Raw genomic sequence first — 115,343 nt, forward strand, 5'->3', positions numbered from 1 at the left:
AAACATTGGATTGACAAAAAATCTTTAAGTATTCTTCCTATTTCACCAAATGAATTTTAGCTTCCACAGACAATGCTATACTGAAAGGTGGCGACACTGAGTTAAACAGATTTGCTAAAGAACATCTTGGTTATGGCAAAGACAAAGTTAGATTTTTGTCGCAAGATTTAATATGGTAAATACATTCTCAGTGAAACGGGAATTTATTACTGCAATCGGTGGTAATCAGAACAACTCATTTACCGATGTAATTACCACTTTAACAGCTCCTGTTGAAAATGCAACATAATGGAATAATTGATGGTATTCCTTGGCTAAAGGATAAGAGTAGATACTACACCGAAATTACAACAAATTTTAGCGACTATAATATTATGAGCAGTTTGGTGCTGCGTGAATTTCTTTATCAAATCTAAATTCTATGCAGTTACATTATCCAAATAAAAAAACAGAGAAGGAAATATTTGACAGTATTCCTGAAATTGAGTTAGTGCAAATTAATTCAAGCGACAATCCCAATTTGCTTATTCAAGCAAACAATTTAGTTGCCTTAAAACAGCTAATTACCAAACACAACCTTGCAGGTAAAATTGACCTCATATACATTGACCCACCATTTGCGACAAACAACACTTTTACAATTACTGACGGCAGAGCAAGCACAATTAGCAATAGTTCAAACTGAACGGTTGCTTACACCGACACTTTGAAAGGTTTTGATTTCATTGAGTTTATTCGTGAGAGCGACTTGTGCTTTTAAATATGTTGCTTTCCGACAAAGGTTCAATTTACCCATATTGATTACAAGATTGGGCATTACGTAAAAATTGTAATGGACGAAATATTTGGAATTGAGAATTTCCGAAATGACATCACAAGAATTAAATGTAATCCAAAAAACTTTGCACGCAAAGGTTTCGGAAATATGAAAGATTTGATTTTGTTTTATTCAAATCGGACAACAATTTGGAATGAACCAAAAACTCCATATACCGAAGAAGATAAATTAAAACTGTTTCCAAAAACAGAGAAAGACGGCAGGCGTTATACAACTATTCCATTACACGCTCCGGGAGAAACTCAAAACGGTAAGACATCAAAAGCATTTAAAGGAATTTTGCCACCTCCAGGCAGACATTGGAGAAGCGATGTTACAATTTTGGAACAGTGGGACAATGACGGACTTATTGAGTGGAGCGACAACGGAAACCCGAGAAAAAAAATATACTTAGACGAGCAAGAAGGAAAACGTATGCAAGACATTTTAGGAGATTTAAAGACCCACAATACCCTGTTTACCCGACAGAAAAAAATCCTGACTTGTTGGACATCATTGTTAAAACATCATCAAATGAAAACAGTGTAGTTCTTGACTGTTTTGCAGGTTCGGGGACAACTTTAAAAGCAGCACAAACCAACGGCAGACAATGGATTGGTATTGACCAATCAGACAAGCAATTAAAGCAATTACGACAAAACTTGACACAGTTGAAGGCGACTTATTTATTTCAAAATCGGACTACAAATTATTGACAGAGAAAGAAGCACAGCACACAACAGCGGTTTGGCGAAATGGCGGGTGCAGTGGTAAGTTAAAGTGTAGTTCTTTTAATAAACTTTAGTGCTTGGCTGACAGTTTGGTGCTTCTAAAACCGCCACTATCGCCAAGCCGCAAACCGTTAGGTGCAACCCTAAAAGAAGACACAACCGACAACAAACCGACAGACAAAATGCCAACGCTTCGCAAAATTAAAAGAGCTGTTTCCCCAACCATAAGCCTACACAAAACAGCACATTTTATTTTGCCCAACCTCACCCACACCTATATCTGACTTCAGAATTTTAACGACTTTCAAAAAAAAGGTATAAAAAATTTGCAAATCAAAAAAAGTATACTTACATTTGTACCGTTAAAACAGAAAAAAATGTACAATTCAATTATTATTTCTTCTATTATTATTGCGGGTGTGATTTCACATATTGGGGAGGAATAATTTTGATATAATCTAAAAGATATATTTGAAAGCCTCCCGAGAAATCAGGAGGCTTTTTTTATTGACATTAAACTAAAAAGAACAAAATGAAATCATATAACAACACTATTATTATCAGCATTATTATTAGCTCGCCACCGTGAGAGATGCTGCTTTATGCCAAATTGTAAGCCTTTCTCATTTCGGGAAAGGCTTTTTTTATTCCCAAAAATCAATTATCAACTCAATAAAAAAAATAAATATGTATTCAAACAACGAAACAGTCCTTTTTTTGGACGGAAAATTTGTAAAGGCTAACGAATCTACAACCGATTTGTACAGTCAAACGCTTCATTATGGCTACGGTGCATTTGAAGGTATTCGTTCTTATGAAACCAAAAATGGAACTAAAGTATTTAAAGCCGAAGAACATTATGAACGCTTGAAAAAATCCTGCGAATTGGTAAAAATCCCTTTCGATTACACTGTTCAAGAATTAGTCCTAGCTACTTACGAGTTACTGGAAAAAAACAATTTAAAAAATGCTTACATCCGACCATTGGTGTATTGTGGACAAAATATGAGTTTGTCAAAACCTACCAGCGTTTCGGTGATGATTGCCGCTTGGGACTGGGGAGCGTATTTGGGAGAAAAATTACTACGATTAACGGTTTCCTCCTATTGCCGTCCACATCCAAAATCCATCCACATTGAAGCGAAAGTCTGCGGTCATTATGTCAATTCGATTTTGGCAACCAACGAAGCAAAAGACAATGGATTCGACGAAGCCTTTCTTTTGGATAGCGATGGATTTTTAGCCGAAGGTCCGGGTGCGAATTTGTTCTTTGAAAAAGACGGAAAATTATTCACGCCTCAATTAGGAAACATCCTTCCGGGCATCACCAGAGCCACTGTTTTGGAGTTAGCCGAACAATTAGGTCTGGAACTGCATCAAGGAAAATTTACCAGAGAAGATCTTTTTCAAGCTGATAGTGCCTTTTACTGCGGAACGGCTGCCGAGGTAGTGGGTATATTATCGGTGGACACTTATCAATTTCCAAAAAACTGGAATGATTCCTTAGGTAAAAAACTTCAAGATGCTTATTCACTTTTGGTACGAGAACCTTTAAAACAGCTTAATTTAAACTAATGAAAACACTCAACAAATACAGTAGAACCATCACACAAGATGAAACCCAACCTGCAGCACAAGCCATGCTTTATGGAATAGGTTTAACCGAAGACGATTTGCAAAAAGCACAAGTGGGAATTGTGAGTATGGGTTACGAAGGAAATCCCTGCAACATGCACCTCAACGATTTGGCTAAAGAAGTAAAAGCTGGTGTGCAACAAGAGGATTTAGTAGGATTGATATTTAATACCATTGGTGTGAGTGACGGTATATCAAACGGAACTGACGGTATGCGTTTTTCTTTGGTTTCCAGAGATGTGATCGCCGATTCCATAGAAACGGTGGTGAGTGCCCAATGGTACGATGCTGTATTGGCGGTAGTAGGTTGCGATAAAAATATGCCTGGTTCTATCATCGCCATGGGAAGATTAAATCGTCCTGCAATCATGGTTTATGGCGGAACGATCCATTCTGGAAAATGGAAAGGAGAATCGCTCAATATCGTTTCAGCTTTTGAAGCTTTAGGTAAAAAATTCAGTAACACCATTTCCGATGAAGATTACAAAGGTATAATCAAAAACGCTTGTCCTGGCGCGGGTGCTTGTGGCGGTATGTACACAGCAAATACGATGGCTTCGGCTATTGAAGCTTTGGGAATGAGTTTACCTTACAGTTCATCCAATCCTGCGTTGAGCAGCAATAAAAAAATGGAATGTTTTGATACAGGAAAAGCCATCAAAGTGTTGTTGGAAAAAGACATTAAACCCAAAGACATCATGACCCGAAAAGCCTTTGAAAATGCCATGACCATGGTAACGGTTTTGGGCGGCTCTACCAATGCCGTAATGCACCTGATAGCTATGGCACATTCGGTGGATTTGGAATTGACTTTGGATGATTTCCAAAAGGTAAGTAACCGTGTTCCAGTGTTAGCAGATTTAAAACCGAGTGGAAAATACCTCATGGAAGATTTGCACGAAGCAGGTGGTGTTCCAGCAGTAATGAAATATTTATTGAAACACAATTTATTACATAGAGATTGTTTAACTGTTACAGGAAAAACAATTGTTGAAAATTTGGAAGCTGTGGAAGATTTAACCGAAGGTCAGAAAGTATTTCTTCCATTGGAAAATCCAGTGAAAGCAAATGGACATCTGCAAATGCTCTACGGAAATTTAGCTACCGAGGGAAGTGTAGCTAAAATAAGTGGCAAAGAGGGCGATTATTTTGAAGGAACAGCCAAAGTATTTGACGATGAATATGCAGTGATTGATGGTGTGAGAAACGGAGAAGTAAAACCCGGTAATGTGGTAGTAATCCGTTATTGCGGACCAAGAGGCGGACCGGGAATGCCTGAAATGCTCAAACCAACTTCAGCAATTATGGGTGCAGGATTGGGAAATTCAGTGGCTTTAATTACCGACGGTAGATTTTCGGGTGGAACGCATGGTTTTGTGGTAGGACACATCACTCCGGAAGCTTTTGTAGGTGGAACAATTGCCTTGGTAAATGATGGAGATTTAATTGCGATTGACACAAAAAATAATACGATCAATTTAAAAGTATCTGAACAGGAATTGGAAAAACGAAAAGCAGAATGGAAACAACCTCCATTGAAAGCAAGTAAAGGGGTTTTGTACAAATATGCACAATGCGTTTCGAGTGCTTCATTGGGGTGTGTAACCGATAAATAATTAAAAAATGAAAACAACGGAATTAAAAATAACAGGTGCAGAAGCGGTGATACAAAGCCTGAAAGCCGAAGGTGTAAAAACGATATTTGGTTATCCAGGCGGTGCTATCATGCCAATTTATGATGCCTTGTTTCATCATCTTGAAGAAGTAAATCATATCTTGACAAGACACGAGCAAGGTGCTATACATGCAGCTCAAGGATATGCTAGAACTTCAGGAAAAACAGGGGTTGTATTTGCTACTTCGGGTCCGGGAGCCACCAATTTAATTACAGGTTTAGCCGATGCCCTGATTGATTCTACGCCCTTGGTTTGCATCACCGGACAGGTGGCTTCTCATCTCTTGGGAACTGATGCTTTTCAGGAAACCGATGTCATGGGTATTTCGATGCCAGTAACCAAATGGAATTTTCAGGTAACTAAAGCAGAAGACATAGCAACAACATTGGCGAAAGCATTTTACATTGCCTCATCCGGTCGTCCTGGTCCAGTACTCGTGGACATCACCAAAGATGCTCAGTTTGAAGCGATTGAGTTTTCTTATCAGAAATGTAACTCTGTCAGAAGTTATCAGCCAAGGCCAAAATTGAATGAAGAACAAGTGCAAGTTGCTGCAAATTTACTGAACGAGGCAAAAAAACCTTTGATGATTGTCGGACAAGGAATTATGCTTTCCAATGCAGAAGAAGAATTATTGGCTTTTGCCGAAAAAACGGGTATTCCGGTGGCTTCTACGCTTTTGGGATTAGGAGCTTTTCCAAGTCATCACCCTTTATTTGTTGGAATGGTAGGCATGCATGGCAATTATGCACCCAATGTAAAAACCAATGAGTGCGATGTGTTGCTTGCCGTGGGAATGCGTTTTGACGACCGTGTTACAGGTGATGTTTCCCGGTATGCAACACAAGCAAAAGTGGTTCATGTTGATATAGACACTGCCGAAATCAATAAAATCATAAAAGCCGATGCTCCTGTTGTAGCCGATGCCAAAGAAGCACTAACCGTTTTAGCAGATTTGGTAGAAAAACAAACTCATCAAAATTGGTTGGATGAATTTCATCAAGCGAAGCAAAAGGAATTACAGGTACTTTCAGAAAATAGAGAAAAGGAATTTTCAGATGAACTGAGAATGGATTTGGTGATTGATTTACTTTCTCAAAAAACTAAGGGCAATGCAATCGTTGTAACCGATGTGGGGCAACACCAAATGATGGCGGCACAGTTCTATCAGTATAACCAAACCAAAAGCAATGTTACTTCTGGTGGATTGGGAACGATGGGCTTTGCGCTACCGGCCGCAATTGGAGCGAAAATGGCTAATCCCGAAAAACAAGTCGTGGCCATTATTGGCGATGGTGGTTTCCAAATGACTTTGCAGGAATTGGGAACCATGATGCAGAATAACATTGGCGTTAAAATCATTATTTTGAACAATGGCTACTTGGGAATGGTGCGGCAATGGCAACAAATGTTCTTTGAAAAAAGATATTCGTTTACCGACATACAAAGTCCTGATTTCGTTGCATTAGCAGCCTCTTACAATATCAAAGGTCAAAAAGTTGAAAGACAGGAGGAGTTGAACAACGCATTAGACCAACTTTTAAACACAGAAAATGCGTACCTGTTGGAAGTGAAAGTGGCCAGAGAAGACAATGTATTCCCGATGATGCCAACAGGTGCTTCGGTAGCTGAAATAAGATTACAATAATTATAAAACGGATAAAATGGAAACAATGAACAAAACATTTACCGTATCCATATTTACGGAAAATACAATCGGAATGCTCAACCGCATCACCATCATATTTACAAGACGACATTTGAATATTGACAGCATCACAGCTTCTGAAACAGAGGTTAAAAATGTGCATCGTTACACTATCGTTTTGAGAACAAACAGAGAACAAATAGATAAAGTTGTTGGGCAAATCGATAAATTAATTGATGTTCTGAAAGCCTTTGTACACGAAGATAATGAAGTAGTACATCAGGAAATTGCGTTATATAAAATCAAAACAACAGAACTTAAATCCAACAATGTAGAGCAAGTGGTTAGAGAAAATAGTGCCAAAGTTCTCACCGTAGATCCCGACTTTATCGTCATTGAAAAAACAGGGCACAAAGAAGAAATACAAGTTTTGTTTGAAAAACTGAAAACATTTGGCATTCTGGAATTTGCCCGCTCAGGTCGAGTGGCAGTTACCAAACCAATGAAAGAATTAAGTACTTATTTAAAAGAATTAGAAATCAATTAAAAAAAATAATACAATATAAAATGGCACAATTAAATTTTGGCGGCGTAATGGAAAATGTCGTAACACGAGAAGAGTTTTCATTAGAGAAAGCAAGAGAAATATTAAAAAACGAAACTGTTGCAGTCATTGGATACGGCGTGCAAGGTCCGGGACAAGCCTTAAATTTGAAAGATAATGGCGTAAAAGTAATTGTAGGACAACGAAAAGGGACAAAGAGTTGGGACAAAGCACTTGCTGATGGTTGGGTAGAAAATGAAACCCTTTTCGAAGTGGAAACCGCTTGCGAAAAAGGCACTTTACTCATGAATTTATTATCAGATGCAGGGCAAATACAAGCATGGGAAACGATGAAAAAAAATTTGACAACAGGAAAAGCCCTGTATTTTTCACATGGTTTTGGCGTTACTTTTCATGAAAAAACAGGTATCGTGCCACCTAAAGATGTAGATGTGTTTTTGGTGGCTCCCAAAGGTTCGGGAACTTCGTTAAGAACATTATTTTTAAAAGGGCAAGGTTTAAATTCCAGTTATGCCGTTTTTCAAAATGCAACCGGAAAAGCTGAAGAAAAAGCATTGGCATTAGGCATCGCTATCGGTTCTGGCTATTTGTTTGAAACCACATTTCAAAAAGAAGTGTACAGCGATTTGACTGGCGAACGAGGCGTTTTGATGGGAGCTATCGCAGGTGTTTTTGAGGCTCAATATAATGTGCTTCGTCAGCGAGGACATTCGCCAAGTGAAGCCTTCAACGAAACTGTAGAAGAATTGACCCAAAGTTTAATGCCTTTGGTAGCCGAAAACGGAATGGATTGGATGTTTGCCAATTGCAGTACCACTGCACAACGAGGAGCATTGGATTGGAAAGGTAAATTTAGAGAAGCTACCACTCCTGTTTTTAATGAACTGTATGATGACGTGCTTTCAGGTAAAGAAGCAGCCATCGTTATCGAAGCCAACAGCAAGCCAGATTACAGAGAAAAACTCAACGCAGAACTCAAAGAAATACAACAAAGTGAGTTGTGGCAAACTGGAATGCAAGTTCGAAAATTAAGACCTCAAACCAAATGATACATTTAGCAAAAATACAAGAGGCAGCCGAAAACCTGAAAGGTGTGGCTGTGCATACGCCTCTTGTGAAAAACGAAAACCTGAGCGAGCGATTTGCTGCTCAGGTTTATTTGAAACGGGAAGATTTACAACCTGTACGATCCTACAAATTGCGTGGAGCGTATCATAAAATAAGTTCGCTTTCCGAAAATGATATAAAACTAGGCGTGGTATGTGCAAGTGCCGGAAATCACGCTCAGGGAGTGGCTTTTGCGTGTAGAAAACTGAACATAAAAGCCGTTATTTATATGCCTATTACTACGCCTGCACAAAAAATAAAGCAGGTAAAACTCTTTGGAAAAGAAAATGTAGAGGTTGTGTTGAAAGGTGATACTTTTGACGATGCCTACAACGAAGCCCTTCTTTTCAGCCAGAAGAATAAGGCGGTTTTCGTTCATCCGTTTGATGATGAATTGGTTATTTCCGGACAAGGAACTGTAGGATTGGAAATTGTGGAAGACAGCAAATGTAAGATTGATTTTTTATTCTTTCCAATTGGTGGTGGCGGTTTGGCTGCAGGAGTCGTTTCGGTTTTTAAACAATTGAGTCCAGAAACTAAACTTATCGGCGTAGAACCACAAGGAGCAGCCTCTATGAAAACATCGTTGGAAAACGGTAAAAATACTGCATTGACGGACATTGATAAATTTGTAGATGGAGCGGCAGTAAAACGAGTGGGCGACAAAACATTTGAAATCTGTAAAAACTCTTTAGATGATATCGTTTTAGCCCCCGAAGGGAAAGTTTGCACCACAATTTTGCAATTGTACAACGAAGAAGCCATTGTTGTAGAACCAGCCGGTGCATTGAGTATTGCAGCGTTGGATTCGTATAAAGACCAAATCAAAGGTAAAAATGTGGTGTGCATTGTTAGCGGAAGCAACAATGACATCACAAGAATGGAAGAAATAAAAGAGCGATCCTTGATGTTTGAAGGATTGAAGCATTATTTCATCATCAACTTTCCACAACGACCAGGAGCATTAAAAGAATTTGTAAATGATGTCTTAGGAGAAAATGATGATATTACCTATTTCCAGTTTACCAAAAAAAATAATAGAGAAGAAGGCCCAGCGGTAGTTGGAGTAGAATTAAAACACAGCTCAGATTTAGATAGTATGGAACAAAAAATGAAAACTAAAAAAATAAATTATCAGCATCTGAATGAGCAGAAAGAATTGTTTACGCATTTGATATTTTAAACTATCTTGTACAGTATGTGTTGTAAAATTCAAACAACAGTTCATTAATATTTAGCCAACGCATTTGGTGGCACATTTGCAAAACCGCACAGGCAAAGGCCAAAGCCAAGTTTTGCAAAAGAGCCACCAAGCCAACGCACCAAGACAGGAGTAAAATGGACAGACAACAACACGACAGAAAAGAAGGGCAGCACCTAACAGCACCTACCCAAAAGTGGCGGTTCAGTGGTTAAATCAAGCTTTGTGCATCTATCAAAGTTTGTGCTTGGCTGACAGTGAAGTGCTTCGTAATCGCCACCTTCGGGTAGCTTCAAACCGTTATCAGCAACCCTAAAACCCGACAGTGCGACCATTAACCGACAGACATAAACCGACCGACAATGCAATTTTCGGCAAAGCCGTTTGGCTATCCCTTCGCAAAATAAAAAGAGCTGCAAAGCCACCCACAAGCCGACCCACTTTTGCAGCACATTTTATTTTGCCCAACCGCACCACCATCACCCGACAACATTCTGCACAACCTACAGTTTTTTTCCCTACATTTGCATCGTGAAAAAAGTTTTGACACTCTTATTTAGTTTTTACTTGTTGGCATTGGCTGTTATGCCGTGCAGCGACAAGGACGACTGTAAATATATGAGTGCCGACCAATCCACATACACCACCACAGACCATTCCGACCACGACAGCGACACCGAAAATTGCTCACCTTTTTGTATGTGTGCTTGTTGCGGACAAACTTTTAGTAGTTCTTTTACTAATTACAGTTTAGCCCTTCACGTTCCAGTTTCAGTAGAAAAATTCCCACTTTACAACGCCTCATTTGCTTCGGAGGTGTATTTGTCTATTTGGCAACCGCCAAAACTCAGTTAATGAATTTCTGATGTTCCGCTAATGCGGAACAAAACAAAACTACTCGGTGCTAACGCACCGCAAGTAATCGTGTATTCATTCATTAAAATAATTAAAAAATGTTAGATAATATAATTGCGTTCAGCATAAAGAACAAATTCATCATCGCATTGATGACACTTGCACTCATTGTTTGGGGAGTGTGGAGTGCAACAAAACTGCCCATAGATGCAGTTCCCGACATCACCAACAACCAAGTGCAAATCATTACGGTTTGCCCCACCCTTGCAGGACAAGAGGTGGAACAGTTGGTTACTTACCCCATCGAACAAAGCATTGCGAACCTTCCCGATTTGGAAGAGTTGCGGAGCATTTCCCGTTTCGGACTTTCGGTAATTACAGTTGTGTTTGACGACAAAGTGGACATCTACTTTGCCCGACAACTCATTAATGAAAGGCTAAAGGAAGCGGAAACTAAAATCCCCAAAGGTGTTGGCACACCCGAATTAGCACCTGTTAGCACAGGTTTGGGCGAAGTGTATCAATACATCATTCACCCCCAAAAAAGGTAGCGAAAGCAAATACACGGCTATGGACTTGCGAACAATGCAAGACTGGATTGTTGCCCGACAGCTTTACGGAACAGCAGGAATTGCAGAAGTAAACAGCTTTGGCGGGCAAATGAAACAATATGAAGTTGCTGTAAATCCTGACAGATTGATTGCAATGGGAATAACCATTCCCGAAATTTTTACCGCTTTAGAAAAAAACAACGAAAACACAGGCGGGGCATACATTGACAAAAAGCCAAATGCCTATTTCATTCGTGGTGTGGGTTTGATTGGTTCGTTTGACGATATCAAAAATATTGTTGTGAAAACAAATCCCAACGGCATTCCAATTCTCATTAAAGATGTTGCCGAAGTGCATTTAGGTAGTGCCGTGCGATATGGTGCAATGACTTACAACGGTGAGGTAGATGCCGTTGGCGGTGTAGTAATGATGTTAAAAGGTGCAAATAGTGCCGATGTGGTAAGCCGTATTAAAGATAAAATGGCAACTATTCAAAAATCATTACCAAAAGATGTAGTAATTGAACCCTATTTAGATAGAACCGATTTGGTAAACCGTGCCATTTCAACAGTAGAAAAAAATCTGATTGAAGGAGCTTTAATAGTAATCTTCGTTTTGGTTTTATTTCTTGGAAACCTTCGTGCAGGTTTAATTGTGGCTTCTGCCATTCCTTTATCAATGTTGTTTGCTTTGGGCTTAATGAATGTATTTGGCGTAAGTGCCAATCTAATGAGTTTAGGAGCAATTGACTTTGGTTTGATTGTGGACGGAGCAGTAATTATTGTAGAAGCCACCTTGCACCATTTAGGAATGCGGAAAACAATTGGCAAACTTTCACAATCAGAAATGGATAATGAAGTGTTTGTTTCCGCATCTAAAATCCGAAGCAGTGCCGCTTTTGGCGAAATAATTATCCTTATTGTTTATATTCCCATTCTTACCTTGGTAGGTATCGAGGGCAAAATGTTTTGCCCGATGGCTCAAACAGTTGCTTTCGCCATTGTTGGAGCGTTGATTTTATCGCTTACCTACATTCCAATGATGTGTGCAGCTTTCCTTTCTAAAAACATTTCGCACAAGCAAACATTGAGCGATAGAATGATGAATTTTTCCAACGCCTTTATGCACCGCTATTAGAAAAAGCAATCCGTTTTAAAAAAGTAATTGTAGTCGCAACCGTTGCGGTATTTGCAGTTTCCGTATTTCTATTTTCAAGAATGGGTGGTGAGTTTATTCCAACCTTGCAAGAAGGCGACTTTGCTTTTCATTGCATTTTGCCACAAGGAACTTCACTTTCTCAAAGTTTAGAAACCAGTATGCAAGCATCACGGCTAATTAAAGAATTTGACGAAGTAAAAATGGTAGTTGGTAAAACAGGAAGTGCCGAAGTGCCAACCGACCCAATGCCACCTGAAGCCACCGATATGATGATAATTTTAAAATCGCCAAGCGAATGGAAAAGAGATATTTCTTATGATGAATTGGCAGAAGAATTTGAAAAAATTAAATACCATTCCAGGCGTTTTCTTTGAAAAAACCAACCCATACAAATGCGGTTTAATGAACTTATGACAGGTATTCGCCAAGATGTTGCCGTTAAAATATTTGGTGAAAATATGGACACACTTCTAAGCTATGCCAACAAGGTAAATACAGTGGTGCAAAACGTGAACGGTGCAACAGAACCAAGTGTGGAACGGGTTGCAGGATTACCGCAAATCGTTATCAAATACAACCGTTCGCAAATTGCCAATTACGGATTAAACATTGAAGACATCAATCACATTGTAAGCACTGCCTTTGCCGGTGGAAGCGCAGGCGTTGTGTATGAAAACGAACGCAAATTTGATTTGGTAGTTCGCTTAGACAGCACACACCGAAACAACATTGACGATGTAAGCCATTTATATATCCCAACTGCCAACGGAACACAAATTCCATTATCGCAAGTTGCGGAAATCAAAATGGAATTGGGTCCCGCACAAATTAGTCGTGAAGATGGAAAACGTAGAATTGTGGTTGGCTTCAACATCAAAGACAGAGATGTGGAAAGTGTTGTTACCGATATTGAAAATGAACTAAATGAAAAAGTAAAACTTCCCGAAGGGTATTATTACACCTATGGAGGAACTTTTGAAAATCTGCACGCGGCAAGTAAACGCCTAATGATTGCTTTGCCTGTGGCATTGGCACTCATTTTTATGTTACTCTATTTCACCTTTGGTTCAGTAAAACAAGCAACGCTAATTTATACCGCAATTCCAATGAGTGCAATAGGCGGTGTATTCGCTTTACTTCTTCGTGATATGCCTTTCAGCATTTCGGCAGGTATTGGTTTTATTGCCTTGTTTGGTGTAGCAGTTTTAAATGGCATTGTGCTAATCGGAACTTTTAACCAATTAGAAAAAGACGGAATTACGGACATATTAGAACGAATAAAAGAAGGAACTAAAATCCGCTTGCGACCTGTGTTAATGACTGCCACCGTTGCATCATTAGGATTTTTACCAATGGCACTTTCACACGGTGCGGGGGCAGAAGTGCAAAAACCTTTGGCAACGGTTGTAATAGGAGGACTAATTACAGCTACTTTCTTAACCCTGTTTGTTTTGCCTTTGCTGTATCTTATGTTTTCTAAAATAAAAAAGCCAAAAAGCAAAATTTATACAACAGCTATTTTAGTTTTTGCGTTGCTTTCATTCAATGTTGCCAATGCTCAAACGCCAACATCTAAAACCATTTCGGTTGAAGATGCAATAAGCACCGCATTGAAAAATAATTTAGAAATTCAATCACAACAATTCAATGTGCAATCTTCCACCACTTTGAAAAAATCGGTGTTTGAATTACCCCAAAACAAATGTCAATTTTCAGTTTGGGCAATACAACAGCATCAATCAAGACAGGGCTTTTCAAATCAATCAATCTATTCCGTTCCCCACTTATTTTACTGCAAGATCAGGTTTGTATAAAGCCGAATTACAAAGTAGCGAATTGAAGCAGCAAGCATCTGCAAACGAGATAAAAGCACAGGTGCAATACTGGTTTTACCAGTTGCAATATTTACAAACCACTAAAAAGCAACTGCAATCTTTAGACAGTTTGTATAACGATTTTGTGAGTGCAGCAGCTTTGCGATACAAAACAGGTGAAACAAATTTGTTGGAGAAAACCACAGCCGAAACCAAACATGGACAGCTTTCGCTTTTGCTCAAACAAAATGAAACGGACTTTGCAACGGCTTACAATTCCTTAAAAACGCTAATGAATACAAGCGAGGATTTTACGATTGACAATAACGGAAACATTCAACCGCTTGTAGTAAGCAGGTCGTTTGATACTACACTTATTGCAAATAATCCATCGCTGAAAGTATTGTATCAGCAAGCCGTAATTGCAGAACAGAACAAAAAAGTTGAAACTGCATCAATGCTTCCTGATTTTAATGTGGGCTATTTCAACCAGTCCTTAATCGGGTTTCAAAACATAAATGGAACAGAAGTGAATTTTGACGGCAGCAAGCGCTTTCAGGGCTTTAATGTCGGCATCAGTATTCCGATAACTTTTTTCAGCAACGCATCAAGAATAAAATCGCTTGACTATAAACAACAGGCATTGCAAAAAGAAGCCGACAACGGAAAACTGATTTTACAAAACCAATTGCAAAATGCTTTTCAGCAATACAACCAGAATTTGTCGCAATACAATTATTACAAATCAACAGCTTTGCCCAATGCAGAAATAATTATCAGCACCGCAAAAGTTGGTTTCAAAAGTGGCGACATTGGCTACATAGAGTATTTGCAGGCATTACAAACTGCTACCGATGTGCAGTTGGCATATCTGCAAAGCGTAAATCAACTCAATCAGTCAGTCATCAACATTAATTTCTTAATCAACAACTAAAATTTACAAAAAAATGAAAAATATAATCTTCATAGCAGCCCTTGCAACATCTTTAGCATTTGCATCCTGCAACAGCAATAAAACCGAAACTCACGGTGAAGAAACCGAGCATCACGATGAACACGAAAACGCCAATACCACCATGCTTACAGCCGAACAAATGAAATCTATAAAAATAGAGTTAGGCAGCATTGAGAAAAAAGCAATTAACCGCCTCACTCAAAGCCAATGGATTGTTGCGAGTGCCAAACAACAACAAGGCAAACGCTACTGCCATGTTTGGCGGTGTAATCAAATCAATTTTGGTGCAAACAGGAAACACCGTTTCTAAAGGACAAGTGATAGCCACCATTTCAAACAATACTTTTATCACCATTCAGGAAGAATTTCTAAGTGTTTCTTCAAAAGCAGAGTTGGCACAGTTGGAATTTGACAGACAAAAAGAATTGCAACAAGGCAATGCAGGAGCATTAAAGAATTTGCAATCTGCCGATGCAGAACTTAAAACCTTGAAAGCCCGAAAAGCGAGTTTGCAAAAGCAGTTAGAACTTATTGGTATCAACACCGCTTCACTCACAAGCGAAAACATTCAATCAATCGTAAACATTACAAGCCCCATAAACGGCACTATTAGCAATGTGATGGTGAACATTGGCAGTTATGTTGATGCAAACAACCCTATTGCTGAAATAGTGGACAACAGTCAACTGCATTTGGATTTGTATGTCTATGAAAAAGATTTGCAGAAACTGAAAGTTGGACAAACTATACATTTCACATTAACCAACAATCCGGGCAAAGAATACGATGCGGATGTTTACGCCATCAGCAACACGTTTGAGCAAAACACCAAAGCCGTTGCAGTTCACGCAATGGTAAAAGGAAACAAACAAGGTTTGATTGACGGCATGAGCATTACCGCACTAGTCAGTTTAGAAAACGCCACTGTAGATGCAGTACCTGCAAATGCTATTGTAAACCATGAAGGACAAGACTATATCTTTATTGTTACCGATGCCCACAAAGAAGAAGAACATCATTCGGAAAAAGAAACTGCCGAACACCAACACGATGAACACGGACACGAACACGGTGAGAAAGAAGAACCTGAACACACCGAAGAAGGAACAACCTTTGAAAAAATACCAGTTCGTAAAGGCACTACCGATGTAGGTTACAGCGAAATTACTTTACTAAAAGAAATTCCTGCCAACAGCAAAGTAGTAGTAAACGGAGCTTTTTTTATCTTAGCTAAAATGAATAATAAAGGCGAAGCTCACGCACATTAATCTAAAAACATTCATAAAATGAAACTACCAATCAACGATAAAAAATTCCTTTTTCTTCTTTCAGCAATCACAATAGTGGTTGCGTTAGAAGTTTTATCCATCATCGGCATACACATACCAATGCCTTATGCACCTTTTGTTTTTGCTGCATTCATTTTTGGCATTGGCTACAGTGTTGTATGGAACGGAGTAAAAGCAATCTTCAAACTCCAATTTAGCAGCATCAATTTACTAATGACCATTGCTGTAATCGGTGCATTTTATCTGGGCGAATATCCCGAAGCAGCAGTTGTAATAGTGCTATATGTTTTAGGCGAACGCTTAGAAGATATTGGAATAGAAAATTCAAAATCTGCATTAGATGAATTAGTAAGCAAAGCACCAAAGACCGCTTTTGTAAAAACAGAAAACAAAAATGTGGCTATTGATAAAATTGCAGTCGGCACAATCATTCAGGTAAAAGCAGGTGAAATGATACCGTTGGACGGCAAAATTATTTCAGGCGAAACCACGGTTGACGAAGCAGCCATCACAGGCGAACCCATCCCTAAAGACAAACACACGGGCGATAATTTGTTTGCAGGAACGCTAAATAAAAATGGTTTTATAGAAATGGAAACAACCAAACTTTCAATGGATACCACTTTCTCAAAAATCATTCGCCTCACTTTTGAAGCACAGGCAACAAAAGTGAAACACAAAAATTTATTCAACAATTTTCAAAGTATTACACACCTTCCATTATTGCAATGGCAGTTTTAGTTTTTGTTATTCCAGTATTTGCAATGCAATTAGATTTTAACCATTGGTTACAACAAGCCATTACACTTTTAGTAATCGCTTGTCCTTGTGCCTTGGTTATATCCACGCCAGTTGCAATCTACGCAGCAATCGGAAACGCATCAGCAAAAGGAGCATTAGTAAAAGGCGGAAAATACATTGAAGCATTGGCAAGCATCAAAGCAATTGCATTAGATAAAACACGAACCATTACTTTTGGAAATCCGATTGTATCAGATGTATTTCCTTTAAACGGAACAAGCCGTGAAGAACTTTTGGCTTGCACCGCAGGAGCAGAAATATTTTCCGAACACCCATTAGCACAAGCCATTGTTGATGCAAGTAAAAAAGAAGGATTTGAACCACACAAAACCGAAGGTTTCAAAAGCATTATGGGCAAAGGTGCAACCGCAAAATGTTTGGTGTGTGAAGACGAAACAATTTATGTAGGCAAGTTAGATTTCATAAAAGAACATCAACCCGTTGACAAAGAAGCCGAGAAAATTGTAGCAGAACTTTCAGCACAAGGCAAAACAAGTGTAGTCGTAAGTTTTGGCGATGGTGTGGCAGGTATTATAGGTTTAATGGACGAAATAAAACCCGACAGTGCAGCAGCATTAAAAGAAATAGAAGCAATGAACATAGAACCTATTATGCTGACAGGCGACAGCGAAAAAGCAGCAAACTATGTAGCCCAACAAGTAGGTATTAAAAAAATATTCGGCAATATGTTACCCGAAAACAAAGCCGACAAAATCAAAGAACTTTTGCAACAATATAAATTTGTAGCAATGGTAGGCGATGGAATAAACGATGCACCAGCATTAGCACAAAGCACCGTAGGTATAGCAATGGGAGCAGCAGGAAGCGACACGGCAATAGAAACCGCAAATATTGCATTGATGAACGACAAACTTTCACTCATTCCGTTTCTCATTCAGTTAAGTAAAAAAACGTTGAGAAGAATAAAATTCAACACCATCGGAGCAATAGCCGTAAAACTTATATTCATAACACTTGCATTTATTGGTTACAGCAATTTAGTTTTCGCCATAGCAGCAGACGTAGGAGTAACACTAATTGTAATTTTGACAAGTTTACGACTGATGAATTACAAAGGATAAAATGGAGAGACCTGCAAACTCAAAACCGACTGCATCTAAAGCCAACGCATTTGCACTCACATTTGCTTTTGCCTCAACGCACTGGCAGCCGCAGCAAAAGCAAAAGAGAGTGCAAGCAACCGCACCCGTTCAACGCAGACAGACACTGCAAACTAGACTGACAACACTTCGGAAGGACAGAAGGGCAGCTGATAACAAGGGCTTAAAAGAAATTGGGGGTTCAGTGGTAAATCGTAACTTTGTGCAACTAATAAAGTTTGGTGGTAGGCTGACAGTTTTGTGCTCCGAAATCGCCAACTTCTTAAGCGCCAAAACGTTATAGCCAATGGTAGGACGACCGTTCACAACACGACCAACCGACCAAAATTTAAACATTAAAACAAATACAAACCATTTTGACAAGTGACCAACATACAGATCATATTTCAACTGGACAGCGAGTAAGCCGACACTCATTGCCGACCCAATGTTTTTTATTTTTTTCCCACCCGCATTTTTTAAAACAATTTTATGCCAGCCGCACAAGTGGCACATTTGGCTTTGCCCGACACACAAACCGACCCTTCGTAAAGCCAAAAGAGCCACTTTTTTGCCAACGCACTTTTAAAGACAATACAAGATGAAAATTTATATTAAAAATATGGTTTGTAATCGCTGCATAATGGTAGTGAAAAATGAGTTGGAGAAGCTTGGTATACAACCATTGAATATTTCTCTAGGTGAAGTTGAACTCACAAACAACTTGACCGAAACTGAAAAAGTCAACCTCGACAATCATCTAAAAACCTTCGGGTTTGAATTGATCGATGACAAAAAAAGTCGATTAATCGGACAAATTAAATCATACATTATTGAAATCATTCATCAGCAAAATAGCGAGTTAAAATCTAATTTATCTGACTATTTGAGTAGTAAACTTCATCACGACTATACTTACTTATCAAACCTGTTTTCTGAAGTAGAAGGTACGACTATTGAAAAGTATTTCATTGCTCAAAAAATAGAGAAAGTGAAGGAGTTATTGGTTTATGACGAATTATCATTGAGAGAAATCTCTTATCAAATGAATTATTCGAGCGTTGGATATTTGAGCAATCAGTTTAAAAAAGTTACAGGACTCACTTCTACTCACTTTAAGAATATCAAGGAAATCAAACGCAAACCACTAGACGAAGTGTAAATGTTACAAATACAATCCAAAATCAGGTAACGGTTATGAAATGCAATGTTGCCACCTTTGCCTTGTAATTAAATAAAAAAGGTATGGCAACAAATAATAATGAATTTCGGATACCACTTGAAGGCGTTGAAAGCGAGCACTGTGCCTTAATAGTGGACAATGGATTGGCAAAACTGAATGGTGTTGAATCGCACCGAGTAGAACTCAACAATAAACAAGCAGTAATCCAATCGAACAATCAGGTTTCTGTATCAGACGCAGTAAAAATCATTAGAGACTTGGGCTATGGTGTAACTACGGTAAAGAAATCATTCCCTGTATTGCAAATGACTTGTGCTTCTTGTGCCGTTAGTGTGGAGAGTATTATTAAATCTCAAGCAGGAGTCGTTGATGCAAATGTGAATTATGCAAATGCTAAGGTTTCAGTTGAGTTCATTCCGAGTTTGGTTAAAGTTGAAAGTTTGAGAAAAGCCGTTCAAAGCATTGGCTACGATTTATTGATTGATGAAAGTACTTCGGGTGATGAGACCATTGAACAGATTCAGAAAGAAAATTTTAAAAAGCTCAAAAAGAAAACCTATTGGGCCTTGGCACTATCCTTTCCTGTAGTAGTTATCGGAATGTTTTTTATGGATATGCCCTTTGCTAATGAAATTATGTGGGCACTAAGTACCCCAGTTTTATTTTGGTTAGGTAGAGATTTTTACATCAATGCGTGGAAACAAGCCAAGCATCGCTCTGCCAATATGGACACCTTAGTTGCATTAAGCACAGGTGTTGCTTATATTTTCAGTGTTTTCAACACACTGTTTCCTGAATTTTGGCACGAAATGGGCTTACACGCTCACGTTTATTTTGAAGCCGCTTCTGTTATCATTGGATTTATATTGCTGGGTAAACTATTAGAAGAAAAAGCCAAAGGCAACACTTCATCAGCAATTAAGAAATTGATGGGTTTGCAGCCAAAAACTGTAACGATAGTCCACGATGGCGGTCATCAGATGGAAATCCCCATTGAGCAGGTAGAAATTGGCAATACGATTGTCGTAAAACCAGGTGAACAAATTGCGGTAGATGGAACAGTGATTAACGGAAACTCTTATGTTGATGAAAGTATGTTGAGTGGTGAGCCTATTGCTATTTTAAAAAATGAAAACGACAAAGTATTTGCTGGTACAATAAACCAAAAAGGAAGTTTTCAATTTAAAGCTGACAAAGTGGGTAGCGAAACAATGCTTGCCCACATTATTAAAAAGGTGCAGGACGCACAGGGTAGTAAAGCACCTGTTCAAAAATTAGTAGATAAAATAGCAGGAATATTTGTTCCCATAGTCATCGCAATTGCCATTACTGCCTTTATTGTATGGAATATTTTTGGCGGAGATAACGGCTTTACACAGGGAATGCTTGCTCTCATAACAGTATTGGTTATTGCTTGCCCTTGTGCATTGGGTTTAGCCACTCCTACAGCAATAATGGTTGGTGTAGGCAAAGGTGCTGAAAAAGGGATTTTAATAAAAGATGCTGAAAGTCTTGAATTAGCGAAAAAAGTAAATGTCGTGATACTCGATAAAACAGGAACGATCACAGAAGGGAAACCTGTTGTAACAAATGATTTTTGGACGGATGAAAATCCAACATTAAAGCAAATTCTTTTTAGCATAGAAAAACAATCCGAACATCCTTTGGCAGAAGCTGTTGTTTCCCATTTGAAAAGTCAAAGCACCACGACCATTTCAAAGTTTGAAAGTATCACAGGGAAAGGAGCGAAAGCAGAGGTAAAAGGTGAAACCTACTTTATTGGCAACAAAAGATTAATGGAAGAAAACAACATAACCATTAACGAGTCAATTATGGAGAAAGTCCAACGCTGGAGCAATGAAGCAAAAACCGTGATTTGGTTTGCTGATAGTCAGCATGTAATTTCAGTTATTGCCATTGCCGACCAAATTAAAGCGACTTCCCAAAAGGCAATTGAAGAATTACAGCAATCAGGCATTGAAGTTTATATGCTTACAGGCGATAATGAAAATACAGCCAAAGCAGTTTCTGAAAAAGTGGGAATTAAGCATTACAAGGCAGAAGTATTACCTGAACATAAAGCTGCATTCGTAAAACAATTGCAAGAACAAGGAAAGATTGTAGCAATGGTTGGCGATGGTATCAATGACAGCACCGCGTTGGCGCAAGCAGATGTAAGTATAGCAATGGGTAAAGGGAGCGACATTGCAATGGATGTAGCTAAAATGACCATTATTTCATCTGACCTTACAAAAATTAACGAAGCAATTCATTTATCTAAATCAACAGTTAGCACCATTAAACAAAACCTGTTTTGGGCATTTATTTATAATTTAATTGGTATTCCCATTGCAGCAGGAATTTTATACCCAATTAATGGTTTCTTACTCAATCCTATGATTGCAGGTGCAGCAATGGCAATGAGCAGTGTAAGTGTTGTAAGTAATAGTTTGTGGTTGAAGTATAAGAGGTAAGCCTCAGTAAATCTTACAAATCAATTCAAAAATACAGCAATACAATTCAGCCGAATACTTGTGAAATTTGCAGTATAAATTTTAAACAAACATTAAAATGAAATCAAACGATAAAACACTAACATTCAAAACCAACATCAACTGTAGTGGATGTGTGGCAAAAGTAACACCTTTTTTAAATGATGCAGATGGAATTTGCCATTGGGATGTGAACACTGAAAATAAAGACAAAATCCTTTCTGTGCATTCCGAAGGAATTACTGAACAAGAAGTAATTCAAAAGGTACAAGAAGCAGGATTTAAAATTGAATTATTAAACCAATAAAAAAAACAGCTATGAACTTAATAACAAAAATTTCAGCGGCAATAGTATTGCTCCTTTCATTCTCATCTTGTAATGCTCAAGTGAAGAATGCTAAAACCGAAACCGTAAAGATTTATGGTAACTGCGAAATGTGTGAAAAGACGATTGAAACCGCAGGCAATGTAAAGAAAATTGCTCAGGTGGATTGGAACAAAGACACTAAAATGGCAACCATAACTTACGACAGTACCAAAACAAATCAAGATGAAATATTGAAACGTATTGCATTGGCTGGTTATGATAGCGACAAATTCCTCGCTCCAGATGATGTGTATAATAAACTTGCTGGATGTTGCCAATACGAAAGGGTAAACAAAACAGCAGTTGCTAAAACAGAAATTATTGAAGACCACTCTATGCACAATCAAGAAAACATAGTTGGAACCGAGCAAGAAGTAAATCAACTAAAAACTATTTTCGAAAATTATTTTACTTTAAAAGATGCATTGGTAAAATCGGACGGGAAATTAGCTTCAACAATTGCTAAAGACTTACTTCAAAATATCAATGCAGTAAAAATGAATAAACTTTCTCAAGAAGAACACACTGTCTGGATGAAAGTGCTGAGTAGTTTAAAATCAAATTCCGAAAAAATTTCAGAAACTACTAGTGTGGAAAAACAACGCATTACTTTTATGGAATTATCAGCAAACTTTTATGATTTGCTTAAAGTTAGCAAGCAAGAAAATGCTATTTATTATCAAAATTGCCCTATGTATAATGATGGCAAAGGAGCAAATTGGCTGAGTAAAGAAAACGCAGTCAAAAATCCTTATTATGGTTCTCAGATGTTGACTTGTGGCAAAACCATTGAAACAATCAAGTAATTATTTCTGCTAATGATTAATCAAAATGTTTTTCACAGAATGGTGTTGTCAATGGCGATTTTGCTATTGGTATCAAATACCTTATTTGCCCAAAAAGTAGTTCGATACGATTTATATGTTCGTGATACACTCGTAAATTTTACTGGAAAAACAAAAAGAGCCATAGCTGTAAACGGACAAATTCCTATGCCAACCCTCGTTTTCACAGAAGGAGACACGGCTGAAATTCACGTACACAATCAGTTAAAAGAAAGCACATCGCTACATTGGCACGGATTATTTTTGCCCAACAAAGAAGATGGTGTGCCTTATCTAACACAAATGCCTATTGAGCCAAACACAACGCACATTTATCGTTTCCCAATTATTCAAAACGGTACACACTGGTATCACAGCCATTCGGGATTACAGGAACAAATAGGAATGTATGGAAATTTTGTAATGCTCAAAAAAGTCGATGACCCTACTTTCAGAAAAGGCATTGACGATTTACCGGCTGTACCCATTGTTTTGAGTGAATGGACAGACTTAAAACCTGAAAACATTCATAGAATGTTACACAACGCCAATGATTACCCAGCTTTAAAGAAAAATTCTGTTCAAAGTTATGGCGAAGCAATAAAGGCAGGGCATTTTAAAACCAAACTCAAAAACGAATGGAAACGAATGTTGGCAATGGATGTTAGCGATGTGTATTACGAAAAAATATTAATGAATGGCAAACCAAATACCGACCTAAAAAGTATTAATGACAAAGATTTGAAAGCAGGAGATAAAGTCAGACTTCGTATTTCCAACGGTGGTGCATCTTCCTATTTTTGGCTTACTTATGCGGGTGGTAAAATTACCGTAGTTGCCAACGATGGAAACGATGTAGAACCTGTTGAAGTAGATAGATTAATCATTGCTGTTTCCGAAACCTACGATATAATTGTAACCATTCCTGCGGAGAACACAGCTTACGAATTTTTAGCAACGACTGAAGACCGCACCAATTCAGCATCATTTTATATTGGCAATGGCATTAAACAACTTAAATCGCCACAGCCTCGATTAAAGTACTTTGAAGGTATGAAAATGATGAACGATATGATGAAAATGAACGGAGATTTAGATGATATGGGAATGAATATGTCGCTCAATCAAATGGATATGAATGTAGTTATGTATCCTGAAATTACAGGCGATTCAAAACCTAAACAGTCAGACAATGACCCAAATAGATACAATGCAAATGCTTTGGCAGATATTACAACGTTGAATTATGCAATGTTGAAATCGCCAAACAATACTTCACTCCCAAAAGATTCACCAGTAAAAGAATTAAAATTTACACTCACTGGAAATATGAACCGCTATGTGTGGAGTTTAGATAATAAAGTAATATCGGAAACAGATAAAATTCTCATCAAAAAAGGAGAAAATGTTAGAATAATTATTTACAATAATTCGATGATGCGACACCCAATGCACTTACACGGACACGATTTTAGATTGCTAAACGGTCAGGGCGAAAATGCACCATTAAAAAACGTTGTAGACATTATGCCAATGGAAACTGACACTTTGGAATTTAACGCCAATGTGGAAGGAGATTGGTTTTTTCATTGCCATATTCTCTACCATATGATGAGCGGAATGGGAAGGGTATTTACATACGAAAATCAAGCCCCCAACCCATTAATTCCAAATCCGAAATTAGCACAACGCAAACTATTTGCAGATGACCGTAAATTTCATTTTATGGCAGACAATGACTTTGCTACAAACGGAAACGATGGAATGGCAATGTTGCAAAACACACGTTGGAGCATTGGCACAGAATGGCGTTTAGGCTACAACGATATGCACGGCTATGAAACCGAAACACACATAGGTCGATATATTGGAAAAATGCAATGGTTTATGCCTTTTATAGGATTTGATTGGCGATATAGGAAGATGGGGATAGATGAACAAGAAGAAAATATTTTCGGACAGGTGAATAAAAAAGATAACAGAAGTGCTGTAAGCTTAGGATTTATGTTCACACTTCCAATGTTGGTCAATTTTCAGGCAGAAGTGTATCACGATGGAATTGTTCGACTTTCGTTGATGCGAGAAGATATACCAATTACAAAACGACTACGAGCAGGTTTTATGGTTAATACAGACAAAGAATTTATGGTTGACTTGCGTTACATCCTAAACAAAAATATGGGTATCAGAACACACTACGACAGTGATATGGGTTTTGGTATTGGACTTAGTTTGAATTACTAACCCAGCACAATTTACAAGCACAATTAAAAACCGCACAAGCCAACACACGACCAAAGTTTTTAATAGAGCTTGCAAAGCTGACTCAAAATAAAAATTGTTTTAAAAATTTTCTGCCCTTCAAAAAAATAAAAAACTCAATGAACAGCCGACACGACACAGACACTCAATGCTGACAATGGTTTACAAGGACAGATAACAAGAACCACTGGCTATAACACGGGTTTGGCAAAAGTGGCGGTGTAGTGCTTCGTAAGACAGTTTTTCGTAGATTTGAAATTCGGTGCTTCGTATGGAGTTTTGTGCTAAAAATCGCCACCTTCGCCAAGCCCGAAACCGTTAGCCTTTGAGAACCTGCGTAAATAATTACAATACGGAGGTTCCCGCAGGCAGCCACACAAATGCAAATTGCGGGGAACCTGCTGGGACATTTAGGCAAAATTGAATTGCATTTTTAGCCCCTCCCGATAATTATCGGGATGAAACGGATAGCGGGAAATAGCTCCTAAAAATTTTTCTTATTCCTAATTCTACATTCTCCATTCTTAATTCTCAATTCCTCGCCTCCCCCTCCAATTCCCTAAATTTGCACTACTCTCAAAATAAAATAAATATGAAAGAAGCTGCTGTATATCAACCGAAAAATAAAGTAAGAATAGTTACTGCTGCAAGTTTGTTTGATGGGCATGATGCTGCAATAAATATAATGCGCCGGATAATTCAGGCTACGGGTGTGGAGGTAATTCATCTGGGGCACGACCGCAGTGTGGATGAAGTGGTGAATTGTGCTATTCAGGAGGATGCGCAGGCTATTGCACTTACTAGTTATCAGGGTGGCCATGTGGAATATTTTAAATATATGTACGACTTGCTGAAAGAGAAGGGGGCAGAGCATATTAAAATATTTGGCGGAGGCGGCGGCACAATATTGCCAACGGAAATTGAAGAGTTGGAAAGGTATGGGATAAGCAGAATTTATTCGCCGGACGATGGCAGAAGTTTGGGTTTGCAGGGAATGATAAATGATGTGGTGCAACAGAGTGATTATGCCATTGGCGAACACTTGAACGGTGAATTAAAACAACTGCACAACAACAACTGGGGTGCGATAGCCCGGCTGATTACAACGGTAGAAAATTACCCTGAGCAGGGAAAAGAAATTTTAAAAACAATAGTGCCTATAGCGGAAAAATCGCATACACCGGTTTTGGGAATTACAGGAACGGGAGGTTCGGGCAAATCGAGTTTGGTGGATGAATTAGTGCGCAGATTTCTGGTGGATTTTGCGGATAAAACAATTGCTATTGTTTCTGTAGATCCATCGAAAAGAAAAACGGGCGGCGCATTGCTTGGCGATAGAATTCGCATGAATGCGATTAATAATCCGAGAGTGTATATGCGTTCGCTGGCTACTCGTCAGGCAAATCTTGCGCTGAGTAAACATGTGGACTCGGCAGTGCAGATTTTAAAAGCGGCAGGTTTTGATTTAATTATTTTAGAAACTTCCGGCATCGGTCAATCGGATACGGAAATTACGGATCACTGCAATGTGAGTTTGTATGTGATGACGCCGGAGTATGGTGCTGCTTCGCAATTGGAGAAAATAGATATGCTGGATTTTGCGGATGTAATTGCAATAAACAAGTTTGATAAACGAGGTGCGGAAGATGCGAAGCGGGATGTGGCAAAACAATATCAACGCAATCATAAATTGTTTGATAAAGACACGATTGATATGCCGGTGTTCGCAACTATTGCATCGCAGTTTAATGATCCGGGAACAAATCAATTATACAAACATCTGATGCAGGTGATTGATGAAAAAACGGAATCGCATTTCAACAGTGATTTTACAGTGAGTGATGAAATGAGTAAAAAGATTTTTATTATTCCACCACAACGCACTCGCTATTTAAGTGAGATAGCAGAGAACAATCGTGCGTATGATAAAAAGGCTTTGCAACAAAAAGAAATTGCACAAAAACTATATTCAATTCAAACAACTATTGATGCAATTACGGATGCAGATTTAAAAGAAAAACTATTGCGTGTGTACGAAACTATGCAAGTAGATTTAGAACATGCAAATAAACAATTAATAGAAAATTGGTCAACAGTAAAAAATGCATTTGCGCAAGAGGTATATGAATATAAAGTGCGGGATAAAAGCATTAAAGTAAAAACACATTCCGAAAGTTTAAGTCATTTGCAAATACCAAAAATTGTATTGCCAAAGTATGAAGCTTGGGGAGACATTTTATACTGGCAATTGCAGGAAAATATTCCGGGAGAGTTTCCTTACACCGCAGGAATTTTTCCTTTTAAAAGACAAGAAGAAGATCCTGCCCGCATGTTTGCCGGCGAAGGCGGACCGGAAAGAACAAACCGCCGCTTCCATTATGTATCTGCCGGACTTCCCGCTAAACGTTTATCTACTGCATTTGATAGTGTAACACTTTACGGCAATGATCCGGATGTGCGTCCTGATATTTATGGCAAGATTGGAAATAGCGGCGTAAGTATTTGTTGTCTGGATGATGCAAAAAAATTGTACTCCGGATTTAATCTCGCCGATGCAAAGACTTCCGTTTCCATGACCATCAACGGACCTGCACCGATGTTGCTCGGCTATTTTATGAATGCAGCTATTGATCAGCAATGTGAAATATATATCCGTGAAAATGGATTGGAAAAAGAAGTACAGGAAAAAATGAAAACCATTTTCCAAAAACAAAAAATTGAAGCACCAAAATATCAGGGAGAATTACCCGAAGGAAATAATGGATTGGGTTTAATGTTGCTGGGTGTTACCGGCGATCAGGTATTGCCTGCGGATGTGTATCATAAAATAAAAGAGCATACTTTACAAACTGTAAGAGGAACTGTGCAGGCAGATATATTAAAAGAAGATCAGGCGCAGAACACTTGTATATTCTCAACTGAATTTGCATTGCGATTAATGGGTGATGTGCAGGAATATTTTATCCAACATAAAGTCCGCAATTTTTATTCTGTTTCTATTTCAGGATATCATATTGCAGAAGCAGGTGCAAACCCAATTACACAATTAGCCTTTACACTTGCCAATGGTTTTACTTATGTAGAATATTATTTAAGCAGAGGAATGGACATCAATAAATTTGGTCCAAACCTTTCTTTCTTTTTCAGCAATGGAGTAGACCCGGAATATGCAGTGATAGGAAGAGTGGCTCGTCGCATTTGGGCAAAGGCAATGAAATATAAATATGGTGCAGACGACAGAACACAAAAATTAAAATACCATATTCAAACATCAGGAAGAAGTTTGCATGCTCAAGAAATTGACTTCAATGATATTCGCACAACACTGCAAGCGCTGTATGCTATTTATGATAATTGCAATTCGTTACATACAAATGCGTATGATGAAGCAATCACAACACCTACAGAAGAAAGTGTGCGCAGGGCAATGGCAATTCAATTAATTATCAATAAAGAATTAGGATTGGCAAAAAATGAAAATCCATTGCAAGGATCTTTTATCATTGAAGAACTTACAGATCTGGTAGAAGCCGCTGTACTTTCTGAGTTTGATAAAATAACAGATAGAGGTGGTGTGTTGGGTGCAATGGAAACCATGTATCAACGAGGTAAGATTCAAGAAGAGAGTTTATATTATGAAACATTAAAACATACTGGCGCTTATCCAATCATTGGTGTAAATACATTTTTGAATAGCAAAGGCTCCCCTACCATTATTCCGAAAGAAGTAATCAGAGCAGAGCAAACAGAAAAGGAATATCAGATTGAAATGGTACACAACCTTCAAAAGCGCTATGCAAAAGAAAGTGATGCACACCTGAAAGAAGTGAAACACGCAGCTGTTCAGAATGAAAATTTGTTTGAATCACTGATGCATGCAACCAAGTTTTGTAGCCTTGGTCAAATCACAAATGCATTGTTTGAAGTGGGTGGACAATACAGAAGAAACATGTAGTACTTACTGTTGGTAATTACACATTGCTATACTGTAGTGGTTAGTATTTAAAAATTATCAGTACAACCAACTGCAATGTATATCCGTCACAGGAATCACTTTGAGGAAAGGCACATCAGATTTTGAAATTGTCACCGATACAACAAAGTGCAATCGCAATACAATAATCATAAACCCTTTGCAGTTATAGGTTCTTCGTTAGCAAAAACGAAATTGCTCCCCGCAATGTAACAGTCACAGAAACATTTTTGCTGAATATTTACAAGCCAAAAGCTTAGAATATTATTGCCTTAAAATTATCAAGATGCTTAACCAACTGAAACTAACGAACCTGGCGATTACAATTTGCGCTTCTGCATTTTGCCTTACCGCACAAAACACTATTGACAATGCATTAGTGTATAACAATGGAAATGAAACTGCTTCCATTACAACCACAACACAAACTATTAATTCAACCGAAGCTGTAGTTACCAATTCTAGCAATGTGCTTGACATGGTAACACTTTATACTGCGGTGGAAGACATCACTTTAAAAAATTACTTTAATCTAGCCGGATTCAAGGTGATGCCTTACATGCAGATTGCTGATGCCGATAATTCTTTTGATCCTGAACGAGTGGAAATGAATACTGTACAGTTTGCATTCACGAACAAGACTGTAGAGTACCTCGTTGATGGAAAAATTTATGAATTTGAAATCAGCAATATTGATCATTATGTAAACAATGCACCAAATTGTCTTATCAAAGCGAAGATTGCTTTACAAGGTAAGCCGATGAAAGTGAACAAAGAAAAGATTTCAGAAATCTCAATCTATGTTGACCGTAATGATCATATTTCTTTTATTGAAATTGGAGAGACAGAATATTATCTGCGTCCCTGATTACCCACCTGCTTAACTCGCAAAATTTTATTTGCTTAACCCTCAACAAAGAGCTCTACGAAAGTGGAGCTTTTTCTTTTATATGCATTACACATCCACTCGCAATTAAATATTGTGCAGCGATATAAGTAACCATAATAAGAAAAGGTGCGGAGTGAAATGGCGATTGAAATTTATTAACTGCAATCATACTATCGGAAGCAATAAATAATAATGCACCGATTAATACAAATGCAAAACTGTAATCAGAAGTGTTGCCGATTCTATGCAGAGAAGCAATACCCATTAATGTAATTACAACAGCATAAACAATTACCGGCAAGCGCATATCACCCAAGCCGGAATACAAATAAACAAGCAAGAGAATACCATAGATAATAAACGGCAATGCAAACTTCCATTTAAAAGATGTAATGCGTGTATCCACCAATTGCAAAAAGCAGAGGATATAAAAAATATGAGCAATTAAAAATGAAGCTAACCCTGCGATAAAATAGATTTCATCATTCACGGTGTACATTAAAAAAATATCTCCCAGCCATGAAAATAAAATAGCAAGTGAAAGCCATAGTATGTTCTTTTGAAAACCAATTGCAGTAATTACATATAACCAAAGCAAAGGCATCAGTGCATATTTTGAAACAGTAACTAATAAATCATTGCCGGATACCATCATAAAAATATGTACAATACCTGCCACAAGATATGCATTGATAAATATGCTTGATAGATTTTGATTTTTCAAAATAGGAATATTTTATTGAATGAATAAATGGTATTAAAACAAATAATAATTACACAATTAAAAAAAACAAAGCTACATGGTTTAAGGAGATGCATTTCTACATTCTATAATTGGAATTAGGCTGACTTATTTATTCTGGAAAGTTTATAGTTCTAATTTACAAGGAATTTATAAGTGCGTTGCTGATTTTCAATCATAAGTACAAGAAAATAAAATCCGGGATGTAAATCGCCAATGTTCAATTGTATTGTATTAATATTAATCTTTTCAAAAGCAATTTGAAATAATTGACCCATGGTATTATACACTTGAATAGTTTGGATTTGCGCAGTAGAATCCTGCATACTTAAATACAAAATTTTGTTTGACGGAATAGGATACACATAAGATTCACTTGAAAAGTAAATTAATGAATCAGGTATAACATAAGGGCTAGAATAATGAGGAAATAATTTTGCAATGAAGAGAATTTCTTCGTTGTTTTTTCCGTAAACTTCTATGTCTCCAATTTCAGCACATTCATCCACATGACCATACATATACATTGTGGAATCAAAAAATGTAATAAAATCAACATAACTATTAGGTCCTGTGAGTGTGCCTGTATTGCAAGTAGCTTCGGTGGTAATACCAAAATTCAAATTATCATCAATTTCAGTTATTGATGCTGCATAGTAACCTGTTTTTGTGCTTGTTCGTCCGGGGCTAAAAAGTGTTTCCTGATTGAAAACAAAAGTATTCTCAAGATAAATATTATTCAGGTTCTGATTTGTAAATAATAAATCACCATCCGTATTCATCTTAAGTAAATAAACACCATTGCTAAAGTCGGGTGATTCTGTTGGTTCGAAAATTAAAGAATCACTTAAGTAAATGTTATGAAATGTTGAAGCCCCGATTGAAGTGATAATTTCATTGGATGCATTAATTGCAATATTTTTAAAGTATGCACCATAAGGAGCCGTAATAATCTGATGCCATTGCTCCATACCCAAGGAGTTATACTTAACCAAAGTACCTTCCTTGATATATACTATCGAGGTATCATATGTATAAACAAGCGAGTCGAAAATCCAAGTGGAATCAACATAATAATATATAATACTATCTGGCTGATAAAAGTTACCATTTAGGCGCATGGTATCAGATACAACATAATTTATAAAAAAATTATCATCATTATCTGTAACCAATTTCATTTGGGTATAAAAAAATGAATCATCATTAGAATTATAGGAAAGCACGTTCTGATCCAGATACCATAACAAATTATTTTGATCATCATACTTTGCAACAAGCGTATTGCCGATTAATGTATCACCATTAAAAATATTAATCTCTCCAAAAGAACGGGCAAGGATTAATAAATTATTTTCTGAGTCTGTATCAAAATCCAAAATAGAAGCAGAATCCATTAACAATAAATAATTGACTATTTCTCCATTGCTATCAAACCGCATGACAAAAGATGTTATGTATTCTATTCCATGAATAGTACTATCCTCACCACCTATATACAATTCATCTAAAAAATATCCCGGAAAAAGTATGTTGTTATTCCTGTCTATTCCAATATCCTGCATATATACATCCGAATACGTATCATTTGAAATAAAAAATTTATACCAGGAATAAATTCCGGTTGAATCAAACTTTATAAGATAACTTCTGGGTCCACTACCTATGTAAATACTATCAATAGTTAAGTTTCCACCTGCTTCAATGCCTGCATACACATTACCATCAGAATCTGTAACAATGCCTTTGGGATTAAATGAATAATTAGACTCATCAGAAGTGATTTTTTTCACCCATACAGAATTAAATATGTTTTGAGATTGGCATAGAACAAATGATAATACAATATAAAAAGTAAAAATTAATTTCATTATCCCTAAAAGTAAAAAATATTAATCCCACTTGACTTTCAATTTTATTCAATACCAGTATATTTACAATAGTAAGATTAAATGATATTTATTCAATTATACCACTTATCTAAATTTCTGCGGAATTCCGTATCGGCAATTGTTTTGTTTGTATGCTGTAATAGCGGGGTAAGCCAAATCATATATACCAATATAGAACCTGATACAACTCAAGTTGGGAGTCTTATCAATTATATGGTTGATATGAACAACGATGGAATTAATGATCTTGGTTTCTCATATAGTGCTGATGCTTCGGTAAATGATTTCGGCTCAGTAGATTTTCTATCAAAAACAATAAATGTTGATTTGATGAATCTGACACGTATTTGTGGGAAGAAAACTGCTTCTTATAACGCAATGAGCTTGGATTCAAATGATATTATAAATGATGATAAATTATGGCTTCTGATGGAATCGCTGAGATTGACCTCAACATATTACCACATTGTTGATGGCGAATTGCTTCCTACAAGCGGAGATGGTTATTGGGGCGATGAAGATAATTTTTATTATTTGGGTGTAAGATTTTGGTCCAATAATTTTTATTATGGTTGGGTTAGATTAAAAGTAGATCAGCAAAATATGGCCTTAACAGTGAGTGATTATGCCTATAATGCCATTCCCGAAGAAGAAATTAAAGCAGGTTATAAAGGCGGTAAATTACATGACCTAATGGCAATTTATAATGCCAATAATATAACAGTATTTCTACCTGAATACATGTTGGAAACAAATGCCGTCGTTCAACTTTTTAATATTTCTGGTCAACTCTTATTTAATGGTGCATTTATCAATAATAAACAAATAACTATAAATGCAGAACTACTTCCAAGTGGTATTTATATTATTAATGCCTATAATGATTTAGTAAGTCGAACTGCTAAAATTGTTATTGAAAAATAATTAGTATTTTACTTGAGCATCTAAATGATTGATGAGTTCAACTATAAGCATGGATAGAAATAGAATAGTTCCTCTTAGTTCATCTGCAATAAAAAATAACTTACCATTCTCTAAACTCCATTGACTTAATTACTGCAATTATTATAGAAGTAAATACATTGCTTTATTAACTTGCACCTATGATTCGAAACATCTTTTTTATTTTTCTTTTTTCATCCGCATTAATACAATGCAAAGCTCAACATCAAGAAACTACATCTACAATTGCGAAGCATGCAATGGTGGTTTCGGCAAATACATTTGCAAGTAATGTTGGTATAGAAATAATAAAAAACGGAGGTAATGCCGTAGATGCAGCCATCGCAGTGCAATTTGCTTTAGCGGTTGTATATCCCAATGCAGGAAATATTGGTGGTGGTGGTTTTATGGTAATTCGGCTTGCAAATGGTGAAACTGCAACATTGGATTTCAGAGAGAAAGCTCCTGCAAATTCGAATAGAGATATGTATTTAGAATCTGATGGTGAAGTAAACAGAAATGTGATTGAATCAACACAACTCGCTTCAGGTGTACCGGGTTCTGTAGATGGAATGTGGGAAGCACATAAAAAATATGGCACTATTGCTTGGGAAAAATTATTGCAACCTGCAATTGCACTTGCTGAAAATGGTTTTGTACTTACTGAGCAACAAGCAAATGAATTTAACAACAATAAAGCAGAATTTAAAAAAGTAAATCCAACAAAAAATTATTTTATAAAAGAAACGGAATGGAAAGTTGGTGATACATTAATTCAATCGGATTTGGCAAATACATTAAAACGTATTCAGCAAAATGGAAGAGATGGTTTTTACAAAGGAGAAACAGCAAATTTGATTGTGCAGGAAATGCAAAACGGTAATGGCATTATGCAATTATCTGATCTTGAAAATTATCATTCTATTTGGCGCACTCCAATTACTTTTAATTATAAAGAGTATGAAATTATTAGTATGCCTCCGCCTGCAAGTGGTGGTGTTTGTCTTGCGCAAATGATGGGAATGATTGAAACATTTCCTATTAAAGATTATGGATTTCAAAGTGTGGAAGCAATACATCTGATGACAGAAGCAGAACGCAGATCGTATGCCGATAGAGCAACATGGTTGGGTGATCCTGATTTTTTTGATGTGCCGCTTTCTTCATTAATTGATTCCAATTATTTACAACATCGCATGATGGATTTTAATCCGCAACATGCAACGACATCAAAAGAAATTAAAGCAGGAGAATTTGCAATGCATGAAAGTGATGAGACAACACATTTTTCTATTGTGGATGCTGAAGGAAATGCTGTTGCAGTTACCACAACTTTAAATGATAGTTATGGTTCAAAAATTATAGTGAATGGTGCAGGCTTTTTATTGAATAATGAAATGGATGATTTCAGTGCGAAACCCGGTGAAGCAAATATGTATGGTTTGGTTGGTGGCGAAGCAAATGCTATTGCGCCGGGTAAACGTATGTTGAGCAGTATGACACCAATTATTGTTACAAAAAACGATTCCCTGTTTATGGTGCTCGGCAGCCCGGGTGGAAGTACAATTATTACAAGTGTTTTTCAATGCATAATCAACGTGATTGAATTTAATATGACTATGCAACAAAGTGTGGATGCAGGTCGCTTTCATAATCAATGGCTACCTGATGAAATTTTATATGAAAGAAATAAAATTGATTCAACAACATTATCGCAACTACAAAAAATGGGACACACTATTAAATCAAAAGAAGCTATCGGCAGAGTGGATGCAATACTTATAAATGCGAATGGCACATTAGAAGGTGCAGCCGATAAAAGAGGTGATGATAGTGCGGTGGGATATTAATAATTTTATTTATTCTTAATCAATCCAACAATAAATAAAAACAACACTGCACCAACAACTGAACTGGCAATGGTGCCTGCAAAACCGGAACTGGAAATATTTAAACTATCGAAAATCCATCCGCCGATTACGGCACCAACAATTCCGACAACGATATTACCTATCAGTCCAAATCCTTCGCCCCGCATTAGTTTGCCACCAATCCATCCGGCGAGTGCGCCTATTAAAATAAAATACAGAAGAGTCATTGCATTAATTAATTTATTATTTCTTTTTCGCTGAATTGCAGTTTTAATAAGTTACTGAAAATTCCGTCTTCAATTTTTGATAGCATGTCAAATGTACCTTCTTCTTTTATTGCACCATTTTCCAACACAAATATTCTGTCCACATTACGAATAGTACTCAAGCGATGCGCTATAATAATTGTTGTGCGATTCTCCATTAAAATTTCTAAAGCATCTTGCACTAATTTTTCACTCTCCGCATCTAAGCTACTTGTTGCTTCATCTAAAATTAATATTGCAGGGTCTTTTAAAATTGCTCTTGCTATGGCAATACGTTGCCGTTGTCCACCAGATAATTTTACACCACGTTCACCAACTATTGTTTCTAATTGTTCCGGAAATCTTGAAATAAATTCCCAGGCATTTGCTTTCTTCGAAGCTTCCATTATTTCTTGTTCATTTGCATCCGGTTTTCCGTAAGCAATATTTTCTTTAATAGTGCCTCCAAATAAAATTACTTCCTGCGGAACGATAGCCATATTATTCCGCAACTCTTTTAATGTATAAGTATTTGCATTTTTTCCATCCATAATTAATGCACCTTCTGCGGGTTCATAAAATCGTAAAATCAATTGCGCAATTGTAGATTTTCCTGCGCCGCTTGGTCCGGCCAAAGCAACTTTTTCTCCGGGTGCAATTTGAATATTAATATCTTGTAATACACGGATATCTTTTCTTGTGGGATAAGTAAATGCTACATTTTTAAATTGAATAGAACCTTGCAATTTTGTTTTAGGTGTATCACTATCCAAAGTAATTTCTCCTTCTTCTTCAATGATTTCAAATATGCGTTCAGTAGCACCGACCGTTTTTTGAAGACGACCATACATTTCTCCAAGTCCACCAACAGCGCCACCAATAAATCCGGTATAGAGCATGAATGCAGTGAGTGTGCCGGCTGTAATTTCACCATCTTTCATTAACAGAGTTCCATACCATAACACCAATACAAATCCACCAAATAAACCGAGAATTAAAAAGGTGGTAAATGCACCACGATTCATCGCACCTTTTATTCCTGTTTCAACAACACGTTCTAAAAAACCTTTGTAGCGTTTCGATTCATAATTCTCGTTGCTGAATGCTTTTACAGTAAAAATATTTTGTAATGTTTCTTCCACCGCCACATTGGATTCAGCTAATGCATCTTGCCTTTTTTTAGAAATGGTGCGAATATATTTTCCATATAATACTGCAAGAATAATTAATACAGGAAAAGTAGAAATCATCAATAAGGTCAACTTTGGAGAAATAAAAAATATAAATCCTAATCCAAAAATTATTGTAACAATTTGACGCACAAATTCAGGAAGAGTTGAACTCAACATATCTTGCAATTGATCTACATCATTAGTACTGCGACTTGTTAATTCACCCACACGATGTTCTTCAAAAAAAGGAATGGAAAGCGTAATCAATTTATTGTACAAACTCGTGCGTACATCCGCCATACTTTTCTCAGAAACAATTGCAAATAAATACACACGGAAATAAGAAACAGCTGATTGAAAAATTAAAATACCCACTAGAATAAGTGCAATCGCATTGGTGTTAGAATAAATACTTTCAGGTGCATTTGAGGAGGAAGTATCAATCAGTTTCCCCATAAAAAAAGGAAATGACATTGTGGTAAAACTGCTGAGCAATAAGGCGACAATTCCAATATAAAATTTTGTTTTATAAGGACGCAAGTAAGAGAAGATTCTCATTATAGAACGCATACCTTGCATGGTGATACGCTTCTTATCTTTTTGCTCTACCGGTCCCCATAAATTATTTCCAGAAGGCTGTGCCATAGTGTGCGCAAAGGTAGTTTGAAATCAATTGGAAACCTTAGAATAATTAAGAATATGAATTGATTTAGTTTATAAAAAATAAATATGTAAGCATGATAAAAAGAATATTCAAAGGCAGTCCAACATTTTTGTTTTATTAAATGTTATATTGGATGAAAATATATTCATCAAAATGAAAAAGATTAACGCCTTATTTATAATTGTGATTGCAGCAATATTATTTAGTTGCAATACAAATGATTCAGGAAATAAATTGCAAGAGAATGCACAATCCAATGCTGAAAAAACAATGGATACTTTAACTGCGCATCTAAAACCATTTAATGCCGAGCTACCTACTATTGGCCTTCTAATTTATAATGGCGTTTTACAGACAGAGTTTACAGCAACATCGGATGTATTTGCAAAACCCGACGGACCTGAAGGAAAACCATTATTTAATGTAATAACAATTGCAGAAACTGCAGATCCGATTGTTACCGAAGAAGGATTGAGAATTATTCCTGATTATACTTTTGAAAACTGCCCGAAATTAAAAGCACTATTTATTCCGAGTGCTTATGATATGTATTCGCAAGTGCACAATGAAAAAATATTGAATTTCATCAGAGAGAAAAATAAGGAAACAAAATATACGGTAAGTAATTGTGCAGGTGCGCAGCTTGTTGGTGCTTCAGGAATTGCAGATGGCAAAAAAATAGTAACCTATGTTGGAGGTGGTAAACAATTACAAATAGAATATCCGAAATTAATTGTGCAAGATGATAGTTTGATTTCTTTTGTTGAAGATGGAAAATTCAGTTCTTCAAATGGCAATCTTACCAGTTATATAAGTGCTTTGAATTTGTTAGAGAAAATGACAAGTGATGAACATAGAAAATTTGTTGAATCCTATTTATATCTTGATCGTCTTCAGGATTGGAAAAAATAAGTATGCTATTACACATTTATTTTTGTTCGCATAAGGGATATTAATTTCAATTACCCAAAACATTTAATTATAAAATAAGATGATTCAACATTTTAAAATACAACTTCCACGGTTTAAAAGAGGATTTCATATAATTGATAATCATATTTTAAATGCCTTACCCAATTTACCCGCCACGGCTTTACTGCAAATTTTTATTCAGCATACATCAGCGGCAATAACAATTAATGAAAATGCAGACGCAACCGTTCGAATTGATTTTGAAACTGTGTTTAATAAATTAGTCCCTGAAGGAATGCCGTATTACAAACATGATATGGAAGGCGATGATGATATGCCGGCACATATTAAAGCTGCTCTTATTGGAAATAATATTTCAATTCCCATTTCAAATGGTAAACTTAATTTGGGAACATGGCAAGGAATATATTTATGTGAATTCCGAAATCATGCTCAAGGTAGAAATCTGATTATTACCATTTTAAGTTAGTATGTAATAAAATAAAAAAACCCCGAATCAATCGGGGCTTCTGAACCTAATTTATGAAACAATTGAACCTAATTACTTTTTCACTTCCTCTCGTGCTTCGTAATGTGAAATTTCAGAAACGAAACGTGCATCCAGTACATTGAGCTGTTCGGCTGCACCTGCCGAGAGTTTTATTAATGTTTTGTCACTTACCTCGGTATCAGATAATGTGCCAATCACTTTTGCATAAATCTCCCGATTATTCATCAGATTCCGCACCTTCACAATAGAACCAATAGGGGCTTCATTGTTCAACGCATAATATCTGCCATTGGTGATTTGCATGTCTGCACTGCCATCGATCCAAGTGGCAACACCTTTTTCACTTACAGTAACCATATCCATAAACTGATATTCCGCATACTGTTGTGCAAAGGATTTATTCTTGTCAGGCTTGGAATACACTATTTCCGGCTCCGATTTAATTTCTGTTAAAGTTTCTGTGGTATTATTTGTTTCCTCTTTTGCAATAATCAATTGGGAATTTTCTTCCACAAGTGTGTAGTCTTTTTGAACACTTGCACTTGGTTGTTGCGGAATTGTAAGTACCTGACCAATTTTAATCGCATTGTCTTTTATTTCAGGATTAAGCTTTTGTAATTCTGATACTTCAGTGGAATATTGCTTGGAAATGCTATACACTGTTTCTCCTTTAGCCACAATATGAAAACTGCTGTTTGCTGATTTAGTAGAAGTGGTGTAAGTATTTATTTGAGGAATTAATATTTCCTGTCCGAGTTTAATGGCATTCATATCTACTCCGGGATTGGCTTCTGTAATGCTTTGAAAGCTTACGTTATACTTGCGACTAATAGCATATACAGTTTCCCCCGCACTTAATTGATACACGATAAATGATTGCCCTGAAATATTCTTTACACCCACTGAATCTATGGGTGCAGCCATCAGGCTCCATGCCCAAACAACTAATAATATCAATAGGCAAATTCTTTTCATATTTTTGTTTTGCAGTAAAACTTCCATAAGTGAAACTTGGGTTTAAGGGTTTTTATTGCTTATACACATTTTATTCACAAGCAAAAATAGAGGTTGAGGTTATGCATAAATACTTTGCACGTAAGGGTTTTTACAGTTTTTTTGTGGGGTTTATATTATTGTGGACAGTTGTCTCCGCTTTAAGCAGTGTGGATAATAGCGAACAAAAGAAGGTTTTGTATTTTGAAATACATGAAGATATAATGCCTGCTGCCTGGCGCACTGTGAAAAATGCAGTAGAACAAGCAGAAGAAATTCAGGCAGATTATATTCTAATCAGTATGGATACTTATGGCGGAATGCTGGATGCTGCTGATAGTATTCGCACGAAATTGCTGGCAACCAAAATTCCGGTAATAGTACATGTCACCAACAATGCGGCTTCTGCGGGTGCATTAATAGCAATAGCCTGCGATAGTATTTATATGAATTCGTTTGCAAAAATTGGTGCTGCTAGTGTGGTTGATCAAAGCGGAAATGTAATGGCGGATAAATATCAGAGTTATATGCGTGGAATGATGCGGGCAACAGCAGAAGCAAATAATAGAAATCCGGAAATGGCGGAAGCAATGGTGGGTTCTATTAAAACTATTCCCGGGATTATTGATTCGGGCAAAGTGTTGACATTCACAACTAAGGAAGCAATTCAATATGGTTTTTGTGAAGCTCAGGCAGAAAATGCGGAAGCTGCACTTGCTGCTGCGGGAATTACAAATTATGAAATGGTGAAATATGAATCCACATTCATTGATAAGATGATGGGATTTTTTCTGAATCCTGTGTTGCGGGGTTTATGTATCACTTTTATTTTTCTGGGATTGTATTTTGAATTGCAAACACCCGGTATTGGTTTTCCTTTAGTGATTGCAATTGTTGCTGCACTATTATATTTCGCACCATTATATTTTGAAGGACTTGCACAAAACTGGGAGATACTATTATTTGTCGTCGGATTGATTTTACTTGCTCTTGAAATTTTTGTAATCCCAGGCTTTGGAATTGCCGGAATTTCAGGAATTGCATTTATCGTTACAGGATTGCTTTTAAGTATGCTGCAAAATCGAGGATTCAATTTTGATTTTACCGGCACAGGCGCAATTGCAGAATCTTTTAGTATCGTTATTGCGGCAATAATATTTACACTAATAGTTATTATCGGATTTTTTGGTCGCTTTCTCAACTCAGGATTATTTAAAAAAATATCCTTGCAAACAAGTGAAATGAGTGATGAAGGTTATCACACAAATATTTTAATATTACCCGCCTTCGTGGGAAAAACTGGAATTGCTGTTACTGATTTGCGACCTGCAGGAAAAATTGAAATTGAAGGTGAATGGATTGACGGACAAACAGAAGGCGATTATATTTCCAAAGGAGATCACGTGAAAGTGATTGCTGCTAAAAACAGTTTTGTTGTTGTTAGAAAAATTAAATTTTAAATGAAAGTATTAGCAATAATTCCGGCAAGATATGCAAGCACTCGTTTCCCCGGAAAACCTTTGGCAATGATTGGCGATACAAGTATGATAATGCGGGTTTATTATCAAGTGAAAAAAGTAAAACAACTACATGAAGTAATTGTAGCCACCGATGATAAACGTATTTATGATCATGTGAAAATGCATAAAGGAAATGTGATAATGACTTCTGCAAAACATCATAGCGGAACTGAGAGATGTGGTGAAGTAATGCGCAAGCTTAAAAAAAATTTTGATGTAGTTATTAATGTTCAGGGTGATGAGCCTTTTATTGAACCACAACAAATACGTTCAATTATTAAAGCATTCACCGATTCAGATATTGATATTGCAACTCTTTCTTTTCGCATTACAAATGCAGAAGAAATTTTTAATCCGAATGTGGTGAAAGTGGTTTGCAATAAACAAAAAGATGCTATGTATTTTTCACGCAATCCTATTCCTTATTTCCGCAGTGGAAAAGAAATTGCAGAACCGGTGAAATGGTTAGAAGCGTTTCCTTTTCAAAAACACATTGGGATCTATGGATACAAATCCAAAACATTAAAAAAAATTATTCAACTCTCGCCGGTTAAACTGGAAAAAACAGAATCGCTGGAACAATTGCGATGGCTGCATCATGGCTATAAAGTGCGGGTAATAAATACTGCTTTTGAAAGTGTCGGAATTGATACACCGGATGACTTTGAAAACGCATTACTCCGAATACAATAATTCTATTTTCTGAAAATACAAATTCCAATTTGCACAAATTGTTGAAATACAATTACGCTATTTTATTACTGACCTTCAAAATTTGTTCTACCTTTAAAACCCGTAACATTTCAAACTATGAAATCAAATTGTAAGTACATTTTCGTTACGGGTGGCGTAACTTCTTCCTTAGGCAAAGGCATCTTTTCCGCATCATTAGCAAGACTTCTGCAAGGCCACGGACTCCGTGTTACCATTCAGAAATTCGATCCTTATATCAATGTGGACCCGGGAACATTAAATCCGTATGAACACGGCGAATGTTACGTTACCGATGATGGTGCTGAAACAGATTTAGATCTTGGACATTATGAAAGATTTCTGGGTGTGGAAACATCACAAGCAAATAATGTTACTACAGGTGCAGTATATCAAACTGTAATTAATCGAGAACGTGCAGGAGATTATCTCGGTAAAACTGTGCAGGTAATTCCACATATTACCGACGAGATTCAACGTCGTATGTTGTTGTTGGGTGAAAGTGATAAGTACGATATTGTAATTACTGAAATTGGAGGTACTGTTGGTGATATTGAATCACTTCCTTACATAGAAGCAGTGCGTCAATTGAAATGGAAATTAGGCCATACTCGTTGCATAATTATTCACCTTACATTAATTCCGTTTTTAGCATCGGCAGGAGAATTAAAAACAAAACCAACACAACACTCAGTTAAATTATTATTAGAATCCGGAATACAAGCAGATATACTTGTATGCAGAACAGAACATCCGCTTACAAAAGAATTGCGCAGAAAACTCGCCTTGTTTTGTAACGTAAATATCAATGCAGTAATAGAAGCTATTGATGTGAAAACTATTTATGATGTACCTCTGAGTTTGTTGAAAGAAAATCTGGATGATATTGTTTTGGCAAAATTAAAATTGCCGCATCATGGCGAGCCGGATTTAACTACATGGAAAGAATTTTTAAGTCGTTTAAAAAATCCAACGAAAACAGTAAAAATTGCTTTAGTTGGAAAGTATGTGGAATTGCAGGATGCGTATAAATCTATATTAGAATCTTTTATTCATGCAGGTGCAGAAAATGAATGTAAAATAGAGGTGAGTTACATCCAATCAGAATTTATTACACCGGAAAATGTGCAAGAAAAAATCGGTGATATGGATGGAATTTTGGTAGCACCCGGATTTGGTGAAAGAGGTATTGAAGGGAAAATTACCGCCATTCAATTTGTACGTGAAAATAATATTCCTTTCTTTGGTATATGTCTCGGTATGCAGTGTTGTGTAGTTGAATTTGCACGCAATGTGTTGAAAATGGAGGATGCGCATTCCACTGAAATGAATGCGAAAACAAAATATCCGGTGATTGATAAAATGGAAGAACAAAAGGAAGTGGTGGATATGGGTGGTACGATGCGTCTCGGTGCTTATGATTGCAAAATATTTAAAAAGACACATGCGTATGAAGCTTATAAATCTCAATCCATAAGTGAACGCCATCGCCATCGCTACGAATTCAATAATACTTATCTGAAAGATTTTGAAGCGGCAGGAATGATGGCAACGGGTTTAAATCCACAACAGAATTTAATTGAAATTGTAGAATTAAAAAATCATCCTTGGTTTGTAGGTGTGCAGTTTCATCCTGAATTAAAAAGCAAAGTGGAGCAGCCGCATCCGTTGTTTGTTGAATTTGTAAAGGCAGCTATCCAACATAAAGAAAATCCACAATCTGCGGATTTAATTACTTCAAAACACAGAGCAAAACTGCAAGCATAGCTTTGATTAGTGCTTTAGCTAAATCTGTTTAGCTTTGCGGCTCAAATATGGATCGTAATACAATTATTGGATTTGTGTTGCTCGGCGCATTGTTTATCGGGTATCTCACTATACAAAGTAGAATTTCACAAAAGGCAAGGGTGCAGGAAGTGATGCAACAGGATAGTATTCGTGTTGCACAAGAGATGCGCATAGCCGATAGTCTCCAGATTATTAAAAATGAAAGAATTGCCTGGGCAAAAGCGCATGCAGATTCTACAATTACTACAGACTCACTTTCTGAAACTGAATTGCTGAACTTGTATGATACATTAAGTACAACGCAACCTGTTATTATTTCCGAAAAAGATACCACTCAAAAATATACCGGGCCGTTTGCAGAATCCATGCAAGGTGAAAAAGAATTAATTGTTTTAGAGAATGATAAATTGCAAATCACTTTTGACAATAAAGGTGGTGATATAGAAAGAGTACAATTGAAGGATTACAAACAATACGATGGCGGTCCTTTGTATTTGGTAAATGGAGAACACAATTATTTTAATTATACTTTTTATTATGACAACGATAAATTATTAAATACCGATAGTCTCTATTTTAATGTACTTGAAAATATTCCGGGTAAGTCAATTACGTTTCGTGCAAGCGCAGGTGAAGGAAAATATTTTGATCAGATTTATTCCTTCAACGATACAAGTTATTTGGTTGATTATAAAATAAAACTCACCGGTTTTAATAATGTGATTCCTGCAAATCTTGCTTTTATGAAACTCAATTGGCAGAATGATATGCAGGAGCAGGAAAAAAATATTAAATACGAGCGACAGTATTCTAAATTTTATTTCAGTTATAAAAACGGCGATTTAGATTATAAATCCTCGAATGGAAACATAGATTTTGATGCAACAGTAAAATGGTTGAGTTGTCAGCAGCAATTTTTTAATACTACACTCATTGCTAAAAATGGTTTTGATAATCAGGGTAACATGAGTATTTACTCTGATGAAGAAGACACAACAGCTTTTGTAAAAAGATGTAATGCTGAATTATTTATCACCTTCAATAATCAATCGCAATTTGAAGTACCGATGCAATGGTATTTCGCACCAAACAAATATTCGGAGTTAAAAGAACTTGGTATTGGTCTGGAAGATATTATTCCTACAGGCACCAGTATTTTTCGTGTAATAAATCGTTGGGTAGTTATACCATTATTTAATTTCCTCGGTGGATTTTTAAATAATTATGGGTTAATTATTTTCTTGATGACGCTCATTATTAAAATCGCATTAACTCCACTTACTTATCGCTCCTATTTATCCATGGCAAAAATGCGGGTGTTGCAACCTGAGATTGCAGAGATGAAAGAAAAGCTGAAAGATGATCAGGCGAAGATGGGGCAAGAGCAATTAAAATTGTTTAGAAAGGCTGGAGTAAATCCATTGGGTGGTTGTATTCCTACTTTACTTTCTATGCCTATCCTCATTGCCTTATTCCGATTCTTTCCGGGAGCTATTGAATTACGTCAGCAATCATTTTTATGGGCAGATGATTTATCCAGTTATGATGATATTATTCATTGGAGTGCCGACATTCCATTTATAGGAAGTCACCTCAGTATTTTTTGTGTACTGATGACGCTCTCTTCCATTTTATATATGCGCATGAACATGACGCAAGCATCCGGACTTACAAAAGAAATGCGTTGGGTGCAATATATGATGCCTGTTTTCTTTTTATTCTTCCTGAATAATTCACCAGCCGGATTAACCTATTATTATTTCGTAAGTAATATGGTAACCTTCGGACAACAATGGGGTATTCGTCGCTTCTTAATAAATGATGAAACCATTCATGCACAAATACAGGAAAACAAAACGAAGCCAGTGAAAAAATCAAAATTTGCACAGCGATTAGAAGATGCAATGAAGCAGCAAGAAGCAATGCGAAAAGGGAAGAAGAAATAATTAGTACACTTTAAAAAAATTGTTTTCCATTAACTCATTGTGGGATATTTTACCCATTTAATAATCTAATATTATTACAAAGTATCTTGTAATTATTAACTACTTTTATTTTTACCTTTATATATAAAAATTACTATGCCACTTAGCATTACAGCGTTAAAACAAAGAAATATCCTTATATTAATTATTATCATTTTCATAGGAATATTCATTGCATTGGAATTGGTGGGAATATTAGGTGGTTTGTTAGGTGCAATAATTATTTATGTCATCTTTCGTCCGTTAAATATTTATCTACAGGAAAAAAGAAAATGGAACAAAGGTTTATCAACTGCATTAATTCTGTTTCTTTCCTTTGTGTGTATTATTATACCCATCTTTTTTCTTATAAAACTTATTTCCAACAGGGTTATTTTTTATATCAACAATCCTGAAATTACCGAGGAAATATTAAAAAATATAGACCGGTTTGCAACTGAAAAATTAAATGAACCCGATCTTATTAATGAAACAATTACTAATTTAAAAGCTGGAGCTGCTGCTTTATTCGGTTCTATTGTTAACGGCGCTGCAAATACATTTGTCCAGATCCTCGTGATGTATTTTACTTTATATTTTACCATGAAAAACTTCAGGCAATTTGAAAACGGTCTCGTGCATTACTTACCTTTTATAAAATCAAATTCTGTAAGAATAGGAAATGAATTACGCAATATGACCTATTCAAATATTTTAGGTCAGGGGCTGATTGCAATTATTCAGGGAACACTCTTGGGAATCGGATTTTTAATATTCGGTATTCCGGAACCGGTATTTTGGGGCGTAATTGGAACATTCTTATCCATGATACCCATGTTTGGAGCTCCTCTTATTTTCATACCGGCAGGTCTCATTGAATTATCAAATGGAAATTCAATTGCAGGAATTGGGATCATTGTTTATGGTTACTTAATTGTAACAACCATAGATAATTTTATTCGTATGGCAATCGGAAGAAAAATTGCAAACACCCATCCTTTGATCACGATTATAGGTGTTGTTATAGGAATTCCTTTGTTTGGAATACTCGGAATATTATATGGCCCACTTATGTTGAGTCTATTTATTATTCTTATAAATATTTACACCTCCAATAAAGTAGAAATTGAAAAATTGGAAGGTGACGAAAATAATTTGTAAAAAGCAATAAAACAGAATAATACGATTAGGTATTAAATAATATTCTTTGTCCCCTCATCTCCTCATTAATATTGTAATTGCTATAAACCACACTCCAATTTACAAAAGTGTTGTACCCGCCGAGTCACTGGAACAGCACTCAGCGTATTATAATTGATAAACTCTATCGCCGTTAGTGAAAACTTAGACCATTGACTATGACCATTGAAAAAAAAATCGAAGTTTCTTATTCTATGTTTCAGGTTAAACAATATCATTCATTTTCATTAATGAATAATGATTTTCAATGTTACTCAAAGCAAGCTATTGCCTTCGACATTCGCCTTCGCTTTTTCCGATTCCACGATTCCACGATTCGACAGTTACACAATTCTCCAATTCTACAATTTAAAAAACCCCATCCTTTTCCCTCTCACCGCTTCATCAAAAATGCCACTATTATAAACTCGTTTGCCGCTGACAAATGTTTGTTCTACTTTGCCATGCATAGTATAATTTTCTAATGGACTCCAACCGCATTTGTATAAAATATTTTCTTTGGTAACCCGCCATTGTTTTTGTGTGTCTAATAAATACATATCAGCATAATATCCTTCACGAATAAATCCTCTTTCTTTTATGCGGAAACAGGTTGCTACATTATGACTCATTTTTTCTGCAATTTTTTCCAATGATATTTTTCCTTCATTATAAAATTGCATCATGATGTTTATGCTGTGTTGCACCATTGGCGCACCCGATGGACATGTTGTATAAGGATTTGATTTTTCTTCTATTGTATGCGGCGCATGGTCGGTTGCTATTACATCAAAATGATTATCTAATAATGCATTTAATAATTGCGGTTTATGCTTTTTATCTTTTACTGCCGGATTCCATTTTATTCTACTACCGAGTTTTTCATAATCATCCGCATCAAAAAATAAATGATGCACACATACTTCAGCAGTTAATCTTTTATCTTTTAATGGAATGGTATTATCAAACAACGCAATTTCATCGGCGGTGCTGATGTGTAAAATATGCAAACGTGTGTCAAATCTTTTTGCAAGTCCGGAGGCAAGAGTGGAGGAAATTAAACAAGCTTCTTCATTGCGAATTACAGGGTGATATTCTACAGGAATATTATCACCGTAATTTTCTTCAAACTGTTTTAAATTTTTTTGAATTGTTTGTTCATCCTCACAATGTGTTGCAATTAATGTAGGTGCATTTTTAAATATTTGCACTAACACATGTTCATCATCCACTAACATATTTCCTGTGGATGCACCCATAAATATTTTTATACCACAAACAGTTTCCGGATTTGTTTTTAAAACTTCTTCCACATTATCATTGCTCACACCCATATAGAAAGAATAATTGGCAAGCGAAGTGCGTGATGCAATTTCATAACGCTGTTGCAATAAATCCTGAGTAAGCGAAGGCGGTTTTACATTGGGCATATCCATAAAAGAAGTTACACCACCGGCAACAGCCGCTTTAGAACCATGATAAATATCTTCTTTATGCGTAAGACCCGGTTCACGAAAATGCACCTGATCATCAATAATTCCCGGCATAAGAAATAAACCCGCAGCATCAATAATTTCCACTTTTTCTTTAACAGAAATATTCGGATCAATACGTTCAATTCGTTCATTTTTTATAAACACATCAGAAGAAATAATTTTTCCTTCATTAACTATTTGCGCATTTTTTATCAGATAATTCATTGTACAAAATTAATGTGCAAATATGCAAATGTGCGAATGTGTTTGATTAGCTGATAAGATGATTAGCCTATTAGCCGATGTGAGAATTAGCCGATTAGCCGATTAGATGATTAGCTGATTATCAATTGTGAAAGTGATTAGCTGATAAGTTTATTAGTTGATTTGCAAATGAGCAGAGCATTCAATTAGCACATTTACACATTTGCTAATCGGCTAATCATTCTCACATTTACACATCTGCTAATTTGCACATTATCTACTCAATTCCATTCTCGCTAATCCACCAAACCACAGATGTCATAGTTGCAGCACCTAAACTCAGTTCACGTTTATTCACTTTATCGAATGTATCGTTTGCAGTGTGGTGAATATCCATATAGCGTTGCGAATCGGGTACTAAACCGATTAATGTAGTACCTAATTCCTTTAACGGACCGATATCTGTTCCACCATATCCTCGCTGAATATAATACACACCATAAGGAAGAAATAAAGGTTTCAGATCAGTAAATATTTGTACAATTGCATCACTATCATCTTCAATAGTAAATCCTCTTGGTGAATATCCACCTGCATCACTTTCCATTGCTGCAATATGTTTTTCATTTGTTGTCTTCGCCCAATCAGCGTAAGCATGGCCACCACGATTTCCATTTTCTTCATTCATAAACAACACACATCTTATAGTGCGTTTTGGTTTTATTCCTAAAGCTTTTATTGTACGCAATACTTCCATACTTTGCACGCATCCTGCGCCATCATCATGTGCACCTTCACCCACATCCCAACTATCTAAATGTCCACCAACAGTTATTACTTCATTTGGAAATTCACTACCTGTTATTTCTGCAATTACATTATAAGATTTTACATCAGGTAAAAATTTACACCATGTTAAAAGTTTGAATTCTGTTTTAGGGAATTCAGTTAATGTTGCACTTAATAATTCTGCATCTAATGTGCTGATAGCAACTGCGGGAATTTTTTTATTCTCATCTAAATAGCGCATGCTGCCTGTATGTGGAAATTCATCCTTTGCCGAACCAACACTTCTAACTACTACAGCTATTGCTCCATATTTCGCAGCTTCACTCGGCCCCTTCCAACGATACTCTACACAAGGACTATAACTTTCAAAAGTATTGATGTATTCATGCTCCCAATAGTGATTAAAAAAAACAATCTTGCCTTTAATATTTTCGGCACCGATTTTTTGCAATTCATCGAAATTATGTACTTCAATTACTTGTGCCTGAATACCATCTTCCGGTGTTGCTATTGAATTACCCAAGGCCAACACTTCTACTTGTCCGACACCAATAATTTCAGCATATTCTTTTTGTCCACGCACCCAGCGAGGTACCATCACTTCCTGTAACCACACTTTATCAAATCCTTCATCATCCAAAGTTTCTTTAGCCCAGCGCACTGCCATATCCGCTTGCGGCGAACCACTTAAACGATGACCAACATCTTTACATAAATCATGTAGCCACTCATAGCATTTACCATTATATAATATTTCAGTATAAATATTTCGAATAATTGTTGAATCAGATTCTTGTGCATACATTTGGATGGATAGCAACATAGAGAAAACAGCAAAATATATTTTTTTCATTTCATTATTTTTAACCGCACGAAATTAATAGTTTGCTTTTCATTCTATCATGAACTATTGACAACTATTCAGGTTTTTAAGCTAACAACAACATTATGCGATACAAATTATTAGGAAGAAGCGGACTTCGTGTTTCAGAAATTTGTCTGGGTACAATGACCTTTGGTGAAGAATGGGGCTATGGTGCAAATAGTGCGGAGACAGAAAAAATATTTAATACGTATTTAGAAGCCGGAGGAAATTTTATTGATACTGCAAACAGATATACAGATGGAACCAGTGAAAAGTTGTTAGGAGAACTGATAAAAAAATCTGGTAAGCGGAATGAATTAATTATTGCCTCCAAATATTCTCTTATTGTGAAAATGGATGATGGTATTAATGCAAGTGGCAATCATCGAAAAAATATGATGCAATCTGTAGATGAAAGTTTACAACGTTTGGGTTTAGAATCCTTAGATATTTTTTATTTGCATGCCTGGGATTATACAACACATATAGAAGAAGTATTGCGTGCAATGGATGATCTTGTTAGCTCCGGTAAGGTAATGTATGTTGCAATTTCGGATACACCGGCATGGATAGTTTCTCGTGCAAATGCAATTGCTGATTTGCGGGGATGGAATCCATTTGTTGCATTGCAAATTGAATATTCATTATTACAAAGAAGTGTGGAACGTGAATTAATTCCAATGGCAAATGCACTTGATCTTGCGGTTGTTGCATGGGCGCCAATTGCAGGTGGTGCATTGACAGGAAAATATTTAAAAGAAAATGATGATCCGAAACGTTTAAAGGAACACAGCAAACGATTGAGTGAAAAGAATATGGAAATTGCAAAAACAGTGGTGGCGATTGCAAAGGAATTAAATAAACAACCATCGCAAATTGCAATCGCATGGGTAATGCAACAGGGAAATAATATTATCCCGATTGCAGGTGCAAGAAATGCAGAACAATTGCATGAAAATTTGATGGCAACAGAAGTAGAATTCACAAAAGAACAATTAGAGAGATTGGATGAAGTGAGTAAAATTGAATTGGGTTTTCCGCATGATTTTTTAAATGGTGCCGGAATAAGAAATGTTTTATACGGCGGACAAATTGATAATATTTCATTGCATAGAAAAGGATTTTAAAAAATGCTGGGCAATCGTTTTTCAAAATATATAGAACAACTTAAATCAACTTTTGATACACTGTTTGATTTATTCAAAGAACTGTTGGTTTATACTTCGGGTGATGTTACAGAAGCCTTGGATTGGCTGAATCAAATTGATGAGCAATATAAAATCACAACAGCAGAATATGGTATGGGTGATTTTATTCAGGAATTAAAAGATCGTGGATATTTAAAAGAAGAACAGGAAGGTGGAGTAGGAATGGTGCCAACTGCAAAAATGGAACAGACCATTCGCAAAACTTCTCTTGAACAAATTTTTGGTAAGCTGAAAAAATCAACACAAGGTCAACATAAAACTTCTTTCACAGGAACAGGTGATGAAAATAGTGCAGATCGCAGAAGCTATCAATACGGTGATTCATCAGATCAGATTGATTTTACTGACTCCATTAAAAATGCATACATCAATCACGGTATTGATGAATTTAAAATGTATGATGATGATATTGTAGTTGTAGAAAAAGAATATAAAGCACAAACTTCTACCGTGTTAATGATTGATGTTTCGCACTCCATGATTTTATATGGTGAAGATAGAATTACACCGGCGAAAAAAGTGGCAATGGCATTGAGTGAATTGATTACTACTAAATTTCCAAAAGATACTTTAGACATTATTGCTTTTGGTGATGATGCATGGCAGATTGAAATTAAAGATTTACCGTATTTACAAGTAGGACCTTATCATACAAATACAGTTGCAGGTTTAGAATTAGCATTGGATATTTTGCGTAGAAGAAAAAATCCGAACAAACAAATATTTATGATTACGGATGGCAAACCCACTTGTATTATCCGCAATGGAAAATATTATAAAAATAGTTTTGGAATTGATCAAATCATTTTAAACAAAACATTAAATCTTGCTGCTTACTGTAGAAGAATGGGAATTCGCATTACTACATTTATGATTGCAAAAGATCCGTACTTACAAAGGTTTGTAGAAGAGTTTACAAAGGTGAATCAGGGCAAAGCATTTTATACCAGTTTGAAAGGATTGGGTGATTATATATTTGAAGATTACGAACGCAATCGCCGCCGCAATGTGCGATAATATTTTTTAAAAAAGATTTTGAACAATACGAATGAATACAACTGAAATTACAACACTCGCACAATTAAAAAAATCGGGATATAAGCCACTTCCAATAAAAGAAGAGTTGCGGAAAAATCTGGTAAAGAAATTACGCAAAGGCGAAAAATTATTTGAATCTATTTATGGATTTGAACATACGGTAATTCCGGATATTGAACGAGCAATTTTATCAAGACATAATATTATTTTGTTAGGATTGCGTGGTCAGGCTAAAACACGTATCGCAAGATTATTAGTTGATTTATTGGATGAATATATTCCTGTAATTACCGGCAGCGAATTAAATGATGATCCACTACAACCTGTATCCAGATTTGGAAATGATTTAGTTGCGCAAATGGGCGACGATACTCCTGTGAGTTGGTTACATCGTTCGGAACGTTACACAGAAAAATTAGCAACACCAGATGTATCTGTTGCTGATTTAATTGGTGATGTAGATCCGATTAAAGCAGCAAATTTAAAAGTGCCTTATTCCGATGAACGTGTTATTCATTTTGGATTAATTCCAAGATCGCATCGTTGCATTTTTGTTATTAATGAATTACCTGATTTGCAAGCGAGAATACAAGTGGCCTTGTTTAATATTTTGCAGGAAGGTGATATTCAGATTCGTGGTTTTAAAGTGAGATTGCATTTAGATATGCAATTTATATTTACTGCAAATCCGGAAGACTATACAAATCGTGGTTCTATAATTACGCCGTTAAAGGATAGAATTGAAAGTCAGATTTTGACACACTATCCAAAAGATATTCTGGTCTCAAAAAAAATTACAGAACAAGAAGCAGCAATTCATCCTGAACAATCTATTGTGCAATTAAATGATTTGGCAGAAGATTTAATTGAGCAAATTGCATTTGAAGCCAGACAAAATGAATTTGTGGATCAGAAAAGTGGAGTGTCTGCAAGGATGACAATTACTGCAAAAGAAAATTTAGTGAGCGCTGCGGAAAGAAGATGTTTGATGAATGGCGAAAAGAAAACGTTTGTACGTGTCTCAGATTTTTGGGGAGTGATTCCTTCCATTACCGGGAAATTGGAATTAGTTTATGAAGGCGAACAGGAAGGTCCTTTTATTGTCGCATTAAATTTAATCGGCAAAGCAATTCGAAGTCAATTTGTAAAATATTTTCCTGCTCCGGAGAAATCAAAAAAGATAAAGCAAGAAAAAAAAGCAGGACCATATAAGGAAATTGTAGATTGGTTTATTGAGGGCAATCAATTAGATATTTTAAACGATATCACTGAAAAAGAATATCGCAAAAATTTAGATGCAGTTCCGGGCTTGAAGCATTTGGTGGAGAAAAAATTTCCAAATATTGAAATTGCAGAAAAGTATTTTATGATGGAATTTGTATTACATGGATTAAGTGAATATTCTATGTTGAGTAAAGGATTGTTGCATGATGGTACACAATTCAGAGATTTATTTTCCAGTGTATTCACAGGCGAAACAATGAGTGATGATGACTTTGATCTTGATAACTTGTAATTTGTTAATCCCTGTTAATTAACAGAGTGACGTAACAAACCAATTGATTCATAAGTATAAGATGCTTATTTTTACACATAATTTTTTTATAGCGGCCTATGGCAAAAATATACACTCAAGTTTCTCTCACAATTTTAGTTTTCTGTTTGGCACTATTAGCCGTTCAAACTTCAGTTGCTGCTGTATATACCGAAAATAATTCAGTATATATTGAGAGTTATATAGATGGTACCGACGTGTCTATCTATCCTAATCCGGTAAAGGCTTTTGCAACCGTGAATTTTTCTAAAAATATTGATCGCATAGTTATTTTAAATATTGTAGGTAAAGAAATACTCTCTATAATTCCTGAACAGGGCAAGCAAGTTATCTCTGTAAATCTGAGTGAATTACAACCGGGTGTTTATTTTATCGCCGGTATGAGTAATGGTACTAAGCTAATTACCAAGCGATTCATGAAAGAAATATAAATAAATTTAAGCTATCTTATTTAAGCGGTATTTGCCGCTTTTTTTATGTCAATTCACATACTTTTTTCTAATCAATAAATTAAGCTATTATCTTAGCGACCGATATTTTTTACACTTTTAATTAAAAAAAAATAGTAATGCAAAAGCTGAAATTGTTGCTGATATCCCTTGTGCTTATTCCATTTGTGAGTAAAGCTTCTCTACCACATCCAATGCCGGATGAAGGTATGTGGTTAGTTTCTGTAATTACGGATATTAATATTAAGGAAATGAAAAAGCTGGGTTTTGAACTTACAGCTTCCGATATCTATAATATTGATAAGCCAAGTTTAAAAGATGCGGTAATGGTTTTCGGTGGATTTTGTACCGGTGAATTTGTTTCTGCTAATGGACTTGTTTTCACAAATCATCATTGCGGATATGATGCAGTAGCAGGGGTAAGTAGTCCGGAAAATAATTATCTCGACAATGGTTTTTGGTCAAAAAATTATTCTGAAGAAATTCCGATTGAAGGTTTGTATGTAGAAATGTTAGTGCGTGCAAATAATATTACAGATTCCATTATTCCTTTTCTTGCCGGATTGGATAATACATCTCGCCAAATGAAAGCAAGAGAAATTATTTCCAGAATTACAGATCGTGAAACTGAGTCCTCCGGATTAATTGTAAATATTGAACCTATGTTTAACGGTAATCAATATTTTATTTTTTATATGAAGGAGTATGATGATGTGCGTCTTGTTGGTGTTCCTCCCGCTTCTATCGGCAATTATGGTGCTGATACCGACAACTGGATGTGGCCGAGACATACTGGAGACTTTTCTATTTTCAGAGTGTATGCGGATGCGAATAATGAGCCGGCTGCTTATTCTGAATCAAATGTGCCTTATAAGCCAAAGAAATTTTTGACCGTTGATATCAGCGGAGTTAAGGATGGAGATTTCACAATGATTATGGGTTATCCCGGTTCAACAAATAGATATCTAACCAGTTTTGCAATGCAGGAAATAATTACAGAAAGCAACCCTGCTCAAGTGGATGTTTTTACAGCAGCAACAGAAGCAATGAAAGTTGAAATGGATAAAGATGTTGCGACAAGACTTGCTATTGCACCCGATTATTCTAGTTTGAAGAATGCACTGAAATTATATACAGGGCAAATATCAGGTATGACGAAAGTATTGGATGCGGTTGCTTACAAACAAAATGAAGAAAAAGCTTTTGAAGCATGGGTAAATAAACAAGGCGGCGAAGTAAAAGAAATGTATGGCAGCTTGCTTCTGGATTTGAAAGCGGCATATAGTGATTTAAGTGTAGTGAATAAAGAATATTATTACAAAATTTATCCAGTGTTACTTAGCACTCCTGGAAGTCTTTCAAGAGATTTAAATGAGTTGGCAACAATGCTTGCAGATAAAAATATCAGCGATGAAGATCTAGATGAAACTATTGCAATTATACGCAGCGGAGCTGATGAAACTTTTGTAAATTATTATCCTGGGGTAGATCTCAATAAGACTGCTGCATTTATTAAACTATTAAATAATAAATTAACGGAAGATCAAAAGCCACAGGTAGTAAAAGATATTTTATCTAAAACAAATGGAGCCGATGATAATGAGAAAATTGATACATGGACAAAAAATGCATTTGCAAATTCTATTATTGCATCACCCGAAAAATTGAATGCATTTTTAGATAAACCCAAACTGAAAAAGTTAAATGCAGATCCGCTGTATTCTTTTTATACCGGGTTGTATGAAAGTGCCATGAGCATTCGTCCGCAATTTGTTGCAGCAAAACAACAGATCAGTGTATTGAACAGAACCTATATGGCAGCACAAATGCAAATGCATCCTGAAAAAGCATTTTATCCCGACGCCAATTTTACATTGCGCCTTACTTATGGAAAAGTAAATCCGTATTCTCCGAGAGATGGTATTGAATATCATTCTATTACTTATCTGGAAGGTGTAATGGAAAAAATGGATAATACAGATGAAGAATTTATAGTGCCGGATAAACTCTATGAGCTTTACAAAAAAAAGGATTACGGTCAATATGCGGATGCTTCAGGTAGAATGCCGGTATGTTTTCTTTCTGATAATGATATTACCGGTGGCAATAGTGGAAGTCCAATTATGAACGACAAGGGACATATTATCGGACTTGCCTTTGACGGAAACTACGAAGGCACACCGGGTGATTATATTTTTGATCCAAATATGAACAGAACAATTAACGTGGATATACGGTATGTCCTTTTCGTAATTGAAAAGTTAGGTGGAGCAAAAAATATTATTGACGAATTAATAATCGTAAAATAACATTCAATAAAAATGCAGCAGGTGAAATCACTGCTGCATTTTTTTACTAAAATAATTATATGCGCATAGCAATTCTTGGAGCCGGTAATATTGGATTAGCAGCAGGTATTAAATGGCTGAAGAAAGGTCATGAAATAACTTTTGGAGTTAGAGATACACAAAGTCAGAAAGCATGGAATGCTATTGAAACAGGTGCTAAGGTGAATGGATTTCAGGAAGCTTGTAATGATGCAGAAGTTATTTTAATTGCATTGCCATTTGGCATTGCGGATGATGTGATAAAGGCAATCAACATTGAATGGGATGATAAAATAATTATTGATGCTACCAATCCTATTTCAGTAGCAACAGATCCTTTTGATTCGGCTGCGGAAGCTATACAAGCCTGGACAGGAAATGATAATATTGTAAAGGCTTTTAATACTACAGGTTCTGCAAATCTTAGCAATCCAATTTACAATGGATTGCCCATAGAAACATTTATTTGCGGGAATGAAAAAAATTCAAAAGAAGTGGTAACGCAACTTGCTGAAGAACTTGGATTTACAGTGGTGGATGTGGGTGGATTGGAAAATGCGCCCATGCTGGAAAGTCTTGCAAATCTTTGGACTACTATGGCCTATAAACTTGGAAAAGGGCCAAATTTTGCTTTTACAATTGTTACCAGAAATACAGGTCAGCAGGCAAATGGCTGATACTTCTTGTGATTCCGAAAACAGCATTCTTATATTTGCGATAATCAAAAATTTAAAACACTCATTATGTCTATAAATAATATCAGTAGTCTTTTAGGAGATAAAGCAGAATACCTGCTGAATCATACATGCAATACTATTTCAAAAGAATCATTGCATTTACCCGGTTCTGATTTTATCGAAAGAGTATGGATGAATAGTGATCGCAATCCGCAAGTGTTGCGTAGTTTACAATCCTTGTTTGGCAATGGTCGCCTTGCAAACACAGGATATTTATCTATTTTGCCTGTAGATCAAGGAATTGAACACTCCGCAGGTGCATCCTTTGCTGCAAACCCTTTGTATTTTGATCCGGAAAATATTGTGAAGTTGAGTATAGAGGGTGGCTGCAATGCTGTGGCAAGTACATTTGGAGGGTTGGGAATAGTGGCTAGAAAATATGCGCATCGCATTCCATTTATCGTAAAAATTAATCACAACGAATTTTTGACATACCCGAATAAATTTGATCAGATCATGTTTGCTTCCATTAAGTCTGCATGGAATATGGGCGCAGTTGCTGTTGGAGCAACAATTTATTTTGGTTCTGATAATTCTACTCGACAGATACAGGAAGTAAGCAAAGCTTTTGAAATAGCACATGAGCTGGGAATGGCTACAATACTTTGGTGTTACCTGCGCAACCCTGAGTTTAAGAAAGATAAAGATTACCATGTTTCGACTGACCTTACCAGCCAGGCTAATCATTTAGGCGTAACCATTCAAGCGGATATTATCAAGCAAAAATTGCCTGAAAATAATGGTGGTTATTTAGCTTTAAACAGCAAGGAATCTCCTTATGGTAAAAATGATAAACGCATTTATTCTGAATTAACAACCGATCATCCTGTTGACCTTTGTCGCTATCAAGTTGCCAATTGTTATATGGGTAGAGCCGGGTTGATTAATTCCGGCGGTGCTTCATCCGGTGCATCTGATATGGCGGAGGCTGTTACCACTGCGGTTATTAATAAAAGAGCAGGAGGTATGGGACTTATCAGTGGTCGTAAAGCTTTTCAACGCCCGATGCAGGAAGGGGTAACTATATTAAATGCCATTCAAGATGTTTACCTAAGTAATGATGTAACTATAGCCTGATTAGCAGAAAAATTATTTTATACATTTGCTCTCCCCGCATGCATTTTTGCTGAGGAGAAATTAAATAAGAATCACCTTGAGTTGGTTTAACAGGAAAAAAGAGGGAATTCAAACTTCTACCAAAGAAAAGATTGATACACCTGAAGGCATTTGGTATAAATGCCCTGAATGTAAAAAAACCACCACCGTAAAAGCCCACGAGGATAATTTATGGTGTTGCCCCAATTGTGGTTATCACGGTCGAATTGGTTCCAAACAATATTTTTCTTTTCTATTTGATGAAGGAAAGTACGAATTACTTTTTGAAAATATCATTTCTAAGGATGCACTCAAATTTGTTGACCTCAAGCCTTATGAACAAAGGCTAAAGGATGCTTATGAAAAATCAGGTTATACAGATGCCATCAGTGTTGGATACGGTGATATGGATGGGCACCCTGTAACAATTGCATGTATGAACTTTGAGTTTATAGGAGGTTCAATGGGTGTTGTGGTTGGAGAGCGCATAAGTAAAGGAATTGATCATGCTATAAAAACAAAATCTTCATTTATTATCATATCTAAATCCGGTGGTGCCCGTATGATGGAAAGTGGATTTTCATTGATGCAAATGGCGAAAACGTCATCGAAACTCACCTTACTTAGTAAACATAAACTGCCATACATTTCTTTATGTACGGATCCTACAACAGGCGGAGTTACGGCAAGTTATGCTATGCTGGGAGATATTAATATGGCAGAGCCAAAAGCTATGATAGGTTTTGCCGGACCACGAGTGGTAAAGGAAACAATCAAGAAAGATTTGCCTAAAGGATTTCAACAAAGTGAATTTGTATTGGAAACAGGTTTTCTTGATTTGATTGTAGAACGAAAAAAACTAAAAGAGGAAATTATCAAACTGCTTAGCTATTTTAGAAATTAAACTAGGCCTTTCCTCACAATTAGAATGACCCTTACATCTATCTATTAATATCTTTTTATTTCCACCTTTCTTACCTATCTTTGCCGTCCTTAAATAGAATAGAATTACATGGCTACAATAACAGCAGAAAAGCGGAAAGCAATTTTTAAAGAACACGGTGGTTCTGAAAACAATAGTGGATCAGTAGAATCCCAAATTGCATTATTTACCGAGCGCATCAATCATTTAACAGAGCACTTGAAAGTGAATAAAAAAGATCATGCTACCAAGCGCAGCTTACTGATGCTGGTTGGTAAAAGACGCCGTTTCCTCAACTATATGATGAAAAATGATATTGTAGGATACAGGGCATTAATTGAGAAGCTCGGAATCAGACGATAAAAGAAAAGCAAACGAAGAGGGGCTATGCAGATTAGTTAAAAGCATAGCCTTTTTTTATTAATCAACCTATTATTATTTACAATGAATATTATTAATAAAAAAATTGAATTAAGCAACGGACAAATTATAGAGATTGAAACCGGCAAGTTAGCAAAGCAGGCCGACGGTTCCGTTGTTGTACGTCAAGGTGGTACAATGTTATTGGCTACAGTTGTTTCAGCACAAGAAGCAAAAGAAGATGTTGACTTTATGCCACTGACTGTTGATTATCGTGAGAGTTATTCCGCTGCGGGAAGATTCCCCGGTGGATTTTTAAAACGTGAAGCAAGACCTTCGGAATATGAAATATTAATCAGCAGATTAATTGATCGTGCATTGCGTCCGCTGTTTCCTGAAAATTATCATGCAGAAACACAAGTATTAGTTACGTTAATTTCATTGGATCCAAATATATTACCGGATGCACTTGCATGTTTGGCTGCCGCCGCTGCTTTAGCAGTATCTGATATTCCGTTTAACGGACCTGTATCTGAATTAAGAGTCGGTCGTATTGATGGAAAGTTTGTTGCAAATCCTGTTCTCTCTTCAATGAGTGAAAGTGATATTGATATTATTGTTGCAGGAACCATTGATAATATTATGATGGTGGAAGGTGGATTGAAAGAGGTGGATGAAATGGATATGCTGGAAGCAATAAAGTTTGCTCACGAGAATATAAAAATTCAATGCGCTGTGCTAAATGAATTGACTCAAGCAACAGGCAAAACTGAAAAGAGAGTTTATAATCATGAAAATCATGATGAAGAAGTGCGTGAGCAATTAAATAATGATTTGCGTGAAAAAGTAAAAGCTGTTGCTTATTCAAAAAGTTCAAAACATGATCGTAGTGCCGCTTTTAAAACTATCATAAAAGATTATATAGAAACTTTTCCGGAAGATGTGCGTGATGCAAAATCAAAATTTGCAAAAAAGTATTATGGTGATTTGCAATATGATGTAATACGTGAAATGATTCTTACTGATCGTCAGCGATTAGATGGAAGAAAATTAGATGAAGTGCGTGCAATATGGAGTGAAGTGGATTATTTACCATCAGTACATGGATCTGCAATTTTTACAAGAGGTGAAACACAATCACTAACTACTGTAACAATGGGAACAAAGTTAGATGCACAATTAATTGATGGTGTTGTTTTCGAAGGTGAATCAAAATTTTTATTGCATTATAATTTCCCTCCTTTTTCAACTGGGGAAGCAAAACCAATGCGTGGCACCGGCAGAAGAGAAGTAGGTCATGGCAACCTTGCAATGCGTGCAGTAAAATATATTTTACCAGAAGATAATATTTATACAATCCGTATTGTATCTGATATTTTAGAATCAAATGGTTCATCATCAATGGCAACGGTTTGTGCTGCTTCACTTGCATTAATGGATTCCGGACTTAAAGTAAAAAAGGCAGTTGCGGGTATTGCGATGGGTTTAATTTCTGAAAAAGGAATGAGTCGATATGCAATTCTTTCTGATATACTTGGCGATGAGGATCATTTAGGTGATATGGATTTTAAAGTTACAGGAACTGCAGATGGAATTACTGCAACGCAAATGGATATTAAAGTTGATGGATTAAATTACGAAGTAGTAAAGGAAGCATTATTACAAGCAAAACGTGGACGACTTCATATTCTTGGTGAAATGGCAAAAACGATGTCAGAACCAAGAGCAGATTTTAAACCAACCGTGCCTCGTATTGAACAAATAATTATTCCTCGTGAATATATTGGTGCTGTAATCGGACCAGGCGGAAAAATAATTCAGGAGATGCAGCGTGAAACAGGCTGTACAATTAATATTGAAGAAGTAGGTGATCACGGTGTAATTGATATTGCATCACCGAATAAAGAAAGTATTGAAAAAGCAAGAGCAAGAATTAAAGGTATCACTGCAATTCCCGAGGTAGATGAAGTGTATGAAGGCAAGGTGAAAAAAATTGTAGAGTTTGGTGCATTCGTAGAATTCTTACCGGGCAAAGAAGGTTTATTACATATTTCAGAAATAAGCTGGCAGAGATTACAATCATTAGATGGGATTCTTAAAGAAGGAGATATGTTGAAAGTGAAATTAATTGAAGTAGATAAAAAAACTGGAAAATTCCGCTTATCAAGAAAAGTATTATTAGAACGTCCACCACAAAAAGTAGAGCCAAGAGCGGAATAAAAAATAAATTGTATTTACTTAGATACGGGCATTGTGGAAAATTTCTACAATGCCCGTAATTTTTATTTATCTTTATCGTAGCACCTCAGTTTAACTTAACCATTTAAACAAAAACTACTGTGAGGCAATTAAGAATTTCTGCTTCAATTACTGCGAGAGAATCTGATTCTCTTGAAAAATATTTAACCGATATCGGTAAAATTCAATTGATCACTGCAGATGAAGAAGTAATATTAGCAAAACGCATTCGTGAAGGGGATAGGTTAGCTTTAGAAAAACTAACAAAAGCAAATTTGCGCTTTGTAGTTTCTGTTGCAAAACAATATCAAGGTCAGGGTTTATCACTTTCAGATCTTATCAATGAAGGCAATGTTGGTTTGATAAAAGCCGCTCAGCGGTTTGATGAAACCAAAGGATTTAAATTTATTTCCTATGCAGTGTGGTGGATACGACAAAGTATTATGCTTTCAATAGTGGAGCAATCACGTTTAGTGCGTATGCCATTAAATAAAATTGGTAGTTACACCAAGCTGAATAGATTAGCCCATTCATTAGAACAGGAAATGGAAAGAGAACCTACTCTGGAAGAGCTTGCAGAAATATTAGAGTTGAAGGATAGCGATTTGAAAGATATCAGATATGGGCATATTAAACATATAAGTATGGATGCACCAATCAACAGTGATGAAGAAGGAACTATGATTGATTTTTTAATGGATAAAGATTCAAATTCCAATCCGGATAAAGAACTCATCAATGATTCTTTGCGTGGAGAAATTAGTCGTGCATTAAAAGTATTATCATTTCGTGAAGCTGAAATTGTTGCAGCATATTTTGGATTAAATGGTAATCAACCTTTTACGTTAGAAGAGATAGCGGAGAAATTTGATCTTACTCGAGAACGTGTACGTCAAATAAAAGAAAGAGCAATTCGCAGATTACGAAAAACTACTACAAGTAATTTTCTTAAAACCTACCTCGGATAGATTTTATTACTCCTTATTTAATTTTAAAAGCCTTTTTGATTGCAGATTTGTATTTAACTGTTTCTTCCCATGGAAACAGTTCAACTGCAATTGTCTTTTCCTTTTCTATACCGTTATCCATTTTCTTGAAAATCTTAGTTACAGTTTGCGGAGTTCGTCCCATGTGACCATATGCAGCAGTTTCTGCATAAATAGGTGTACGCAGTTTAAATCGTTTTTCAATTGCATAAGGAGTCATATCAAATAGTTGTGAAATCATTTCGCTAATATCTCCGTCATTCATTTTTACTTTTGCAGAGTTATATGTATTCACATGCAAGCTCACCGGTTTTGCAACACCAATGGCATACGCTACTTGTACTAAAACCTCATCGCATACACCGGCAGCAACCATATTTTTTGCAATATGCCTTGCAGCATAAGCTCCTGATCTATCTACTTTAGAAGGATCTTTACCACTAAAAGCACCGCCACCATGTGCGCCTTTTCCACCATAAGTATCTACAATAATTTTTCTTCCTGTTAAACCACTGTCACCATGCGGGCCACCAATTATAAATACACCGGTTGGATTAACATGCAAAATATTTTTTTTATCAAATAATTTTTGAACAGGTTTGGAAAGTTTTTTTACAGTGCGTGGAATCAAATATTCTTTTACATCTGCATAAATTTTTTCCAGCATCTTTTTCTCTGCTGCTTTTTTAGCAGCTTCGGAATTATTTGCAGGTTTAATAAAATCATCATGCTGCGTTGAAATCACTAATGTATGAACTCGCTTCGCTTTATTATTATCATCGTATTCAATTGTTACCTGGCTCTTTGCATCAGGTCGTAAATAAGTCATCACCTTACCTTCTTTTCTTATTTGAGCGAGTTCCCATAATAAGCGATGAGAAAGATCTAAAGCCAAGGGCATTAAATCAGAAGTTTCATTAATTGCATAACCAAACATCATCCCCTGATCACCGGCACCTTGCTCTTTTTTATCTTGCTTTTCTACACCTTGATTTATGTCGGGACTTTGTTCATGAATTGCAGATAAAATCCCACAGGAATTTGCTTCAAACATATACTCACTTTTTGTATATCCTATCTTGCGTATAACTTCACGTGCAATTTCCTGCACATCTAAATATGTTTTACTTTTTACTTCACCTGCTAAAACCACTTGGCCAGTTGTAACCAATGTTTCGCAAGCAACTTTTGAGTCTGGATCCCATGCTAGAAAATTATCAACTAATGCATCAGATATCTGGTCGGCAATTTTATCGGGATGTCCTTCACTCACTGATTCGGACGTAAATAAATATGGCATCTTAATTATGTTATGGCGGCAAAGATAAAAAATTAGATGCCACTACTAAATATAAAATGTGTATTCACTTTTTTATGAATGTATATAAATGCAACAGCCCTCCACTAACTCAAAAGCCATGGAGGACTGCGCATAAAAAATCTTGAATTTAAAATCTTATTTCAATCGTATTTTACAATTTCCTAAATGCACTTTATTGCCATAAATATCAATATCATAAATACCCGGTTTTAATTTAGATGTAGGGCTGTAAATCATTTTAATATTTTGGGCCTGATGCAAATTACTTCCTGTAAAATATAAACTTGCATATAATTCATCTTCAGTGGTATTTATAAAACTGAATCCTTTATCAAGATTACTGCTTATTACTTTTCCATCAGGTGTGGTGATGGTACATCTTAAATCAATATTCAGATATTCCGGGATAGCAAAGCTGATTTGTATTTTGTCTGTTTTCTTTGCAGAAATTGTCTGCTTATCTTTTTTCCCTTTGCTGGATTCAATCAAATATTTATCAGCCGCCATGCTCTGTACAAGCGTTAAATTACTTCTGAGATCAGAATTTTCATTTTCCAACATTGCAATAGTTTTATTTAGCATCGCATTATCATCTGATAAGGATTCTATATTATACTGCAACGCTGCTGTTTTACTATTAAAATCGGCGAGATTTTTTTCCATCTCCTTTTTTATATCCTGCAATTTTGCATATTCTTTATCCAAGGCTTTTTTATTGGTGAAAGAAATATTTTTTAATGCAGTTTCTTTTTTTGAAATGTCCTCTTGTAACACTGCAATTGATTTATCCATTTCTGCATTCTTGCCTTTTAATTCTTCCAATGCAAATAATGAATTTTTTAATTCTTTCTCAACGGTAATTTTTTCCGATAGCATTTTTTCTTTTTCAAGCTTTGTTGTATTCAGCAAATCTTGAAGCGAGTGATTTGTTCCGTTCAGCATGATTGCCCATGTTACGGATACTGCAACTACTGTGGTTGCTATTGCGGCCTGAATAGCTGCTTTCGACATTTTAATTTTCATACTAATGGAATTAAATAGTGAAATGAATAAAGCAAAATTGCACTACATAAATAAAGTTGTAATTAAATACGAATTAAAAAGGGCTTAATTTATTGCAAGTGGCAGCAATACTTTTATTTGTGTGCCTTTTCCCAGCTCGGAAGTAATTGTCATTTCGCCGGAATGGATTTTTATAATACTTTCTACTATAGATAAACCAATACCATGACCTTTTCTATTGCCAATATTTTTCCCACGGTAAAATGGTTGTGTAAGATTTTTTAAATCCGATTTAATAATTCCTATTCCTGAATCAGTAAATAATAATTGTATTTTATTTTGCAGTGGTTTCAGTTCCAAATGTGCTTCTTTGTTTTCAGAATACTTACAACTGTTTTCCATCAGATTTACAACTGCTGTAGTTAGTAATATTTCGTTTCCTGCAATTACCATTTGTGTTGCATCTAAACTTTCATCCAATACTACAATAGAATTATATTCAGGATTATATTTTAATAATTCGCTGCGTGCTTTCCAGATGATATCATCTATGCGCACAGGTAATAAAGTGGACTGTGTAACTTCTGAACTTGCTTGCGCCAACATCAATAATCTATCTGATGTGCGGTTCATTAATTTAATATCTTCTAATACTGAAATAATTGTTTTCTTATATTCTTCGGTACTTCGATTTTGTAACAACAACACTTCTAATTGACCTGTAATAGAAGTTAATGGTGTACGCATTTCGTGGGAAGCATTTGCAATAAAATTTTTCTGAATACTAAAGGCTGTTTCTAGTCTGTGCAGCATTTGATTAAAGGTGGAGGATAACTGCGCAATTTCATCATTGCTGTTTCCTTCATTTAATCGCAGGTTCATACTGCTTGCTGAAATATTTTTTACTTGCTTAATTACATTTGATATTGGGCGCAGTGCCTGACGTGCATACAGATTGCCTACAAAAATTAGTACGATTAAAAAAGTACTGAATGCAATTATCAGCACATTGCGCAGATAAAGCAATCGCTGTTTACCAAACACATCAATTGCTCCCGCAATTACAACAAACCGATCATAACGACTTGTAAAAAGAAAACCGATGTTTTCATATTCGCCTTGATTAAATTTAATTTCTCCTTCCAAACGAATATTATCTATCAAAGTTTGATCAATTTGTAATGCAACATTATCGGGAGATGAAAACAGTGTATCATTCAGATAATTAAAAATGATAATGTTTTCATTGGGTAATGTTATCGGATTTGCATTTTCAATTTTGCGCAACAAACCAGCATCTATTTCATCCACTTCTAAAAGCAGATTAGCAACATTTTGTGCTTTGGATTCAATGCGTTCATAAAAAATAGTTTTTCGATAATTTGCAGATAAAATATAAATGGCAATTGAAAACAGCAGCAGAATAATAAATACGATAAAAATAAACTGATTAGATAGTCGCTGCCTGATTTGCATACTAATCTTCTTTTAGCATATATCCCAAACCAATACGGGTAACAATCATTTTATTTTCAAAATCTTTATCAATTTTTTTTCGAAGAATATTAATATATACTTCCACCACATTGGTACCTGTATCAAAATTTATATCCCATACTTTTTCTGAGATAGCTATGCGGGAAACTACACGGCCTTTATTCCTCATAAGATATTCAAGTAAGCCAAGTTCTTTTGCAGTAAGCTCAATAATTTTCCCTTCACGTACTGCATGTTTTTTATCTAAGTTTAAAACCAGATCACCCACCTGAAGCGTGTTGGATGTTTCATTTACACCTTTATTTCTTTTTGAAAGCGCTTTAATGCGTGCAAGTAATTCTGCAAATTCAAATGGCTTTAATAAATAATCATCAGCGCCTGCATCAAAGCCTGCAATTTTATCTTCCATTGTACCTAATGCAGTAAGCATTAAAATCGGCAACATCGGTTTTACTTCACGAATTTGTTTACATAATTCTATTCCATTGATATACGGAATAATTATATCCATGATAACTACATCATAATTATTTTGCAGAATCATTTTTTTTCCCATCTCTCCATCAAACACTACATCGGTTTCATATCCGCTGGAAATTAAACCTTCTTTTAAAAAGGAGGCTACTTTAGGTTCATCTTCTATTACAAGTATTTGCATGTGTAAATTTCATTCAATGAAAAGCAATTTCGATTGCTATGTTGTAAATCAGCAGGTTTTTAATTGTAATTTAATTTGAAGGGGGAAAAAGTTTAGGTCGTAATCTCGCTTTTGATTTATTAAATATATTTCGTCCCTTATCAATTCCTCTGCGAATAATTATTTGTTCTTCTTCGGGTAAATGTATTACTGTGTTGCATTCAATGCCGCAACATCCTTCATATATTTTTGCGCATTCCTCACATTGAATAAATAATAAATGACAAGCAGGGTTTACACAATTAGTATGTGTGTCCGATGGTTTTCCGCATTGGTGACATTTTGAAATTACTGCATCACTTATTCGCTCTCCAAGTCTATCATCAAACACAAAATTCTTCCCGATAAATTTATTGTCAATATTTTTTTCTTTAATAGTATTAGAATAATGAATTACACCACCTTCTAAATGAAATACATTTTTAAATCCTTTGTGCAACATCCATGCACTTGCTTTCTCACAGCGAATACCACCGGTGCAATACATAATAATATTTGCATCTTTTTTATCCTGCAACATTTCTACTGCCATTGGCAATTGATCACGAAAAGTATCGGAGGGTATTTCAATTGCATTTTCAAAATGGCCTACTTCATATTCATAATGATTGCGCATATCCACCACAATTGTTTCAGGGTCTTGTGTGATAGCATTAAATTCTTCTGCATTTACATACTTGCCTTTATTGCGCATATCAAATTCAGGATCAGCAATTCCGTCTGTTACAATCTTTTCTCGCACTTTAATTTTCAGTACCCAAAAAGATTTTCCATTATCATCCACTGCAATATTTAATCGGATATTATTTAATTGTGAATGCGAATAAATATAAGTGCGCAGTTTTTCGAAATTTGTTTTAGGTACACTGATTTGTGCATTTATTCCCTCTTGTGCCATATAAATTCTGCCGAACACATTTAATTCAGTCAGCGATTGAAACCATTCATTGCGCAGCAATAAGGGATCTTCAATAAAAAAATATTGATAAAAAGAAATTGTAATGCGTGTTTCCTGTTCACTAAGCAGTTGTTGTTTCAACTCCTTGTGTGAGATGCGATTATGTAAGTAAGACATATTTTGAAATTTAGTGTCCTGTTATAGGCAGGATAAAATTATCAGCAATTCAAAGTTACAATTTCAATTATGTTTAATTTGAAAATTAAAAACATTGTTGTTTTTGATATTAGTTATATGTAATATTATATCAAAATCAATCAACAAAAAAAATAGAATATGAAAAAAATTTTACTCCTCCTATTTGCAATCACCTTATTAATTGATTTGCAATCTCAAACAATTATTGGAAAAACATCTTATGATGTGCAAACTAATAATGGTGCAAAAAACCGAATTAAAGTGTATGATGATGGAAGTATTTCTACCATCTGGACAGGCTCAGTAGATTACGTCTCAGGAACTACCTGGGCAGACAGAGGAATGTTTTTTAATCATTATGATGGAAGTGCATGGGGTGCATTACCTACAGTGCGAGTAGACGAAATAAAAACTGGTTTTGGCGAATTAATTACTGTAGAAGATCATGAAGTTGTATTAGCGCATAATGGCTCTGCACCACCAACCATGAATTTATATGCGAACGATGAAATTGGTGGAACAACATGGACAGAATTAGATGGTTCTTATTTAGTAGAAGGTTATTGGCCAATGGCCGAATGCCCTGTCGGTACGGATGATATTTATGTGGTGCATGCTAATGCAAATCCACCATCTGCAATTTATTTTTCCCGTTCGGATGATGGTGGAAATACATGGGCTGTTTTAAATTATACGTTACCTTATTTAACTGCTGATTATGGTTTTCCTGCACTGAATACGGGTAGTACAACTGCTGCAGAAACTTATCAGATAAAAGTGAATGGTGCCGATGTGTATGTATTATTCGGTATGCCAAATACAGATTTAGTTTTATTGCACTCTGATGATTATGGCAATGATGGTTCATGGGATTATGAAATAATTATTGATTTTCCTTTTGACTCCTATACCGGAACAGAAATTTCGGATATTGATAGTGATGGAGTTATGGATACAATTAAAACTAATGATGGTTATATTGATATGATTATGGAAGACGATGGCACCTTGCATGTGTTTGCTGGATATACCGGAATGTATAGTGCGACAGGGGCATTTTCTTATACTTATGATAAAAAAGATTGGGGTTTATGGCATTGGAAAACAGGAATGGATGCAGCGGAAAAAATTGAAACAATTATGGATTGGAATAATGATGATTGTGCTGATGATCCAAATGCAGGAATAGGTGCTCTTCTATCTACTTATCGTTTTGCGGGAGTTACTACAACACCTGCAGCTGCCTGGGATCCTTCAACGGGAAGAATATATTTACTCTATACCATGGAAATTGAATACACTGATTTATTTGATGATCCATTAAATTTTTCTGCGCAATCTCGCAGAGATATTTTTGGAATGTATTCCGATGATGGTGGTTCAACATGGAGCGCACCAAATAATTTGACTAACACCGCTGAACTCGACAGAGAAAATTTTTATTTGTTTGTTAACGATAGAGTGTATGATGGAAAAGTGCATGCTATCTGGCAGGAAGATGGACAACCGGGAACTGTTGCAGGTGAGTTTGATCCTATTGATACTAATTATATTTATTATCAGGCATTTGAAGAATCAGATTTTATTCCGCTATTGCCAACAGCATCTTTTACTTCTATTGTAACTGCACCAAGTGTTGCATTTACAAATACATCTACAGATAATTTCAATTGTTATTTCTGGGACTTTGGTGATGGAACAACAAGTGATTTTGAAAACCCAACACATATTTATACAAGTGGCGGAAGTTTTACTGCATGTTTAACAGTGAGCAATCCTTATGGATCAAATACCTTTTGTATGGAAATAGCATTGCCTTCATCTCCCGAAGCGTTCTGGTCAAGTACAGGTGATCCTTTAGTTACATTTACTGACTTAACTGCCAATGATCCCACATCATGGTCATGGAATTTTGGAGATGGTGGAAGCAGTACTCTTCAAAATCCAACACATAGCTATTTGGCAAATGCTACTTATAATGTTTGTCTTACTGCTTCGAATGCTTTGGGTTCGGGTACATATTGCGGCTCGGTAGTTATTGCAAGTGCGGTATTGGCACCTATTGCAAATTATACTTTTTCTGCAATCGGACTTACTGTAAATTTTACTGATGTAAGTTTAAATTCTCCTGCATCATGGAGTTGGAATTTTGGTGATGGTAGTGTTTTAGTTACAGATGCAAGTCCATCTCATACTTTTGCAGCAGCCGGAGAATATATTGTTTGCTTAACTACAAGCAATGCAGCAGGCAGTGATGAAGAATGTAAAACAATTGGAATTTCAACAGCGATTGAAGATGTGTTTGCAGATGCGGTTCAAATATATCCAAATCCTACAACCGCAACTTTTATTGTGCATTCACCTATTCCAATGCAGTTAGCTGATATTCAAATAATAAATACTTTAGGGCAATCTGTAAGTTATACTGCAACCAATTCAGATAATAATAATTGGCAAATAACCATTACACAACCACAAGCAGGAAATTATTTTTTAAAACTGCAAACAGAGAATGGAATTATTTTAAAGCAACTTATTCTTGAATAAATAATTTTAAGAAATAGTAAATTATAAAAAATGCCGGTTATAATTTATAACCGGCATTCTATTTTTAAAGAAAATTAATTTTACCAATTAAGCAATGCTTCAAGTTTTTCTTCTACCAAATTTACATTTGGTAACATGGCTTTTTCCAAACCTGTATTTAGTGGAACAGCAGGTAGGTTTTTTGCACCCAACATTTGAACCGGCGCATCTAAATATTTAAAACATTCAGAACCTACTCTTCCTGCAATTGCTTGAGCAAATGAATTCATCAATGGTTCTTCAGTAAGTATAAAACATTTGTTATGTCGCTTAACAGATTGCTCAATTGCTTCCCAATCATAAGGTGACAAAGTTCGCAAGTCTAAAATCTCCACTTGTCCGGGGAATTTTTTAGATGCATTTAGCGCCCAATGCACACCCATGCCATAGGTAATTACTACGCAAGATTCACCTGCATTTATTTTTTCTTCATCCGCATGCTGAAATATTCTTGCCTTGCCTAAAGGAACAATATAATCTTTTCCCGGATCAGGAGATTTCGCTGCTTGTGTTCCCGGAACTTTACTCCAATACAATCCTTTATGTTCGAACATGATTACAGGATTCGGATCATAAAAAGCACCTTTTAATAATCCTTTCATATCGGCAGCATTGGAAGGATAAACTACTTTAATTCCTTTTACTGCTGTGATAGATGATTCGATAGAACCACTATGATAAGGGCCTCCGGAACCATAAGCACCAATCGGTACACGAATAATATTATTTACCGGCCATTTGCCATTGGTTAGATAACAGGATTTAGAAATTTCACTTACCAATTGATTCATAGCCGGCCATATATAATCGGCAAATTGAATTTCTACAATTGGTACTGCACCAACAGCACTCATACCGGCTGTAGAACCAACAATATATGCCTCTTGAATTGCAGTATTAAATACCCGATGTTGACCATATTTCTGTGCGAGATTTGCAGCCTCACGAAATACACCGCCTAATCTGCCACCCACATCTTGCCCATAAAATAATGCTTCGGGATGTTTCTCTAAAATATCCTGCATGGCATGAAGTGCGGCATCTACCATAATAAGTAGTTCGGCACCTTGCGGCTCACGAATTCCCTGTTCGTCTGTTATGGGTGAAGGCGCAAATTCATGCAGTTCCACTTCCAACGGATCAGGTTCTTCAGCCTCTACTACTTTTTGAAATGCTTGTCGTGTAATTTCTTCAGTATGTTTTTCCAGAGCTTCCAGCTCATCCATTGAAATTCCATTCTCCAATAATATTTCCATCAACAATGGAAGTGGATCTCTGCTGCGATGTTCTTCAAGATCTTCTTCCGTACGATACATTTCCATGCGCACTCCGGAAGTATGATGATTTAGCAATGGCACTTTCGCATGTACCAAAACAGGCGAACGATTTACTCGCACATCACCAATTACCTGTTGCATAGTTTGCCAGCATTCTATAAAATCACTGCCGTTTACCTGCACTCGTTTCAAACCTTTAAATCCCGCTGCGAATTCATAAGCATCCATAGTTCTGGATTCGGAACTGGTTACTGAAATACCCCAATCATTATCCTGTACTAAATAAATAATTGGCAATTGATGCAGCACTGCAAATTGCAATGCTTCTGATACTTCACCTTCTGTAACTGCACTATCGCCAATAGAACAAATTACTATAGGATTTTCTGAAGCCGTATCCAACAAACCCTGTTTAGTCATGTACTTAATGCCTTGTGCAATTCCTGTTGTTGGAATAGCCTGCATACCTGTTGCCGATGATTGATGTATCATCTGTGGCTTCTCTTTTCCTTTATAACATGGGTGACTATAATAACTGCGACCGCCGGAAAACGGATCATCTTTTTTAGCAATTAATTGCATCAGAAATTCTTCTGGTTTCCATCCCATACCCAAAAGAAAACCATCATCCCGATAATATAAACTTGCCCAATCCGCCGCTTTTAATTGCATCGCAGTTGCCAGTTGAATTGCTTCATGACCTCGGCTGTTTGCATGCACATAATAACATATCTGCCGGTTCTCATTAAATAAATCGCATAATATTTTACTGGTGTACATAAGGGTATATGCTTTCACCAATATTTGTTTATCTATTTTTTCCAATACCTTCTGTTGCTCCATTATTAGGATTATTTCACCCGTGTTTCAAAAACTTTTTTATCTTCTAAAAATCCTGTAAGTACATCTCCTTTATTTACGGGACCGACACCGGAAGGTGTTCCTGTAAAAATGATATCACCTAGTTGTAAGGTAAAAAAGGAAGATATATAATGTATTATTGTTGGAATGCCGAATAACATTTCACAACTGTTTGCTTTCTGCACGATTACTTCATTTTTCTTCATTGAGAAGTTGATGTTTGAAAAATCTGATTCGTTGCTTATTGCATTCCAATCGCCCACTACTGCGGAGTTATCAAAAGCTTTTGCAATTTCCCATGGTAAGCCTTTTTCTTTTTGCTTTGATTGTAAATCTCGGGCGGTAAAATCAATTCCTGCGGTCACCGCATCAATATATCTGTAGGCAAATTTTTCATCAATATGTTTTCCATTTTTGCAAATACGAAACAGCAATTCGCATTCGTAATGCAGATCATTTGTAAATTCCGGAAAATAAAATTCGTTTCCTTTTAACATAGCCGTAGCCGGCTTTATGAAAATAACCGGAGCATCCGGAATCGCATGGCTTAATTCCTTAGCATGCGCACTATAATTTCTTCCTACACAAAAAATTTTCATTGGGCGACAAAGGTACTATTTGACAGGCGAAGACAAAACTATCCATAGATTTAGGGGCAAACAATAAAGTGGGCGCAACGTACATTAATAGCATTGCGTCTTTATTCTCAATCAAATAAAAAACAAAATGAAACTCTTATTGAAAAGCACCACACTCTTTTACACTTCTTTAATTATGGTCTCTACTCTTTTTCTTAGCACCCCAACTATGGCTCAAGAAGAAGGTGAGGATGATGAGTTATTAAATTTTATAATTGAATTCAATACTGTACTTGATCAGGTAGTGAGTGATTATCCCAATAATTTTAAAAATCTATTGGGTGATGCAAGACCTAAAGAAGAAGGGTCTTCACAAATATATAATTCCCGCATTAGCCTACCTGAAGAATTGGAAAGTTATTTTTCTGAAACAATTACTCAGGGTAATAAGCTTACTTATGTTTCTGTATTTGCCGAATATCCGGATTCCACTCAAGCAAGGGATATTTATTCCGGATTATCTTTTATCGTTTCACTTTTCACATTTGATTGTTGTGAAATGGATATTGTAGAAAGTGACGGAACTCAGAGTGTGTATATGGCAATGATGCAATTATTTCCCAAAGATAATCCTGAAGGATTTGAGGATTTAGAAATACGAGTAGGTTTATTTAAATCATTTGATATTGATGAACAATTAAATTTTACCGATAAATATATAGTGGTGCTGAATGTGCGCCCCAAAGACGTTTAATAAATCAGGTATTAAATTTATTCATTGTAATTGCAGGTCCGGCAAGTGCGAATTCCTCCACTGCTTCACCTGCAATTTTTATATAAAATTCTAATTCTTTTTTTTCTTCATTACTCCATTGGCCTAAAACATAATCTACCTGACGACCAGTAGTGAAATTATTTCCAACGCCAAATCTTAATCTGCTATAATCTGCTGTGCCAATCAAATCCTGAATACTTGCCAATCCATTATGACCACCATGAGAGCCTTTTGTACGAATTCTTAATTTGCCAAAAGGTAAATTGATATCATCGGTTATTACCAATAAATTTTCAGTGGGAATTTGTAATGTATCCATCCAATATTTTACAGCTCTGCCGCTCAAATTCATATATGTGGTTGGCTTGATTACATGCAGTATTTTATTTTTAATTCTGAATTCTATTTTTGCTGCAAGACGCTCGTCTTTAAAAACTACATTGTGTTTCCTTGCAATAGCATCAGCAATTAAGAAGCCTGCATTATGCCGGGTATTAGCATATTCCAATCCTATATTTCCCAATGCTGCAATTAAATATATCATTGCTGTTAATTCCTGTAAATTAAAAAAGCGAAAGTACAAATCTGCACCTTCGCTTCAAGTATGTTAACTATTGAATAATTATTTTGTTTCTGCTTTTTTAGGGGCTTCTACTTTTGCCGCAGGAGTAGCAGCCGTAGTGGCAGTTGCAGCAGCATCAGCAGCACCTTTCATAGCCCTTGACAAGTTACAGGAAACCACCGGTATAGCAGGAGCTCCAATTACTTCCAGGTTATTCAATTGAATATCACCGATACGAATGCTATTGCCTACTTCTAATTCGGTAACATCAATCACAATACTGTCTACTAAATTTTCCGGAAATCCTTTGACCTCGATCTTACGAATTTTTTGAAATAATTTACCACCTTCTCTTACACCTTTAGAACTTCCTTCTAATTTAATAGGGATAGTGATAGTAACTTTTTTTCCTTCGCCTAATCGGAAAAAATCTACATGTAATAATTTGTCTGTAACCGGATGAGTTTGCACTTCACGCAATACGGTGTCGTAAGAATTACCATCTACATCCATAATTATTTTATAAGCGTTTGGAGTATAAATAATTGGTTGCAAGTTTTTCTCACTTACTTCTAAGTGTATTGTTTCTCCCTGACCGTAAATTACGCATGGTATGATTCCATTTCTGCGGCTTGCATTGGAAGATGATTTTCCAATTGCTTCTCTTTTGTTTCCTTCGATGTGTATCGTTTGCATCGTATCTTTTTTTTAATTGTTTATGAACAACGAACTTATTGATCTGTGTTCGTGTGTATTTCTTATTGCTCTTGCAAACAGTTTTGCTGATGAAAGAACAGTTATTTTTTCGCTTTCTCTTTTTAACGGAATTGTGTCCGTAACTACTAATTGCTTAAGTTTTGAAGCTTCAATTGTTTCATACGCCTTACCCGATAAAACAGGATGAGTACAAAATGCCTGCACCGATTTAGCTCCTTTGTCCAGCATAATTGAAGCAGCATTGGCTAATGTATTTCCCGTATCCACAATATCATCAATCATTATCACATCCTTACCGCTTACATCTCCTATCACCGTCATTCCCGCTATTTCATTTGCCTTCTTTCGGAACTTGTCGCAAATAACTAATTCAGTATTAAAATGCACAGCGTATTTACGATTGCGCTTTGTACTGCCCACATCAGGAGAGGCAAAGACTACATTTTCCAGATTTAAATTCTCCTCAATATAAGGCACATATATGGCCGTTGAATTGAGATGGTCAACAGGAATATCAAAAAATCCCTGAATCTGATCCGCATGTAAATCCATAGTAATAATACGGTTTGCACCAGCAGCTGTAAGTAATTCAGCCACTAATTTTGACCCGATTGAAACTCTGGGTTTATCCTTGCGATCCTGTCTTGCTAATCCAAAATAAGGAATCACTGCGGTGATATAAGATGTAGAAGCTCTTTTAGCGGCATCTATCATCAGCAATAATTCCATCAGATTGTCAGACGGAAAAAACGTAGATTGAATAAAGAACACATAACTACCTCTTACAGATTCTAAAATGTTCGGCTGGAATTCACCATCACTAAATCTATCCACTTGCATTTTACCTAATGGCTGACCATAGTAATCTGCAATCTTCTCACTCAAATACCTTGAAGTGGTTCCGGAAAACAGCTTTACATCGTTAGTTACCATTTGTCAAGGTTGAAATAAGAGGTGCAAAGATAGAAAAACATTGTGTATCCAATAAGTTTAAATGAAAAATCCCGGCTATTTCCGGGACTTTTTCTGTTGACCGACTAGGGCTCGAACCTAGACTCCTCTGAACCAAAATCAGATGTGTTGCCAGTTACACCATCGGTCAATCGAGCCGCAAAGATAGAACGATGCTTTTTTTAATCAAAGTTCCAATGGAATTCAATTTAAAAGTTGCTGAATTTTTTGTTGAAATTCTTTTGAAAATGCGGAATATAAATCTCCGGTGGCAGGGCCATTAAAGCCCGTATGGATAAAAACTACTTGTTTATTTCTGTCTAAAACAATTAAAGTAGGGTAGGCAATTACAGCATTTAACATAGGTAATGCATTAGAAGCTTCTAATTTTTTACTGCTACCTGCTAATAAAATTGGATAAGTAATTCCAAATTGTTTGCGCAATCTTCCAAAATTTTTTGAAGCAGCAGTTTGATCTGTTTCTTTTTCAAAGGCAAGAGCTACGATTTCCAATCCTTGCGAATTATATTTTTGAAACAGCTCTGCGAGATAAGCGGTCTCATCCATACAATTGGGACACCATGTTCCCATAACTTGAATTATGACTACTTTATTTTGAAATTGTTTATCGCTGCTGCAAATGGTATCTCCTGTTGCAGTTGGAAAACAAAAATTAAAAGAATCGTATCCGTCTTTTAGATATGTGAGTGTATTTGGATCGGGTAATTGGATGGTATCATTTTTATCGGCAGAAAAAGTTTCCTGCCAATGATTTCCACTAAAGAATTTTCCCGATAATGTACTATCATTTTCAATATTGCCTGTAAATAAAAACGCATGTGCACCATCAAAAGTGGAGAGAAAAAATTGATTACCTGAAACATCACCCTGCAAATAACGATAGTCGCCAGTAGCGGTAAGAAATGTTCCATTCAATAGATTTCCGGTTTGTGTAAAAACACCAACAGCCTGATAACTTTGGTCAGCAGTTTTAAATTGTGTATTCCATTTTCCACTGATATTAAATTGTGCGGAGTCTGGATTTTTCAAGAAGCGATAACTTTCACGGGCCTTTGCTGTAAAGGGAATTGCATATTTGCTTCCTCTGGAATAATCATGAAACCAACCTGATAAATTGTTATAATCTGAAGATATTTCTGCATTAATAGATGAATTGAAAACCGGCAGATTCACATAAAGTGTGTTATCATCAACCGTTACTTCTGCAGTAGATAATAATTCATCGCCGTTATGCAAAGCAAATGCATATCCATTTGTAGTTAAGCTTATTTCAAAATTAAAAGGAAGTGGACCTCCTGGCGTTTCTAATTCGGCACGCCACACGCCGGTTGTTATTTGTGCTTGTGTCATTTGATTTAAAATCAGGAATAGTATAAAAAATATGTTATGCATGCATTTTACAAATACATCTCAAAGATGTTAAGTTCAATTTAAATCAGCACAACTATTTTCGCAATACATTTACAGTGTGATAAAAGAATGTGATATATATACTTTATTAAATGCATCTGATATTCCTGTAATAGATGTGCGTTCACCTGCAGAGTTTAATCATGCACATATTCCGGGAGCAATCAATATTCCATTGTTTAATGATGAAGAAAGAAAGACGGTGGGTATTATTTATAAACAAGAAAGTAAAACAAAAGCGATTGAAACAGGATTGGATTTAGCAGGAAAAAAACTCAGTATGTTCATTCGGGAAGCGAAAGCAATTGCAAAAAATAATACCTTATTTATTCATTGTTGGAGAGGTGGAATGCGCAGTAAGAGTATGGCTACTTTATTTGACTTTGCCGGAATAAATACGCTTGTGCTTAATGGCGGATATAAAAGTTATAGAAGAGAAATTCAGAATTTTTTTAATTATCCTTTTCCTTTTGTAATACTGGGTGGAAAAACAGGAAGTGGAAAAACAGAAGTGCTGCATTTTTTAAAACAGCAAGGGGAACAGGTAATAGATATGGAAGCTTTGGCAAATCATAAAGGCAGTGCATTTGGTGCATTGGGTGAACAACTACAACCTTCCACCGAGCAGTTTGAAAATAATTTATTTGAAGAATTGCGGAAATGTAATTTGCAAAAATATATTTGGTTGGAAGATGAAAGTCATTTAATAGGAACTGTATTTATTCCCGAAATAATCTGGTTCTCTATGCGAAGAGCACATGTAGTGTTTCTTGATATTCCCATTAAAGAACGCATTGCATTTTTGGTGAGTCATTATGGTAAATATCCGGCGGAAGAAATTGAATCTGCATTACAAAAAATTACAAAGAGATTGGGTGGGCAACATTATAAAGAAACATTAGAATTGTATCGTAATGGAAACTTAGCGGATGCAACAGAAAAAGTGCTAACCTATTATGACAAAACGTATGCACATGGATTGAGTAGCCGAAATAAAGCAACTATTCATCACTTACAATTTGATTCATTACAACCGGAAAATATTGCTGCAACTTGTTCTGCATTTTTAAAAACAAATATGCAATTGCAATCAACAATTTATTATTAAATTTTTTAGAGAATTAAATTACAGTCATCACCATCGGTGGTGAACAAATTATTTTATTTGACTTTATTTTCAATTGATATATGTAATTACCCGGTTGTAATTGTTGTACAATATCCGTGAGTTCAATATTGTTTTTTCCTGCTTGAATAATGCCCTGTGGCAAGGTGAAAATTTTTTGTCCATTTATATTCCATATCTCCAAATCTATTTCTGCAGGAGTTTGTAATTGGAATGGAATTACAGTGGATGTATTTACAGGATTGGGCATGTTTTGACCTACGCTAATATATTTTTCTGATTGCATTTCCAAATAGCCTGTTGTTCCATCTCCTTTCACAGTCACCTCTATATAAGAATTAAATTTATCCGGAGAAATGTCTGTGGTTAATGAGGCGAGTTGATACAAATATCCATCTGCAAATACACCATCGGCAACAGGTGTTACAGGGTCAACGCCTTCTGTATAAATTGCAGGATAATCATTTAACAATGCATTTTTTTCTTCATGATTCCAGGTGAGTTGAGAGATAGCTGCATAAGAAGAATTTACATACACTTGAAAATGAATATGACAAGTGCGACCGGGATACCAACCCGGAAAAATGGTTATAAAATTTACTTCTCCATTCGCATCCGCAATTTGATATCCACGCAAATAAGTAAATGCTGATTCACTTCCATAACCCGAATAATTTCCATCCTTATCACATTGCCAAATATTGACACGCACATTTGGAAATGGCTCGCAATTATCCTGACCTAAAATTCTAATTTTTAGATTTAATTGCACACCATCACGATCTTCACGGACATCAGTGCGCAAATAAAAAGGATTGTCAGTAAGGTCCAAAGGAAAAGGACCTTTTGTTTCTGTTGGAATTAATACACAACCTCCGGAAGTTTGTGCAGATAGTTTGCCGAAAGGCCAAAGAGATGCAGCACCGGCGAGTCCGGTTATCCGCATAAAATCACGACGGGTAGTAGGCATAGGTTTTTTTTTGAAAGGTAAGTATTGAATTAGTAGCATTCTTATTTTTTGAATAGATTTTACAAAAGGCTGTTGTTTTTATCAAATAATAAACTTTGGTAGATTTTAATTTTAGGGATGATTAGTTTTATTAAATTTTAATTTTATAACACAATGCAAACATTTTCAAACATCTCCGAATACATTTCTCAATTTCCTGTAACAACACAAGAAAAATTACAAGAAATATATACCATTATAAAACAATATGCACCCAAAGCAACAGAAAAAATAAGTTATGGTATGCCCACATTTTATCTGCAAAGTAATCTGGTGCATTTTGCAGCATACAAAAATCATATTGGTTTCTATCCTGCCCCTTCCGGCTTAGATGCATTTAAAGAAGAAATTGAAAAATATAAACACAGTAAAGGTGCTGTACAATTTCCTTTGGACAAGCCTCTACCTAAAAAACTGATTGAGCGTATTGTAAAATATCGTATGCAAGAAAATTTGGCTAAAGCTGCGTTGAAGCAAAAGAAATAAATCTGTATTTCTCTTTTCAGCTTTTACAAATGTAATTTCACGAAAATTTATTGAATGACTGAATCAATTAAACTCACACAATATTCTCATGGTGCCGGATGTGGTTGTAAAATTTCACCCAAACTTTTGGATCAAATTTTATCTTCCGTTTCCAAACAACAATTATTTCCACAATTACTTGTAGGCAACGAAACAAAAGATGACGCCGCTGTTTATGATATTGGAAATGGTAGAGCAATTATTTCTACTACGGATTTTTTTATGCCTATTGTTGATGACCCGGAACAATTCGGAACAATAGCTTCAGTAAATGCAATCAGTGATATTTATGCAATGGGTGGCACGCCAATTATGGCAATTGCAATTCTCGGTTGGCCTATTGATAAAGTAGAATCTAAGTATGCTAGCGAGGTTTTAGAAGGCGCACGCAAAGCATGTGCACAAGCAAATATTCCACTTGCCGGAGGACATAGTATTGATTGTCCTGAGCCTGTTTTTGGATTAGCAGTAACAGGAATTATTGATATAGAAAATCTGAAAAAAAATTCGGGTGCAAGTGTGGGTTGCAGTTTATATCTCACAAAAAAAATTGGTGTAGGTATTTTGACAACAGCACAGAAAAAAAATCTTTTAAAAGAAGAACATAAAACTATTGCACCGGATAGCATGATGCACTTAAACACGTTTGGTGAAATATTAGGAAAGCAAAATTTTGTAGAAGCAATGACTGATGTTACGGGTTTTGGTTTGCTTGGTCATTTAACCGAAATGTGTGAAGGAAGTAATATAAGTGCAGAGATTTATTTTGATAAAGTACCAACGATTGAAAAAGATATTTTAGATTATTATTTAGAAAATAAATGTATTCCCGGAGGCACAAATAGAAACCATGATTCCTATGGAGAAAAAATTGATGGATTAGATATTTATAAAAAACATATTCTTTGCGATCCACAAACAAGCGGTGGACTATTAGTTGCAATTGCACAAGGTTATGAATCTGATTTTGAAAAATTGGCAAAAGAAAATAAAATGCAATTGACAACTTTCGGAAAATTAATTTCTAAAAGTGCATTTGCTGTTTATGTGAAATAAAAATCTATATTATTCAGATTTTGAAATTCCTCATTTAAAAAAGTTAAAAAAAGTATTTTGGGATAATAACAAATGCATATTTTTCCACAGTTCTGAAAAATTTCGCATATTCCTGCTAAATTGCGCCTATGACAGCAACCGGTATGGCTACACAGCATAAACTCAATGTATCAGCAATGGCTGAAAATCTGATTGGCTCAGAAATTATAAAATTGGCGAATGAGATAAATGCCAAGATTAAAAAAGGCGAACAGATTTATAATTTAACCATTGGTGATTTTGATCCGCATGTATTTCCAATTCCTCTAATTTTGGAGAATGAAATTATTGAAGCATATCGCAATAAGGAAACTAATTATCCAATGGCAAATGGTATTGAAAGATTGCGTGTTGCTGCTTCCGGATTTATTAAAAAATATCAAGGCTTAGATTATTCTCCCGATGAATTTTTAATTAGCGGTGGAGCAAGACCTTTAATTTATGGAGTCTTTCGCACCTTACTCGATCCGGGTGATAAAGTAATTTATCCCGGTCCATCATGGAATAATAATCATTATACACATTTATCAGGAGCAAGTGGGGTGTTTATAGAAACTACACCTGAAGATAATTTTATGCCAACGGCAGAAAATTTAAAACCGCATTTAAAAGGTGCAACATTACTTGCATTATGTTCTCCATTAAATCCAACAGGTACTACATTTTCTAAAGAAGCGTTATCTGCAATTTGCGATATAGTGATTGAAGAAAATAATAGCCGTGATGAAAATGCAAAGCCTTTATATATTTTATATGATCAGATTTATTGGATGCTTACTAATGGTGATACAAAGCATTATGATCCGGTGAACTTGCGACCTGAATTGCGTGATTATGTAATTTATGTGGATGGTATTTCAAAAGCATTTTCTGCAACTGGTGTAAGAGTGGGTTGGTCATTTGGCCCTAAACCAATTATTGATAAAATGAAAGCTATCATTTCTCATATCGGTGCATGGAGTCCGAAAGCGGAACAAGTAGCAACAGCAAAATTTTTGCAGATGGAAGATGAGGTAGATGCATTTATAATGAAATTTCGCAGACAGATTTCAGATCGTCTCAATGGATTTTATGAAGGCTTTACCCGATTAAAACAAAAAGGTTTTCCTGTGGAATGTATTCCTCCCGAAGCTGCTATTTATTTAACCGTGCGCATTGATTTTCGTGGTGCAAAAACTGCGGATGGAAATACTATTAATACAATGGCAGATGTTGCTAATTATTTATTAAATGAAGCACGCATAGGTCTTGTGCCTTTTTATGCATTCGGTTCTTCAAAAGAATCGCCATGGTTCCGATTAAGTATCGGCACTTGCACAATGGATGCTGTGGCAGGTTCTTTAAAAAGCTTGGATCAGGCATTAAGTAAACTTACTTTTTGATTTACAACGAATATTAATTTTTAACTTAATTTTTCTCAACCAAATAATTTTTGATGAATACAGGTGTACCCGTAAAAAAAACATGGACAGATAAATTTTTGTCCGGAGTTGAACGTATCGGAAATGCATTGCCACATCCCGCAACATTATTTGCATTGTTGGCTTTGCTTGTAATAGTTCTTTCCGGAATTATCAGTTTATTTAATGTAAGTGTTGCGCATCCCGGCACAGGTGAAACAGTAGAAGTATTTAATTTATTAAGTCGTGAAGGCTTGGCAATGATCCTCACAAAATTGGTTACCAATTTCACATCATTTGCACCATTGGGAACTGTATTGGTTGCATTGTTAGGAATTGGAATTGCAGAAGGTTCAGGATTAATAGGTGCACTGTTACGCATGCTTGTGTTATCATCACCAAAAAGATTATTAACTGCAGTAATTGTATTTGCAGGGGTGATGAGTAATGCGGCAAGTGAAGTGGGTTATGTTTTATTAGTGCCCTTAGCTGCAATTATTTTTCTTGCTGTTGGTCGTAATCCACTCGCAGGATTAGCAGCCGCATTTGCCGGTGTAAGTGGTGGTTATAGTGCTAATTTATTATTAGGAACTGTTGATCCGTTACTTGCCGGTTTATCTACCGAAGCTGCAAAAATTATTGATCCTTCTTATTTAGTAAATCCTGCTTGTAATTATTTTTTCATGTTTGTTTCTACTTTTTTAATAACAGGTTTAGGTACATGGGTAACTGAAAAAATTGTGGAACCCCGATTGGGCACTTATCATGGTGATGAAACAGCGGAAGAAATAAAAACCCTGAGCAAAGATGAAAGAAAAGGAGTGCGATATGCTGCTATAACTGCTTTGATTTTTACGGGATTAATTCTTTGGGGATTAATTCCTGAAAATGGTTTTTTGCGTGATCCGGAAACACATAGTATTTTGCATTCACCATTTCTGCAAGGCATTGTTGCATTATTATTTATTTCTTCAGCAGCCTGTGGTATTGCATATGGCATTGGTGCAAAAACTATTCGCAGTGATAACGATGTAATGAAAGGCATGGCAAAAGCAATGGAGACTTTAGGTTCTTATATTGTTCTTGTGTTTTTTGCTGCGCAATTTGTTGCGTTTTTTAACTGGACAAATCTTGGGTTGATAACCGCAATTAATGGTGCTGATTTTTTAAAATCAACAGGCATACAAGGCATACCACTCATGTTATTATTTATTTTAATTGCTGCTTCTATTAATCTTGTTATGGGGAGTGCATCTGCGAAATGGGCTATTATGGCGCCGGTATTTATTCCGATGTTTATGCTGTTGGGATACACTCCTGAATACACACAAATGGTATATCGCATTGGCGATAGTGTTACCAATATTATCTCACCGATGATGAGTTACTTCGCACTCATTGTTGCATTTATTCAGCGCTATGATAAGAAGGCGGGAATAGGTACTGTAATTTCTACAATGCTTCCCTATACAATTGTATTTACAATCGGTTGGAGTTTATTATTAGTCATCTGGGTATTGCTTGGATTACCAATTGGACCTGGTGCAACTATTCATATGCCGTAAAAAAATATTGAACTTAGATTTTAAGTATTTATAATGTTGAATTCCTATTTATCTGAAGGGAACTCTGTTGGAATTCAACTATAATTAATACACCCAAAACATCTTATTAAAATTTTGCTTTCCGGTAATGTTCAGTATATAAATTCCTTTCGACCAATGTGAAGTTTCAATTGAATGAAATGTTGTTCCTGCTGATAATTTATCTGCATATAAAATTCTGCCATCAGTTTGCAATACAGTAATTTGATTATCCTCTTCATGTGGTGAAGTAAATTGTAATGTAATCGCATTATTAAAACTTAAAACAGAAATAGTTTTATCAAGATCAAAAGTATTTACAACAGGTGCTGTAAGTTCAAATGTGGTAGTGATTTTTTCCTCGCCATTTAATAAATACACTACTGTAAAAATACCTGCAGGAGAATCCGGTGGAATATCAATATATGACCAGAAATAGTAATACCAAAGTTCTTCGGGATGTATATAATCAAAGTGATACCAAAGCTCACCGGAAGGTGTAAACCATTGCACTGTACTAACGTCACCGGCCTTTACTCCATAGCCTTGCATCCAGAAATTAATTACTTCATCATCAGCAGAAAAAACAGGAATTGTTGGCAGTCGTTCTTTCAGTGTATCGAGTGTGGGAATAAAATTGCTTGTCCCATAGTCAATAATTCCAAAAGTATAAACATACGGCAAGGGGTCTATCCATAATGTAGTTGCATTTCCGCAAGGGCCTTCGAATGGGTCAATATTATAAAGTGAATCGTACCAAACTTCAAAATGTAAATGCGGATCGCTGGTGAAACCCGAGCTACCAATTTGTCCGATAATTTCACCTGCAATTATTGTATCACCTTCAGAAACTGTAGCGCTATTTTTTTTCAAATGCGCATAATAGGTGTACATTAAATTTTCGTGTTTAATACAAATATAATTTCCGAAACCTCCACTCACTGCTGTTTTATTTCTGTCGAATAAAGTATCAAGTACAAAAGTGACTACACCATCATCAGCAGCTAAAACATTTACACCGCTATCCATCTGATTAAAATTCCGAATTACGAAATCTGTACCCTGATGTCCATCATAGGTTTTTTCATTACATTGATGATCGCCAATATCTGTCCATTTCCAATCCACATAATTCACGAGATAATAATCTTCCATATAAACAGCATCAACAGGATTTATAAACTGTGGTGATTGTGCGGATGCAGAAGCAAAGCATAAGAATAAAATAGAAAAGGAAAAATACATTTTCATGATAGATAAACTTTTGTGTGTTGTGCTCTCATAGTGATAATCGCAGGAAATTTTGTGGGAATCAAATAATGCTTGTTCTATTTATATTTTGATATGTAGTTTTGATAAACATTTAGCTAAAGTAATAATTAGATTCTTTGATACAGGATTTTTAAAAGCTTCCTAATACTTGATTAACGAATTGCACAGTGGTAAATATGAGAAAAGAAAAATTATAATGAATCTAAATTTTCAACTGACTTTATAAAAATTCCTTCTTGAAAGTAAAAGAAATTCCCTTGAAAATATTGATTTTGTTGTGTTAAATCAAAAATGAATTTGGATCTATATTGAGATGTAAATTGAGTGTGATAATGTTTTGTATCTATTCCAAAAATTGGTTTGTCAATAATATAATTTTTATTCATTAAATCGTAGTCATAATATTCAGCTACAATAAATAATTCAAGTTTTTTATTAGTACAATATTCTTGTAGAAGATCAAAACTATAACAATACTTTCCTTTACAATGTGGAGACCATATATATAGAAGTGCTTCACTACTTTGACTGATGCATTTTTTAAGTGCAATACCATTTACTATATATATCTGAGGAACAGAATCATTTTTTACATTACATAAATTTTCTTCAGGATAATCTTCAACTAACAAATCGGGGGAGAGGTCTTTGGTTTTATTGTAATAGCCGATTAGTCCTTGTGAAGTACCATTAATTTGACAGGCACTAAATAAAAAACAACTTGTGATTAATACAGTTACAATAATTATTATTTGAATATTGCTTTTCACATCATACTGTTTTAACCCTAGTGTTTCCGCAGTGTTACCCAGAGAGAACTCTGTGGGGATTCAAAATCAATTAACTTTTTTCGGAAATACCTTTTGCAAAATATCCTCACTTAAGTCCACCGATTTACCGGTTGATTTATCTACAATCACAAATGTTACATCGGCTTCTGCAATCAATTTATTATTCGCTTTATTGGTAATTAACTGTTGTAGAATCACTTTGCGTTTCCCAATTTCTTTTTCTGTTGTGTGCATTATTAATGTGTCATTCAGATATGCGGGATAGCGATAACTGATATTTATATTAACCACAACAAATCCTAAATTTTGTGCGTCGAAAATACCATCAATAAGCACTGTTTCAAAATAGGCCCAACGAGCTTCTTCCAAAAATTCAAGGTAGCGTGCATTATTTACATGTTGATACAGATCTAAATGATAACCCCGCACTTTAATTTCAATATCGTTTTTATTCATAGTCATTTTAAGTAGATTTACTGCAACAGAAATTTTTAAAATACGAAGTTATGTATAATGAACCGATGCTGCGTGATGGCACATTAAAAGATAAAACGATAATTGTAACAGGTGGCGGAACAGGATTAGGAAAATCCATGACCACTTATTTTTTACAGTTGGGAGCCAATGTAATTATTACCAGCAGAAAGTTGGATGTATTGCAAAAAACAGCGGATGAATTAGCTGCAAAAACAGGTGGAAAAATTTTAGCTCTTGCTTGTGATGTGCGCAATTATGAAGAAGTGGAAAACATGTTGCAACAATCAATAGCGCATTTTGGAAAAGTGGATGTGCTTGTAAATAATGCAGCAGGAAATTTTATTTCACCTACAGAAAGATTATCCAATCGTGCATTTGATACTGTGGTTGACATTGTTTTAAAAGGCAGTTATAATTGCACATTAGCATTAGGAAAATATTGGATTGCAGAAAAATTAAAAGGTACTGTTATGAGTATTGTTACTACGTATGCATTTACCGGTTCAGGATATGTCGTGCCTAGTGCTGTTGCAAAGGCAGGCGTACTTTCTATGACAAGATCATTAGCGGTTGAATGGGCGAAATATGGAATAAGATTAAATGCAATTGCACCCGGACCGTTTCCTACAGAAGGTGCATGGAGTAGATTAATTCCGCCGGGTTTGGAAGATGATTTTGATCTTGCGAAAAAAATACCCGTTGGTCGTGCAGGTGATCATCAGGAATTAGCAAATCTCGCTGCGTATTTAGTTTCTGATTTCAGTGCGTATGTAAATGGCGAAGTGATTGTAATAGATGGCGGCGAATGGTTGAAAGGTGCAGGTGAATTTAATATGCTTGAAAAAGTGCCTGAGAAAATGTGGGATATGATGGAGAAGATGCGGAAGAAAAATTGACAATGGACAGTTGACAATTGACAATAAAAAAACTCATCACTTACTAAAAGGTTATTAGCTTTTAGCCGTTAGCTATTGGCTAAAAAACTTTGACAATTGACTTTTTAAATTGACAATGGACAGTTGACAATTGACAATGAAAAAAATCATCACTCATTAATTTACCATTTACCATTTATAATTTACAATTGCCTTTTGCCTTTTGCCTATTGCTTATTTTTTTTCCTCACTATTCACCATTCACCATTCACCATTCACTATTCACCATTCACTAAAACACATTCACTTCCGGCTCTATCGTTACGCCGAATTTTTCAAACACTGTTTTTTGAATTTGAATAGCAAGTGCTATTATTTCTTTACCTGTTGCTCCACCATAATTTACTAATACCAATGCTTGATCTTTATGAGCGCCGGTGTTTCCAATGCGCTTGCCTTTAAAGCCACATTGTTCAATCATCCAACCCGCAGGAATTTTAGTTGTCGTTTCTGATGTGGGATAGCCGGGTATATCCGGAAATTGTTTTTTCAAATTTTCATACACCGATTTTTCTACTTCCGGATTTTTAAAAAAACTTCCTGCATTGCCAATCACAGCAGGATCCGGAAGTTTACTTTGGCGAATTGCTATTACTGCATCAGAAATATCTTTTACTGTTGGATTGGTAATATTATTTTTTGATAATGTGTGTTGAATAGCACCATAACTTGTATTCAATGTTGGATTTTTTTGCAATTGCAGCGTAACAGAAATGATGATATACTTTCCTTTCCAAGCATGTTTAAAAATGCTGTTGCGATAACCGAAATTGCAAGTAGATTTATCTACAGTAATTATTTTTCCAGTTTGCAATTCCATCGCTTCTAACTCCACAAACACATCTTGCAATTCTACACCATAAGCACCAATATTTTGAATAGGTGAAGCACCGACACAACCTGGGATTAAGGATAAATTTTCTATACCACCAAAATTATTTTCAACACAAAACATTACTAAGTTATGCCATGTTTCTCCCGCCATAGCTTTAATTAAGATTGTATCTGTATCTTCTTTAGTCTGTGTAATTCCTTTCAGGTTATTTTTAATTACCAATCCATTATAATCTTGAGTGAACAACAAATTACTACCACCCCCGAGTATAAGTATGTTTTCGTTTTTATTCACTATTTCAGGTAGGGATTCTAAATCGGACATTTCATTTATTTCAACAAACTGTTGCGCATTCACTGCTATGCCGAATGTATTGTATGCTTGTAAGCTTATGTTTTTCTGAACTTGCAATGTGATAATGTTTACTTGTTGATTACAAAAGTATAGGTTGTAATTTTAAATATTCAGTTTTACAAAATATTCAAATCACATTACAACTTAATGCAGCTAACTATTGGAAATAAAACTATAAAGCCTATTATCTATTTCTGCCTGTTACTATTTGCAACAAGTATATATTTTGGGTTTAATAAAAATAAACATGGAGCTGAAGGGGTGATTTATTCAGATGCTGAAGGGTATTATATGTATTTACCCGCAGTGTTTATTTATCATGGATTTAAGGATATTCCCATAGCTTATACAAAACAGTTTATTCCTGATTCTGCAACCGGAATCATTTATACAAAGTATACTTGTGGTGTTGCAATTTTGCAATTACCGTTCTTCCTCACCACACATTTATTTGCATCTTTTATAAACCCAGATCTAGCAACAGGTTATTCTTATCCCTATCGAGCTGCAATAATTGTAGCTGGCTCGTTTTACATGATTTTAGGTTTGTACTTTGTCTGTTTATTTTTATTAAAAAGCTATAATATTGAAACTGTAATAGTCACTGCATTTTTTTTATTTGTAGGCACTAACTTATATTATTATACCTTGGATGAGCCAGGTATGTCGCATGTGTATTCCTTTTTTTTAATGGCGTTATTTATTTTTTTAACACCAAAAATTATTTATGAATTTTCTATAAAACGATTGTTTTGGTTTTCATTTATTTTAGGAATTATAGCTTTAGTAAGACCTTCAAACATCATAATCGGATTATTCCCTCTATTGTATTCTTTAAACCATGTTTCGGAGATTAAAAACAGACTCACTTTGTTTTTAGGCTCATTAAAAAAAATATTAATTGCAGCGCTCGCATTTGCTATTCCATTTATTCCGCAGTTTATATACTGGGATTACACAAGCGGATCTATTGTCAATTATTCATACGGCGACGAAGGATTTACAAGTTGGATGACTCCACATTTTCTTGATGTTTGGTTTAGCGTTTGGAATGGCTTATTTATTTATACGCCTTTAGCATTAGTGATTATAGTAAGTTTAATTGTGATGATATATAAAAAGCATACTAATGCATGGTTGGTTTTGCTGATATTTATATTAGCCAGTTATATTTTTGGCAGTTGGCACATGTGGTGGTTTGGAGGTTCATTTGGACATAGATGTTTCGTAGAATATTATGCATTGTTAGCTATTCCCTTCGCCTATTTTATAAATGTTACTGTATTTAATAATAAAATTTGGGTGCGGTTTTTATCCATAATTTTTTTATTATCGCTTTCCTATTACAATATAATGTTGAGCTATATTTATATTGCACCTTGGTACGGTGAAGAGTGGGGATGGAAAGAATATTTTATTCAGGTGATGAGAATATTTTAAATGGTTTTATGTGGGTTATTAAAATTTTAAAAATTTATGATTGTAAAATTTAGAATTGGTTTTGTATTTGTTTTGATAATGCATTTATCATTAATGAGTGAGCGATTATTTGCTCAGTCATTTCATATATTTCCCGTTGAACATACTTTAACGTATCAGAAGAGTGATTCCACTATTTATTTTTCCAAAATCATTAATCAATTGGATGTACCTGAAGGCTCCATTTATTTTTTTAATAGTTTGATAGATACAAATAATGCCGGGATTTTAGAATGCTTATTCTATACACAAGATACTTCAATACTGGGTACTAAATATTTAGTAAATGAAAATGGATATGATATTTTATTTAATCGAAATGGTGATAGTATATTTTTCAAACCCGGTGCTACTTTAAATGAGGAATGGAAATTTTACACTTTTGAAAATGGAGATTATGTAACAGCAAAATACACAACTCCATTATACTTAACTATTGTAGGGACAGTATTTGATTCTTTAAAACGGTGTGAATTATCAGTGTTTGATATGAATGATTTACCAATCACAAGTCACTGGTTAGATACTGCATACGTGGATATGACTAAGAATTATGGCTTGTCCAGATTCTATAATATAAATGAATTTCCGGTAGATACTTCAAGTTTCAAATTGTTTGGAAGAAATAATCCGGATACCTCAGTTACGGATGTTACAGTTTATGATGCATTCAACTTCCAACTCGGCAACGAATTTCATTATATCACTGAAAAATTAATTGGAGATATAGAATCAATTTACAGTTTGAAAAAAGAAAAGTTTTTTGTGTTGGATAAAACACAATATGCAGATTCCGTAAAATATGTAATGTATCATGCTGCTTGGGAAGCAACGTCTTCCGGATTTGAAGCACCGGATACGATTCGCACTATTGATACAGTAACTATTACTTATCGTTATGCTGATTATGCTTTTCTGGATTCATTGGAAATGACTTTACTGCAAGCAAATAATTTTGGGTATTCTGATTTTTTCAAATCGGATACTATTTATTGGGGTAGAGCTTATAAAGAAGTATTTGATTGGTTTGATTATGATGCAAGCGAAAATTGTTTAAGTAATTCGGATAATATTTATTTACCTGAACAGAGATATGGAGATGGCATTGGAATTATGCATTATAAAGATTCTACTGACGTAGCAAATTATATTATTAAAGATCAGGTATGGTTTCAAAAAGGATTGGAAGTGTGGGGCGATCCAATAGATTTTGAAGAGTTGGGTGTGGTGGATGTAAAAGATATTATTGCTTACGGACAAATACAGTTGTATCCAAATCCTGCAAATGATAATATACTTTTTTACTTTACCTGAAATAGATAATACAATTGAAATAACTATAACTGATATGCAGGGAAAAAATGTGTTATCACAAACAATGCAGGCAACTTCTGTAATGCAATTAAATATTTCAGAATTCATTCAAGGATTTTATTTGATACATATTTCCGGTGAAAAAATATCTTATAACGGCAAGTTTATTAAAAACTAACTATTTACTTTTTAAACGATTTAAACCCGCCTTTGCCTGACTGTCGAGTCCCGTTTTATATTCTTCATTGCGCATAGCAATGCATTTATCAAAATACTGTTTTGCCTTTGTGTAATCACCTTCCTGCTCATAAATTTCGCCCAGCTTTAATGCAGCACTTGCAGCAAAATATTGCGGAAGATTTTCTCCGTATTTAATTGTAGAAAAATAAAAACCTTTTGCTTGTGATGGGTTTCCACTTGCGTGATAAATGCGTCCGGCCCGATAAGTAAATTCTGCTTTTTCACGGGGCTCAGTAAAATTATCTGTAGAATATCCCTCCAGATTTTTTAATGCTTCTTTATAATATCCACCGTCAAATAATAATCGGGAGCGCAATAATACAATATTGGGAATATAGCCACTTTTTGCTTCTAACAATGCTTGCTTGTCGTCGTCAATTATATCATCACCTTTAGCAATACATAATTGCATGTACTCTTTATATTTTATTTTATCCCCTTGCAACAATGCATTCCAAGCCAATTTTTGATAGGCTTCTTTAATATAATTTTTTCCTTTAAAGTTGCTGAGAAAAGTATTGAAATAAATACTTGCGGTGGGATCTAATTTTCGTAAATGTGCAAGTCCTTGTAAAAAATCAAGGAAGGGAAATGGGAAATAGTTGCTTCCTTTTGGTCGATTATTTAATACAGTAATTGCTTCATTGTTTTTTCCGGTTCTCATACCGATACTTGCCACACAAAAAGTATTCAACAAATTATTTTTTGTATCCAGATCTTTCACCATGTTCCAAGCTTTTGTATCATCTTTCTGTAGATAGAGTGAAAGAAATGCATAATATAAATATGCTTCTTGTGTGAAAAGAAATGTATTGGTTTTTGAATAATTAATAACAGATTCTAATTCAAACATGCCTTGGTCAATTGTGCCGTCCATGCCTAAAATGCTAACTCCCCATTTATATTTATCAGGAATTGCACCCACAATAGCATGTAGCATTCCCAGACTTTTTTTGTTGGCGATAAAAAATGGAAACTTACGATCGTTTTCTTCCAACATAAGAAATGCTTTGCGTACTTCATTAAATGCAGTTACATATTCTTCAAACTTCAACCTTGCAAATGCCCATTGAATTTGTATTTCTGCCTGACAATATAAATAGTAGGGAGAAGTGTTATCACCTGCTTTTATTTTGTTGAGTCGTATATCTTTATTTTTTGATAGCGCATCAAAAGTGGTTTTATCTTCACTGATATAAATGGAAATAAAATCAATGGTATTTTCTAAGAAATAGGGAATTAAATTATTTGGATTCGCTGCTTTTTCATTAACAAGAATTTTTTTTGCTTCAGTAAATTGCAGCGATTGAATGTATTGATGTGCAGAAGTGCAATTGGAATTAAAATCAAAGGTTTGTGATTGAATGGCGCTATTCAAAAAAAACAAAAATATAACGCATACACCAATCCTGTTTATTAAAACCACTTCTAAAGATTTATGTGTAAGATGCAATGTGAATTACATCGGATGCAATAGTGGAATATTAACTTTCCAACGAAACATCGTCCATAAGAATACGGCCGCAATGTTCGCAGATAATAATTTTCTTTGCTTGCTTAATTTCTGATTGTACCTGAGGAGGAACCACTGCAAAACACCCACCGCATGAATTACGCTCCACATTAACAACAGCCAAACCATTGCGATAATTATTGCGAATACGATAATAAGCAGCTAATACTTGTGGATCCAAATCCTTCTCCGCTTTAGCTACTTTTTTCTGAAAATCCGCCTCTTCTTTTTCGGTATCAGCTATGATGTGTTCTAATTCTTCTTTTTTCTTTTTCAATTCTTTTTGCTTCACAACCAATTCTTCCTTGGACTGTTCCTGAATTTGAATTTTCAACTCCTTCGTAGTAGAGGCAGCTAATATTTTCTTTTCATTCAGTTCTATATCCAAATTATTCATCTCCACTTCTTTCGTCAATGCATCATATTCACGGCTGTTCTTTACGTTGGCCTGCTGCTTTTCATATTTTTTAATCAGCTCTTTACTTTGAATGATAGAATTTTTGCGGTCTGCAATATCAGATTCAATCAACTTTAATTCTGCATCCAGATTTTTCATTCGTGTATCCAACCCAGTGATCTCATCATCCAGGTCGCTCACCTCCATCGGAAGTTCCCCTTTCAGTACTGTTATTTCATCAATTTTAGAGTGGATTTTCTGTAATTTATTAAGCGCTTGAAGGCTTTCTTTAACGGTAAGTTCTGCTACTGCCATATTTATAAGTAATTAACTGGATTAGTATTTATACTGGAAAAATGAAGGGCAAAGTTAGGAAATTTTTTCTGCAAAAGGTTAGCTATAAGCGGTATTGTAAATTGTTCGCTTTCATAATGTCCGATATCTGCAATTAATATTTTATTGTCGGCATCAAAAAATTGGTGGTATTTAAAATCGGCACTAATAAAGGCATCGGCGCCCGCACGGATAGCATCCTGTAGCAGAAAACTCCCTGAACCACCACAGATAGCAACTTTTTTAATGGACTTATGAAGAAGTGCAGTGTGTCGGACACACTCCGTTTTCATTTTCTCTTTCAGGAATTCAAGAAAATAAGTTTCTTCAAAAGGATGAGTAAAACTGCCAATCATTCCTGCTCCGATATTTTGATATGTATTTGCAAGCGGAATAATATCATAAGCCACTTCTTCATAGGGATGTGCTTTTTTCAAGGCGGTCATTATTGCAGCCTCTTTCCATCTGGGATAAATTACTTCTATTCTTATTTCGGGTTCTGCATGCGTAATTCCTCTTTCACCAATTACAGGATTGGAATCGTCATTTCCTCGAAAAGTACCTGTGCCCTCTGTATTAAAACTGCACTCATCATAATTGCCAATATTGCCGGCACCTGCATTGAACATTGCTTGACGTATATCCGCAGCATTCGCATGTGGCGCAAAGGTTACCAATTTAAATAGCTGACCTGCAATGGGTTTTAGTACTTGCAATTTTTTCAAACCAAGTGCTTCCGCAAAAGCAGAATTAACTCCAGCTTTAATATTGTCGAGATTTGTATGAATAGCATAAATGGCAATATTATTTTTTATAGCCTGAATTAAAATCCGCTCCACATAATTGCTTCCCGTAAGTTTTTTTATTCCACCAAAAATGATTGGATGATGCGCAATAATTAAATTGCTGTTGTTTTTAATTGCTGCGTTAACCACTGCTTCAGTAACATCCAATGCAATTACTGCAGATGTTATTTCCATATTACTATCACCCACTAATAAACCGGAATTATCATACGACTCTTGCAATGATTTTGGTGCAATGGATTCTAAGTGAGAGATTATTTCTTGTAAGATCATAGTAGAAAAATTTGCAAAATTTGCAGAAGTACAAATGTAAGTTGCTTGTATTAAAAAATACTGAAAAATGAATTCTTTTCAGTAGAGTGAGATACTATAATTTTCTTGACGAGTTTTATGAAAATGATAGACCTTCTTGCAAATTTGATGAGTGCTTTGGATTGTAAAGAAAGAGTTATTTAAGATAGAACAAAAGATATACTTGAACAAAGATTATAATTAAAAATATGATGGGGACCAATGTCGGTTATCAAAGCAAAATATTAATAGGGAAGTAGTTTATAGCTTAGCCCTCGGATACTAAATACCTATAAATTATCTGAAGACCGAACGAGAAAAGATTAATGAAAAAACAACAAAAATATCCATCCGCTTTTTTAATGACCGTGAAGTGCGGGCTCTTTGGGATGACATTCAAGCCAAGTGGTGGTTTTCGGTATTGGATATTGTGGGTGTTCTAAATTATGAAAGCCATTATAATAAAGTCCGCAATTATTGGAAATACCTGAAAGCTAAATTGAAGAAAGAAAATAGTGAAGTGGTTAGTGTTACTACCCAGTTCAAATTTATAGCTCCGGATGGCAAATTGCGTTTGGCGGATATGCTTGATAGCAATGGTGTATCGGCACTTGCCAAAAATTTTCCAAACAACAGGGCAATGAAGTTTTTAGACTGGTTTCTCTATAGCGATACCAGTATTGACGGACAAAGTAAAAAGAAAGCATACACCCTTTTCGAAAGCAATTTGATAAATGAATTTGAAGTAAGGACAACCACAGGTTTACAACAAATTCACGCATATCTGTTTGGTGGCTTGTATGATTTTGCCGGACAAATCAGGGAAAAAAACATTTCAAACGGAGGGCATCAATTTGTATATGCACAGCATTTAAAAACTACTTTGTTGCAAATAGATGCCATGCGGCAAACAAACCTTGATGACATAATATTCAAATATGCTGAAATGAACAAGGCACATCCTTTTATGGAAGGCAACGGCAGAAGCACGAGAATATGGCTGGATTTAATGTTGAAAAAAGAACTCAAAAAATGTGTGGATTGGAGCAAAATCAGTAAAGAAAATTACATGAATGCCATGATAATAAGTACTGTTGACATCAGTGTATTGGCACAACTGATTGTATCCGTACTTACTCACAAGATAAATGACAGGGAAATGTTTATGAAAGGGATTGATTACTCCTATTATTACGAAGAATGATAAAAGATAGCATTGGAAATACTAACCTTTTGAAATTATATTAAACAGTTTTTTATGCAGCGGACAATTGCATGATTCTAAAAAAAAATAGTGATGTATGCGTAGTCATTACTATATAGATGCAAAAGCCGAATTAACTCCGTTTTTAATATTATCCAGATTTGTATGGATAGCATAAATGGCAATATTATTTTTTATTGCTTGAATTAAAATCCGCTCTACATAATTGCTACCTGTAAGTTTTTTTATTCCACCAAAAATGATTGGATGATGCGCAATAATTAAATTGCTGTTGTTTTTAATTGCTGCGTTAACCACTGCTTCAGTAACATCCAATGCAATTACTGCAGATGTTATTTCCATATTGCTATCACCCACCAATAATCCGGAATTATCATACGACTCTTGCAATGATTTCGGAGCAATGGATTCTAAGTGGGAGATTATTTCTTGTAAGATCATAGTAGAAAATTTTACAAAATTTGCAGAAGTACAAATGTAAGTTGCTTGTATTAAAAAATACTGAAAAATGAATTCTTTTCATTAGAGTGAGATACTATAATTTTCTTGACGAGTTTTATGAAAATGATAGACCATCTTGCAAATTTGATGAGTGCTTTGGATTGTAAAGAAAGAGTTATCTATGGTAGAACAAAAGATATACTAGAACAAAGATTATTATTAAAAATATGATGGGGGCCAATGTCGGTTATCAAAGGAAACTATTAATAGGGAAGTAGTTTATAGCTTAGCCCTCGGATACTAAATACCTATAAATTATCTGAAGACCGAACGAGAAAAGATTAATGAAATCACAAATGAAAATATCCATCCGCTTTTTTAATGACCGTGAAGTGCGGGCTCTTTGGGATGACAAGCAAGGCAAGTGGTGGTTTTCGGTATTGGATATTGTGGGTGTTCTAAATGATGAAAGCGATTATAATAAAGTCCGCAATTATTGGAAATACCTGAAAGCTAAATTAAAGAAAGAAAATAGTGAAGTGGTTAGTGTTACTACCCAGTTCAAATTTATAGCTCCAGATGGCAAATTGCGTTTGGCGGATATGCTTGATAGCAATGGTGTATCGGCACTTGCCAAAAATTTTCCTAACAACAGGGCAATGAAGTTTTTAGACTGGTTTCTCTATAGCGATACCAGTATTGACGGACAAAGTAAAAAGAAAGCATACACCCTTTTCGAAAGCAATTTGATAAATGAATTTGAAGTAGGGACAGCAAAAGGGCTACAACAAATACATGCTTACCTGTTTGGTGGCTTGTATGATTTTGCAGGGCAAATCAGGGAAAAAAACATTTCGAAAGGAGGGTATCAATTTGTATATGCACAACATTTAAAAACTACTTTGTTGCAAATAGATGCCATGCGGCAAACAAACCTTGATGACATAATATTCAAATATGCTGAAATGAACAAGGCACATCCTTTTATGGAAGGCAACGGCAGAAGCACGAGAATATGGCTGGATTTAATGTTGAAAAAAGAACTCAAAAAATGTGTCGACTGGAGTAAAATCAGTAAAGAAAATTACATGAATGCCATGATAATAAGCACTGTTGACAGCAGTGTATTGGCGCAACTAATAGCAACTGCACTTACTAATAAAATAAACGACAGGGAAATTTTTATGAAGGGTATTGATTACTCCTATTACTACGAAGAATGATATAAGATAGCATAATAAATAAAAAAAATTGAGCGTTTGAAAAAATGAGACACATTAAAATTAATTTGCAGTGTGAAATAATTGAGATAGTAGGATAAATCTCAGGTTACTGTTTTTAATAGTGATAAAGGGTTACAATTTTTTTTATTTATTAAGTTTAAATTTTTTATCACAAATAGACTTCTTTGATCCGACTGTCTAGTATAGAATTAATTGAACGACATCATGTACTTGAGACAGGTACAAGACCATTGCTTGTCCATTGTTCAGATTTTAATTATTACATATGCAAGTATAACAGAACTAAAACAATTGCATATAAATTGGCTACAGAATATCTAGCTGCTTCATTTTTGAAATTGTGGGATTTGTATATACCACCCTTTAATTTAATTCAAATTCAAAACAGACACTTAAATGCAGAAACTGGCATTGGAATAATTAAAATTGACCAACCTTGTTTTGGGTCAATGCGCCTAAAAGATGCAGCGGAAGTTTCTGAGTACTACAATGAAATTAGTGCTGCTCAAAGTCGGAAATTTGCAGATAAAACAGAATTTTTAACAATAGCATTTTTTGATATCTGGATAAGTAATGATGATCGAAACATTAATAATTATAATATGCTTATTGTTAATGAAAATGATGGGCAACACTTTGTTCCTATTGATCATGGTGATTGCTTTCACACAGTAAACCACCATCTTCAGAATTATCCAATAACAGAAATTGATAGTATTCTTTCGAGTTCCATCTTATCTAAGCTTTACAAGGCATCTGAGCTTCGAAATGAGGGTTTTCTTGCCGCATTGATAGATAGGTGGTACTTTTGTTCTGAGAGTTGTAAAGCCAATTTAGAAGATTTAATTCAAGAAATACCTGATGAATGGCTTATTCCAAAGGAAAAATATTATGAGGAAATAAATACATATCTGTTTTCAGAAAAATGGTTTGAGACATGCATTCAAACATTTAGGGAGTATATTCAGTTATTAGAATAAGGACAAACAATGACAACTCATTACACAATATTAACAGTACAAATCAGACCCGAAATTCAAGAAAGAATTTCGATAGGCTTTGCTTTGTTTGATGATAATCAGGTATTTTTTAAATACTCAAAGCATAAACTCTCTGTTGCGAAAAGCTTATTATCTGTTGGTGCTTACAAATTATTAAATGATGCAATAGGAAATATTGAGTCTTCTGTAATAAATCAAAAGTCAAAGGAAAAGGAATTTGAATTAACCAATTTCGGTAAAAAGAATAAAGAAATAATATCGGTAGAATATTTGAATTATTTGAGCAGATATAATACTAACCTGCTTACTTTTTCCAGTCCCAAAAAAATAGATGTGGATGCAAATAATGAAACCTTTATTTTACTATTCAAAAAATATGTTGATGATATAGCGGAGTCCAAAAAAATAAAATATGATAATATTATTGAAGTGTTTAAAAGGGAAAATATAGTAAGATTAAAACGATATTATAATATTGAAAAGCAGCTTTCCTCTGACGATATTAAAGGATTAATTGCACCAGTAAAGATTGACATGGTAGGAAAAAATGAAGATCCTGTATATGTAAAATCAGTTAATTTAAATCGGGAAGTTTCTCAAATCAAAAATGATCTAGCACAATTGGCATTCCTTTATATAGCATATGCTGAACAAAAAGTTAAAGCTAAAGCGTTTGTATTATCATCTGAACCATTCGAATCTAAAGCAATTAGTCAACACAAAATTTGGAATGAATTAAGAAAGAATAGTCAGTTTGAGTATGTTGATGCAAGTGAAGCTGAAAGGGTCTTGGAATATGCAGAAGATCATGGTGTCCATCCTCTCTTTCCGGAATCTACCGATGATGTTCCATTTTAAAATTTAAAAACTTATCCATCCCAGAATTGCTGCGTACTCACTCTGTGCCTTACTAATAAAAAATGTCAGGACAAGCCTCTCATCCAACAAATTTTTATATAAAAAAAACGCCACCAAAAAATGGCGGCGGATTTTTTTCTCTGTGATCCCGCTGGGATATTAATTTATTGAGATTAATATCCTTTAATTATTTAAATATTTTTAATTAATTCTGAATTTATGCAATCGAAAAATGAAAAAAGCACTGTTGCAAAGTTGTAAATGGTTTTTCCATAATTCTAACTTTGAAAATGTATTAAATTTTTAGTTTACTCAGAAATAACAGTGACTTCTATTCCAGGTTGAAATTGCCATGATGGTTGATCTTTTTGTCCTTTGGGGGCATCCCCTAATAATCCAATCTGTATATTATTGTTTTTGAGGGTAGGAATTTTTTGAGTACAATAAAACGGTATATTCTTGACATTGTCTTTATCAAATAGCATATAACCATTAGGAGCAGGATTGTAAGGTATACCGTTTATCGACATAAATATAGCATAACTAAAACTCAATTGATCAGAACCCCATTTTACAATATCTAAATGTCCTTTAACGGTGATTACTAAAGAATCAAATTGATTCGTAATTTCTTTAGAGATTGCAATAGGCGGTAAAATATAATTCACATTTTCATTAAATGTATCGGAATTGTCCTTGACAACCTCTTTTAATATTACATTCGATTTTGGTAACAATGTGTCAGCGTCAAATTGCCTAATCATGATTCCAACATTTTTATTTTTTGGAGAATAATTTTTAAATACGACTTGATGATCATCAATTCTCTCCGTTATTGTTAAATGATAAAAGGATTTAATCTTAGCAGTTAGCGATTCGTCAAATTTATTCTCTGTTTGTATTGATAAATCGCCATTTACGACCATTAGGGTTATTGGTACAAAAAAAATGTCATCATTTTCTTTTGTATGATTATTTATCCAATTTTTTAAGTCTAACTGTCCTTGGTAAGTTAACTTATCAAAAATGCCTAATACATCTCCTTGGACATATCTAATTTTAGCTTCGTCAATAATTACACTCGCCTTTTTTATTGAGCGAATTTCATTTTTTACTTGCAAAGTATCAACCTTATCTAACATTTTAGATGAATCTTTAGAGTTTAACCAATTATCTGAAAAAATATCACGTTCATTTAAAGTGTACTCTTTTGGAAAACTTATATTATTGCCTTCTATGAGATTAAATCCTGAAATATTAAAGGAAAGATTCTGTAATTGTTTACTATTAAATATGTCTTTGATTGTATGGGTGCCATCCTTTGATATTGCTATGAATGATCCGGGATCAATATCTACGTCTGTAGGAAGAACAAACCAAGATGTAGATAAGTCGAAGTTTGGGGTTGCATTTTTATTTTTTTTCTCAAGGTATAGGTAATAAGCATATGAAATAAGAAAGGCAGATAAGGCGCATAAAAAAGAGATAAAAAATACTTTTGAAGTTTTCATGGTTTTATATATTTTATTATTTAAATAATCAACTTTTTAAAAATTTTATTTCTTAGAAAATAATTGAAAACTTTTTAGTTCAGGCCTTATTCTTTTAAGGACTCTTTTATAATCGAAATATCAATCAAGTCAAGTGTTAAAGGAATAGTTAATCCTTGACATGTGGACTCATTATTTGTAAATATTAAATCTACATAACCACTTTGAGGTACTTCCGCTGAAAGATTAAGTAATTTTTCACCTGGCACTTTTGTATATCCAGCGTTTACGTAAGTATAAAAATGAGATATATCAGAAGAAAAAATTGTTTCACCTTTCGCTTTAAGGCCAATAATAGTCCTAAATGAAAAAGAATCTCCTAAATTGAGATTACAAGCATCATCTTTAATATCAAACTTGCCTGATACATTTATGTCTGTCCCAGGTTTGAATGGTCCAAATCGCATTGAGGTTGATTCGTGAAGTCCGATTGAAATTGTATCCCTAGGCACTTTTACTTTATCAATATACTCCTTCTCACCATTCTTATTATCAACACCTTTTTTAGAATAAAAAGCAATTAATTCAGTTTCTGGATAAATGTCTGTAAGCATTTGAAAAAAGAAATCAAATTCACCATTCCAAGAAAATTCTTTAGACCATGTTTGGTTTGAAGTAATTTTTTTTTCTTTTGAATTTAATTGGACTTCCTCAAGGATACCGTCTGCATTCGTTGCAAATAATTTAGTTATCTGTAAATCTTTGTACACGGGAGGACTAATCACTGTGATTAAAATATCATTATTTATTATTCTGCTGGTTATGGCAATTTTATTTTTATAATTTGTGCTGACACAATATTTCCAGGCGTCAATAGCTTTATCAGAAAGAAATTCAACATAGCTGTATTGGCTAAAAGATTTGTTTGTGTTTCCCTCATAGATATTTAATATGTTTTCGATATCAGTTTTAGTGTAATTCATATCGTTTTTAAAACCTAGAGGAATTGGCCCAGCCTCACTTGGTAAAATAATATTGAATTCAGAATTATCTGTAAATTCTTTCCCTTTGTTTTTAAAGGTTTCGATTTGCTGATAGATTCTTTCAGCTAGTTCTGATTTTGAGCTGTACTCAATTTTGTTTTTTTGGAGTACCTCGTTGCAATTAATTTCAGGCATATGATATTCTTTTATTAATGATTATTAAATACTTTTTTTAACTATAGAAGTTTGCTCTATAACTCAACTAATTGGATTATAAATGTACAAGGATTTTATATTTATTTTAATAATTCAAAATAAATTTTTTTGCAAGATTTTAAATGAATAGCCCAGTAAGAAAAATCCCTTGCAAACTATTGATTTGCAAGGAATTTGAATTGATTGGTGTGATCCCGCTGGGACTCGCATTTATGTATCTGATTGCACTTGTTTTCTTCTATAATTATTGAATATCAATTAGATATAAAAAAAATAAATTTTACTGATGCATTTAGATTTTATCAAAAGCGAGATTTGTTTTACCTATGTTTAACCAGTTTTCCTAACTTCGTGTATTAAATTAAATTGTATATGCCCACATTTAAAGTATTTGTCAATGATAGGAAGACAAACAAAATAGGTGAAGCCCCTATCTACTTAAGAATAATAAAAAATCGAAAATCTTCTTATATTTCCTTAGGCTATTATATAAGGCCAGAAGATTGGGATTCGAATAAAAGTGTAGTCAAAAAATCCCACCCAAATTCAAATCGGTTGAATAATTACCTTGCCGAAAAACTTTCAGAAGTCCAACGTCATACACTTGACCTAGAAAGCAAAAGCAAGGGCATTAATGTTAAGGAAATGAAAAAAGCAGTTGTGGGTGCAGTCTCTCCTAGTTTTTTAAAATATCTTGATCGCTTTTATCTAAGTCAAGAGGAGAAAGTGAGTGTAGGCACTTTTAATAAAATTAAAGGAGTTATTGAAAAAGTGAAGCAATTTGTTGGAAACAATGATTTGCTTTTTGATGATTTAACGGTTACTTGGCTTAAAAGCTATGAAACGTATATGAGGAATCATTTCAAAAATTCAACAAATACTATTCACGCAAATTTTAAAGTAATTCGACGAATTATTAACGAAGCAATCAATGAAGATTTACTTCCTTTTGAAAAGAATCCTTTTCATCGATTTAAGTTAAAAACTGAGAAAACAAATATTGAATATCTTACAGAAAAGGAATTGAAACTTATTGAAGAATTGGATTTAGTTACCAGAACAAAAATGGATATTCATAGAGATATGTATGTATTTGCCGCCTATACCGGAGGAATCAGAATATCAGATATTATTCAATTGAAATGGAAAAATTTTGATGGAGAGCGAATTTATAAACAGGCTCAAAAAACAGGTGAGATTATTTCTATAAAGGTTCCAAGAGTTGGGCTAACAATACTTGAAAAGTATAAACAAAAAAAAGGGAAGCCAGAAGATTTTATTTTTCCAATATTAAAAAATGATGTAAATTATTCTGATCCAAAAAATTTGCATCGTGCAATTTCTTCTTCCACTGCATATGTAAATAAAAATTTGAAAATCATTGCTGAAGCAACGAAAATAACTAAGCGACTTCATTTTCATACTTCCCGCCATACCTTTGCAACATCAGCAATTCGAAAAGGGATGCGTTTTGAAAATGCTTCAAAAATATTGGGGCATACAAATATGAAAACAACTCAGATTTATGCAAAAATTGTAAATGAAGAGTTAGATAAGGCGATGGAAATTTTTAATTGAAACTTTCAATAATTCTTATTGTGTATATAGAAAATTGTGTACTAACCGGATTACCTCTTCATCAAAAACATTATTTAGATCAAGGTAAGGGATTTCTCGTCGAATATAATCACAGAGCAGTTGGAAAAGTCAGAATTGGCAGAATATTCTTACAGAGAATGCTTAATGAAAATCGACGAGACCATGTTCTTGCAGGAATTTGTAGGAATACAAATCCTAATGATGAGCCACCAATAATAAATGATGATTTTATTAGGAATGGTATCAATGATTATATAATACCAAAAGAATTTGAAGAAAAAGCTTTACATCTGTTAAAATATATTTATGACAATGGTGGTAAAGCCTTTAAGCCAATTAGTTTCAATTCAAAATATGATTACACAATTGCTTATTCAGAAGATGGAAATGAATTAATCATAATTTTAAATCGATTGAAAGAAAGACATCAAATCGAATTTACCACTTTTGAACCGACCCCTAATGAAGTGATATTTGAAAATTTATTATTGACTGACAAAGGCGTTAATAAAATATTGGAAAAGAATCCACAGATTTTGATGATTGATTTGAATCATCAGAAAATTGCAACAGGAATTGTGAATCTTGATTCCAAAATTGAAACTGCAAGGGAATTATTTTTTTCAACTCCTGAAAGTATTGAAAAAATGAGATCTGCATGTGAAACGTTAATTCATTTATTGGAGCCTTTAAGAACTGATTTAGAAAAATATCTCATTAAGAAAGATGTTAATACTTTCTTTCAAATTGTCAATGACTTTGATATAAGACATAATAAAGCACATACTAAAACAATTGAGTACCCCGAACAATTAGAATGGGTTTTTTATTCTCTTTTAAATTCAATTAATCTGTATGTAAAACTTAAAGGCAAATTGAATTCTGATTTGAAAAATATTATGAATTATAATGATTAATTGTCCAATAATTTATTTACATCTATAATTAAAGTTTTTAAATTTTCACCTTCGATGAAATTATTCATTTGAAGCTCATTTGCAACATGTTTTATTGCATCTTGTACATTCTTATTAATTTTTAAATAATCAATACAGTCTCCCCATATTTCTTGTTCATATTTTATTCTTAATTCTTTATTATCTTCATTAACTGAAATTCCGGTTTCCAACTTTACTATTTTAACAATCAATTGATTGAACTTAACAATATCACTTATTGAATCTTCATCTTCGTCCTTTCTATTACTAAAATTTGGAAGATTTCGATTATTTAAGAATGTTTCTGCTATTCTTCCTCCAATAGTTTTGCAAGCTTCCTTTTTATATTTTAAAAGTGGTACATCTTGATTATTATAATAACCGTTTGGAAACCATGTAAAATTACATACCTTGCCCGCCTCTTCAAATTTATTGATCCAAATTTTTGTTGGAAATAGGGATTCTATTTTTCCATAAATATCACATAAACCAAATACCAAATGTCCAGCTTCATGTAATGCTAAATCAACTTCATTATTTTTATTTTCGTCCATAAATTATTTTTTTTCTGGTAACTATCTTCTTATCGAAATTTAAAATAAAGCTATATATTTTTATTAATCCTATTTCTAGCGATAAATTCAATTTCATTTAATGTTCGTTTTTTTCCCTGCCTCACCCAATCCAATAATTCCGTCTTAGAAAAATATAACCGTTTACCTTTTTTTGACACAGGAATCTCACACCGGTGAACATGACCATATATTGTTTGTTTGGCAAGATTTAGCAAATCGGCGGCTTGTTGAACCGTTAGTAGTTCCTCTGATTCCTGTTGCTCAGTTCGCTTTAGAATTAAATTTTTTATTTCTGATAATTGATTTTCAATGTCTATTAATCTTGTCTCTAAAATTTCAAATGGATTTGTCATTTTTATTATAAAAATCTGCAAAAGATATTACATTTTAATTAAAGAAATCAAAGACTAAATTTTCATCAAATCTATTTTTGATCTTTTTTATTTAACTCAGGTTGTAAATAATAATATAGTGCACAGGCAAAGATTATTATAGCAATGAGGATTACTAAAAAGTAATAAACTTTTTTCTTCGGATATGAAGTATGTAAGGAGATCTTTGGCTCAAAATTGATGGCTTCCGTTAAGGTGGTAATATCAATCATTTCTTTACAATTTTTATTTGCTCATTAGCAAGTGGAATTATTGCGTACTCATAGAGGGCATGGTATTGTTTCTTATTGATTTCAATATAATGAGTGAAAACTTCAAAAGAATAGCCTTTACCTAATAGAAATTGTTTATGTAATTCTACTTCTGTTTTGCCACCCATTAATTCATTCAATATTCTAATGTTGGTATGAAGTGGTTTATCTACAAATGATCGCTTATTTCTAAATTCTTTTGCTTTAAGATTATTGAATTTAATTCTATTTTGATCGTTTGCAAATACTTGGTTCGATCTGGTGGCCAAAAAGGTTTCATTTGTAAAAGGATCTATTTTTTCAATTATCTTCATGTTTACAAAATTAAATTCTGAATTAATATGAAATCAATTTATATTGACTGTAATCAGCGCATCTAAATGCATAAAAATCAATTAATCTAGATTAATTTGGTTTCACTTTGTTTTGAATGTGGTTTAACGATAGAATACATATATTACTAATTCACCAAAATGAAATAACTTGATTATAAAATTATGAGCATTTCCAATTATCCTGCACGAATTATTTCGCATTCCTTTAAGGAACACCCAATTAAAAATTACTTGGCTGACGAGTATAGTGAATTTGATTTAATAGGGAAGCAAGTAAATACAATTGATTTTACATATCGTGGCAAGTTTTCTGATTTGACATATTGTAAAGCACTGATTCAGAAATTTTCTGAAATAACTATAAGCCAGCTCCCTGAATTTATTGAATATCAATTGAAACTAGTTTCAGATAAAAAACAATGGCTGTTCGATCTTGAAAAATTAGTTGAAACTAATAGGGATATATTAGATAAAAAACGAGCAGCGTTTAGTACTGAAATTTCTAATTGTTTGCAGACTATTTTAAATAAATCGAAAAATGCAGAATCTGTAAACAATTTGATTTGGAAGGGTAATGATGTTGATTTGCTGGAATTGATTGTAGCGTTAAGTGAAGCTAAAATGATCACAAATTTAAAAGGAGATACTGTTAGGTCAGAAATTATTAAAATTTTCGAGAAGCTTTTTGGGCTATCTATTAAAGATGCAAATAAGAAAATTAGTGCCGCCGGAAATCGAAAGAGGGAAACTGCACCTTTTTTAACAACCTTAATGAACGCATATAAAAACTATGTCCATCAGGGTAAAATAAAATAACCAATGTTTACGCTTGTTCTAAGATTAAATCGATAGACCTACCAATAGAGTCTATTGTTTGCTCTCACTCTGCTGCTGAGTTTTGCTTCCAATAATTCACAAAAAAGCAAAACAGAAATCCAATGAATGTAATAACTATTGAATCAGAAGCATTCGAGCATATTGTTAAGAAACTCGATGAAATTCAAGGCACATTAGAGGAACGAAATAAAGAACCAAAAGAAAAGTGGCTTGATAATCAGGAACTCATGCAACTTCTTAAAATATCCAAGCGCACTGCTCAACACTATCGTGACAGCGGGCTAATTTCTTTTTCGCAAGTAGGTAACAAAATTTATTACCGCCTTTCCGATATAGAGGACTTGCTCAAAAATCATTTCAACAAATCTTTTAAGAAATAAATGTTCCTCAATTCAACAGTGGAAACATTTTCAAATTAGTTTAGAAAATGCAAGTAAGTATATTCAAAAAAATAAAAACTTATGCAGGCGACCGAAATACTTCCGACATCATTCAGGAAATCAAAAACGGTTTGCATATGGAAGAAGTTATTGCCTTGAGGCAATTACTTAAGTTAGGAAAAACGAAAGAGTATGACGAGAAAAAAAAATCATTACTCTCATTCACTCCTTCAGGAACTTTCACAAATCGCAGGAAGCGTGAGTTTCTCAATATTTACAATGGCAATATTATTTTAGATGTTGACGACTTACCTCAAGTTCTGCTTCAGCAAGCGAAAGAAAACGCCATACAGTGTGCCCACACCTATGCCTGTTTCATTAGTCCGGGTGCTGAGGGCTTAAAAATAATTGTAAGGACAAATGCAACTCCCGACACACACAAAGACACCTTTGGTGCTTTGTTGCTCTACTATGAAAACCTGTTGAATGTTTTTATAGATGAAAGCGGAAAGGATATTCCCCGCTTATGTCTTTGCAGTTATGACCCTGAAACTTATCACAACGAACAATCGAAAATTTTTAAAATAGAAAATAAATAAATCATGGAAGCAACTAAGCAAATCCAACATCCTGAAGCTTTGTTTGAACACATTATTCGTTTCACCAACAAAAAACAATCTTATAACGAAGGTAACCGCAACAACTACATTCATTTGCTTGCACACAATTGCAATCGTAGAGGTTTGTCACAAGAACAAACAATCTACTACGGCTGTTCACGCTTTGATTTATCTTCTCAGGAAATTGAGCAAACAATTAAGAGCGCATACATCAACAAATCAGAAAACGCAACAGATGAAAGAGGAGAAAAGAAAGCCTCACCACCAAACATTGATAGGATTGAAGATTTTCTTTCTGAAAAATATGAGTTCCGTTTCAACATCGTCTTGAACAAATTAGAATACAAAGAACACGTTTCAAATTTTTTTCAGCATATAACCGACTATCGGGAAAACTCTTTTCTCCGAGAGTTGCAGAAAGCAAGAATCAAATGTAACATCACAAACCTTCGCACAATTTTGCAATCCGATTTCTGCAAAGTTTACAACCCTTTCAATTCATACTTCACTTCACTTGACAAGTGGGATGAAAAAACAGACCACATCACTGCATTGGCAAGAACTGTTGCATGTACCCATCAGGAACTTTGGGAATATTGCTTTCACAAATGGCTTGTTGCAATGGTAGGCACTGCCGTTGATGAAACAACATTTAATCATTGCGTAATTGTTTTTTCAGGCAAACAAGGAATCGGAAAAACAACATGGATTCTCAACCTTGTTCCACCTGAATTGAAGGATTATGTTTTCTCAGGCACAATTAACCCGAACAACAAAGATACCCTCATTCATCTCTCAGAATGTTTTCTAATCAACCTTGATGAATTAGAAAATCTCAACCGCTCTGAAATTGGTTCACTCAAAGAAATAATTACCAAACAGCACATCCGCATGCGAGTTGCTTATGGTCACAATAACGAAAACAAAATCCGCCGTGCAAGTTTTGCAGGTAGTGTAAACAATGCGCAATTTCTAAACGATACAACCGGCAGTCGTAGATTTCTTTGTTTTGAAGTTTTGGAAATTGATTACACACACCTCATTGAAATGGATAAAGTTTTTACACAGGCATTTCATCTTTACAATAACGGCTATAAGTTTTGGTTTGATAAAGAAGAAATAAAAACCATAACAAACAACAACGAGCAATACCAAATGAAAACGGCTGAAGAGGAATTACTTTTAACATGGTGTGAAAAACCCAAAGACAATAATAGCATACAATACCTCACTACTTCTGAAATCGCAACAAAAATCAGCAACATGGTAAAGCTGAATGTAACAAACTCTACAATCCTTTTACTGGGCAAGGCACTTAATAAGCACGGTTATGAAAGAACAAAAAGAGGGAGCAGATATGTTTATGCCATTCACATTTTAGATTTTAATGAAGTGGAAAGAAGATCTATCGAAAGAGAATCAACGGATACGACTCCAAAGTCTGAAAATGAGCAAGACTTGCCATTCTGATATATCCACATTAGTATTCATGGTAAGATAGGTAGGTTAACTACGACATAGTTCAAATATTTTACATTGCAGCCCGATTATCGTTTCATTCTACACTTAATTGCAGAAAAGGATTACAATATTTTTTGATAAAAATATTTTGCGGACTTCATACCTATAATCTTACCCAACTTACCCTGATTTCTTTGCATTGATTTACTTCCATTTTCTTTCAATAAATTTGACAAATTATGTCAGGTCAAATTGTAGCAGTTTGAAAACTATAAATGAAACTCTTTGTGAACTAAGAGAGAAAAAAGAATTGCTTCTTCGAGAAGTTGCATTATCCATTTCAATTAACCCTACTTTGTTAAGTAAGATTGTAAGAGATGAACGGATGCCAACGAAACAACAAGTAAGCGCATTGGCAAAATTTTACAAAAGGGAGTGCAATGAAATTTATATTGCATATCTGAGTGACAAAATAGCTTTTGAAATGCAAGACCAGAACCTTGCATTACAAGCAATGAAGACAATTGAATCAAAATTTAAACATCAACGCAAGAATAGGAAAGTATGATTCATAAAATTCAAAGGTTGATTTCTGTGGGCAAATTCCGCAACTACATTGCGTCGGGTGATGTAGCGTTTAAGAAACTCACTATGATTTATGCAAAAAATGGAATTGGTAAAACAACACTGGCTTGTGTCATTCGTTCACTTGCTTCGTTAAAACCTGAGTTAGTTCGTAATCGGCAATCAACCAACAGCACAGGAGAAGTTGCAGCACAGATAATTCAGCGTGTCCCACCTACTACCGACACTTCACACAACTTAGGTACTAATGGTTGGTCAAATCCATTTCCTGATATTGAAATCTTTGACATTCACTTCGTGAATGAAAATGTGTATTCAGGTTTTGAATTTTCAAAGGAACATAAGGAAGAACTATACAATTTTGTATTAGGTCAACAGGCAGTCATATTGCAAGAACAGATCGACACTAACAAAGAAGCTAAAGCTGTTTCAGTTTCTTTTCAAGCGTCAATCACAGAGGAAATTATTCAACAAGTAGGTAATGGATTGACAGAGCAAAATCTTCCAAACTTTTTACAAATCGATCCTACAACAGAAATCAATATTACCCAACAAATTTCTGATGGGGAAGGAGCATTACTCAGTGCCCAAAGTCAGGCAACTCTTCAAACCCTTCCACAACTTTCAAACATTCAGGCATTCAGTGCAAATATTGATTTTACCTTATTGATAACTGACTTGGCAAGAAATAGTCAGACAATTCAAAATCAAGCATTGCAAACCTTGTATGACTTGCACAGGCAAGATTTACAAGACAACGATATTGAAGAACCTGAATACTGGATAAATAAAGGCAATGATTTTCTTTTAGCAAAAACAGCAGCAGCCGAAAATCCACAGCAAGTTGAATTGCATTGTCCGTTTTGCAAGCAGCCAGTTAGTTCAACCTTAGATATTATCAATGCTTACACTTTACATTTCAATGAGGAGTTCAATTCTTATGTTCAACACTTAACAACTTACAGGGACGCCTTGCAAAATATAAACCTGGATACATTTATCTTGAACTTGAATAATTCACATCAAGCCAATATAGAAAGAACAGCAACTTGGTCAGCGCATTTACCAGCAACAGCGCAAGCGCCAGTTTTTAATATCATTGCTGATGAACATGTTTTCCGTGCAGAAATGCAAGCACTTTTAGCAATTGTAAATTCAAAACTTCAAAACCCTTCTGTTGGTGTTGCAACTATATCGGCAACTACTTTTCAAAGTTCTATTGCAAGCATTAATCAAAACATTACGACCTATAACGGATCGGTTACTGCCTACAATGGAGCAATCACAGCTTTCAGAGCAACCATTCAAACTGTTGCAACCGCAGAATCTAATCTTCAATCTCTGAGAAGAATTCAAAGTAGATGCCTTCCGGCTATTGATAACCTATGTTCTCAACTAAGAAGTGAAAAACAAAATCACACCAATTTAAGTAGTGCCTATACAACAATGATGCAAACGGCACGATTATCTTCAAACGCTTTTTTAAACAACTATCAAACAAGAATCAATTATTATTTAGACACCGAATTTCACACACCTTTCAGAATAGCAAACAGCAATGTAGTTCAACCGCAAGGACAAAATACAGTCAATCGTGCTGAATATACTCTTACCATTGATGGGTTTGCTATTTCCACAGAGCAAAATCAACCTCGCAGTGCAAAAGATGTTTTAAGCGAAGGAGATAAAACCACAATTGCGCTTGCTTTTTTTTTAGCAAAATTAGATGTAGAGAATATCAAAAATCAGAAGGTAATAATTTTTGACGACCCACTATCAAGTTTTGATAATGGAAGAAGAAGGACAACAGTAAAATTACTTGCAAGGTTAGCAAGGGATGCAAAGCAACTTGTAGTGCTTAGTCACGACAGTAAATTTTTATTTGATCTGCATAGAATGGTGCGCACAGTTGAAAAGAAAGGGTTGGAAATTGTATATGATGAGATAGCATCCACTTCTAAAATTCAGTTTTTTGAAATAGATAAAATACTTCAGAATGACTACTTTGTTTGCCTTAATAAAATAAAAGATTTTATTGCGACAGGAACTGATGCAGGGAAAAGAGAGTGCCGGAGAGAAATAAGAATTGCATTAGAAAACTATATGATATTTTATTACTACAATCACTTAGGAGGTAATTTATCAATCACCTTCGGTACTTTAGTTGATAGAATTGAACAACTCCAAAGTGAAGGTGCTATTGAATTTCGTGATGGAGACAGTGCAAAGGTTATAGATGATTTAAAGGAACTGAATGAAATATCATGGGACAGCCATCACGGTGATGGTGATATTTTGGAAACACGAAATGAAATCCCAGTTGAGGATATTGACCTTGCAGAATTTAAAAGATATTTGCAAACAACACTTGACCTTATTGAAAAACGACTTTAATAAAAAATATAGTTTGGATGTAAATACCAATGGCAATAAACATTAAGAAAAAATGAGTATCACACTCTACCATGCAAAATATTTTGTCTTCGAACTAACAAAGCGTTATTCATCAAATAGCTTACAGAAGTTTACCACTTCGCTTGCTGCTGCCTAGGTAGCTTTAAATCCCTTAATATGCCCTTACGTATTCTAAACCCTCCTAGAACCATATAATAATAACATTTTGTTTTCTTTTAGCCTAATGTAGAAGATTTATCTATATTTGAAATTGTAATGAGGTACCCAAATATCTAATGTCCGTAAGGGTTTCAACAGTTATTTGGTTTAAAAGACTTGATTAAGCCCAATGCTACTAGATAACAAAACAAAAACAGACGATAATGACTTTTATAAAGTTTTTGATTTCATCAAAAACTACACAAAGCAAGGTGAACTTGACCTTGTAACAGGATATTTTTCAGTTAATGCTTTGGCATTAATGTATGATGACTTGAACAATGTAGAGAAATTTAAAATGATTTTGGGTAACCTAATGAAAGACAATTCTCAAGTGAATAAGATTATTGACTTGCTTAATGGCAATGCTGGAATTGACAACACTCTTTCTCTTAGCTTATCAGCTAAAAAAGCAGTGGCTTTTTTAGAGCAAGAGCATGTTGAAGTAAAAAATATTCAGAAGAATTTTTGCCATGCAAAAACTTATATCTACACCGACAAAGACCCACGAAAAAACTTTTATATAATTGGTAGTTCAAACCTTACTGATGCAGGACTTGGCATAAAGGACAGCAGCAACGTCGAGTTAAACACAGCCAAACATGATTACGAAGGCGACTTCAAAGAATTTAAAAACTGGTTTAAACACCAATGGGAAAAAGTAGCATCGGAGAAAATTGAATTAGCCGACAGGACAAAGGTTGAGGTAAAAGATTACATCATTGAACTAATCAAAAACTTGTTCAAAGAATACACACCGAAAGATCTTTACTACAAAGTCCTGTATGAATTATTCAAAGAAGATTTGCTTTCCCTTACAAGTGATGCAGAGTTCAAAAGAGAAATTGCACACTTGGAAGTTACCGAAATTTACCAAACGCTTTTCTCTTATCAACAAAAAGGTTCGTTGAGTTTAATCAAGATG

90 protein-coding genes, 1 tRNA gene and 5 pseudogenes (1 of these 96 running past the window's edge) are annotated in these 115,343 nt (G+C 35.0%); 63 read left to right on the forward strand and 33 right to left on the reverse strand.

Annotated features, from left to right (window positions below):
• Positions 1 to 278: 278 nt before the first annotated feature.
• The 20 genes and pseudogenes from IPN31_00005 (at position 279) to IPN31_00100 (ending at position 29,873) form a co-directional block, all read left to right on the forward strand.
• Positions 279 to 416 (forward strand): hypothetical protein, encoded by a 138-nt coding sequence (locus IPN31_00005; protein MBK8680306.1) that lies wholly within the window; start codon positions 279 to 281, stop codon positions 414 to 416.
• A gap of 5 nt (positions 417 to 421) precedes the next feature.
• Positions 422 to 685: a hypothetical protein gene (locus tag IPN31_00010; GenBank protein MBK8680307.1), complete on the forward strand. Its 264-nt coding sequence runs from the start codon at positions 422 to 424 to the stop codon at positions 683 to 685.
• Positions 686 to 762: 77 nt separating this feature from the next.
• Positions 763 to 1,622 (forward strand): annotated as a pseudogene (locus IPN31_00015) (site-specific DNA-methyltransferase).
• A 613-nt stretch (positions 1,623 to 2,235) separates the two neighbouring features.
• Entirely contained in the window at positions 2,236 to 3,123 is an 888-nt protein-coding gene (locus tag IPN31_00020; GenBank protein ID MBK8680308.1) for a branched-chain amino acid transaminase, read from the forward strand.
• Positions 3,123 to 4,799, forward strand: coding sequence for a dihydroxy-acid dehydratase (ilvD, locus tag IPN31_00025; GenBank protein MBK8680309.1), 1,677 nt, complete (start codon positions 3,123 to 3,125; stop codon positions 4,797 to 4,799). The genes IPN31_00020 and ilvD overlap by 1 nt, the downstream gene beginning before the upstream one ends.
• A 7-nt stretch (positions 4,800 to 4,806) precedes the next feature.
• Positions 4,807 to 6,507, forward strand: coding sequence for a biosynthetic-type acetolactate synthase large subunit (gene ilvB, locus IPN31_00030; GenBank protein MBK8680310.1), 1,701 nt, complete (start codon positions 4,807 to 4,809; stop codon positions 6,505 to 6,507).
• Between the two features lie 25 nt (positions 6,508 to 6,532).
• On the forward strand, positions 6,533 to 7,054 hold the full coding sequence (gene ilvN / locus IPN31_00035) for an acetolactate synthase small subunit (protein MBK8680311.1): 522 nt from the start codon (positions 6,533 to 6,535) through the stop codon (positions 7,052 to 7,054).
• A 20-nt stretch (positions 7,055 to 7,074) separates the two neighbouring features.
• The gene (gene ilvC / locus IPN31_00040; GenBank protein ID MBK8680312.1) at positions 7,075 to 8,121 is read left to right on the forward strand and encodes a ketol-acid reductoisomerase; all 1,047 of its coding nucleotides are present in this window, start codon (positions 7,075 to 7,077) and stop codon (positions 8,119 to 8,121) included.
• Positions 8,118 to 9,362 carry a threonine ammonia-lyase IlvA gene (ilvA, locus tag IPN31_00045; protein ID MBK8680313.1) on the forward strand — a complete coding sequence of 415 codons (1,245 nt, stop codon included), beginning with the start codon at positions 8,118 to 8,120 and terminating at the stop codon, positions 9,360 to 9,362. Before ilvC ends, ilvA begins: the two co-directional genes overlap by 4 nt.
• 343 nt (positions 9,363 to 9,705) lie before the next feature.
• Positions 9,706 to 9,915: a hypothetical protein gene (locus IPN31_00050; protein ID MBK8680314.1), complete on the forward strand. Its 210-nt coding sequence runs from the start codon at positions 9,706 to 9,708 to the stop codon at positions 9,913 to 9,915.
• A 418-nt stretch (positions 9,916 to 10,333) separates the two neighbouring features.
• A pseudogene (locus IPN31_00055) lies at positions 10,334 to 14,693 on the forward strand (CusA/CzcA family heavy metal efflux RND transporter).
• A 13-nt stretch (positions 14,694 to 14,706) separates the two neighbouring features.
• A pseudogene (locus IPN31_00060) lies at positions 14,707 to 15,982 on the forward strand (efflux RND transporter periplasmic adaptor subunit).
• An 18-nt stretch (positions 15,983 to 16,000) separates the two neighbouring features.
• Positions 16,001 to 17,886 (forward strand): annotated as a pseudogene (gene cadA, locus IPN31_00065) (cadmium-translocating P-type ATPase).
• Between the two features lie 619 nt (positions 17,887 to 18,505).
• Entirely contained in the window at positions 18,506 to 19,066 is a 561-nt protein-coding gene (locus tag IPN31_00070; GenBank protein ID MBK8680315.1) for a helix-turn-helix transcriptional regulator, read from the forward strand.
• A gap of 83 nt (positions 19,067 to 19,149) precedes the next feature.
• Positions 19,150 to 21,561 carry a copper-translocating P-type ATPase gene (locus IPN31_00075; GenBank protein ID MBK8680316.1) on the forward strand — a complete coding sequence of 804 codons (2,412 nt, stop codon included), beginning with the start codon at positions 19,150 to 19,152 and terminating at the stop codon, positions 21,559 to 21,561.
• 97 nt (positions 21,562 to 21,658) lie between these two features.
• Positions 21,659 to 21,886: a heavy-metal-associated domain-containing protein gene (locus tag IPN31_00080; protein ID MBK8680317.1), complete on the forward strand. Its 228-nt coding sequence runs from the start codon at positions 21,659 to 21,661 to the stop codon at positions 21,884 to 21,886.
• An 11-nt stretch (positions 21,887 to 21,897) separates the two neighbouring features.
• Positions 21,898 to 22,752, forward strand: coding sequence for a DUF3347 domain-containing protein (locus IPN31_00085; GenBank protein ID MBK8680318.1), 855 nt, complete (start codon positions 21,898 to 21,900; stop codon positions 22,750 to 22,752).
• A 12-nt stretch (positions 22,753 to 22,764) separates the two neighbouring features.
• Positions 22,765 to 25,014 carry a multicopper oxidase domain-containing protein gene (locus IPN31_00090; protein MBK8680319.1) on the forward strand — a complete coding sequence of 750 codons (2,250 nt, stop codon included), beginning with the start codon at positions 22,765 to 22,767 and terminating at the stop codon, positions 25,012 to 25,014.
• A 610-nt stretch (positions 25,015 to 25,624) separates the two neighbouring features.
• Positions 25,625 to 28,987 carry a methylmalonyl-CoA mutase family protein gene (locus IPN31_00095; GenBank protein MBK8680320.1) on the forward strand — a complete coding sequence of 1,121 codons (3,363 nt, stop codon included), beginning with the start codon at positions 25,625 to 25,627 and terminating at the stop codon, positions 28,985 to 28,987.
• 304 nt (positions 28,988 to 29,291) lie between these two features.
• Positions 29,292 to 29,873 carry a hypothetical protein gene (locus IPN31_00100; GenBank protein ID MBK8680321.1) on the forward strand — a complete coding sequence of 194 codons (582 nt, stop codon included), beginning with the start codon at positions 29,292 to 29,294 and terminating at the stop codon, positions 29,871 to 29,873.
• Positions 29,874 to 29,928: 55 nt separating this feature from the next.
• Here IPN31_00100 and IPN31_00105 read toward each other — a convergent pair whose 3' ends face one another.
• The gene (locus IPN31_00105) at positions 29,929 to 30,618 is read right to left on the reverse strand and encodes a lysoplasmalogenase (GenBank protein MBK8680322.1); all 690 of its coding nucleotides are present in this window, start codon (positions 30,616 to 30,618) and stop codon (positions 29,929 to 29,931) included.
• A 152-nt stretch (positions 30,619 to 30,770) separates the two neighbouring features.
• Entirely contained in the window at positions 30,771 to 32,429 is a 1,659-nt protein-coding gene (locus IPN31_00110; GenBank protein MBK8680323.1) for a T9SS type A sorting domain-containing protein, read from the reverse strand.
• 321 nt (positions 32,430 to 32,750) lie between these two features.
• Here IPN31_00110 and IPN31_00115 point away from each other — a divergent pair, with 321 nt between their 5' ends.
• Positions 32,751 to 33,452, forward strand: a complete 702-nt coding sequence (locus tag IPN31_00115; GenBank protein MBK8680324.1) for a T9SS type A sorting domain-containing protein — start codon at positions 32,751 to 32,753, stop codon at positions 33,450 to 33,452.
• A gap of 179 nt (positions 33,453 to 33,631) precedes the next feature.
• The gene (gene ggt / locus IPN31_00120) at positions 33,632 to 35,320 is read left to right on the forward strand and encodes a gamma-glutamyltransferase (GenBank protein ID MBK8680325.1); all 1,689 of its coding nucleotides are present in this window, start codon (positions 33,632 to 33,634) and stop codon (positions 35,318 to 35,320) included.
• A 5-nt stretch (positions 35,321 to 35,325) separates the two neighbouring features.
• On the opposite strand, the gene IPN31_00125 is transcribed toward ggt, so the two are convergent.
• Entirely contained in the window at positions 35,326 to 35,568 is a 243-nt protein-coding gene (locus IPN31_00125) for a GlsB/YeaQ/YmgE family stress response membrane protein (GenBank protein MBK8680326.1), read from the reverse strand.
• An 8-nt stretch (positions 35,569 to 35,576) separates the two neighbouring features.
• The gene (locus IPN31_00130) at positions 35,577 to 37,403 is read right to left on the reverse strand and encodes an ATP-binding cassette domain-containing protein (protein ID MBK8680327.1); all 1,827 of its coding nucleotides are present in this window, start codon (positions 37,401 to 37,403) and stop codon (positions 35,577 to 35,579) included.
• Between the two features lie 172 nt (positions 37,404 to 37,575).
• Between IPN31_00130 and IPN31_00135 the strand changes: the two genes are divergently transcribed.
• Positions 37,576 to 38,334, forward strand: a complete 759-nt coding sequence (locus IPN31_00135; protein ID MBK8680328.1) for a DJ-1/PfpI family protein — start codon at positions 37,576 to 37,578, stop codon at positions 38,332 to 38,334.
• Positions 38,335 to 38,413: 79 nt separating this feature from the next.
• A complete protein-coding gene (locus tag IPN31_00140; protein MBK8680329.1) occupies positions 38,414 to 38,824 on the forward strand; it encodes a YjbQ family protein in 411 nt (136 codons plus the stop codon).
• Positions 38,825 to 38,896: 72 nt separating this feature from the next.
• Here IPN31_00140 and IPN31_00145 read toward each other — a convergent pair whose 3' ends face one another.
• Positions 38,897 to 39,820, reverse strand: coding sequence for a LysM peptidoglycan-binding domain-containing protein (locus IPN31_00145; protein ID MBK8680330.1), 924 nt, complete (start codon positions 39,818 to 39,820; stop codon positions 38,897 to 38,899).
• Positions 39,821 to 39,963: 143 nt separating this feature from the next.
• Here IPN31_00145 and IPN31_00150 point away from each other — a divergent pair, with 143 nt between their 5' ends.
• The 5 genes from IPN31_00150 to IPN31_00170 all read left to right on the forward strand — a co-directional run bounded on the left by IPN31_00150 (position 39,964) and on the right by IPN31_00170 (position 46,982).
• Positions 39,964 to 41,298 (forward strand): nodulation protein NfeD, encoded by a 1,335-nt coding sequence (locus tag IPN31_00150; GenBank protein ID MBK8680331.1) that lies wholly within the window; start codon positions 39,964 to 39,966, stop codon positions 41,296 to 41,298.
• Entirely contained in the window at positions 41,299 to 42,051 is a 753-nt protein-coding gene (kdsB, locus tag IPN31_00155) for a 3-deoxy-manno-octulosonate cytidylyltransferase (GenBank protein ID MBK8680332.1), read from the forward strand.
• Positions 42,052 to 42,168: 117 nt separating this feature from the next.
• Entirely contained in the window at positions 42,169 to 43,836 is a 1,668-nt protein-coding gene (locus tag IPN31_00160; GenBank protein MBK8680333.1) for a CTP synthase, read from the forward strand.
• Positions 43,837 to 43,883: 47 nt separating this feature from the next.
• Complete coding sequence (yidC, locus tag IPN31_00165; GenBank protein MBK8680334.1) at positions 43,884 to 45,803, forward strand: membrane protein insertase YidC; 1,920 nt, start codon at positions 43,884 to 43,886, stop codon at positions 45,801 to 45,803.
• Between the two features lie 135 nt (positions 45,804 to 45,938).
• Complete coding sequence (locus IPN31_00170; protein ID MBK8680335.1) at positions 45,939 to 46,982, forward strand: AI-2E family transporter; 1,044 nt, start codon at positions 45,939 to 45,941, stop codon at positions 46,980 to 46,982.
• A 380-nt stretch (positions 46,983 to 47,362) separates the two neighbouring features.
• Here the strand turns inward: IPN31_00170 and IPN31_00175 are convergent, their stop codons facing one another.
• Entirely contained in the window at positions 47,363 to 48,700 is a 1,338-nt protein-coding gene (locus IPN31_00175; GenBank protein MBK8680336.1) for a dihydroorotase, read from the reverse strand.
• Between the two features lie 256 nt (positions 48,701 to 48,956).
• Positions 48,957 to 50,321 carry a M20/M25/M40 family metallo-hydrolase gene (locus IPN31_00180; GenBank protein ID MBK8680337.1) on the reverse strand — a complete coding sequence of 455 codons (1,365 nt, stop codon included), beginning with the start codon at positions 50,319 to 50,321 and terminating at the stop codon, positions 48,957 to 48,959.
• Positions 50,322 to 50,416: 95 nt separating this feature from the next.
• Here IPN31_00180 and IPN31_00185 point away from each other — a divergent pair, with 95 nt between their 5' ends.
• The 11 genes from IPN31_00185 (at position 50,417) to IPN31_00235 (ending at position 63,230) form a co-directional block, all read left to right on the forward strand.
• Positions 50,417 to 51,460, forward strand: coding sequence for an aldo/keto reductase (locus IPN31_00185; protein ID MBK8680338.1), 1,044 nt, complete (start codon positions 50,417 to 50,419; stop codon positions 51,458 to 51,460).
• A gap of 3 nt (positions 51,461 to 51,463) precedes the next feature.
• The gene (locus tag IPN31_00190) at positions 51,464 to 52,558 is read left to right on the forward strand and encodes a VWA domain-containing protein (GenBank protein MBK8680339.1); all 1,095 of its coding nucleotides are present in this window, start codon (positions 51,464 to 51,466) and stop codon (positions 52,556 to 52,558) included.
• 31 nt (positions 52,559 to 52,589) lie between these two features.
• Positions 52,590 to 54,095, forward strand: coding sequence for a magnesium chelatase (locus IPN31_00195; GenBank protein ID MBK8680340.1), 1,506 nt, complete (start codon positions 52,590 to 52,592; stop codon positions 54,093 to 54,095).
• A gap of 98 nt (positions 54,096 to 54,193) precedes the next feature.
• Positions 54,194 to 54,565, forward strand: a complete 372-nt coding sequence (locus IPN31_00200) for a T9SS type A sorting domain-containing protein (protein ID MBK8680341.1) — start codon at positions 54,194 to 54,196, stop codon at positions 54,563 to 54,565.
• A 137-nt stretch (positions 54,566 to 54,702) separates the two neighbouring features.
• A complete protein-coding gene (locus IPN31_00205) occupies positions 54,703 to 56,892 on the forward strand; it encodes a S46 family peptidase (GenBank protein ID MBK8680342.1) in 2,190 nt (729 codons plus the stop codon).
• 59 nt (positions 56,893 to 56,951) lie between these two features.
• Positions 56,952 to 57,587, forward strand: coding sequence for an NAD(P)-binding domain-containing protein (locus IPN31_00210; protein MBK8680343.1), 636 nt, complete (start codon positions 56,952 to 56,954; stop codon positions 57,585 to 57,587).
• A 66-nt stretch (positions 57,588 to 57,653) separates the two neighbouring features.
• Positions 57,654 to 58,724, forward strand: a complete 1,071-nt coding sequence (locus IPN31_00215) for a class I fructose-bisphosphate aldolase (protein ID MBK8680344.1) — start codon at positions 57,654 to 57,656, stop codon at positions 58,722 to 58,724.
• Positions 58,725 to 58,800: 76 nt separating this feature from the next.
• The gene (locus IPN31_00220) at positions 58,801 to 59,646 is read left to right on the forward strand and encodes an acetyl-CoA carboxylase carboxyltransferase subunit beta (GenBank protein ID MBK8680345.1); all 846 of its coding nucleotides are present in this window, start codon (positions 58,801 to 58,803) and stop codon (positions 59,644 to 59,646) included.
• 108 nt (positions 59,647 to 59,754) lie between these two features.
• Positions 59,755 to 60,027 carry a 30S ribosomal protein S15 gene (gene rpsO, locus IPN31_00225; GenBank protein ID MBK8680346.1) on the forward strand — a complete coding sequence of 91 codons (273 nt, stop codon included), beginning with the start codon at positions 59,755 to 59,757 and terminating at the stop codon, positions 60,025 to 60,027.
• A gap of 81 nt (positions 60,028 to 60,108) precedes the next feature.
• Complete coding sequence (pnp, locus tag IPN31_00230; GenBank protein ID MBK8680347.1) at positions 60,109 to 62,244, forward strand: polyribonucleotide nucleotidyltransferase; 2,136 nt, start codon at positions 60,109 to 60,111, stop codon at positions 62,242 to 62,244.
• Between the two features lie 119 nt (positions 62,245 to 62,363).
• Entirely contained in the window at positions 62,364 to 63,230 is an 867-nt protein-coding gene (locus IPN31_00235; GenBank protein MBK8680348.1) for an RNA polymerase sigma factor RpoD/SigA, read from the forward strand.
• A gap of 13 nt (positions 63,231 to 63,243) precedes the next feature.
• Here IPN31_00235 and IPN31_00240 read toward each other — a convergent pair whose 3' ends face one another.
• The 5 genes from IPN31_00240 to IPN31_00260 all read right to left on the reverse strand — a co-directional run bounded on the left by IPN31_00240 (position 63,244) and on the right by IPN31_00260 (position 68,840).
• Positions 63,244 to 64,548: a methionine adenosyltransferase gene (locus tag IPN31_00240; protein ID MBK8680349.1), complete on the reverse strand. Its 1,305-nt coding sequence runs from the start codon at positions 64,546 to 64,548 to the stop codon at positions 63,244 to 63,246.
• 156 nt (positions 64,549 to 64,704) lie between these two features.
• The gene (locus IPN31_00245; protein MBK8680350.1) at positions 64,705 to 65,592 is read right to left on the reverse strand and encodes a hypothetical protein; all 888 of its coding nucleotides are present in this window, start codon (positions 65,590 to 65,592) and stop codon (positions 64,705 to 64,707) included.
• A gap of 84 nt (positions 65,593 to 65,676) precedes the next feature.
• On the reverse strand, positions 65,677 to 67,047 hold the full coding sequence (locus IPN31_00250; protein ID MBK8680351.1) for a HAMP domain-containing protein: 1,371 nt from the start codon (positions 67,045 to 67,047) through the stop codon (positions 65,677 to 65,679).
• A gap of 1 nt (position 67,048) precedes the next feature.
• Positions 67,049 to 67,726, reverse strand: coding sequence for a response regulator transcription factor (locus IPN31_00255; protein ID MBK8680352.1), 678 nt, complete (start codon positions 67,724 to 67,726; stop codon positions 67,049 to 67,051).
• Between the two features lie 70 nt (positions 67,727 to 67,796).
• Positions 67,797 to 68,840: a rhodanese-related sulfurtransferase gene (locus IPN31_00260; GenBank protein MBK8680353.1), complete on the reverse strand. Its 1,044-nt coding sequence runs from the start codon at positions 68,838 to 68,840 to the stop codon at positions 67,797 to 67,799.
• Positions 68,841 to 68,999: 159 nt separating this feature from the next.
• Here IPN31_00260 and IPN31_00265 point away from each other — a divergent pair, with 159 nt between their 5' ends.
• Positions 69,000 to 71,408: a PKD domain-containing protein gene (locus IPN31_00265; GenBank protein ID MBK8680354.1), complete on the forward strand. Its 2,409-nt coding sequence runs from the start codon at positions 69,000 to 69,002 to the stop codon at positions 71,406 to 71,408.
• Between the two features lie 80 nt (positions 71,409 to 71,488).
• Here the strand turns inward: IPN31_00265 and IPN31_00270 are convergent, their stop codons facing one another.
• Both IPN31_00270 and IPN31_00275 read right to left on the reverse strand, forming a co-directional pair.
• Complete coding sequence (locus tag IPN31_00270) at positions 71,489 to 73,567, reverse strand: tungsten formylmethanofuran dehydrogenase (GenBank protein MBK8680355.1); 2,079 nt, start codon at positions 73,565 to 73,567, stop codon at positions 71,489 to 71,491.
• A gap of 8 nt (positions 73,568 to 73,575) precedes the next feature.
• Positions 73,576 to 74,184, reverse strand: coding sequence for a fumarylacetoacetate hydrolase family protein (locus tag IPN31_00275; protein MBK8680356.1), 609 nt, complete (start codon positions 74,182 to 74,184; stop codon positions 73,576 to 73,578).
• Between the two features lie 208 nt (positions 74,185 to 74,392).
• Between IPN31_00275 and IPN31_00280 the strand changes: the two genes are divergently transcribed.
• Entirely contained in the window at positions 74,393 to 74,917 is a 525-nt protein-coding gene (locus tag IPN31_00280) for a hypothetical protein (protein MBK8680357.1), read from the forward strand.
• Between the two features lie 4 nt (positions 74,918 to 74,921).
• On the opposite strand, the gene IPN31_00285 is transcribed toward IPN31_00280, so the two are convergent.
• From IPN31_00285 to IPN31_00305, 5 genes are all read right to left on the reverse strand, one after another.
• Positions 74,922 to 75,482 (reverse strand): aminoacyl-tRNA hydrolase, encoded by a 561-nt coding sequence (locus IPN31_00285; GenBank protein ID MBK8680358.1) that lies wholly within the window; start codon positions 75,480 to 75,482, stop codon positions 74,922 to 74,924.
• A gap of 78 nt (positions 75,483 to 75,560) precedes the next feature.
• Complete coding sequence (locus IPN31_00290; GenBank protein MBK8680359.1) at positions 75,561 to 76,196, reverse strand: 50S ribosomal protein L25; 636 nt, start codon at positions 76,194 to 76,196, stop codon at positions 75,561 to 75,563.
• Between the two features lie 12 nt (positions 76,197 to 76,208).
• Positions 76,209 to 77,150, reverse strand: coding sequence for a ribose-phosphate pyrophosphokinase (locus IPN31_00295; GenBank protein ID MBK8680360.1), 942 nt, complete (start codon positions 77,148 to 77,150; stop codon positions 76,209 to 76,211).
• Positions 77,151 to 77,246: 96 nt separating this feature from the next.
• A tRNA-Gln gene (locus IPN31_00300) sits at positions 77,247 to 77,319 on the reverse strand.
• A gap of 53 nt (positions 77,320 to 77,372) precedes the next feature.
• Positions 77,373 to 78,581 (reverse strand): TlpA family protein disulfide reductase, encoded by a 1,209-nt coding sequence (locus tag IPN31_00305; protein ID MBK8680361.1) that lies wholly within the window; start codon positions 78,579 to 78,581, stop codon positions 77,373 to 77,375.
• Between the two features lie 76 nt (positions 78,582 to 78,657).
• Here IPN31_00305 and mnmH point away from each other — a divergent pair, with 76 nt between their 5' ends.
• Complete coding sequence (gene mnmH / locus IPN31_00310) at positions 78,658 to 79,707, forward strand: tRNA 2-selenouridine(34) synthase MnmH (protein ID MBK8680362.1); 1,050 nt, start codon at positions 78,658 to 78,660, stop codon at positions 79,705 to 79,707.
• A gap of 13 nt (positions 79,708 to 79,720) precedes the next feature.
• Here the strand turns inward: mnmH and IPN31_00315 are convergent, their stop codons facing one another.
• On the reverse strand, positions 79,721 to 80,695 hold the full coding sequence (locus tag IPN31_00315) for a T9SS type A sorting domain-containing protein (GenBank protein ID MBK8680363.1): 975 nt from the start codon (positions 80,693 to 80,695) through the stop codon (positions 79,721 to 79,723).
• 153 nt (positions 80,696 to 80,848) lie between these two features.
• Here IPN31_00315 and IPN31_00320 point away from each other — a divergent pair, with 153 nt between their 5' ends.
• From IPN31_00320 to IPN31_00335, 4 genes are all read left to right on the forward strand, one after another.
• Positions 80,849 to 81,220: a DUF1801 domain-containing protein gene (locus IPN31_00320; GenBank protein MBK8680364.1), complete on the forward strand. Its 372-nt coding sequence runs from the start codon at positions 80,849 to 80,851 to the stop codon at positions 81,218 to 81,220.
• 54 nt (positions 81,221 to 81,274) lie between these two features.
• Positions 81,275 to 82,315, forward strand: coding sequence for a selenide, water dikinase SelD (gene selD, locus IPN31_00325; GenBank protein MBK8680365.1), 1,041 nt, complete (start codon positions 81,275 to 81,277; stop codon positions 82,313 to 82,315).
• A gap of 176 nt (positions 82,316 to 82,491) precedes the next feature.
• Positions 82,492 to 83,736, forward strand: a complete 1,245-nt coding sequence (locus IPN31_00330) for an aminotransferase class I/II-fold pyridoxal phosphate-dependent enzyme (protein ID MBK8680366.1) — start codon at positions 82,492 to 82,494, stop codon at positions 83,734 to 83,736.
• 53 nt (positions 83,737 to 83,789) lie between these two features.
• Positions 83,790 to 85,319: an AbgT family transporter gene (locus tag IPN31_00335; GenBank protein ID MBK8680367.1), complete on the forward strand. Its 1,530-nt coding sequence runs from the start codon at positions 83,790 to 83,792 to the stop codon at positions 85,317 to 85,319.
• 84 nt (positions 85,320 to 85,403) lie between these two features.
• Here the strand turns inward: IPN31_00335 and IPN31_00340 are convergent, their stop codons facing one another.
• The 3 genes from IPN31_00340 to IPN31_00350 form a co-directional block, all read right to left on the reverse strand.
• On the reverse strand, positions 85,404 to 86,588 hold the full coding sequence (locus IPN31_00340) for a peptidoglycan DD-metalloendopeptidase family protein (protein ID MBK8680368.1): 1,185 nt from the start codon (positions 86,586 to 86,588) through the stop codon (positions 85,404 to 85,406).
• A 212-nt stretch (positions 86,589 to 86,800) separates the two neighbouring features.
• Positions 86,801 to 87,379, reverse strand: a complete 579-nt coding sequence (locus IPN31_00345) for a hypothetical protein (protein MBK8680369.1) — start codon at positions 87,377 to 87,379, stop codon at positions 86,801 to 86,803.
• A 66-nt stretch (positions 87,380 to 87,445) separates the two neighbouring features.
• A complete protein-coding gene (locus tag IPN31_00350; protein MBK8680370.1) occupies positions 87,446 to 87,856 on the reverse strand; it encodes an acyl-CoA thioesterase in 411 nt (136 codons plus the stop codon).
• Between the two features lie 50 nt (positions 87,857 to 87,906).
• Between IPN31_00350 and IPN31_00355 the strand changes: the two genes are divergently transcribed.
• Positions 87,907 to 88,773 carry an SDR family oxidoreductase gene (locus IPN31_00355; protein ID MBK8680371.1) on the forward strand — a complete coding sequence of 289 codons (867 nt, stop codon included), beginning with the start codon at positions 87,907 to 87,909 and terminating at the stop codon, positions 88,771 to 88,773.
• 271 nt (positions 88,774 to 89,044) lie between these two features.
• Here the strand turns inward: IPN31_00355 and murB are convergent, their stop codons facing one another.
• On the reverse strand, positions 89,045 to 90,058 hold the full coding sequence (gene murB / locus IPN31_00360; protein ID MBK8680372.1) for a UDP-N-acetylmuramate dehydrogenase: 1,014 nt from the start codon (positions 90,056 to 90,058) through the stop codon (positions 89,045 to 89,047).
• 90 nt (positions 90,059 to 90,148) lie between these two features.
• On the opposite strand from murB, the gene IPN31_00365 reads away from it, so the two are divergent.
• From IPN31_00365 to IPN31_00375, 3 genes are read left to right on the forward strand one after another with little or no spacing between them, the layout of a single operon-like run.
• Positions 90,149 to 91,441, forward strand: a complete 1,293-nt coding sequence (locus tag IPN31_00365; GenBank protein MBK8680373.1) for a hypothetical protein — start codon at positions 90,149 to 90,151, stop codon at positions 91,439 to 91,441.
• A 36-nt stretch (positions 91,442 to 91,477) separates the two neighbouring features.
• On the forward strand, positions 91,478 to 92,794 hold the full coding sequence (locus IPN31_00370; protein ID MBK8680374.1) for a hypothetical protein: 1,317 nt from the start codon (positions 91,478 to 91,480) through the stop codon (positions 92,792 to 92,794).
• The gene (locus IPN31_00375; GenBank protein MBK8680375.1) at positions 92,766 to 92,972 is read left to right on the forward strand and encodes a T9SS type A sorting domain-containing protein; all 207 of its coding nucleotides are present in this window, start codon (positions 92,766 to 92,768) and stop codon (positions 92,970 to 92,972) included. The genes IPN31_00370 and IPN31_00375 overlap by 29 nt, the downstream gene beginning before the upstream one ends.
• Here the strand turns inward: IPN31_00375 and IPN31_00380 are convergent, their stop codons facing one another.
• The 3 genes from IPN31_00380 to IPN31_00390 form a co-directional block, all read right to left on the reverse strand.
• Positions 92,973 to 94,412: a tetratricopeptide repeat protein gene (locus IPN31_00380; protein ID MBK8680376.1), complete on the reverse strand. Its 1,440-nt coding sequence runs from the start codon at positions 94,410 to 94,412 to the stop codon at positions 92,973 to 92,975. It lies immediately after the preceding gene.
• A 106-nt stretch (positions 94,413 to 94,518) separates the two neighbouring features.
• The gene (locus tag IPN31_00385) at positions 94,519 to 95,259 is read right to left on the reverse strand and encodes a hypothetical protein (GenBank protein ID MBK8680377.1); all 741 of its coding nucleotides are present in this window, start codon (positions 95,257 to 95,259) and stop codon (positions 94,519 to 94,521) included.
• Between the two features lie 2 nt (positions 95,260 to 95,261).
• Complete coding sequence (locus tag IPN31_00390; GenBank protein MBK8680378.1) at positions 95,262 to 96,356, reverse strand: Nif3-like dinuclear metal center hexameric protein; 1,095 nt, start codon at positions 96,354 to 96,356, stop codon at positions 95,262 to 95,264.
• 304 nt (positions 96,357 to 96,660) lie between these two features.
• Between IPN31_00390 and IPN31_00395 the strand changes: the two genes are divergently transcribed.
• On the forward strand, positions 96,661 to 97,578 hold the full coding sequence (locus IPN31_00395; GenBank protein MBK8680379.1) for a Fic family protein: 918 nt from the start codon (positions 96,661 to 96,663) through the stop codon (positions 97,576 to 97,578).
• 111 nt (positions 97,579 to 97,689) lie between these two features.
• Here IPN31_00395 and IPN31_00400 read toward each other — a convergent pair whose 3' ends face one another.
• Complete coding sequence (locus tag IPN31_00400; GenBank protein ID MBK8680380.1) at positions 97,690 to 98,040, reverse strand: Nif3-like dinuclear metal center hexameric protein; 351 nt, start codon at positions 98,038 to 98,040, stop codon at positions 97,690 to 97,692.
• Positions 98,041 to 98,384: 344 nt separating this feature from the next.
• On the opposite strand from IPN31_00400, the gene IPN31_00405 reads away from it, so the two are divergent.
• From IPN31_00405 to IPN31_00415, 3 genes are all read left to right on the forward strand, one after another.
• Positions 98,385 to 99,263 carry a Fic family protein gene (locus tag IPN31_00405; protein ID MBK8680381.1) on the forward strand — a complete coding sequence of 293 codons (879 nt, stop codon included), beginning with the start codon at positions 98,385 to 98,387 and terminating at the stop codon, positions 99,261 to 99,263.
• A gap of 185 nt (positions 99,264 to 99,448) precedes the next feature.
• Entirely contained in the window at positions 99,449 to 100,264 is an 816-nt protein-coding gene (locus IPN31_00410) for a hypothetical protein (protein ID MBK8680382.1), read from the forward strand.
• A gap of 9 nt (positions 100,265 to 100,273) precedes the next feature.
• Positions 100,274 to 101,143 carry a hypothetical protein gene (locus tag IPN31_00415; protein ID MBK8680383.1) on the forward strand — a complete coding sequence of 290 codons (870 nt, stop codon included), beginning with the start codon at positions 100,274 to 100,276 and terminating at the stop codon, positions 101,141 to 101,143.
• Between the two features lie 308 nt (positions 101,144 to 101,451).
• On the opposite strand, the gene IPN31_00420 is transcribed toward IPN31_00415, so the two are convergent.
• Positions 101,452 to 102,654, reverse strand: a complete 1,203-nt coding sequence (locus IPN31_00420; GenBank protein ID MBK8680384.1) for a hypothetical protein — start codon at positions 102,652 to 102,654, stop codon at positions 101,452 to 101,454.
• A gap of 86 nt (positions 102,655 to 102,740) precedes the next feature.
• A complete protein-coding gene (locus IPN31_00425; protein MBK8680385.1) occupies positions 102,741 to 103,811 on the reverse strand; it encodes a hypothetical protein in 1,071 nt (356 codons plus the stop codon).
• Between the two features lie 393 nt (positions 103,812 to 104,204).
• Between IPN31_00425 and IPN31_00430 the strand changes: the two genes are divergently transcribed.
• A complete protein-coding gene (locus tag IPN31_00430) occupies positions 104,205 to 105,410 on the forward strand; it encodes a site-specific integrase (GenBank protein ID MBK8680386.1) in 1,206 nt (401 codons plus the stop codon).
• Between the two features lie 20 nt (positions 105,411 to 105,430).
• Complete coding sequence (locus IPN31_00435) at positions 105,431 to 106,348, forward strand: hypothetical protein (GenBank protein ID MBK8680387.1); 918 nt, start codon at positions 105,431 to 105,433, stop codon at positions 106,346 to 106,348.
• Here IPN31_00435 and IPN31_00440 read toward each other — a convergent pair.
• From IPN31_00440 to IPN31_00450, 3 genes are all read right to left on the reverse strand, one after another.
• Positions 106,345 to 106,923 carry a hypothetical protein gene (locus tag IPN31_00440; GenBank protein MBK8680388.1) on the reverse strand — a complete coding sequence of 193 codons (579 nt, stop codon included), beginning with the start codon at positions 106,921 to 106,923 and terminating at the stop codon, positions 106,345 to 106,347. The two genes, IPN31_00435 and IPN31_00440, sit on opposite strands and share 4 nt — an antisense overlap.
• 50 nt (positions 106,924 to 106,973) lie before the next feature.
• Positions 106,974 to 107,297: a helix-turn-helix domain-containing protein gene (locus IPN31_00445; protein MBK8680389.1), complete on the reverse strand. Its 324-nt coding sequence runs from the start codon at positions 107,295 to 107,297 to the stop codon at positions 106,974 to 106,976.
• Positions 107,298 to 107,544: 247 nt separating this feature from the next.
• Entirely contained in the window at positions 107,545 to 107,901 is a 357-nt protein-coding gene (locus IPN31_00450; GenBank protein ID MBK8680390.1) for a hypothetical protein, read from the reverse strand.
• A 183-nt stretch (positions 107,902 to 108,084) separates the two neighbouring features.
• On the opposite strand from IPN31_00450, the gene IPN31_00455 reads away from it, so the two are divergent.
• The 6 genes and pseudogenes from IPN31_00455 to IPN31_00480 all read left to right on the forward strand — a co-directional run.
• On the forward strand, positions 108,085 to 108,738 hold the full coding sequence (locus IPN31_00455; GenBank protein ID MBK8680391.1) for an RteC domain-containing protein: 654 nt from the start codon (positions 108,085 to 108,087) through the stop codon (positions 108,736 to 108,738).
• Positions 108,739 to 108,860: 122 nt separating this feature from the next.
• A complete protein-coding gene (locus IPN31_00460; protein ID MBK8680392.1) occupies positions 108,861 to 109,139 on the forward strand; it encodes a helix-turn-helix domain-containing protein in 279 nt (92 codons plus the stop codon).
• A gap of 47 nt (positions 109,140 to 109,186) precedes the next feature.
• Positions 109,187 to 111,229, forward strand: a pseudogene (locus IPN31_00465) (virulence-associated E family protein).
• Between the two features lie 253 nt (positions 111,230 to 111,482).
• Entirely contained in the window at positions 111,483 to 111,788 is a 306-nt protein-coding gene (locus IPN31_00470) for a helix-turn-helix transcriptional regulator (protein MBK8680393.1), read from the forward strand.
• A complete protein-coding gene (locus IPN31_00475; protein ID MBK8680394.1) occupies positions 111,785 to 114,199 on the forward strand; it encodes an AAA family ATPase in 2,415 nt (804 codons plus the stop codon). Before IPN31_00470 ends, IPN31_00475 begins: the two co-directional genes overlap by 4 nt.
• A 349-nt stretch (positions 114,200 to 114,548) precedes the next feature.
• Positions 114,549 to 115,343 carry the beginning of a DEAD/DEAH box helicase family protein gene (locus tag IPN31_00480; protein ID MBK8680395.1) on the forward strand. 2,592 nt of this gene lie beyond the right edge of the window, so 795 of the gene's 3,387 nt are visible here — the first part of the coding sequence; its start codon is at positions 114,549 to 114,551; the stop codon falls past the right edge of the window.

The organism is Bacteroidota bacterium (assembly GCA_016715425.1).
Classification (GTDB): Bacteria; Bacteroidota; Bacteroidia; order Chitinophagales; family BACL12; genus JADKAC01.

What these genes read in the sequence shown, in the direction of transcription:
- IPN31_00250 (MBK8680351.1), bottom strand. Translation starts at nt 67,047, where the DNA reads ATGCAAATCAGGCAGCGACTATCTAATCAGTTTATTTTTATCGTATTT.
- IPN31_00430 (MBK8680386.1), top strand. Translation starts at nt 104,205, where the DNA reads ATGCCCACATTTAAAGTATTTGTCAATGATAGGAAGACAAACAAAATA.
- IPN31_00100 (MBK8680321.1), top strand. Translation starts at nt 29,292, where the DNA reads ATGCTTAACCAACTGAAACTAACGAACCTGGCGATTACAATTTGCGCT.
- IPN31_00080 (MBK8680317.1), top strand. Translation starts at nt 21,659, where the DNA reads ATGAAATCAAACGATAAAACACTAACATTCAAAACCAACATCAACTGT.
- kdsB (MBK8680332.1), top strand. Translation starts at nt 41,299, where the DNA reads ATGAAAGTATTAGCAATAATTCCGGCAAGATATGCAAGCACTCGTTTC.
- IPN31_00275 (MBK8680356.1), bottom strand. Translation starts at nt 74,184, where the DNA reads ATGAAAATTTTTTGTGTAGGAAGAAATTATAGTGCGCATGCTAAGGAA.
- IPN31_00375 (MBK8680375.1), top strand. Translation starts at nt 92,766, where the DNA reads ATGATAATATACTTTTTTACTTTACCTGAAATAGATAATACAATTGAA.
- IPN31_00400 (MBK8680380.1), bottom strand. Translation starts at nt 98,040, where the DNA reads ATGATCTTACAAGAAATAATCTCCCACTTAGAATCCATTGCTCCGAAA.
- IPN31_00475 (MBK8680394.1), top strand. Translation starts at nt 111,785, where the DNA reads ATGATTCATAAAATTCAAAGGTTGATTTCTGTGGGCAAATTCCGCAAC.
- IPN31_00295 (MBK8680360.1), bottom strand. Translation starts at nt 77,150, where the DNA reads ATGGTAACTAACGATGTAAAGCTGTTTTCCGGAACCACTTCAAGGTAT.
- IPN31_00005 (MBK8680306.1), top strand. Translation starts at nt 279, where the DNA reads ATGCAACATAATGGAATAATTGATGGTATTCCTTGGCTAAAGGATAAG.
- IPN31_00305 (MBK8680361.1), bottom strand. Translation starts at nt 78,581, where the DNA reads ATGCATAACATATTTTTTATACTATTCCTGATTTTAAATCAAATGACA.
- IPN31_00195 (MBK8680340.1), top strand. Translation starts at nt 52,590, where the DNA reads ATGAATACAACTGAAATTACAACACTCGCACAATTAAAAAAATCGGGA.
- IPN31_00260 (MBK8680353.1), bottom strand. Translation starts at nt 68,840, where the DNA reads ATGTCTTACTTACATAATCGCATCTCACACAAGGAGTTGAAACAACAA.
- IPN31_00240 (MBK8680349.1), bottom strand. Translation starts at nt 64,548, where the DNA reads ATGCCATATTTATTTACGTCCGAATCAGTGAGTGAAGGACATCCCGAT.
- IPN31_00420 (MBK8680384.1), bottom strand. Translation starts at nt 102,654, where the DNA reads ATGAAAACTTCAAAAGTATTTTTTATCTCTTTTTTATGCGCCTTATCT.
- IPN31_00160 (MBK8680333.1), top strand. Translation starts at nt 42,169, where the DNA reads ATGAAATCAAATTGTAAGTACATTTTCGTTACGGGTGGCGTAACTTCT.
- IPN31_00280 (MBK8680357.1), top strand. Translation starts at nt 74,393, where the DNA reads ATGGCTCAAGAAGAAGGTGAGGATGATGAGTTATTAAATTTTATAATT.
- IPN31_00335 (MBK8680367.1), top strand. Translation starts at nt 83,790, where the DNA reads ATGAATACAGGTGTACCCGTAAAAAAAACATGGACAGATAAATTTTTG.
- IPN31_00205 (MBK8680342.1), top strand. Translation starts at nt 54,703, where the DNA reads ATGCAAAAGCTGAAATTGTTGCTGATATCCCTTGTGCTTATTCCATTT.
- IPN31_00320 (MBK8680364.1), top strand. Translation starts at nt 80,849, where the DNA reads ATGCAAACATTTTCAAACATCTCCGAATACATTTCTCAATTTCCTGTA.
- IPN31_00010 (MBK8680307.1), top strand. Translation starts at nt 422, where the DNA reads ATGCAGTTACATTATCCAAATAAAAAAACAGAGAAGGAAATATTTGAC.
- IPN31_00385 (MBK8680377.1), bottom strand. Translation starts at nt 95,259, where the DNA reads ATGGCAGTAGCAGAACTTACCGTTAAAGAAAGCCTTCAAGCGCTTAAT.
- IPN31_00170 (MBK8680335.1), top strand. Translation starts at nt 45,939, where the DNA reads ATGCCACTTAGCATTACAGCGTTAAAACAAAGAAATATCCTTATATTA.
- IPN31_00075 (MBK8680316.1), top strand. Translation starts at nt 19,150, where the DNA reads ATGGCAACAAATAATAATGAATTTCGGATACCACTTGAAGGCGTTGAA.
- IPN31_00440 (MBK8680388.1), bottom strand. Translation starts at nt 106,923, where the DNA reads ATGGACGAAAATAAAAATAATGAAGTTGATTTAGCATTACATGAAGCT.
- rpsO (MBK8680346.1), top strand. Translation starts at nt 59,755, where the DNA reads ATGGCTACAATAACAGCAGAAAAGCGGAAAGCAATTTTTAAAGAACAC.
- IPN31_00425 (MBK8680385.1), bottom strand. Translation starts at nt 103,811, where the DNA reads ATGCCTGAAATTAATTGCAACGAGGTACTCCAAAAAAACAAAATTGAG.
- IPN31_00130 (MBK8680327.1), bottom strand. Translation starts at nt 37,403, where the DNA reads ATGGCACAGCCTTCTGGAAATAATTTATGGGGACCGGTAGAGCAAAAA.
- IPN31_00190 (MBK8680339.1), top strand. Translation starts at nt 51,464, where the DNA reads ATGCTGGGCAATCGTTTTTCAAAATATATAGAACAACTTAAATCAACT.
- IPN31_00245 (MBK8680350.1), bottom strand. Translation starts at nt 65,592, where the DNA reads ATGAAAATTAAAATGTCGAAAGCAGCTATTCAGGCCGCAATAGCAACC.
- IPN31_00070 (MBK8680315.1), top strand. Translation starts at nt 18,506, where the DNA reads ATGAAAATTTATATTAAAAATATGGTTTGTAATCGCTGCATAATGGTA.
- IPN31_00370 (MBK8680374.1), top strand. Translation starts at nt 91,478, where the DNA reads ATGATTGTAAAATTTAGAATTGGTTTTGTATTTGTTTTGATAATGCAT.
- IPN31_00095 (MBK8680320.1), top strand. Translation starts at nt 25,625, where the DNA reads ATGAAAGAAGCTGCTGTATATCAACCGAAAAATAAAGTAAGAATAGTT.
- yidC (MBK8680334.1), top strand. Translation starts at nt 43,884, where the DNA reads ATGGATCGTAATACAATTATTGGATTTGTGTTGCTCGGCGCATTGTTT.
- IPN31_00090 (MBK8680319.1), top strand. Translation starts at nt 22,765, where the DNA reads ATGATTAATCAAAATGTTTTTCACAGAATGGTGTTGTCAATGGCGATT.
- IPN31_00085 (MBK8680318.1), top strand. Translation starts at nt 21,898, where the DNA reads ATGAACTTAATAACAAAAATTTCAGCGGCAATAGTATTGCTCCTTTCA.
- IPN31_00340 (MBK8680368.1), bottom strand. Translation starts at nt 86,588, where the DNA reads ATGAAAATGTATTTTTCCTTTTCTATTTTATTCTTATGCTTTGCTTCT.
- IPN31_00185 (MBK8680338.1), top strand. Translation starts at nt 50,417, where the DNA reads ATGCGATACAAATTATTAGGAAGAAGCGGACTTCGTGTTTCAGAAATT.
- IPN31_00180 (MBK8680337.1), bottom strand. Translation starts at nt 50,321, where the DNA reads ATGAAAAAAATATATTTTGCTGTTTTCTCTATGTTGCTATCCATCCAA.
- ilvD (MBK8680309.1), top strand. Translation starts at nt 3,123, where the DNA reads ATGAAAACACTCAACAAATACAGTAGAACCATCACACAAGATGAAACC.
- ilvC (MBK8680312.1), top strand. Translation starts at nt 7,075, where the DNA reads ATGGCACAATTAAATTTTGGCGGCGTAATGGAAAATGTCGTAACACGA.
- IPN31_00210 (MBK8680343.1), top strand. Translation starts at nt 56,952, where the DNA reads ATGCGCATAGCAATTCTTGGAGCCGGTAATATTGGATTAGCAGCAGGT.
- IPN31_00445 (MBK8680389.1), bottom strand. Translation starts at nt 107,297, where the DNA reads ATGACAAATCCATTTGAAATTTTAGAGACAAGATTAATAGACATTGAA.
- IPN31_00350 (MBK8680370.1), bottom strand. Translation starts at nt 87,856, where the DNA reads ATGAATAAAAACGATATTGAAATTAAAGTGCGGGGTTATCATTTAGAT.
- IPN31_00285 (MBK8680358.1), bottom strand. Translation starts at nt 75,482, where the DNA reads ATGATATATTTAATTGCAGCATTGGGAAATATAGGATTGGAATATGCT.
- selD (MBK8680365.1), top strand. Translation starts at nt 81,275, where the DNA reads ATGACTGAATCAATTAAACTCACACAATATTCTCATGGTGCCGGATGT.
- IPN31_00145 (MBK8680330.1), bottom strand. Translation starts at nt 39,820, where the DNA reads ATGAAAAGAATTTGCCTATTGATATTATTAGTTGTTTGGGCATGGAGC.
- IPN31_00200 (MBK8680341.1), top strand. Translation starts at nt 54,194, where the DNA reads ATGGCAAAAATATACACTCAAGTTTCTCTCACAATTTTAGTTTTCTGT.
- IPN31_00135 (MBK8680328.1), top strand. Translation starts at nt 37,576, where the DNA reads ATGAAAAAGATTAACGCCTTATTTATAATTGTGATTGCAGCAATATTA.
- IPN31_00450 (MBK8680390.1), bottom strand. Translation starts at nt 107,901, where the DNA reads ATGAAGATAATTGAAAAAATAGATCCTTTTACAAATGAAACCTTTTTG.
- IPN31_00415 (MBK8680383.1), top strand. Translation starts at nt 100,274, where the DNA reads ATGACAACTCATTACACAATATTAACAGTACAAATCAGACCCGAAATT.
- IPN31_00290 (MBK8680359.1), bottom strand. Translation starts at nt 76,196, where the DNA reads ATGCAAACGATACACATCGAAGGAAACAAAAGAGAAGCAATTGGAAAA.
- IPN31_00255 (MBK8680352.1), bottom strand. Translation starts at nt 67,726, where the DNA reads ATGCAAATACTTGTAATAGAAGATGAACCTAAAGTAGCCTCCTTTTTA.
- ggt (MBK8680325.1), top strand. Translation starts at nt 33,632, where the DNA reads ATGATTCGAAACATCTTTTTTATTTTTCTTTTTTCATCCGCATTAATA.
- IPN31_00455 (MBK8680391.1), top strand. Translation starts at nt 108,085, where the DNA reads ATGAGCATTTCCAATTATCCTGCACGAATTATTTCGCATTCCTTTAAG.
- IPN31_00215 (MBK8680344.1), top strand. Translation starts at nt 57,654, where the DNA reads ATGTCTATAAATAATATCAGTAGTCTTTTAGGAGATAAAGCAGAATAC.
- IPN31_00270 (MBK8680355.1), bottom strand. Translation starts at nt 73,567, where the DNA reads ATGGAGCAACAGAAGGTATTGGAAAAAATAGATAAACAAATATTGGTG.
- ilvB (MBK8680310.1), top strand. Translation starts at nt 4,807, where the DNA reads ATGAAAACAACGGAATTAAAAATAACAGGTGCAGAAGCGGTGATACAA.
- IPN31_00265 (MBK8680354.1), top strand. Translation starts at nt 69,000, where the DNA reads ATGAAAAAAATTTTACTCCTCCTATTTGCAATCACCTTATTAATTGAT.
- IPN31_00125 (MBK8680326.1), bottom strand. Translation starts at nt 35,568, where the DNA reads ATGACTCTTCTGTATTTTATTTTAATAGGCGCACTCGCCGGATGGATT.
- IPN31_00405 (MBK8680381.1), top strand. Translation starts at nt 98,385, where the DNA reads ATGAAATCACAAATGAAAATATCCATCCGCTTTTTTAATGACCGTGAA.
- IPN31_00355 (MBK8680371.1), top strand. Translation starts at nt 87,907, where the DNA reads ATGTATAATGAACCGATGCTGCGTGATGGCACATTAAAAGATAAAACG.
- ilvA (MBK8680313.1), top strand. Translation starts at nt 8,118, where the DNA reads ATGATACATTTAGCAAAAATACAAGAGGCAGCCGAAAACCTGAAAGGT.
- IPN31_00115 (MBK8680324.1), top strand. Translation starts at nt 32,751, where the DNA reads ATGAACAACGATGGAATTAATGATCTTGGTTTCTCATATAGTGCTGAT.
- IPN31_00020 (MBK8680308.1), top strand. Translation starts at nt 2,236, where the DNA reads ATGTATTCAAACAACGAAACAGTCCTTTTTTTGGACGGAAAATTTGTA.
- IPN31_00460 (MBK8680392.1), top strand. Translation starts at nt 108,861, where the DNA reads ATGAATGTAATAACTATTGAATCAGAAGCATTCGAGCATATTGTTAAG.
- IPN31_00315 (MBK8680363.1), bottom strand. Translation starts at nt 80,695, where the DNA reads ATGCCTACTACCCGTCGTGATTTTATGCGGATAACCGGACTCGCCGGT.
- IPN31_00365 (MBK8680373.1), top strand. Translation starts at nt 90,149, where the DNA reads ATGCAGCTAACTATTGGAAATAAAACTATAAAGCCTATTATCTATTTC.
- IPN31_00175 (MBK8680336.1), bottom strand. Translation starts at nt 48,700, where the DNA reads ATGAATTATCTGATAAAAAATGCGCAAATAGTTAATGAAGGAAAAATT.
- IPN31_00140 (MBK8680329.1), top strand. Translation starts at nt 38,414, where the DNA reads ATGATTCAACATTTTAAAATACAACTTCCACGGTTTAAAAGAGGATTT.
- IPN31_00390 (MBK8680378.1), bottom strand. Translation starts at nt 96,356, where the DNA reads ATGATCTTACAAGAAATAATCTCTCACTTAGAATCCATTGCACCAAAA.
- ilvN (MBK8680311.1), top strand. Translation starts at nt 6,533, where the DNA reads ATGAACAAAACATTTACCGTATCCATATTTACGGAAAATACAATCGGA.
- pnp (MBK8680347.1), top strand. Translation starts at nt 60,109, where the DNA reads ATGAATATTATTAATAAAAAAATTGAATTAAGCAACGGACAAATTATA.
- IPN31_00330 (MBK8680366.1), top strand. Translation starts at nt 82,492, where the DNA reads ATGGCTGAAAATCTGATTGGCTCAGAAATTATAAAATTGGCGAATGAG.